Raw genomic sequence first — 94,822 nt, forward strand, 5'->3', positions numbered from 1 at the left:
GGGGGGGGGGGGGGGCGGGGGGGGGGCCCCCGGGGCGCGGGGGCGCGCGCCGGGGGGGGGGGTGGTCTTTGGCCCCCCCACCCCCACCCCCGCGGGGCGGGGGCCTCAGCCGGAGAGTACGTGCCGGCTGCTCCGCCCGATTCCGTTGAGCGCCCCGATTTCCTCGGCGATCCGGTCCCGTGACGTGGTGCCGAGCTTGCCGAGCAGCCGGGCGACGTGCGCCTGCACGGTGCGGCGCGGCAGGTCGAGATGCTCGGCGATGGCGGGGTTGGAGTGTCCGGCGGCGACGAGCCGCGCGATCTTGATTTCCACCGGGGAAAGGGATTCCCACCCGCTCCGTGTCCGGGGTCGCGGCACCGTGGCGTCCCGGCGGATGCCGAAGGCGGCCAACCGGGTGGTGGCGCGTTCGAGATCCCAGCTCGCGGAAAGGTCCGCGTAGCGCGTGGCGCTTTCCGTGAACGCCGTCCGCGCCGCTTCGGTTTCGCCTCGCCGGGCGAGCAGCACCGCGGCGTCCTCCAGCGCCGTGCCCAGTTCGACGACCCGGCCGACCCGGCGGTAGTGGTCGACGGCGGCCAGGATCGGTGCGGGGTCTTCGTCGACGAGTCCGCGGCACCACTGGGCCGCGGCGGCCGCTCGCGCGGCGGGCCGTTCCTTCGCCGCTTCCTCCGCGCAGATCCGCATGGCGCGGTGCGCCTGCTCGGTCGCGCCGACGCTCACCGCGAGCCGGACGATCATCGGCAGCCATTGGTGCCGGAGCATCATCGGCGAGAATTCCGGGGTGAGCAACGGTTCGAGGATCTCGAGCGCTTCCTCCGGCCTGCCGCGCTGTTCGAGCGTCAGCGACTGCGCGACGAGCAGGAAATCGATGCTCTCCCGTTCCGAACTGGTCGCCGGCGCGTATTCCTCGACGGCTTCGAGATGTGCCGACGCTTGGACCCGATCACCGCGTCGTGCCGCGATGTACGCCGCGACGCCGTGCAGCAGCAACGCGGCCGCCGGGGGTTCGCGCAGGCCGAGAAAGGTGATCGCGGGGCCGTCTTCGGTGACCGAGTCGAGTTCGACGAGGGCTTCGTTCCACTGCCCGGTCCAGTAGTTGTGCACCGCGGCGGGAACCTGCAGCTCGTTGCCGAAGGCGTGGCTGATCGCGATCCGCCGCGCGGTGCGCAGGGTTTCGTCGGCTTCGGCCAGCCGGTCCATGTTCTGCAGCGTGAACAGCCGGTTGTCCAGCAGATCGAGTTCGAGTTCGGCGAGGTCCCCGCCGCGCCCGGCGACTTCGAGCGCGCTGTCGATGTGGGCGAGTGCGGTGTCGTGGTGACGTCGCACCGAGGAGGTCAGCCACAGGGTCTGCAGCGCGTGCGCGGTGAGGTAGGCGTCGCCGTTCGCCGCGGCCAGTGCCTGACGCGCGGCGTCCTCGGCGGCGTCGAGATCGTCGAGGCCACCGCGCCGGAAGTTGGCGAGCAGATGACGGTGACGCTGACGCCAGATCTCGGGCACCTCGGGATCGTCGACGGCGTTCTCGACGGTGCGGACCGCGCCTTCGACGTCGCCACGCCGGTACCGCATCGCCGCGAGCAGCTGCCGCATTTCCGCGGCACGGTAGGGATCCGTGGCGATCGCGAGCGCGGCGCGCGCCTCGTCCTCCGGTTGCCGCTCCAGGCGGAACGACACCTTGACGAGAGCGGCGGCGAGTACCTCCCGCCGGGAATCGCGCAGCGGGCACGCTTCGAGCGCGCGGGCGAGGAGTTCCGCGGCGAGCAACGGCGCCCGGTTGGCCACCGTCTCGCCGTTGTCGACCAGCCACTGCAGGACCCACGGATCGGCGGCGGGCGTCGCGACGACCTGTTCGGCGATGCGGGTCACCGAGGACCCGACTCCGGCCAGTGCCTCCGCGGCCTGGCGGTGCAGCGCGGCGCGCGCACCGGCCGGGATCCCGTCGTAGAAAGCCTGACGCAGCAAGGGATGCCGGAACGCGAGGTGGGTGTCGATGTCGACGATCACGGTGGCGGCCACGGCTTCTTCGAACGCCGCGACCAGCTCCGACGGCCGTTTTCCCGCCACCGCGGCGATGTCCGTGACCGTGAACTCCGTGCCGAGCAGTGCGGCCCAGCGCAGGGTCTCGCGGGTTTCGGCGGAAAGCCCGTCCAGATTTCGCCGGATGGTGTCGATGAGACCGCGCGGTGCGGTGTAGGTGCTGCTGTCGGCGAGATCGGTGATACCGGACACCGTGCGCAGCGCCTGCTCGCGGATCAGGGTACCGGTGAGTTCGGTGATGTAGAGCGGATTCCCGGTGGTGCGCTCGACCAGATCCCGTAGCTCGGGCCCGGGTTCCGCGCCGAGCAGGCGTTTCTCGAGTTCGAGGGTCTGCTCGTCGGTGAGCGGGGTCAGATCGACGATTTCGCCGCCGCGGCTTTCGACCGCCTGGCGCAGCCGGACGAGCTGGGCCGTGCGTGGCACCGGGCGTGCGGCCGTGATGAGCAGCAACGGCAACTGGCGTGTCGCGGCGGTCAACCGGTGCCACAACAGGACGCTGGCCTCGTCGGCCCACTGCATGTCGTCGACCACCAGGACCAGCGGACCCCGCGCGCAGAGTTCGTCGATCAGCGCCAGCAAGCGACCCACGGTGGCGAGGGCCGGGTCGCGATCCTGCCCGGTGTCGCGCTGTTCGAAGAGATCGAACGTGAGCGCGGACCGGGTGGGATCGCCGGTCGCTTTGTCGATACCGAGACACGCCAGCATGACCTGCAGGGGGATTCGCCCGGAGAGTTCGTCGGCGATCGCCCAGCCGAGCTGACAGCCCTGATCCGGGGCGGTGGAAAGGGCGGTGGCGAGCAGTTCGGACTTGCCGATGCCGAACTCGCCCTCGACCCACGCCATCCCGCCGCGGCCGTCGCGGACGTCCTCGACGAGCCCGCGCAGCAGGGCGAGTTCGTTCTCCCGGCCGACGAACGTCGTGTTCTCGCCGGTTTGCCGCCGTCGCGCGATCTGGGCAGGCACGGTGAGCAAGGGCTCGTGTTTCGGGGCGCGGACGGGGGTCGCCGCGACGCGGTGTGGTTCGAGATCGGGATCCTGGGCCAGGATCCGGGCGTGCAGCCGTCGCAGCTCGGCACCGGGCTCGACGTCGAGGTCCTCACGCAGCCGTGCACGGGTTTCCCGGAACACCTCGAGGGCCTTGGCGTGTTGGCCGTCGCGGTAGAGCGCGAGCATCAGCAGTTCGCTGAGCCGTTCGCGCAGCGGGTTTTCGTGGACGAGGGCGAGCAGTCCGGCGGTGAGTTCGCCGTGCCCGCCGAGTTCCAGCAGCGCCTCGGCACGCAGCTCGTGCGCGGTGACGTGCAGTTCGACGAGCCGGGCGCGTTCCTGCTCGGCGAAGGGGCCCGGCAGTCCGGACAGCGGCTCGCCGCGCCACAGGGCCAGCGCTTCGTCGAGCAGTCCGGCCGTGGCCGCCGCGGTGGTTTCGCCGCGTGCCTGCCCGATCAGCCGCTCGAAGCGGATCGCGTCCACGTTCTCCGGGGCGATCCGCAGGGTGTACCCGGCCGAAGTACTGGTCAGCAGCTCGCCGGCGGCCCACCGGCCGCGCTGCGGTTCGAGGGCGCGCCGCAGACCGGAGACATAGGTGTGGATGTTCCCGTTCACGCTGGCGGGCGGCCGCTCGCCCCAGACCGAGGACACCAGGTCGGCGCGCGGCACCGCTTTGCCTGCCCGCTGGGCGAGCACGGCGAACACGGCGCGCTGGCGGGTCGGGCCGAGCGGGAGCTCGGTACCCGCCCGGTGGGCGGTCACCGGGCCGAGGAGGTCGACCCGGAGTTCGTCATCCTCGTCGGGCATCGCCGGTCCCCGGTGTCAGCGTTGGGCTCAAGGTGTCTCCGTTCTGCAGGCCGGCCGCCGGGACGCGGGCTGCGCGGTGTCTCCGGAGAGAGGTGCGACGCAGTCTATCTCGACAAGAAGCCACACAACCGGACAAGATCACACAGAGTGGTCGGGGCAAGGGTTGCCGCTCACCGAAACCGCTGGTCACGGGTCGAATCGCGGAAGGTTGCTGCCCGTTCGGCTCCGGATCGGGAATCGAAGGGGCAAGGAAGCGCGGCACGGACGCAGGTTAGCGAGGACGCCGTTGGCGGGACATGCGCGGGATTGCGGTCCGCCGGTCGGAAATTGCGGTAAGCGGAGGGCCGGACACCGACGTGGTTCGGAAACGCCGTCGGCAGTGCGCCCGGACTGCCGAAGCCGGTGCTGAGGTAGACCTCGCTGATGTCGGCGCGGTCCGGGCGCTGGCGGCCGAGGGAATGCGCACCGGGATGGTGGACAGGGCGGGCGTCGTCCGCCATAGCGTGTCCGCATGGTCGTGTCTCCGGCCATGTGGAGCACGAGGTGCGGATCGGCGACGCTGGGGGAGCGGAAAGTCTTCCCTCCCGCGTCGGCTCGCATTTCGTGGCGATGGGGAGCCGGTGTCGCAGACTGGCTCTTGCGACGGCCGCACCGCTGACGCAGACTAGCTCTTGCGACGGCAACAAGGCAGGAACGGAGAAACACTCCTGGTCTGCCCTTTCGGTGCCCGCGCGGAGTCGCTCGTGGATCGTGGTGACTCCTTTGTGGACTGTCGAAATCGCGTCGTCGTGCCGCGCCACGGAGGCGGTTACCCAGAATTGGCCCGCGAGGATTCCGTCCGGTTTTCGGACGGTGCTCAGCGCTACGGTAAAGGACAGCGGATGGGGACTGCGAGGAGGAATACCCGGCAGCTCCCGGCCAGTTCCGCCGACACCGGGATCGTAGCGGTCGCCGTATGCGCGCGGGATCCGGTGGCAGGGCTCGGCGCGGTGAGCATCCTGCGCGCCGATGGACGGCTCAAGGTACTCGACGAGTCCGAACTCGCGGCGGCAGACGTGCTCGTGGTGGTCGAGGATCTCCTCACTGAAGAAGTTTTCACATTTCTGCGTGCGGCTCGTGCCGCGTCGAGTCTCGATTCACCGCCGCCCTGTGTGATCGTCACCGATCATTTCCGGCGCGAGATAGTGACGACTGCGATCGAATGCGGCATGGCCGCGCTGGTGCGGCGGTATGCGCTCGGGGCCGAGGAGCTGGTGCGGACGATTCTTTCGGTCAGCCAGGGCCCGGCCGTCCCGGCATCGGACGTGCTGGGCGATCTGCGGGTCCGGCTCGGGCAGACGCGGCGGGCGGAACCTCACGGACTCGCCCTGTGCGGTCTGTCCACACGCGAACGCGAGGTTCTCCGGCTGCTGGCCGAGGGGCGCGACACGGAGGAAATCGCCGCCGTGCTCGCGTATTCGGAGAGTGCGGTGAAGTACGTCCTCTACGGCATATTGTCTCGCTACAACCTCAACAGCCGCGCGCACGCGGTCGCGTTCGCACTGCGAGCCGGACTGATTTAGGGCGCGCTCGCGTAGGGCACTCCTGTAACAGTGACCACGCCAGCCGCTCTCACCTCACAAGTCGCACGTCGCGAGGAATATCGAGGACTCCGAAGGGGACCTTCATAGCGTCCAGCGCGCTGAAGGGCACCTTCATGGCGCGTTCGTCCACAAAGGACATAACCATGCGAGTCATGATCCTTTCACGTAAGAGATCTTGCCGTGAACCGGCCGTGTACGCGAGTTGATGGTAAGAGCGAACGACGCGTTTGAGAACCTCGTTCTTCGGCTCATGTCGCGACGTGCCTCTTTGGGCAGGCATGGTTTCTGAAATCTCTAGACGCTCGCCGGGGCACTCCCGCCCGAGGTGTGTCGCGGGTCATACTCGCCGGGCCAAGACGAGGGCACAGCACGTCAATCGCCCGAGCGAAAAATGGAGACAAGCGCATGTCGGGTCTCTCACGCATCATCGGAGCATTCCTGATCGCCGTGGCGATGACCTGTGGCGGTGCCGCGACCGCGGACGCGAAGACTTCGCTCGTGCCGGTACATCTCGCGCCGCTGGATCCCCGTGACGTGGGTTTCCTGGTGGCGCTGGACCAAGCGGGACTGTGGGAAGGGCCGACGAGCGGGGCGATCGCGGAGCGGAGCAGGACGCCGGTGGTGCGTTCCGTTGCGGCGCAACTGATGCGGGAACACCACAAGCTCGCCGAGTACGCGGACGCGGCGGCCGCCCGCCTGCACGTCGCCCTGCCGGACGCGCCCTCACCGATGCAGCGTTCCTGGCAAGTCCGGATACTCGCGGCCAAGGACGCGGAACAGGACCGGCTGTACGTCAATCTGACCAGGGCGGCGCACGGAACCGTCCTCATGACCATCGCGTCAGTGCGGTCGACCACGGCGAACGACGTGATTCGTTCCCTCGCGCAGGTCGCGGAGGAATACGTCAAACGGCACATGACACTGCTGGAAAGCACCGGGCTGGTCGAATCGGACTCGCTCGCGGTGCGTACGGGAGCGGCCGCGCCGTATCAGCCTCTGCCGACGTTGCCGGAGGCGCTGTTCGGCGTCGCACTCGCGCTTCTCGCCGGTGCCACGACATTGGTGATCGTGCGCCGCGGCGCACGACCGGAGAGCGTGGCGGCGGAAGGGCTGGGTGTCGAATGAGCGGTGCCTTCCCGGCCGTATCGGCCATGGTGCTCGCCGCGGGATACACCTCGCACGACGAGGGCGTCCGCCAGGCGGCGGCGCTGTCCGGCCGGTTGGCGTACCTTTTCATGTGCCTGACGCTCTGCTGGGGTGTTCTCACCGCTACGGGCTGGATCCGGCGGGTGACCGGCCACCAGGCCCTTCGCGGCGGTCACATGCTTCTGGGCGCGTTCACGGTGGCGACAGCGGGAACGCACGCACTTTCCCTCCTGTTCCTCGACGAGCAGATCGTGGTCGGCACCCAGGTCCTCGTCCCGTTCCTCAACGGCACCGTGCGCCACGCCCTCGGCATCATCGCGTTCGATCTCATGGTCGCGATCGCCGTGACAGCGGGGATGCAACGATTCTTCCGGTACCGCAACTGGTTGCGCTTCCATCAGACCGCGTATGCCGCGATCGCGCTCGGCGTCGCGCATTCCTGGTGGGGAGCGTGGACCGCAGCCGACCTCGAACTGGTGTGGCTGGGTGGTATCACCGCCATCGCCCCGGCGATCACGCTGACCGTCGCGCGGTTCGCCCCCGCGTCGCTGCTCGTGAAGATCGGCCTTGTCGACGATGTTTCCGCGCCCCAGAAACGGATCGACAAAGCCAAGCCGCTACGCATCAGCGTCGACAACCAGCGCTGCCACCGCTACGGCTTCTGCCAGACGGAAGCTCCGAACGTCTTCCAGCTCCGCGAGGACGGCAGGCTCGCCTACCGGCAGAGCCCGGACGTCGCGGGAAACCTGGACGTCCTGTCGGCGGCCCGGTCCTGCCCGATGCGGGCGATACACCTGGAGGGAACGAATCATGAGTGAGTTACCGCGAATCGTGATCGTCGGCGCCGGTCCGGCCGGGATGTGCTCGGCGGAGCGGTTGCGCGAACTCGGCTTCGACGGCGAGCTCGTCATCGTCGGCGCGGAACCCACCATGCCCGTCTACCGCCCCGCGCTTTCGAAACAGTTCGTCACCGGTGCCCTCGGGTCGCACGATCTCGCCCTCCACCCCGCCGACGACCTCGACGCGACGTGGAGACTGAACACCCCGGTCTCGCAGCTGGATTCGCGCCGGCGCGTGGTGCACCTGCCGGGCGGCGAGGAACTCGGGTACGACGGGCTCGTCATCGCGACCGGTGCCGAGGCACGCCGGATGCCGGGGCGGATCAACGCGCACCGGCGGGTCACCGTCCTGCGCACGGTTGCCGACACCAAACGCCTTCACCGCACGATGTCCGGAACCCGGGCACCGGTCGTGGTGCTCGGCTGCGGCTTCCTCGGTTGTGAGGTGGCGGCGAGCCTGAGAGCGGTCGGCCGGGAGGTGACGATCGTCGGCCGGTCCTCGCTGTTGATGAGCAACCTGCTCGACGAGGACCTGGCAAGGCGGTTGACGGATCTGCACCGGCGCAACGAGGTGGGGCTCGAACTCGGGGTGAAGGTCGACGGATGGGACCCGGGGCCGGACGGTATCGGAGTGCTGCTGTCCACCGGAAAACGCCTCGAGGCCGCCGGAATAGTCGTGGCCGTCGGCTCGGTGCCCGCGGTTTCCTGGCTCCGTGACTCCGGGGCACAGGTGGAGGACGGCCTGCTCTGCGAGCCGACCTGTCACGTCGCCGGGCTCGACGACGTGGTGGCCGCGGGAGACGTCGCGAAATGGCCGAACCTGCGGTTCGGTACCGAGCCGCATCGCGTCGAGCACTGGGTGAACGCGATCGAAATGGGCAGGGCCGCCGCCGAGAACCTGTTGAGCGGGCGGGAGACGGCCACGCCGTTCATGCCGGTGCCCCGGTTCTGGTCCGAGCAACACGGCTTGCGCATCCAGGCGGCCGGGATGCCGGTGCTCGCGACGGAGCGCGTGCGGATGGACTCCGACTCGGCGCGGGGACGTTCGCTGACCGGGTTCGTGCGGGACGGCAAGCTTGTCGGGGTGATCGGGTTCGACCGGTCGGCCGCGGTGCTCGCCTACGCGAACCACCTTCCGGACGAGCACCCGATCCTCGCTCGCTCGAACAGCACCACGATGCCCGATCAGGCGCCCCGAAGACAGGCGCCTGCCACCGGGCATTCGAAACGCGTCTCGTTCGTCCGGGCACTGAGGGGGCGATAGCGAATGCGCAAGGAAGGGTTCATGAGAACGATCTTCTGGGGTATCGCGTTCGTCGCGGCCACGCTCTTCGCTGTCGAACAATCGCCGAATTTTTCCTCGTATTCGGCGGAGGTCCCCGTACTGACTACGGATTCGTACGGTTACCAGTACATCGACGTCGTCGTGCCGTACCAAGACGACACCCACGTTGTACGTCCGCCGCTGCGCGAAGACGAGATTCGCACGGCGTGGCCGGATTCCGTTGGTTCCTCAGCACACGAATGACAGACGGGAGCTGGCGTGACCTCTTCCATGAAGCAACCAGACGCGCCCCGGCGTTTCGGTGGCTGGTCCGACTACCGGGAATGGGCGGAGCACGACTTCCGGCAGCGGACCTCCGCCGAGGAGCCGATGGCAGGCGGCAGGCGGACCTTCGTAGTGGAGGCGTTGAGCGAGTTGCTTCCCATCACCTTGCCCGCGGAAGCAGAAGCGGACTCCGAACACCGGACGGCGTGCAGTGTCCGCGGCGGTCACGACGATCATTACGAGGCCGACGCCGTCCTGACACTTGACGAAGAATCGGCGCTGGTCCGACCCTACGTCCGTGCGGACGGCCGGTCCGAGGTGGTGTACGAACTGGGATTCGAAACAATGGTTTCCGCGGCACGCCCGTATGCGAGCCTGCCGCTGCGTGAACTGAGCGAAGACCAGCGGTGGATCTGCCGTCTCTGCGAGGTACCGCAGTCGGTCGCCGAAGTCGCCGTCGCGATCGCCGCGCCGATCGGTGTCACGCGCACACTCATCAGCCACAGCATCGATCAGGGGTACTTGCAGGTGCACGAAACGGTGTCGATGGTGAACGGCCTGCCCTCGATGGAACTGCTGAAACGTGTCCGTGAAGGGCTTCTGCAGCACGTGTAGCGAGCGGCGGAAAGGACGATATTCGCATGGCGAACACAGCGAAATCCCAGGATCCGGAAGAACGGGGTGGTGACACTCCGAGGCTTTCGCCGTGCCTTTTCGTCCTGATCGCGGCCCAGCTGGCCACGCTCGTCCTGGTGGCGGCAGTCGTGCTGTGGCCGAGCACCTGGCTGCGTGTTCTCACGGTCACCAGCGGGATCGGGGCCGTGGCCGCCGCCGCCGTGGTGTTCGCCTCGGCGTGGCGGCAACGGGTGTCGGCGGACGGGCTGCGCCAGGAGATCGTGGACCTGGCCTACCGCCGGCTGCCGGAAGCCCTGCGAGGGGTGCGTGACGGCCACGAGGCCGCCGCGCTGGCCCGGCAGCTGCGGGTGCCCTCGGACGAGCAGGTGAAGCCCCTCGCGGACGCCTTCGAGTCCATCAGCGGACAGGTCCTGCGGCTGGCGGCGGAGCAGGAACAGATCCGTTCGGGATACTCCGAGGTCTTCGTCAACATGTTCCGCAGGAGCCAGTCGCTGATGCAGCGCCAGTTGCAGATCATCGAACAGCTCGAGCAAGGTGACCGCTCGCCGGAAGACCTGAACCGGCTTTTCCAGCTCGACCACCTCGTGACGCGGATGCGGCGCAACAACGAGAACATCCTGGTGCTCTCGGGAACCGAGCTCATCCGCAAGTCCAGGAAGCCGGTGTCGATCTCCGACGTGATCCGGGCCGCGATCTCGGAAATCGACAGCTACCAGCGGGTCAAGGTGCTCGAGACGCCAGCGGTCAAGATCTCGAACTCCGCGGCGGGTGATCTCATCCGGATCGTCGCGGAACTGCTCGACAACGCGACCTCCTTTTCCGCCCCCGGCGAGCTGGTGACCGTACAGGCCGAACTCGGCAGGCACCGGGGGCTGAGCATCAGCGTCGTCGACAACGGCATCGGCATGTCCGACGACGACATCCGCAAGGTGAACGAGCAGCTGACCCGGCTGGGGTCGGCCGAAATCGCCAGGTCCCGGCGGGTGGGGTTGCTCGTCGCAGGCAGGCTCGCGGGCAGGCACGGGTTCAAGATCGAGCTGTTCGGCGGGGGCGCGGTGGACGGAGTGTCGGCGCTGATCTCCGTGCCGAGCGAGGCGCTCGTCGAGGAGCATCAGGTCCGCAGCGCGCTGCACCGGGATCCGACGCGGGGGGCCAGCGCCGGACCGGCGCAGCAGCTGGTCGCCGTCCCGGAACCGGCACCCGCCTCGTCGAGACCGCGTACCGACACCATGACCGTGCGACGGCCGGACTTCGCCGCCGAACTGCCCGATCTGCGGAAACCGCGGCAGATCTCCTCCTGGCACACCAGGCCGAAAACGAACAGGCCGGCTACGCGAAATCCGGCACGGAACCGTGCGGATCTGGTGAAACAGGCACATGCCGACGTCCCCGCGGAGTTGCCGATCCGCGTACCGAATCGGCCCGCCCGGACGCGGGATCCGGCGCAGCGGTCTTCCTCGCAGTGGTTCACGGCACGGCAGACGGCGAGTGAGCCACGGGAGGCTTCGCCACCCCCTGGTGCGAGCGGGGAACGACGGGAAACCCCGGCGGAGAACTGGCAGTCCACAGCGGATCCCGGGTGGCACATCGTGGCGACGGTGACCAGTTCGGACGGGTACACCTACACCGAGGACGGGCTGCCGTTGCGAAAGCAGGGCGCCCATCTCCTCCCCGGCAGTGCCGGAAGGCCCGCCGATCCGGCCTCGACGGACGTGGCGAACCCGAGCGAACGCGATCCGGTACGCACACGCAGCCGGCTTTCCAGCTACCAGCAGGGTGTGCAGAAGGCGAAGCAGCAGGAAGCGACCATGCGGGGTACCAAGCACTCGGGCGGCTGGACGGTACTGGAACGGCACGCCGAGTGAACAGCGAAACGAAACCGGTCCATTTCGGTGCTCAACAAGGAGGAACTGTGGATTCCCAAGACGACAGCCATGACGATTACGGTTGGCTCATCAACGATTTCGTCGAGCGGGTCCCCGGAGTCGCGCACGGGGTCGCGGTGTCCGCGGACGGGCTGCTGCTCGCCGCCTCGGACACGCTTCCGGACGACCGGGCCGACCAGCTGGCCGCGGTGTCGTGCGGTCTCGTGAGCCTGACCGACGGCGCCGCACGGTGCTTCGAGGCAGGCAATGTCAACGAGACCATCGTCGAAATGGACGCGGGCACGATGTTGCTGATGGCGATCAGCGATGGCTCTTGCCTGTGCGTCCTCGCCGATCCCCGGCACGACATCGGGCAGATCGCTTACGAGATGGCCCTCCTCGTCGACCGTGTCGGTCAGATGCTGACACCCGAAGCGCGGGCCGACGACGAGAACCCGGCGACCATGGCAGCCAGTGGCCAGGCGAACTGAGGATCGGCTCGGGAAGGGAGTTCGGATGAGCACGCCTCGCAGCGGTTCCTTCACCAAGGTGCCGAACAGGTCCGTCACGTCGGCGAAGATCGTCGTGGCCGGCGGGTTCGGGGTGGGGAAGACGACGTTCGTCGGAGCGGTTTCCGACATCCAGCCACTCACCACGGAAGCGGTGATGACCGTGATGAGCGACAAGTTCGACGACACCGGACGGATTCCGTACAAGGGATCGACAACGGTGGCCATGGATTTCGGCCGCGTCGCGCTGGGTGACGATCTGCTGCTCTACCTTTTCGGCACACCCGGCCAGGAGCGGTTCTGGTTCATGTGGGACAACCTGGTGCGCGGGACCATCGGTGCGGTGGTGCTCGCGGACACCAGGCGGCTCGCGGATTCGTTCACTTCGGTCGATTTCTTCGAGAACCGGAACATTCCGTACGTCATCGGGGTGAACACCTTCGACGGGATTCTCCACCATCCTCTCGAACACGTCCGCCGTGCTATGGCCATCGACCCGGCGATCCCGATCTTCCGTTGTGACGCCAGAACACGTGACGAAGTCAAGGACACGCTGCTCGGACTGATCGAATACGTGATGGCCAAGGTCGATCACGCCGCCGAACCGTCGATAGCGTGATGGCCGGCGGTGCTCGCGCCGGCGGAGAGGAGCAGGGCAGATGAAGGGCACTGATCGCGAGGTTTTCATTGTCGACCCGGAATCGTTCGACAAGCTGCTGGAGTCGAACGACACGGTGGTCCTCGACCTCCGGACAGGCTGGTGCGGGCCGTGTCGCAATTTCGACCCCATTTTCGCCGAGACGGCGGCGAAGAACGCGGACGCGGCGTTCGCCGCCGTGGACATCGACGTCCATCCGGAACTCGGCGCCGCCTTCGATGTGCAGTCGGTGCCGAAGATCGCCGTGCTGCGGGCGGGGGCGCTGGTGTTCGCCTACGAGGGAGCATTGAGCGCGGCGGCGCTCGATGACGTGATCCAGCAGGTGAGGGCGCTCGATGTCGAAGAGATCCGCAGGGTGATCGCCGCCGGGTCGGATCAGGAATGACCGTTCCGGCGACCGCTGGAAAATCGTGTTTGGACACCATCATGACTCAAGCAACACGGAACATTCCGGTCTTTCGATCAGGGGTCGCCGTCAAGAGCGCGTTGCTCACCTCGCCGACGAACTGCGCTCCGCCCGCACCTGATCCTCAGGCTCCGGTGCGCCGGTTCCCGCTCGCGATCGCCGGCGGGATCGGATTGGCGGGAACCGGTTTCGTCTGGCTGGAATACGGTACGAAGTTCGGCGTCTACCTCCTCATCGGGATACTCCTGGGGGTAGCTCTGTTCCACTCCCGATTCGGGTTCGCGGCGGGTTTTCAGCAACTGATGGCGGTGGGGAACGGCCAGGGCGTCCGCGCGCAAGCGCTCCTCTTGGGAACGGCGGCCTCGGCGGTCATGCTGATCGCCGCTTCGGGTGCCGGGCTGTTCGGGGCGAAACCCACGCCGGCCACCTACCCGCTCGGCGTTTCGCTGGTACTCGGCGCCATGCTGTTCGGGGTCGGCATGCAGCTCGCCGGCTCGTGTGCGTCAGGAACATTGTTCGCGGTGGGCTCCGGACAGGCGACGGTCGCGCTGACGCTCGCGGGATTCCTCACCGGCGCCACCGCGGGATCCTGGTTGGATCCGTTCGCGCGGCGGTTGCCGAGTTTTCCCGGAGTACTGCTGGCCGAACACACCGGGTGGCTCGGGGCCTGGCTGATCACGATGGCGATCCTGCTGGCCGGGGTGCTCGTCACCCGGATCGTGCAGCGACGTCGCAACCCGCCGCCGGTCCAACCGGTCGCCACCGCACACGGCCTCGCGCGGATCTACCGAGGGGCGTGGCCGATGCAGGCTGGCGCGATCGTCCTCGGCCTGCTCGCGGGCGCCGTCTTCCTGGTGTCGGGCGGAACCTGGGGGCTGACGGGCGCTTTTCCGTTGTGGGGAGCCAAAATACTGCAGACGTTCGGGAACCACCCCGAGCAGTGGGAGTACTGGTCACCGGCGAACAAAGGACGATCGCTGGCAGCGCCGTTGCTGACGGACAAGACCAGCCTGACGAACTTCGGCATCATGATCGGCGCCGCGCTCGCGTCGGCGATGGCAGGCGCCTGGAAGCTCTACACGGCAGTCCCGTGGCGGCTGGTGGCGGCCTCGTTGCTGGGCGGACTGTTGATGGGAGTGGGCGCGCAGCTCGCGGGCGGGTGCAACATCGGCGCCTACCTCGCCGGGATCTCCGTCGGCAGCCTGCACGGCTGGGTGTGGGCTGTCTGCGCTCTCGCCGGTACCTGGTTCGGCGTGCGGCTGCGCCCGCTGTTCGGGCTGCACACCCCCCGATCGAGCGACGGCATCTGCTGAAAGCAACGACCCACGCCCCGCCCTTCCGCGTAACTCGCGTGATCAGAGAGCGCACACACGTGATTGGAGAGCGCACTCGCGTGATTGGAGAGCGCACTCACGTGATTGGAGAGCGCACTCGTGAGTTGCGCCGCTGATCACGGGAGATCGGGGACGGGACGGCGGTCTGGGCTGGGTCAGGAGGCCACGCGGTAGCGGTGGTTGGCCCACTGGCCGACGGTCTTCGCGATGTCCGCGACGTCGGGCTCGGGCCAGGCGCGGGCGACGTAGCCGTCGGGCCGGATCAGTGCGGCGGCTACCCCGGGGCGGCGCTCGGCCCGCGCCACCGTGACTCGTGGCGACGCCAAGGCGGCGAGCTGGCCGTCCGGGGTGAAATCGGCGAGCAGGTACCGGCCGATCTCCAGGCGGTGCAGCAGGTTTTCCCCGTCCACCAGCAGAGCCGGCGCGGGCAGGCCGTCGAGGGGATGCGCGTCCCCGGCGACGGCGTACCGCACCTTGAGGCCGCTTACCCAGCCCGCCAGTTCGGCCGACAGGCCGGGTGCCTTCGCGATCAGTTCGGTGGTCATCGCCCGCAGCGCGGCCCCGGCGGGGGTGAACGTCGTCATGATCGCCGACTGCGCCAGCGTGTTCTCGCCCAGTTTCTCCGCGATGGGCAGGCGTTCGGCCGGATAGCTCGCCGGGCCGTCGACGATCAGCGACGGCGCCCAGCCGTCGATTTCGGCGGCGAGCTTCCAGCTCAGATTGGCCGCGTCCTGGAATCCCACGTTCAGGCCCTGCCCGCCCGCGGGCAGATGCACGTGTGCGGCGTCACCCACCAGGAACACCCGGCCGGCGCGGAAGCGGTCGGCGTACCGGGTCGAGTCCGTGCTCCGCGACAGCCAGGACGACGAGCGCAGCCCGAAATCGGTTCCGGCGATGCGGATGAGCGTCGCCCGGAGTTCTTCTGTCCCGAGTGGACGGTCTCGTCGTGCGCGCACCTCCTGCCCGGTGAGCCCGGCGTCGCCCGGTTCCATGCCGAAGAGGCGATGTCCGGACGGCGTGCGGATGATGCTGACCGAGCCGGTTTCGTGGCTCCACAGATGGAAATCGTGCTCCGGGGGTGCCGCCAGTTCGACGTCGCCGACGAATCCCGCCGACGTCGGCTCGGTGCCGGGAAAGCCGATGCCTGCCACTTTCCGGACGGTGCTGTGCGCCCCGTCCGCGCCGACGAGGTATCGCGTTTCGACGGTTTCCCCGCCGACGGTCACCAGCACGCGCTCGGCGTCCTGGGTGAACGAGGTGACCTCGCGGCCGTATTCCACCGGAACGCCTTGCGCGGCGAGGTGCCGGGCGAGCACGCGTTCGGTGTCGGCCTGGGGAATGAACAGCACGAAGGGGTAAGCGGTTTCGAAAGCCCCGAGTTCAAGGAGATTCGGCAGCGTGGCGAAATGCGTCCGCGGCACCTGCCTGCCCAGTGGCAGCACGAGATCCACGAGCCGTTTCCCGCCATCGGACCGCACCGAGGCGAACGTCTCCAGCGTGCGCGGCTGCATGGTGATGGCCTTCGAGTACTCGCTCGGCCCGGCGTCGCGCTCGAACACGCGCACCGGGATCCCGGCGGAGTGCAGGAGTGCCGCGGTGAGCAGGCCGACCGGCCCGCCGCCCACCACGACGACGTCGGCGTTCACGAGTTCTCCTTGCGCGGGCGGAGAAGCCACGTGCCGAGTGCGAGGCCGGTGGTGGAACCGACGTGGATGAGCAGTGCCTTGCGGTTCGGCGCCCAGACGCCGGTGACCGGGCCGCCGGACCACATCGCGGTGGTGAAGCCCGCGGTGGACAACGCCAGGCAGCGCCACAGCGCTCGCCCTCGCCGGGAACCTGCCGCCGTCGCGACGACGACGGTCCCGAGGGCTCCGGCGGTGATCAGCGCTTCGCGCGCCATGTGGTACTGGACGTGGCCTTCGCCGTGCCGTGCTTCGGGTGCCCGGTAGGTCTCGTCGGTGACGTGGGTGACGGTCTGCCAGACCGACGGAAGTGCGGCCGTCAGGCCGGCGAAGATCGCGGCCTTCCCCCAGCGCTCCCGGCGCGCCTTCGGCTGCGAGGATCCGGAATGCATGAACGTTAAGATAATGAACGTTCATGGGTCACGTCAAGACGGCGGGACGTGCCGTCAAGGCCACCTTATGGGCGTCTGACGCCCGCAAGGTGGCCTTGACGGCATCGCGGTCGCGGTCAGGGCTGGGGGCGCCGGGTGGTTTTACTGGTGCCGTCGGGGTCTTCGAGGGAGATGAGCAGGGTGCGCAGATCGTCGTTGAGCCTGCGCCGCCGGGCGGGGGAGAGCGCCGCGAGCAACGCGCCCTCGGCCTCGGTCTTGGTGCCGAACACGTGAGCCGCCCGTTTCGCGCCGTCGGCGGTCAGCGTCACGACCACCGAGCGGCGATCGCCGGGATCGGGCTCCCTGGTCACCCAGCCCTTGCGCTCCAGGCGGTTCACCCGGTTCGTCACCGCGCCCGACGTCAGCTGCAGCTGGGTCATCAGCTGCCCCGCGGACAGCCGCTGGGCTGGCCGCGCCCTGCTGAGGCAGGCGAGCAGCTCCAGCTCCCACAGCTCGATGTCGTGGGGTGACAGCTCGCGCTTGATCTCGATCTCCAGCCGGTGGGCCACCCGGCGCAGCCGGTAGGCCAGTGCCTTGGACTCCAGTGTGGACGGAGCGTGGAAACCGGTCAGCGCGGCGACCATCTCGTCGACGTAGTCGTGGCCGGGGGCGGGGGAAGTCACGTCCGGATGCTAGCAGCGCGGTGGTGCCGGGACCGGATTCCGAGGCTTTCGCCGGGCGAGGCGGAGGTGCGGGTGGCTACTGTCCTTTGTGGATCATCCGTCAGGACAGCAGGTGTGTCAGGAGCGCCCTGGCGGCCGGGTTGGTGAGTTCCGGCCCCCGGCCGGTCAGGTGGATGGCCCTGTCGAGAACCGGATCGAAGCGGGCGAACGGCAGGCCGGACCTTTCGGCGACCGGTTCGGGCACGATGGTGCTGCCGAGGCCCGCCGCCACGAGGTCGACCAGCAGCGGCATATGGGTGGCCTCGCAGACCCGGTTGTGCCGGACGCCCGCTTCGGTGAGCTTGCGGGCGATCATGGTCTGCAGCCCACTGCCGCTGAAATCGACGAACGGCTCGCCGTCCAGCTCGGTGAGCCGGACGCGGCGACGGCGCGCCAGCCGGTGTCCCGGGTGACACAGCAGGACCAGGTTCTGGTTCCACCGCGCGAATCCGTGCAGTCCGTCCGGCAGCGGTCCGTCACCGGCCACATAGGACAGATCGAGTTCGCCGCTGGCGACCGCGGTGGCCAGTTCGGGGACGAGGCTTTCCCGGACGTGGATGCGGACGCCGGGATAGCGCGACCGGAACTCGCCGAGTTTGGCGGGCAGGTCCACGACGGTCAGCGTCTGGATGGTGCCGATCGACACCCGGCCCTGGGACAGCCCGGTGACGGCAGCGACCTCGCCCCGCGCCGCGACGACGTCGGCGATGATCCGGTGCGCGACCGGCAGCAGTGCCCTGCCCGCTTCGGTCAGTGTCACCCGGCGCGTGGTGCGTTCGAACAGCGGTGTGCCCAGTTCCGCTTCGAGCTTGCGGATCGACGCGCTCAGTGCCGACTGGACGACGTGGACCTCCTGCGCGGCGGCGGTGAAGCTTCCGTTCCGCACGACGGCGAGGAAGTGCTCGACCTGCCTCAGCTCCATCGAGCGATGCTATCGCTCGATGGGCGCGTCCTGGCGAACCACACAGCTCGCCGAAGGCCCGCCAGGCGCGGCGATCATAGCGGTAAGTCGTTTGGGCATTACTCACCCTCCGAAAGTCCCCGATCCCGGTCAGCGAGCACTCCGGCCGTCGCCGGCACCGCATGATACGGGCGTGGACGCCGTACTCACCGCTCTCGCCGCGGGCCGGCCGTTCGTCCCGATCACGGGACCGACCGGCATCGGCCGGACGACGGTGCTGGGTGAGCTCGGCGAGGAGCTGTCCCGGCGAGGGACACGGGTGTCGGCGATCCGCTTCACCCGCGACGGCGACGCGGTGCCGGTACGCCTGCCCGGCTCCGACGCGGGCTTCATGCCGCTCGGGCCCGTCGCGGGCGCACACCGGTCCCCGGAGATCGCGCGCCGGGCCGCCGCCGCGGCCGCCACCGTGTTGCTGCGCGGTGGTGGCGAGGCCGCGTTGCTGATCGACGACGCGCAATGGATCGACCGGGATTCCCGCGCCGTCCTCGGCGCGCTGGTGCGCAGGCTGGCCGGGTCCGCCGTGACCTGCGTGGGCGCGATCCGCACGCCGATGCCCGCCGAGCATCGGGACTGGCTGCGGGAGCTGCGCGGCGACGCACTCGCGTGCCCGGTCCGTCTCCGGCCGATGACGCCGGAGGAGATCGCCAGGAAACTCGCGGTGGCCACGCGGGCGAAGCCGGACGACGAGCTGGTCGCGAGGATCGGTGAGCTTTCCCGGGGGATCCCGGCGGCGGTCCGCGACGCGATCGAGATGCTGCGGCGTAGCGGTGCCGTTCGCCTGATCGGCGACACGGCCTACCTCGCACCGGCTTCCCGGCCGGTGGAATGCCCGCCGGACAACGAATTCCTCCGGCTGCTGCGCGGTCTGCACCCGAAGGCCGTGGCCACCGCGACCGCGGTGTCCGTGCTCGCGCCGCTCGGCGAGGCCGTCCCGCGACTGGTCGCCGAGGTTCTCGAGACGGACGAGGCCGAGGTCGTGGCACTGCTGGACGACCTGCGGCGCGAGGGCGTCCTGCACCGAGGCCGGAACGGACGTTCGTGGCGGATTCCGGTGCCGGTCCTCGCCACCGCGCTCACCGCCGCCATGGGCCCTTTCGAACGCCGCCGCCTCTCGGCCAAGGCCGTCACCGCGGTGTGGACGGGGGCGGCGCGGTGCGATGATCCGGACTACCTCGCCGACCTGGTCGCGGACGCCGGACGGCTGATCGACCCCGGCCTCGCCTTCGACGCGCTGCTGGAGCGGTCGGCCGAGGTCGGCGACCGCCTGCCGTCGCGGGCGTCGCGCTGGCTCGGCGCGGCGATCGAACTCGCGGAGAACCCGGCGCAACGGGTGACGGCCCTGCTCGCGCACACCGAGATCTGCCATTCCCGCGGCCGGCACGAGCGCAGCCTCCGTGGCGCGCAGCTCCTGCTGACCAATTTCGCCGATCAGCTCGCGCCGGACGTGGCACAGGCGGTCCAGGTGATGGCGGTGCGCGCGCTGAAGAGCGTCGGGGACGACGAAACGCTGCGCAAGATCGCCGAATCCTGGCGCGGCTGGCAGGACGATCCCTCCCAGCGCCCGGTGACCAGGGCGCTGGCGCTGGGCATGCTGGACCGCTGGGGCGAAGTGCGCGACGTGCTCGCGGAAGCCGGGGAACGCTGGCGCGGCGGAAGCGCCACGACCGTTCTCCACGGGTCGCTGCTCGAGGCGTTCGCGGCGCTGTGGACCGGCCACAGTGACCTGTTCGAGAAACTGTCCGAACGCGACCTCCCCGCTCCCGAAGGCGTTGCGCCGCGCGCCGTGCGCCGCCACCGGGCCGAGCGGGTGACGGCACAGGCGTCGGCCCTGCTGGTCATCGGTGACTCCGCCGGCGCCGAGAAGCTGCTCGCCGGCGAGGATCTCGAAAACCTGCCGCTGGGCGATCGCGCCGCGCTCGCCGCGATGCGTGGCGAGGTCGAGCGGGCCGTCGACCTGGCCCGCCGGGATCGGACGCGCAGCGCCGGCCGCGGCTACCACATCGGGTACTCCGCGACGCAGCTGACGATCATCACCGTGCTGGTGGCACAGGGAAAGCTGACCGCGGCGCGGGAAACGCTGACGGCCGCGCGGGAGTCGGGTCCGCGGCTGGGACATCTGCTCGACATCGCCGAGGCGCGGATCCAGTGGGCGCTCGGCGAGAGCGAGGGCGCCATGGCCAAGCTCCACGAGTGCGAGCGGACCGCCGCCGGGCGGGGGCTTGCCGTCGGCCTCGATCTCTGCTGGTCCGAACTGGCCGACCTCGCGCTCCAGGCCGGCGACCCGGACGAGGCCAAGCGGTGCCTTGCCGCGATCGAAGAACTCGCCGGGACCATGCCGACGTCCCGCGTGCTGACGCACGCCGCGCTCATTCGCTCCCTTGTGGACGGTGACGGCGCGAACGCGGAGGAATGTCTCGCCATGGTGCGCCGTCGCGACCAGCCGTTCGAAACGGCCACGGTGTACGAAAAGCTGGTCCGGCACGGTGCCGGTGATCCGGCGCTGCTGAGCTCGGCCTACGAGATCTTCGGCGGGTTCGGCGCCCTGCTGCACCGGTCGTGGTCGCGCAACCTCATGCGGGAGCACGGGATCGTCGTGCCGGGGCGCACGCGCACGGCGGCCGAGAGCGAGCACCTGCTGGCCGTCCTCGTCGCCGACGGGCTGACCAACAGGCAACTTTCGATGGCGCTGCGCGTCAGTGAGAAGAGCGTGGAGAACCGGCTCAGCCGCTTGTTCGCGCGTACCGGGTACCGGTCCCGGATCGAGTTGTCGGCGGCGATGCGCGACGGCGGTTCCCCGCTGGTCGTGAGAGGTGGCGCCGGATAGAGACCGGATAGAGAAGTCGTGAAGTGAGCGTCGGGATGCTCGGTTCCCGGCACCGGCCGGTCCACGCCGGTGCGGAACCACTGGCCTTGGGGTACCGGGGAGGAACATCGGGATGGGACGGCAGCGCACGGGACTCGTGGGCAGGCGGGACGAGCTGGCCGCGCTCCGGTCGGCGGCAGACGGCCGGGCGCTGGCCGTGCTGCGCGGTGAGCCGGGCAGCGGGCGGAGTGCCGTGCTGGCGCAGGCGTCCATCGAGCTGATCCACCGCGGGATCTTCGTCCTCGAGATGTCCGGCGCGGCGCATCACCCGGCATGGGACCGCTACGGCGTCCGCGTCGTCCTCGACGCGATCCGCGAGCGCTTCGAGGACCTCGGTGGTCGTTCGCGGCTCGCCGACGCGATCGAGGCGCTGAGCCGCCTGTGCACCGAACAGGCCTACGAGTCCGCCTGGGAGAGGTCGCGGCTGGCCACCACGCTCGGCACGGTGTTCCGCAGGCTGGGCGCGGTCGCCGTGGTCGTCGACGACGCGGACCGCCTCGCCCAGCCCGCCATCGCCCTGGCCGCGGCCCGCCACGCGGGAAGCCTGGTGATCGCGGCGTGTGCCGACGACACCGAGCTCGGCGAGGCGGCCGACCTGGTGCTCGAACTGGGCGCACTGTCCGAAGAGGACTCCGACGCCGTGCTCCGGCAGGCGGCCGGACTGCCGGTCGACGACACCCTCCGCCAAGCCGTTCGCGACGGTCTCGGTGCGCTGTATGGCAATCCCGGCACCATCGTGTCCACAGTGGCCGATCTGCGGCTGCGCGATCGGCTGGCCACGGTGCACGGTCACGTGTGCCTGCGTGATCCGGAGGAGCCCGTCGCGTTGCCGCCGGGGCACCGGCTGCTCGTCGAGCTGGCGGACTGCGGCCCCCTCGGTCGCGAGCTGGTGCGCCTCGCCGGGGACACCGACTTCGGCGTCGACGAGATCCCGTTGCTGGCAGCTGCGACGGGACGTTCGACACTGGACTACGGGCGTGCGGCCGACCGGCTGGTCCGGGCCGGGGTGCTCGGCGCCGACGCCGAGGGGCGGCTGAGCGTCCGCTGCCCGGCGCTGCGCGCCGCCGTGCCGGGCCCGGCGAGCGAAACACTGCACCAGGCGATCGTCGGCCACCTGCTCGAATCCGACGGCGAGCGCCCGTTCGTCCTCGCCCGGCATCTCGCCGCGGCGGGCACGACGTTCCCGCGGCGGCCGGATCTGGCCGGGAACCTCCGCGACGGGACATCGGACACCGGACGGCGGTACGCGGCCTGGTGGCACGCCGAGGATGGTGAACACCGCTCCCGCGCGGCGGTCGAACTCATCCGCCACTTCGTCCGCACGGCGGACTACGCGGGGCTGGCGCGTTTCGTCGGCCAGGTGCCCGCGGGCGAACTGGACTCGGCGGACCTCGCGGCGGCGGCCGCGCTGGCGGCGCTCCATTCCGGACGCCCGATCCCCGCGTCCGTCCGGGCCGCGGTGACCGCCGACGGGGAGGTCCCCGCCGCGATCGGGTTCTGCGACCGGTGGTTCGCGGGCGCGCAGGCGGAGTTGACCATCGGCGACGTCGAGACCGCCTTCGCACCGTTGCGGCATTCGCCGGTCCTGCCGACGATCGAACGCCGGACCCGCGGTCTCGAACACGCCTTCGCCCTGCGCGATCTGGTCCCGGTGCTCGCTTCGGTGCTCGGCGCGGACTTCGGTACCCCGGCCGACGGCCCGCTCGCCGCGTACCACCGGGTGCTCACCGGGTACGCCGACGGCGACTGGACGGCGGCACTGAGCGCGGCGCGGGAACTCGAACTCGATCCGCATGCCGACGCGCTCGCCCGTCAGAGCGCCCGCCTGCACGCCGCGGAGATGTGCGCGTGGCGTGGCGAGGACCAGCGCGCGGCGGCCTGGCTGGAGTCCGTGCCCGCCGGAGAGTGTGCCTTCCCGGTGCTGCGTTCCTGGGTGGACGCGGGGGCCCGGCACAACGCGGGCGACAGCGCGGGGGCACTGCGGGCAGGCCTGCGCGCTCGCCGGGGCGGCCCCGGTACCGGACTGCTCCTGCGCAGGATGGCGACGATCGCGGTGGAGGCGGGCAAACCGTTGCAGGCCCGCCGGGTCCTCACCGAGGTCGAGCGGACGTACTCGCGCGATACCGGCCCCGAAGCGCTGGAAACCGTGTCCTACGTGCGAGGACTGGTCGACGGCGACGGCGCCAGGGCGCGGGCGGCCGAACGTTTCGCGCGCGGCGGCGGCAACCGGTTCGAGCTGGCGCTGGCCTGCCAGCTGGTCGGCAGCACGGCCGCCGAACCGGCGCCGTGGCTGACCGAGGCCTTCGAGATCGCGCAGTCGATCGGCGCGGCGAGGCTGACCGCGCGGGCCAAGCGATCGCTCCAGGGCAGCGGGGGCGTGGTGGCCGAACAGCGTGACCGCCGCGAGGACCTGTCGGAGACGGAACTGCGGATCATCGAGCTGATCCGCCTCGGCCGGACGAACCGCCAGATCGCGATCGCGGTGCGGATGAGTGAGAAAACCGTGGCGAAACACCTCACCAGGCTGTTCGCCAAGGCGGGTTGCCGGACGCGGCACGGGCTGGCCACGTCCGATCTCGGCGGGCGGCCGCAACCGCTCGGCGCGTGAAGCTCGGGACGATGGAGGAGTTGTGAGCAGTAACGTCATCGCGGTCACCCAGACGCCGGGGCAGGGGTACCGCACGATCGCCGAGGCGATCGACCACGCGCACGACGGCGCGGTGATCGTGGTGGGTCCCGGCCGCTACACCGAGAACCTCGTGCTGACCAAACCCGTCACCATCACCGCGGAGAACGGGCCGGGCACGGTCTGGATCGTCGCGGCCACCGGCGTCACCGTGTCGCTCCAGGCGGATTCGGCGGCGCTGTCCGGTGTCACCGTGGTCGCCGCCGACGCGGACAGCCCGGCGGTGCTCGTGATGAGCGGTCAGCTCAGCGTCACCGAGTGCACGGTCGAGGCGTCGAGCTGGGCGTCGATTTTCGTACGGGACCAGGGAACCCTGCTCATGCGGTCCAGCGAGGTACGCAACGCCGCCGGCGCCGGGGTCGTGGTCACCTCGCCCGAAGGCGGGGTCCTCGACGACTGCCGGCTGACCGATCTCGGCACCTCCGCGGTCGTGGTGGCCGAACAGGGCGGGCTGCACGTCCGGTCCTGCGTGGTGGGGCCGGCGGCGGCCAACGGGATCTGCCTCAACGGCCAGGGCAGGCTCACCGTGGAGGACACCACGGTGTCGGGGGCAGGCAAGCCCGCGATCGCGGTGGAGCAGCAGGCCGGGCTGACCGCGACCCGGCTGAACGTGCGCGACACCACCGCGATCGGCTTCTACCTCGCCACGTCGGAGCAGGTGGTGCTGGAGGACTGCGCGGTTGACGGCGCGGGTGCCGAAGGGATCTTCGTCGCCGAGGGCTGCGCCCCGGCACTGCGCGGCTGCCGGGTGCGCGGGACCCGGGGGCGCGGGCTGCACTTCATGGGCAGGGCGTCCGGCTCCGTCACCGGCTGCGAAGTGTCCGATGTGGACGGTATCGGGATCGGCGTGACGGAACGGAGCCTGCCCGAGTTCGCCCAGGTCTCCGTCGCCGGATGCACCGCGGCCGGGGTGCGGATCGACGACGGCTCCGATCCGTTCTTCCGCAGGCTGCACGTGCGGGGCTGCGACGGCGCGGCCATCGAGGTGGACGGCGGTGCGCGCGGCAGGCTGGAGAACATCGAGGTCGAAGGCGGCGGGGCGGGGCTGTCCGTGTCGGGCGCGGCGCGGCCCTCGGTCAGCGGGCTGAACACGCGCGACGTCGCCGACGCCGCTGTCCGGGTGGCGGACGCGGCGCTGTCGCTGTCCGACAGCCAGCTCTTCCGGTCGGGCAAGGAGGGGGTGCACGCGGGCTCGGGCGCGGACCTGTCGATGACGCGCTGCCGGGTCCAGGAAAGCAAAGGGGCGGGCTGCACGTTCGCCGAGGGCGCGTCCGGCAGCGTGCTCGATTCCGAGTTCTCCGGCGGCTCCGCCGACGGGATCCTGCTGGAGACCGGGGAAGCCGTCACGGTGAAGGGATGCACGGTCCGGGACAACCACGGCAGCGGTATCCGGCAGCTCCGGCCGAGCAAGGCGATCGAGGTGCTGGACCTGATCAGCGGCGGCAACCTCGCCAACGACGCGTACGGCACCGCGGCCTCCGCCGGTGCCACGCCGCGGGCCGCCCCCGCCGACGACACGCAAAAGCGGCCGGCACTCGGATCCGACCCGCTGGAAGAGCTTCAGGGGCTGGTCGGGCTGGCCGGGGTGAAGAGCGAAGTGACTTCGCTGGTCAACCTGAACAAGATGGCGAAGCGGCGGATGGACGCCGGGCTGTCCGCCCCGCCGATGGCGCGGCACCTCGTGTTCGCCGGGGCGCCCGGTACCGGCAAGACCACCATCGCCCGGCTCTACGGCCAGATCCTCGCGCAGCTCGGCGTGCTGCGCGTGGGGCATCTCGTGGAGGTGGCGCGGGCCGATCTGGTCGCCCAGATCATCGGCGGCACCGCGATCAAGACCACCGAGGCGTTCAACACCGCCCTCGGCGGGGTGTTCTTCATCGACGAGGCGTACGCGCTCAGCTCCGGTGGCGGCGGTACCGGCCCCGACTTCGGCCGCGAGGCGATCGACACGCTCGTGAAGCTGATGGAGGACCACCGCGACGACGTCGTCGTGATCGCTGCGGGCTACTCCAAGGAAATGACCGAGTTCCTCTCCGCCAACCCCGGGATGGAATCGCGCTTCAGCCGCACCATCGAGTTCGCCAACTACACCCCGGATGAGCTGGTGACGATCGTGCGCGCGCAGTGCGGCAAGCACGACTACCGGCTCACCGAGGGGGCGAGCGCGGCGCTGCTGAAGTACTTCGACGAGATCCCGAAGGACGGCACGTTCGGCAATGGGCGTACCGCGCGGCGGGTGTTCGAGCGGATGACCGACCGGCAGGCCTCCCGCCTGGCCGCCACGAACGCCGACGCCGCGGACCTCACCCTGCTGACCGAGGACGACCTGTTGTCGATGAGGTGAGCCGTGCCGACTGGAGAGACGATGCATCAGCAACACCCCGGCCTCTTGGTCGTCGAAGAGCACGAGGCGCACCAGCGCCACGTGCTCGTCCGGCGTCGTGACGAAGCGGGCCTGGATCGGCTGCGGATCGGCGCGGCACCGCTGTCCGAGGGTGAGTTGCTCGTACTGGCGACGCCCGGTGCGCTCCAGGTGCCGTCGCTGGCGTCCGCCCTGCCCGAGCTGTTGCGCGAGCACCTCGCCGGGATCGAGCTGCTCTGGCTCGGTGTCGGCGGTCTCGCGGCCGACACCGAGGCGGCCCAGCGCCTCGCCGAGGATCTCGGCGTCGAGATCGCCGCGCCCGACGGCGGGCTCGTGGCGATGCCGGGCGCGGCCCTGTACGCGGGACACGGTGCGGGCGGCACCGGCTGGCACCGGTTCAGTCCCGATCAGCTGGTGCGCTTCCACGGGGCCCGTTTTCCCTTGCCGGAGTGGGAATCCTGGCTGCCGGCCGGGCCGGTCCCGCTGGGCGCCGTCGTGGCCGCGCCGGTGCCGTGCGGCCTGCTGGTCCGCTCGGTGTCCGACGCCTCGACCGCCGTCGACACCGCCTTCGACGTCGCGGTGAACCAGCGGTTCCCCAAGATCGTCGTGATGACGCCGTCGGCGGCCGAGGTCGCCGAGCTGCTCGGCGGTTTTCCGCCGCAGCCGGTCATGGTCGTCCCCGCGACGCCGGAGGCCGCGGCGCACACCTGGCAGATCGAACTGGCCCTGCGCCTTTCCCGGGACGTCGTGTTCAGCGCCGGGCCGCAGCTCGACGGGACGACCGTCGTGCCGGGCGGCGCGTTCCGGCCCTTCCCGATCGTGCTGCGGCAGGCCGCCGACGGCGGGGACCAGGAGGTGCTCGCCGTCGCACCGCCCCCGCCCGGCTGGGAGCGGGAGGGGCAGCGGTCCTATCGGCTGGCCGGGAGCGACGGCGATCCGGTGCTCGCCGACGTCGTGCCGTCCGGGCTGGTGCTTCGCGCTGCGGACGGGGACGCCGATCCGGACGCTGCCGCCGCGCCGTTCGATCCCGCGCGCTGGACGCTGACGGTGGGGGCGGCAGGGCAGCCGGTCGGCCTGCCGGTGCTGGCCGCGGCGGAGCGTCTGCTCGAGGCCCTCCCGGACGGGGAACGCGCGGCGGTCCGGGTGCGGATCGCGGGTGCCCCCGATCGCGAGGCCGCGCACGCGCTCGACCATCGTGCGGCGAACCGGAAACCGACACCGCCGCCTGCGCCGTCGAGGCCAGGTCCTCCGTCGTCCCGTCCGCTCGTCCCGAGCCGTCCCGCGCCGCGACCGTCCACAGCGGACAGTGCGGTGCCGCGGCGTGCTTTCCGGTCCGAGCCCGCGGATTCCGTGCCCGCGCGGCCTGCCGGGAGTTGGGCGCCGAGTGGTGCTCAGCCGATGACGCCCGCGGTTCCGGCTGTTCCCGCCGGGCCGGTGCCTCCGCGTGTTCCGCCGGGGCCGGATGGCGCGGTGCCGCGGCGTGGTTCCGGGGCCGAACCGCCGGACTCCGGGTCCGGCCGCCCGGCCGGGGGGTGGGCACCGGCGGGTTCTCGGTCGGCGTTGCCCGCCGATCCGGCGGCCCCGGCCGCGCCGTCCGGACCGGGCGGCGTGGCGTCCCAGCGTGCTTTTGGCTCCGGACTGCCGGATTCCGTGCCTGCCCGGCCTGCCGAGGGGCGGGCGCCGGGAGGCGCTCGGCCGGTGCCGCCCACCGGGCCGGGCCCCGTTCCGCCGGTTGTTCCGTCCGAATTGGACGGTGTGGCGCCGCGGCGTGCTTCCCGGCCCGAGCCTGCGGATTCCGTGCCCGCGCGGCCTGTCGGGGGGTGGGCGCCGAGTGCTGCTCGGCCGATGACGCCCGCGGTTCCGGCCGTTCCCGCCGGACCGGGTCCCGGTCCCGTGCCGCCGGTCGCGCCGTCCGGACCGGGCAGCGTGAGCCCACCGCCCGCGGGGTCGCAGACGGCACCGCCTGTGGTGCCACCCGCCGCGGCCGCGCCACCCTCGATCATGACGACCTCGGGCGCGCCGGTGTCCACTGTGTCCAGTGGCATAACACCGTCCACTGTGTCCGGTCCGTCGAAAGGCTCGCCACCGCGCGAGGAACCGGCCGCCGAGACGGTCCGCATGGAAACGGTCGAGGTCGAGCCCGAGGCGGAAGTGGAGGCCGAGACGGCACCAGCTGCCGGGCCGTCACCACAGCCCGCCCCGCCCGCGGAGACGGAGCCACCCGCACCGTCGGCCGATGCCGAGCCCGCCCCACCGGCGTCTCCCGCGCTCCAGCCGGTCGCGGTGCCGGTGCGGGCCAGCACCACCGCCGAGCAGAACCGGTTCGTCACGGCGGCGGGGGAGGACTTCGGCATCGCGCTCGCGACGGTGAACGCGGCGCTGGCCACCTGGCCGTCGATGCGGGTGGACGAATCGCCCGCGGGCAAGGCGGACTACGTCGCGGTCTGTCTCTACCTCAGCCGGGGCGAGGGTGCCGCGAACCTGGTCAACGGCGCGCTGCGTACCGGCGAGGGCGCGGTGCTGGACGGTCAGATCCCGTGCCTGATGTCGGGCCTGCGGCGGCTCCCCACGCATCGGCGGGCGGTGTTGCGGCAGGGCAAGGTCGCCGAGTCGCTCGAACACCGCGGCACCCCCGGCACGGTGCTCACCGAACCGGGTTTTCTCGCCGCCAGCATGGATCTCGACGTGACCGTCCCCGGCGCCGACCTCGACGTGCTGATCTGGCCCGCGTCCGCGCGCCGGACGTCGGAGCTGATGCTGAGCCGCCCGGTCGGCGAGGCGGTGTTCACCGCGGGCGCCCGGTTCAAGACGCTGGCCGTCCGCTCCGTGTCGGATGAGGAGCGGGAGGAGCCCGAGGACGACCCGGACGCACTGAGCGCGCCGAAGATCGCGGTCCTGTTCCGCGAGCTGGCGCCGGGCGAGACGCTGGAGTCGACCGACCTCGACGACCGCGACCGCGCGGCGCTGGCGAAACTCGACAACGTGCTGGCTGGACGCCGCAGCGCCGCGCTCCGGCTCGTCGAGGATCCGGACACGATCGCCCGGCTCACCACGTCGATGGTGCTCTGGCGGGACGAGGCGGCGGGCGAAGGCAAACCTGTCGCGGTGGCCTCGTGAACAACACCGTGAAGTCCGCCGTGCTGCTCGCCGTCGGCGTGCTCGCCATGGGGGTTCCCGCGTACGCGGCACCGTCGCCGCCCCCGGCGCCGCCGTCCTCGTCGCTGCCGCCTGCTTCGTCTTCGGCGCCGCCCCCTTCGGGGAAGCAGGACAAGCAGGTGCAGTGCCTGCCGCCGCCGCGGACCGTCGATCCGTCCGTGCCATGGGCGCAAAAGCAGCTCGCGCCGGAACGGGTGTGGCCGTTGACCAACGGCGCGGGCGTCACGGTGGGTGTGGTCGACACCGGCGTCGACGGCGCGGTGCCGCAGTTGCGGGGCGGCACCGTGCTGAAGGGCGTCGACACGACCAAACCGGGAAGGGGGCCGGCCGACAGCGACTGCTACGGGCACGGCACCTTCGTGGCGGGCATCATCGCCGCGTCCCCGGCGAGCGGAACGGGGTACGCCGGGGTGGCGCCCGGGGTGCAGATCCTGCCGATCCGGTGTGCGAACACGGACGACCCGAAGAAGGACGGCGCGCTGACGCCGGAGGGGATGGCGCTCGGGATCAGGGCCGCGGTCGACGGCGGTGCGCGGGTGATCAACGTTTCGGCCAGTACGACCGAGCAGAACTCCCAGCTCGCCGACGCGGTCGAGTACGCCGCGAGCCATGACGTCGTGCTCGTCGCCTCCGCCGCCAACACCGCGAAACAGGGCGATCCGGTGACCTATCCGGCGTCCTACCCGTCGGTGATCGCGGTCGGCGCGGTGGACGAAGCGGGCCAGCACGCCGAGTTCTCCCAGACCGGGCCGTTCCTGTCGCTGGTGGCGCCCGGCGTGAACGTGCTCGGCCTCGGCCCCGGCGGGCCAGGACATTGGCAGGGGAACGGCACGAGCTATTCCGCCCCGTTCGTCGCCGGGACCGCCGCGCTCGTGCGCGCCTACCGCCCCACGCTGAGCGCCGCCCAGGTCAAGCACCGGCTGCTGGCCACCGCGACACATCCGGCCGCGAAGCTGCCGGATCCCGCGCTGGGCTGGGGAACGGTGAACCCGATGGCCGCGGTGACCGCCGTGCTCCCCGAGGAAGGCGCCGCCGGGATCGCCGCCGTCGTCCCGCCGGGCGCCCGGGGCGTCGGCGTCGTCCCGCACGACGAACTCGGCCCGGTCCTGGCCGTGGCGGGGGTGTTCGGCGCGCTGTGCCTCGTGCTGACGGTGCTGCTGCTGACCCGGGTGTACCGCTCCGGCCGCAAACGCCGCTGGCGCCCCGCCCGCGTCCTGGAAGTCTCCCCGCCGTCCCCGTCCCCGTCGCGCGGTCCGTGAATGCCACATTGAGGGACTCAGAGTCCCTCAATGTGGCATTCACGGACCTTGCGTCCTTGAGTTCCCGACCTCGGCGGCCGGAACCGAGGGACGCCCTTGTCGCAGCCAGCGCCGGACAATCCGCTATCCACAAAGGACTCAAGTGCCGTGGGGGCCTCCTTGAGGGACCCAGAGTCCCTCAAGGAGGCCCCCACGGACCGACCGGACAACGGAACCTCAGTCCGGCTGCTCCGGTTTGACGAAGCCCTCCACCAGCGGGGTCTGCACCAGCCGGACCGCGCGGCGGCGGTTGACGAACTGGGCGCGGCCCGGCGGCAGGGTGCGGGGTTTGAGGTTGCCGAGGAACGAACCCTCGGACCGGGGGCAGGACAACATCAGCGCGGGCGTGCCCAGTTCCCACATCCGCCGGATCGCCTGGCTCATCATCGACCGGCTCCCGCCCGAGGTGCTGCGGGCGACGATGATGTGCACGCCGATGTCCGCGGCCTGCGTCAGCAACGGCACCAGCGGGTCGAGCGGGCTGGCGCCCTCGGCCAGCTCGAAGTCGTCGATGATGATGTAGAGCCGCCCGCCGGTCCACCAGTCCCGCAGCGGCAGCCTGCTCGGCGGGATGTCCGGGCCCGGCAGCCGGTCCTTGATCACCGAGGCCGCGCCCGCGATGGACTTCGCCAGCGCGTCCGCGCCGACGGCGTATTCGAGCTGGTATTCGGCGGGGATCGAGTCGTGCAGTTCGCGGCGGAAGTCGCCGAACATGATCCTGGCCTCTTCGTTGCTGTGGTGCGCGACGACGGCGCGGGCGATGTGCCGCAACAGGTTCGTCTTCCCGCTCTCGGCGTCGCCGTAGATCAGCAGGTGCGGGCTGGTGTCGAAGTCGTGCCACAGCGGGGCCAGTTCGACGTCGTCGATCCCGAGCGGGACCCGCATCTCCGCCGCCGGGCCTGGCGACTTCGGGCCGGGCAGCTCCTGCACGGTGATCTGGTGCGGCAGCAGCCGGACCTGCGGTGCCACCGGCGCGCCGGGCAGGGCCAGCGCCTCGGCGAGTTCGACGGTCGCGTCGGCCAGGTCGTCGGTGGTCGGCGAACCGTCGATGCGCGGAAGCGCGGCCAGAAAGTGCAGCCGGTCCGGGGTGATGCCCCGGCCGGGGATCGACGGCACGGTCGCGGCGAACCGGCTGTTGATCTCCGAGTCGACCGGGTCGCCGAGCTTGAGCTCGAACCGGGAGCCGACCACGTCCCGCAGCCACGGCCGCATCTCCGACCACCGGTTGGTCGCGACCACCAGGTGGATGCCGAAACTCAGGCCCCTGGCGGCGATTTCGGTGAAGTTGTCCTCGATGTCGTCGAAGTCCTGGCGGATCGTGTACCAGCCGTCGACCACCAGGAACACGTCACCGTAGGGATCCAGGTCGGTGTACTTGCCGGCGCGCCGCGCCCGCCGGTAGGTGGCCATCGAGTCGATGTTGTGCTCGGCGAACAACGCCTCGCGACGCGCCATCAGGTTCGTCACCTCGAGCACCGTCCGCGTGACGCGGTCCCGGTCCAGCCGGTTGGCGACGCTGCCGACGTGCGGGAGCCTCGCCAGTGAGGTGAGCGTGCCGCCGAAGTCGAGGCAGTAGAACTGGACCTCGGCCGCGGTGTGGGTCAGCGCGAGGCCCGCGATCAGCGTGCGCAGCAGGGTGCTCTTCCCGCTCTGCGGACCACCGACGACCGCCACGTTTCCCTTGCTGCCGGACAGATCGGCGACCAGCAGCTCGCGTTTCTGCTGCGCGGGCAGGTCGATCAGGCCGACAGGGACGGTCAGCGCCGCGGTCTGCAGGTCGCCGACCGGGCGCGGGCCGAGCTCCGGGTGATCCACCAGCGGCGGTAGCAACTGGTCCAAAGTGGCCGATCGCTTGAGCGGTGGCAGCCACACCTGGTGGGCGCGCGGGCCGACGTCGCGCAGCCGGGTGAGGAGCACGTCGAGCACCGTCTCCGTGCCCTCCTGCTCGTCGGCGGGTTCCGGCTCGGGCTCCGGTTCCGGTGCCGTGGTCGGCTCGATGTAGCCCATCCCGAACGGGACGACGTGCTGTTCGACCGAATTGGTCGCGGTGGTCCGGCTCTTCGCCCGATACGGCGAGGACGAGTAGGCGCCCTTGAACCGGATGAGCGTCTGCGTGTCCGGGCGGAGATACCCGTTGCCAGGGCTGTTCGGCAGTTCGTAGGCGTCCGGGACGCCGATCACGCTGCGGCTTTCCATCGCGGAGAACGTGCGCAGGCCGATCCGGTACGACAGGTGCGTCTCGACCTTGTGGATGCGGCCCTCGTCGAGCCGCTGCGAGGCCAGCAGCAGGTGCACGCCGAGACTGCGGCCGAGGCGGCCGATCATGGCGAACGTGTCGATGAATTCCGGCTTGCTGGAAAGCATTTCGGAGAATTCGTCGACCACGATGAACAGCGCGGGCATCGGTTCCAGCGGGACGCCCTGGGCACGGGCCGCCTCGTAGTCCCGGCGGGACGCGTAGTTGCCCGCGGCGCGCAGGTACTCCTGGCGCCGGTTCAGTTCACCCTCCAGCGCGTCCTGCATGCGGTCGACCAGTTCGAGTTCCTCGGCGAGGTTGGTGATGACCGCCGAGGTGTGCGGCAGCTGGTCGAAACCGAGGAACGCCGCACCACCCTTGAAGTCGACGAGGACGAAGTTGAGATCTTCCGAGGAGTGGGTCGTGGCCAGTGCGAGGACCAGGGTGCGGAGCAGCTCGCTCTTCCCGGACCCGGTGGCGCCGATGCACAGCCCGTGCGGGCCCATCCCGTCCTCGGCGGCCTCCTTGATGTCCAGTTCCAGCGGCGTCCCGTTGGCGGCGATGCCGATCGGCACCCGCAGCCGCCGCTTGGCGGTCATCCGTTCCCTGCGATAGCGCGTCGGCTCGAAGTGCGCGACGTCGCCGACGCCGAGCAGTCCGGCGAGTTCGTAGTCGCCTGCCATCGGCTCCTCGTCCTCGGAAACCTCGCCGACGCGGTACTTCGCCATCGTGCGCGCCAATGCGGCGGCCCCCAGCTCGCTCAGCGAGTCCGGGGTGCAGAGCCGCTTGGTGTGCTGCCTGCCGAGCCGGTCGAAGGAAACCGTGCTCACCTGGTCGGGCTCGACGTCGAGGAACAGCACGCCCGGCCGCTGGTGCCACGGCAGGCAGCCGGAGACGTCGAGCACCACCGCGTTGCGGTAACCCTCTTCCGCGACACGGTGATCGGCGGGGACGGACACCCCGTCGAGGAGGAGCACGACGAACGGCTCCGACGCGGTGACCGGGGTGTCCGCCTCGAACCGGGGCCGCCCGGTGAAGGCCGGGCCGCCGAGCAGGAGTTCGGCTTCGGTGACGGTCTCGGCGACCAGCCGCCGCGCGCCCGCGGCGTCCCTGCTCTCCGGATCCTGGTTGTGGGGCAGCCATTTCAGCCAGTTCCAGCGCTCGACCCGGTCGGCGTCGGCGCACAGCGCGATGCGGACTTCGCCGGGGGCGTGCGCGGTGGCGAGCTGGCCGAGCATCGCGCGGACGAGACCCAGCACGGCGCTGTCGTCCCCGCTGAACTGGATCTGCCCGAACCCGCGCAGGTACACCGCGATCGGCGCGTTCGGCAGGCTGGAGTAGGCACGCAGGAAGCGGCGCAGCGCGTGCGCGGCCAGCGGTTCGAGGTCCTCGATCGGCTTGGTGTCCGGGGGGAGCAGCTTGAGCGCCGAACGCTGCGTGCCGACGCCGATCCGGATCTCGCCGAAGTCGTCCTGCGCGGCGCGGCGTTCCCACAGCCGGTAGCCCAGCGCCAGCGACCACAGCGCGCGCGGGTCGGGGTGGATCCAGCGCGCCGCGCGCTGCTGCGCGGTCAGCGCGTTGCGGACGCGCTCGCGCAGCTGGGTCAGGTAGCGGATGTAGTCGCGGCGGTGCCCGTGCAGCTTCTGCTTGTGCGTCACCGAGGAGCGGAGGAGCTGCACGATGAGCATCCCCACGACCGAGAGCAGCATCATGCCGCCGCCGATGTAGGACATCAGGCCCGAACCGGGCCGGACGAACATCATCACCATGGCCAGTGAACCCAGCCCCATCGGCGCGTACATCAGCACCGAGCTGATGCCGCCGCCGGTGTCCTCCGGTACCGCGGGTGGCGGCTGGATCTCGATCTCGTCGCTGGACACGGCCGGTTTCGGCCGCCGTGCCCGGCGTGCGAACAGCACCGTGCTCAAAGGACGCTCTCCCTCGTGAGTGGACTTCCCCTTTTCCGCGCCGACCGGGCTTCGAGCGCCGAGACGACGGCCGCGCGGCGGTAGGTTCCGGGCTGGTTCACGGTCTGAGATCCCTGGCAGGAAGGACCTGACACCAGATGGAAGAGCAGACACAGCATCGCACAACAACGTCGGCGAGGCTACGGTTCGTTCTCGGGAAGCAAGTCACCGAGGTGGCCCTGCCCACCGAGGCGACGCTGACCGATCTGCTGCCCGCGGTGCTGCCGCAGTTCGGCGGCGAATGGATCGAGCAGGGCGCCGACCACGAGGGCTGGGTGGTGCAGCGGGTCGGCGAGGAACCGCTGGACGAGGACCGCACGCTCGCCGAGCTCAACCTGCTCGACGGCGAAACGATCTACCTGCGGCCGCGTGCCGACCAGCTGGCGCCGATCGACTTCGACGACCTCGTCGCCGGTGTCGGCGAGCAGGTGCGGGACCACAGCGGCACGTGGGACCCGCGGCACACCCGCTGGATGTTCCGGATCGGCGCCGTGTGCGCGTTCCTGCTCGGGCTGGTGGTGCTGCCCGGTGTGGGCTCGCCGGGCGCACAGGCCGCGGTCGCGCTGACGCTCGCGGTGTTGCTGCTCCCCGCGAGCGCGCTGATCGCGCGCGGGGTCGCGGACACGTACGCGGCCACGATCGTCGCGGGCGCCGCGGCCTGCTACGGCGCGCTCGGCGGGGTGCTGCTCGTCCAGGTACTCGCCCCGCTTGCCCCGGTGTCGGTCGAGGCGACCGTCGCCCTTGCCGTGGCGTTGCTGTTGCTGAGCATCGGGGCGTTCCTCGTCGCCGACTCGGCGTTGTTGTTCGCCGGCGCCATCATGTTCGTCCTGGTGCTGGCGCTGACCGGGCTCATCGCCTCGCTGGCGGACGTGAGCCTCCCGCAGGTGGCGGGACTCGGTCTCACGGCGGGCCTGATCATCGGCGTGTTCCTGCCCGCCACGGCCTTCCGGCTGTCCGGGCTGACCCTGCCGATGCTGCCGTCGGACAAGGACGAGCTGAGCGAGGACATCGATCCGGTGCCCGCCAAGATGATCGTGGAGCGCGGCGCGGTGACCGTGGGCTATTCGACCGCCCTGCACGCCGGGCTCGGTGCCGCGTTCACCGTGCTGCTGCCCGTTCTCATCTGGGGTGCCAGCGGCTGGGAAATGGTGCTGTCACTGGTGATCGCGCTCCTGCTGTTCCTGCGGAGCCGGCATCCGGCCGGCGTGGTGCAGCGGTGGGCGATCATCGTGCCCGCCGCGGTCGCCGTGGTGGTGAACATCTGGCACTTCGCCGGTGAGCGGACCGACCTGGCGAGACTGCTCGCGGTCTGTGTGCCGGTGTTCGCGATCGGCGTGCTCATGCTGCTGGCCAGCAGGATGCTGCCGGGCAAGCGATTGCGGCCGTACTGGGGCCGCGCGGTGGAGATCTTCGAGTCGATCACCGCCGTCGCCGTCGTCCCGATTCTGTTGCAGGTACTGGGCGTCTACGCCTGGATGCGCGGATTGGCGGGCTGATGCAGTCCCGGCGAGATCAGGTACAGGCCTACTTCTACGTGGTGGGCAGGCTCGTGGCCGCCGTCGTGCACGGCAAGCCCGACGTGCTGCAGCCGCCGAACAAGCGGCTCAACACCGGTGTCTTCCTCGGGATCGTCGTCGGCGCGATCGTGATGGGGATTTTCGGCATTTACGGGGTTTTCGTGCCCGGCGGCAACACGTCGTGGCGCCAGCCGGGCGCGATCGTGATGAACGAGACGACCGGCGCGCGCTACATCTACCTCGAAGACCAGCTGCGTCCGGTGCTGAACTACTCCTCGGCACGGCTGGCGGCCGGGAAGTCCGGCAGCGGCCAGGTCGTCTCGGTTGCCCAGAAGTCCTTGTCCGGTACGCCGGTCGGGCAGCCGATCGGCATCGTCGGCGCGCCGGACGCGCTGCCCACGGCGCTCGATGACGGCCCGTGGACGGTGTGCGCGCAGCCGCCCGCCCCCGGTCCGCAGGGGCAGGGCCCCACGATCAGCCTCGTGCTCGGCCACCCGCTCCAACAGACGCTGAACGACAAGCAGGCGCTGCTGGCGCGTACCCCGGACGGCACGAACTTCCTGATCTGGCGCGGAAAACGGCATCGGATTCCGAGCCGGACCGAGGCCGAGGCGCTGGGGTACAACGAAATCGCGCCGGTGCAGGCCACCGCGGCGTGGGTGAACGCCGTGCCCGCGGGGCAGGACGTCTCGGCGGCCGTGCCCGCGGATGTCGGTTCGCCGGGCCCGTCGATCGACGGGCACGCCAGCGTGGTCGGGCAGATCTACCAGGTGCGGAACCCGGCGATCGGCACCACGCAGCTCTACCTCATCCGTTCGGACGGGGTAGCGGCGTTGAGCCGCACCAACGCGGCCCTGCTGATGGCCTCGCCGTCGATCAGGGCCGCGTACCAGGGCTCGGCCGTGGAACCGATTCCGGCCGGGCCGGGAGCGTTGTCCGGCGCGCCCGCTTCGACCAGCGGGCCCGACCTCGTCGGCGCCCTGCCGCCCGAACCCCCGCAGATCGTGTCCCCGCCACCGGATGCCATGGCCTGCGCGAACTTCTCGCCGCTCGGCACCGGCGAGCGGCAGGTCACCGCCGGCCTGCTGTCCACTTCGGTCAGTGCCACGAAGGGCATGCCGGTGGGTGCGCACGCGGCGGGGATGACGGCGGACCGCGTGGTGATTCCCGCGGGCAGTGGTGTGCTGGCCGCCGAGCAACCGGCGCCGGGAGCGCCGCCGGGCGCTGTCTATCTCATCACCGAAACGGGCACGAAGTATCCGCTGGCGAACGGTGACGTGGCGGGCGCGCTCGGCTACTCGGCGCAGTCCGCGGTGCGGATTCCCGCGGAGTTGTTGTCTCTGTTGCCGTCCGGACCGCTGCTCAGCATGGAGGGAGCGCTCCGTGTCCAGTCCTGACCGGCGGTTCATGGGGGGAGTTACGCCCCTTCGCCGCTCTCGGCCCATAAGCGCCTCGCTTCGCCCCGGCGAAATCTAACTTGAGACCTGTAGGCGTGTAGCCCGTACGGAACAGCAAGGAGACCTGATGTCGCACACGACAACAGTTGACAAGGGCAAGATCTTCGAGCAGGCAACCAAGCACGAGGAGTTCGCCCAGCAAATGGCGACGGAACTCGACAAGCTTCTGGCCCACATCCAGCAGACGACGTCGTCCAGCCCGAGCGAGGCGACGAAGGCCCTCCACTATACGGCCGAGAACTGGATCGGGAACGTCAAGAAGACCGTTCTCGAACACGTGAACACCATGGCGACGAACATCCGCAACGAGGCGAACAACCAGACCGGTACGGACGAGGCCCTGGTCAAGCAGATCAACAGCGTCCAGATCGAGACCAACACCTTCCTCGGCGGGAAGTAACCCGGTCCCTTCGGGATCACCTGATCTTTCAGTACAAGGAGATAGTTCATGATCAAGTACGACTACGCGGTGCTCGACGCCATGATCGACGCGATGAAGGCCCAGGCTCAGCGCATCATCGAAGAGACAGAGCAGCAGCGGAAACACGTCAACGAAATCATGGGGGATTGGCAGGGGAGCACCGCGGAGGCCTACAACAGCCTGTGCAACGACCTGGAGAGCGACCTCCGGGCGAACGCCGACATCCTGGAGCAGATGCGGGCCAAGATGCACAGCGGTGTGGACGAGATGCAGGTCGCGGACAAGAACGGCGCGAAGCACGTCTACCACTGACGCCGCCCTGCCGATGACGTTGTCCCGGAAGGGCACGGGCACCGGACGCTCTCCGTCCGGTGCCCTGTCCTCCTGTTCCGTCCCGCCAACCATTGTGGAGTGATGACATGAGCAGCACGAAACTCGAAACCGACACCGTCAAGGCGTCGGCCGCCGCCCTCGGGCGGATCATGGACGACATGTCCGCCTTCACCGCGTTGCGGGCGGACTGGCCCAAGCTGGGGAACTTCGACCTCGCCACGCAGCTCGAGACGATCGTCGACGACCGTCGACGCGGCGTTCTCGCGCACGCGGACCAGTTGAAGACCGCGCTCGACGACATGGACAAGGCGCTGACGAAGATCGCGACCGAGATCCAGTCCATCGACGACGGGGCCGCGGCGAAGATCAAGGCCGTCGTCGCCGACCTGCGCACCAGGGTGCACGACGACCTCGGCGCGCTGAAGCAGGTGTGAGGGGGTCATCGTGGCTCAGCAGACGAAGTTCGACAAAGACGCGCTGGACAAAATCGCCAACGAGATTCGGGACATCCTTACCGGCAATGGCTTGACCGTCTTCGAGGATCTCAAACCGCATTGGCCGAACGCGGGGAAGTTCGCCGTCGCGGTGTGGCTCGAGCAGATCATGGATGATCGGCGCAACGCCATCGTCGCGCACGCCAATCATATGAACAAGGCGTTCGAGCAAATGGCGAAGCATCTCCACACTGTCGCGAAGGATTTCGACAACGTGGATGGCGAGAACGCCAAGAAGATCAAGGCGATTCTCGACGAGGCCGAGAACTTCGCCAAGAAGGAGATGAAGGACTTCAACACCCAGGCCGAACGGGACCAGGGGAACCGTGTCGGCGACGGCGGCAAGGTCGGCGACGGCTACAGCGGCAACGTCAACAACCCGATCAAGGCAGGTGGTGACGGAAAAAAAGCGTGACGGATAACGGTGGAGACCACGGAAGCGGAGACCACAAGGACGACAAGCCGCCTGGTGACAAGCCTACTGGCGACAACAACGGCAACAGCGGAGACAAGAAGGGCAAGAACGGAGAGCCTGACTACAGCAAGGGAGGTGGGCACCAGAATCTGATCTAGGTGGTCGCCCGATCGACCACGCCGCTACCGACTCTTTCTGCTCAGTGTGTAATCCGTGAAGCTGCCGAAAACCGGTTTCGGGTCAAGTTATCGACAAGGATGGGGAAATGGCCGACAGCAACGGGCCGGATATCGGCCGGTACGCTCCGGATGCACCGGCGTTCAACGTGTCGCAGTACGACACGCTTCCGAAGCTCCTCAACTACACCGGCGGTCTGCTCGACCGGATCGACCACGACCGTGAGTGGTACATCATGGACGGTCTGGTCCAGGCGGCAACGAAGAAGCTGGGTGAGGTGAACGACGCGTTCGCGACGCAGCTCAACAAGGCGAACGAGATGCTCAAGGGGGAGGCGGGGGACGCCTTCTACAAATGGGGCCACGACCTGTGGACCAAGAGCGACGCACTCTACAACCAGCTGAACAACCAGCGGTACCACGATTCCATCGGGAACACCGGCCATGCCATCCGGGCGTTCTACGACAACTGGTGGCACGCGGTCGAAGCCCGGGACGACAAGATCAAGCAGGGTAGCCGGGATATTCGCAACGCCGCTTATGCGGCCGCTGAGCAGGCGGACACGGTAGACGATGTCGACGCGATCACCAAGACCGCGCAGAACGCGTTGGATCTTCTCAAGAAGAACAGCGACGACTCCCTCGTCAAGGAACTTCAAGGCTATCTCACGAGTCTGATCTCGCAGTATGTGAGCCGTGGCAAGGACATGGCGCCGCTGGACATCGCTGGAGGGTACGAGTTCGACGCGGCGGCCGCCCTCGCGAACAGGAAAGACAAGGACAACAGCGGGAACGACAAGGATAAGGATAAAGACAAGGATAAAGACAAGGATAAAGACAAGGATAAAGACAAGGATAAAGACAAAGATAAAGACAAGGACAAGGACGAAGACAAGGACAAAGACAAAGACACCGGCGGCTCGGGCGGCGGCTCAGGCGATGGCAAGGACAACAAGGACAAGAAGAATCTTTCTCCCGGGGAGACCTTCAAGGGCGCGAAGTCGGATATCCCCAACATCGGCGGGGAGACCTCTCCCGTCGGCGGAGGCGGCGGGGACACCGGCGGCTCGGGCAAGGACGGCGGCAAGGGCGGTGGTACTGCCCAGGGCATGCTGGACAAGGCGAAGGACGCCGCGGGCAAGGCGATCGACGGCGTGAAGAGCCCGAACGACAGCCCGGAGACGAAGGCCGCGCTGGACAAGGCGAAGAAGGCCGCGCAAGACGCGATCGGCGGTCTCGGCGGCGGCACCGGTGGGGACACCGGCGGCGGCTCTGGCAAGGGCGCTGGTGGCGGTGACGATCAGGCGCTGAAGGACAAGGCGAAGGACGCCGCGGGCAAGGCGATCGACGGCGTCAAGAACCCGAACGACAGCCAGGCCACCAAGGACGCGTTGGACAAGGCGAAGAAGGCCGCGCAGGACGCCATCGGCGGTATTGGCGGCGAAGGCGACAAGAGCGGCAAGGGCAACATCCCGACCTCGGGCGGTCCGGGCAGCAACACCGGCGGTCCGGGCGAGAACGGGAAGAACAAGGCGCTCGAAGACGCCAAGAAGGCCGCGAAGGACGCGATCGACGGGGTCAAGGACAAGTACAAGGACGACCCCAAGGCGCAGGAAGCCCTCGACAAGGCCGAGAAGGCCGTCGACAAGGCCATCGGCGACCTCGATCCCAAGAACGGCAAGGAACTCGGCGACGCCAAGGACAAGGCGCTCAAGTCGATCGACGACGTCAAGGATCACCAGAAGGATCCCGCCGTCAAGGACGCGCTGGACAAGGCCAAGAAGGCCGTCGGGGACGCCATCAACGACGTCAAGCCGGGCGAGGACGGCCTGAAGCACGCGCGCGAAGCGGCCGACAAGGCACTCGACGACGCGATGAAGGACGCCGACCCGAAGGCCAAGGCGGCGCTGGAAGACGCGAAGAAGGCTGTCGACAAGTCGTTCGACGACGCCCAGGCCAAACACGACGGACCGTTCGGCGATCTCAAGCACAAGTCGATGGACGCGATCGACAAGATCGAAGACCAGCACAAGGACAAGCCCGCGGTCCACGACGCGCTGGAGAAGGCGAAGGAGGCCGTCGGCAAGGCGGTCGACCCGGGGAACGTCAAGGGCTGGTCCACGAACGACGCGCAGCCGGCGGCGGACAAGGCCCTCGACGATCTGATCAAGAACACCACGGACCCGGATGCCAAGCGCGCGCTGGAAGACGCGAAGAAGGCGATCGACGACGTCCTGCCCGACCCGCTGAAGGCCGGCGAGCATGTCAACGACCTGAGGACGCCCGGCGATTCGCACGACAAGCAGCTGCTCGACGATTCGAAGAGCGCGGCGAACAAGGCGTTCGACGACGCGATGAAGGACGCGGACCCGGCGACCAGGAAGGCGCTGGAGGAAGCGAGGAACGCGGTCGGCAGGTCGATCGACGGCGTCCACACTTCCCCGCTCGACGGTGCCACTCACAACGTGCCGAAGCTCGACGCTCCGTCGAAGGATTTCCTGTCCGGCGGCGGCAGCGGCGGCACGGGCGGCGGTGGCGGTGGCAGCCACGGCCTCGGTGGTGGCGGCGGGAACTTCTCGACCAGTTCGGAAGGACCGGGCGGCGGCGGGCAGCGCGCCCAGTTCGACACCGATGTCGCCGGGCAGCGCGGCTACACCCAGCCGGGCAACACCGCGGCCAAGATGCCGAACACCATGAGCGCGGTCTCTGGCGGCTCGGGTGGTCAGGTCGTCAACCCGCAGCAACAGCAGGGGATGCCGATGGGCGGCATGCCCATGGGCGGCGGCATGGGCGGCATGGGCGGCGGTGGTCAGAACAACCAGCGCGAACCGCAGATCTGGCTGCAGGCCGACAAGAACGCCTGGACCGACGACCCGGAAGCCCAGGACGAGACCGTCCTGGGCAGGAAGAAGTAGGTCATGCCCGACGGCGCTCCCGGCAACCCGCCACCGAACCCGGACGACCCGGTACTGAAGCAGCTGAACTTCGACCAGATCGCGCAGCTGGTGAACGAGGTCAGTCCCGACGTCTTCTACCAGCGTGCCGAGGCCTTCGACCGGGCCGCGGCTCGGCTGCAGGACGCCGTCGAGCAGATCCGGCGTCAGCTGAACATCGTGCGGGAGGCGTGGACCGGTGGCGGCGCGGACGACTTCGACGCGCTCGCCAAGGAGGTGACCGGCCGGGTCAGCGGCGTCGTGCAGGTCATGCGCAGCCCCGGGTACGGCGTGGTGCTCCGCGCCGCGGGTGACACGCTCGCCGCCCACCAGCGGCGGATGCGGGACCTGCAGGGGCAGAAGACCGAGCAGGAGAGCAAGCCGCCTGCCCCTGGCGCTCCGCCGCCCGAGGAGACCGCGCGCGTGCACAACGACTCCGCCAGGCAGGTCCTGCTCGACCTGCGGACCGCCTACTGGGACGTCGGCAACCAGCTGCCCGTACTGTCCTATAAGGACACCCGGATCGGCACTGACGCGAACGGCAACGGGCGCGGCAACGGGAACGGGAATGGCAATGGGCAGGGAAACCACGACCGGCCGCTGGTCACCGACATCGGCCTGATCACGCCCGGCGGCGTCGGCGGCGGTCACCCCCACGACGGCCGCGGCAATCCGGTGCATGTGAAGTCGTCCCGGCCGGAGCGGCACGACAACGATTCCGTGGTGCGGCCCGACACGCCGTGGCGGACGGCGGGGCCGGAGCAGCAGCCGGTGGACACGAGGCCGTTGCGGGGGACGAATCCGGTCATCACCCAGCCCGTCCCGGGCCCGTGGCACACGTTCCCCGTCGGCGGCCCGGTAACAGGCAGGCCCGCCCCCCAAGGGCCGGACCGTGAGCGGGACGACGAGGGGCGCGAGTTCCTGCCCCCGGTACTGGGCAAACCGGAGCGGGGGCAGAAGCACTGCCCACCGGACAAGGAACACCGTCCGGACAAGAAGAAGCGCACGGACAGGTCCAAAGTGGAGACCACCGAGCACGTCACCCACCCGGTGGTCTCGAAGCCCGACTTCGTTTCGCCCGAGAGCGAGCCGGTCGGCACCGGCCCGGAGACCGACAAGCCGGGCAAGGTCGTGCCGACGTCGATCGATTCGCCGAAGGGCGCGCCGATCCCCGTCAAGACCGTGCCGGTCGAGGTGCCCAAGGTCGTCACCTCGACCGGGGATCCCGTGTCCGTCACCAATCCGCCCGCGCCGGTCGCCAGCCAGCCCGCGCCGGTCACCACTCAGCCCGCACCGGTCACCGCACAGCAGGCGCCGGTCGGCGTCCCGCTCGCGCCGGTCACCGGCCAGACGCCGCCGGTGCACACCAAGGCGGTCCAGGTGACCGGAATGGACGGTCAGGTCCCGCCGCCCACCACCCAGCACGCCTCCTTCGGGGTGGGCGGTGGTGGCGCCGCCGCCGGTTCCGCGTCCGGGACGTTCAAGCCGGAGGACCGCGGGATGTTCACCCCGGGCAGCGGGGAGACGGGTTCGTTCCAGGGGCTGGACCCGTCCGCCGTTCCGCCGCCGCACGCCCCGGCGCCGAAACCTGGCCATGGTCCTGCCGACCCGATGACGTCGCAGTCCGGCGGCATGCCGATGTCGCCGATGATGATGGGCGGTATGGCCGGGATGGGTGGCCAGGGTGGGCAGCAGAACAGCCGCATGGCGGCGATGCCCGCCGAACCGAGGCCCGACGCCTGGCCGTTGGGGGGCGGTTCGTCCGGCACGCTGGGCCGCCGCGAGCCGGAGCAGAACGAGCCGCGCGAGCTGGCCGACGGTGAGGCACAGGCCAAGCTCACTGAGAAGTTCGCCGAACTGGACCGGCTACTGGAACGAGGGAAATGAACATGATCGACTGGAACTCCACGGATCCCACCCAGGCCGTCGACGAAGCGTGGGCGAAGCTGGAAGAGGAGAAGCAGAAGCTCGCCGAACTCGGCAAGCATTGGGACGAGGAGACCACGACCGTACGCGCCAAGGACCAATCGCTCGAAATGAAGTTCGACGGGCGCGGTGAGCTGACCGACCTGACCTTCAACACCTCGAAGTACCGGTCGATGGCGCCTGCCGAACTGGCCAGTGTCATTGTCGAAACGCTGCGGAAGGGCCGTGCGGAGTCCCAGCAGAAGATTTCGGAGCTGATGGGGGGACCGGGCATTCCCGGGCTGGACCTGGACGGACTGGTCAGTGGGAAGGTCCGGCCGGACGAGATGATCAACTCGCTGATGGGCCCGATGCTCGAAACCCTGAACGGGTTCGGTATCGACATCGAACCGCCGAAGCCGGAGAACCAGCGGCGGGAGGCTCGCGAGAATGGCTGACGAGTTCTACCTCGACGAGGCGGCCTACGACGGGATCATGACCGACCTCCAGAACATCGGGCACAGAATCGGTACCAGCTACAAGGGCCTTGCCGATGTGCTCCTGGAATTCGACGGGGCGTGGGGCAGCGACGACATCGGGAAGGCGTTCGAGAAGAAGTATCTCGGGGAGGGGCCGAACGACGGCGCGCGTGCGGACGTCGTGGCGCTCGGAGGTGTCGAGGACAACCTGGACAAGTCTGGTGACGTCGGGAAGAAGAACGCGAGGAACTTCGCCTCGGTCGACCGGGATACCGCCAAGAAGATGGATCTTCAGTGATGTCCGAACAGTGATGTGATCAAGCCGATCCGGCCGCCTGGTGTCGGGCGGTCGGCAGTGTTCAGTTGAGTAGGCGCACCGGGAATCGCTGCGTAGCCATGGAAAGGAGGTAAAAGATAGTGGTTGTTTCCGGTGCTGGTGGGCGTTTGGGTGGCTATGGTAGTGGCCAGAACTCCGGTGGTGGTGGGTCCACCCAGTTGCCGCCGGAGTTGCAGAAGTTCTTCAAGGTCACCTGCGGCTTGACCTGGCCAGAGGGTAACGATCAGGGCTTGTGGGCGATGGCGGCCGCCTGGAAGAAGTTCGCCGACGACCTGGCGGAGCGAATCGCCGAGCTCAAAGGCCTGCTGTCCCGGATGCCTGATGCGATGCGCGGCAAGACAGCCGATTCGAACAGGGAGTGGCTCAAAGGCCAGATCCAATCTCTTGAGGAGACCGAGGAAAGGGCCCGCAAGTACTCGAGCGCCTGCCGGAACGCCGGTGCGGACATCGAGAAGGGCAAGGTGATGCTGATCATCATGGCCCTCATGTTCTTCGCCATGATCATGGCGCTTCTCTGGACCATTTTCACCGCCTTTCTCGCGCCCGCCGCCATCGCGGGAGCGAGGGCGACCCTGGGGCAAATCCTGCTGGCGATCCTGAAGAACGTCATAATTTCGGCAGCCAAGTACGCGGTGGGCAACGCCGCGTTCATGGAGTTTCTCGATGTCAGCATTCAGGGCATTCAGAAGCTGCAGGGTGAGCACAGTGATTTCGGTGGCCGCGACGATTGGGACACGGACTCGCTGAAGAACTCCGCTATCGCCGGTGCGATAGGTGGTGCCGGTTTCGGCGCCGTTCGTGGTGGGGCCAAGGGTCTCGCGAAGGGCCTTTTCGGGGGTGGTGGGAAGGGCGCAGCCGGGGGTGGGAAGGGCACGCTGGGCGAGAAGGGCGGTCCCGGCGGGAAGACGATCGAGGAGAAACCTCTGATCAGCGAGAAGGGTGGCTCCGGAGAGGGTGGTTCGGGCGGGAAGGGCTCGGCCAAGGAGGAGGGCGGGTCCGGCGGGAAGGGCTCGGCGAAAGAGGAGGGCGGGCCCGGTGGAAAGGGTTCGGCCAAGGAGGAGGGCGGTTCTGGCGGAAAGGGCTCGGCCAAGGAAGAGGGCGGGTCCGGCGAGAAGGGCTCGACCAACGAAAAGGGCGGGTCCGGCGAAAAGGGCGGGTCCAACGAGAAGGGGCCCGAGTCGTCACTTCTGTGGCAAGGCGGGTACGTCGGTGCTCAGCTCGGCATGGCCGTGGGGGTCAACTGGGTGATGAACCAGCTGAACGGCAGCCACGAGCCGCTCTGGGCCGGGATGCTCGGCGCCGCCGGGCCGTACCACACGACCAGGGGATGGTCGGCGAAGCTGGACGCCAGCGGCGAAAAGCTCCTCGACAAGCTCGGCACCGGGTTGGGCTCGCCGTTCAAGCGGCTCGGATTCGGTGATGCCGGTGATCGGCGTTCGGACGCAGGCGGATCGCTGGGCGACGTCGCCAAGGACAGCGGTTCGCCGGACAGCCACAACTCTTCCGGTAAGGGTTCTTCTGGCGAGGGTTCGTCGGGTGATCGCAATTCTTCCGGCAAGGGTATTTCCGAGAAGGATTCGCCGAGTGGCCGCAATTCTTCCGATGAGGGATCTTCGGTCAAGGACTCGTCGAACAACCGTAATTCTTCCGATGAGGGCTCTGCTGGCAAGGATTCCTCGGGTCGACGCGATTCCACCAGTGAGCATTCTTCCGACGGCGATTCGTCGCGTCGGTCCAGCATTTTCAGTGAGGACTCACCCAACAGTGAGTCGAGCCGCCGTACTTCCATCAGCGAGGGTTCGTCCGACAACGGCTCGGTGCACAAGCAGGACGTCAACACCGGGAAATCGCCGCTGGGTGCCATCTTCACCCAGGACAAGCAGCCGTCCGTCGTCACCAGTTCCGATGGGCACCGTGGCGGCTCCGAGGGGCAGCGCGGTAGTTCCGAGGGGCCCGCGGGCAGGTCGGCTGATCAGGTCAAGACGTCGGTCTCGCCGGAGTCGCCCGCGGCGTCCAAGGCGACCACCGACTTCATCAAGGGAACCTCGGACGGCAAGGTCGAGCACCCGGCGAACGTGCAGGTTTCGCCCCAGGGCGGCGAGCACCGGGTGGCGCCGCAGGGCGAGCCGAACACCCCGTCGCGCGATCCGCAGTCGAATCAGCGGTCGAACATCCAGGATCCGAATGGTCCGAACCCGGCTCAGCGGGAGCCGTCACAGGCGGGGCCGAACACCCAGTCCCGGTCCGGCGCGCCGCAGCCCGGCACGTCGAAGCTGAACACCAGCTCGGAGGGACCGCGCTCGGAGGCGCCGCCGCCCGCTGCCAAGCAGCCGGACACGGTCGGGCGTGGCCCGCAGACCAACACGCATTCCCAGCCCGAGACGCGGCAGACCGCTGCCGCCGGTGCCGGCCCCGGCGAGGCGCGGCCCAACTCCCCCACGCCGCCTGATCCTTCTCGGCAGCCGCGCGCGGATCGGCTGGACCCGCCCGCCGACGCGGATGTCCGGCGGCCGAAGGACGAGGTGGCCGGTCCGAAGCCGGTGGAGGAGTCGCGGCCGGAGGCTCGCAAACCGGTGAGTCCGGTGCGGGACGAATCCGGTCCGGCGCCGCGTACCGACAAGTCCGCGGCCGATGTTCGCCACGATGGCTCGGAGCCCGCTCGCGACGTCCGTACGCACGATCAGGGACCTCGGTCGGACAAGTCGCTGTCCGACAAGCCGTTGGCGGACAAGGCTCCGGCGGACAAGCCGTTGGCGGACAAGGCTCCGGCGGACAAGCCGTTGGCGGACAAGCCGGGCGACCTCGCCGCGTCGGACAAGCCGGGTGCCAAGGGAGAACCGCCGAGGACTCGGGACGGCGGTCCGGCTTCCGACGCGGGCAGCGCCAAGCACGATTCCGGCACCGCGCGTCCGTCCACGGAGAGCGGGGAAGCGGGCAAGAACGGGCAGCGGTCGCCTGGTGGGCCGGAGGCGCCCTCGCGGCCGGGGACGAGCAGCCCCGGCCCGCACACCCCGGGTTCACGCGCCGACGGTGCGGGGGAGGCGAAGCACCGCGGCCGGAACGAGGAGCACGGTCCGCACCACAAACAGGACCAGCCAGGCGGCCTGGTGCCGGTGATGGCCGATCCCGACCACGCACGGGTGCCGGACCGGCCGGGCTTCTCGAACGATCCGGGCGGCCTTGGCGGTGGCTCGCACTCGGGGACCATCGGCGGGGTGCCGTGGAAGCGCGAGGACAGCGGCTGGCACGTCACCGAGCGGGGCGGTTCGTTCAGTCACGGGACGGACGGCGCGGGCAAGCGGTTCACCGCCGACCTGCCCTCGGGCACGAAGATCAAGATCGATGGCAAGGGCGAGCCCAAGATCCTCGAGCTGCCCGACGGGAGGAGTTACGACCGCGGGCCGGACGGGAACTGGTCGCGCCTGCGTGAGCACCGGGACAACGAGCTGGTCGTCAGGAAGCTGTTCCTGCCCAAGCGGATCAAGCTTGCCGACGAGACACACGCCTGGCTGCTTCCGGGGACCGAGGAGGTCCGGGATGTGCAGGCCGAGCAAGGCGGAAAAGCGGTCCTGTACCGGAACTCGGATGGTTCCCGCATTTACACGCTCGACTCCGATGGGAAGTGGGTGCGTCCGGTGGACCCCGCTTCGCGGGTCTCCATCGACGCCTGGCTGGCGGCCGCGAACATGCGGCATGAAACGGCCGGGAAGATGCACGACCTCGCCGACCGGTACAACCATCCCGACCCACGTCAACGGCTGGACAACACGACCTGGAAGCAGGTGCGGGAAATGGTCCGGTCGGACAACCCGGACGAGGCCTTCGCGGGGACGTACGAGGCGATTCGCAAGAGCAGCAAAAAGTGGATGCGGTGGACCCAGGTGGAAGCGGCCAGGGTGCTCATCGAACACAACGTCAATATGCTGGCCGGTGAGGGTAAGACGTTGATGTTCGCGTTCGCCGCCATCAGGGAGGCGTTCAACCCGGACTGGGCCGGGGTCCATCTCGCCACCAGCAACAATTTTCTCGCGAAGCGGGAGCACAGAGGCCATCGGAAGCTCCTCGGCAATCTGGACATCAAGCAACACTGGATCAGTTCGGACAGGCTGCCGCCGGAGGCGAACAAGGGCGAGCCGACGATCTTCGTCGGTTCCCTGGACGAGGTCTCCCACCACCTCAACAAGACGGGCGGTCCCAGGGACGGCAGGCTGCCGGGGCAGGCGCACGATCAGTCGACGGTGCCCAGGCTGTTCATGGACGAGGGTGACAGCTTGTTCCTGTCGCCTCCCCAGTGGATCCTGAACATGCTGGGGGCCAAGGAAGCCACTCCTGAGGTCAAGGGGATGGTCGAGCAGGCCAAGAAGTTCCTCGACGACCACCTGTCCACCGCGGAACACTCCGATGACCGGCTCACCAAGCGGGACTTCGGCCACCGGGACGACAAGACTCCCGTGCGGTCCGCGCTCACGCCGGAAGGGCTGGCCAAGGCCAACAAGCTGGCCGGCAGGACACTGAGTGGCGAAGAGGTGCGCCGGATCAACCTGGCCGCGGCTGTGAAGCTGGGTGATATCAAGGAAAACGAACACTTCCTGGTCAGCTGGCGAAGGGGAAAGATCGTCATCATCAACCGGAGTTCCGGCGACATTTTGATCGATCCGAAAAAGGGTAACGAAAGTCGTTGGAACAACGGGCTCGCGCAGGCGGTCGAGGCGGAGTACGGCCTGCGGATCCGGGCCGACTCGACTAACGAGAACAGTAGGACGATCACACTCGAGCAGGTCCTCGCTCGCTATGGGAAGGTCACCCTCGCGTCCGGCACCATGCGGGGAATGGGGCCGCACCTCAAGGCCGTCGGCCTTTCCGATCATGTAGAGTTCATCCCGCCTTATTACGAGGACCGGCTGCGGGAGAACACGCACGTGTTCAGCAGTGCCGACCGGGAAAGTCAATTCAAGCTGATCAACGAGAGCATCCACAGAAATCTCGAAGACGGCCGAGACGTGCAGATCGTTGTGAACAACAACGCGCATGCCGCGAAGATCTCCGAGTTCATCATGAACAATCCCATCGGCGGTAAGACCGTCGAGCACCCGGTCGCCGACGCGCGTTGGCTGGACGATCAGAGAAAAAGGCGTTACGAGAATCTTGAGACAACCGGCGAGAAGCAGTTCGGGAAGAATTTCCGTGTTCTCGTCGGGAACGACATAACCGGGCGTGGCCTCAACCCTGGCGGGAAAGATCTGACCATGATCATGGTGGATCCGTCCGATGTGCACCCCAATGTCACCGAGCAAAGGGCTCGCCGGACGCTGCGCAACGGCGCGGAGCGCGGTCGCGTCGAGATCTACATGGTGCCGGAGAGCGAGGCGGTCAAGCACTCGGGCATTCCCGACGCGCAGGTCAGCATTATCAAGTACGCCGATTCGGGGAACGGACTGCGTGATCTGTTCGACAGGATCGAAAAGGCGACCGCCGCTCGCTTCGATCTGAGTAGGCTGGGTGACCCCTCACGCGTCCACGGCGACAACGAAGCCACCCCTGGCAACGACGACCACGACCGCAGCGGCGACACCCGCGGTCTGGACAACGACACCCTCGACCGGAAGGACGACGCTCCTCGGCGCGACCACGGTGATTCCGAGTCTGACCACGACACGCGAGGCCGCGATGAGCGGACCCCGTCGAACGACAACCAGCCCGGCGAGGACACCTCCCGTGACGAGCAGGCCCCCGGGCACCGGTCGGACGAGCCGCGGCGGCATGAGTCCGATGAGGACAGGACGAGCTGGCCGCGGGTGGCCGACCCGGAGCACCTGCGGCGGATCCAAAGCGGGATCGACGAGGTCCTGGAGTACGACGAACCCTGGAATTCGGCGTCGAGGCCGCCCGCCTCGATCGAGCAGGCCCGCGCGGCCTACGAGCACTGGCTGAACGCCGACGGGCACAAGGGCTACACCGGCGACCCCGCCTTCAACGCGGCCTATCACGCCGTGCGGAACGGCCTTCTGCCCCCGCACACCCCGGCACCGGCCGGCGAGGACGCGACCAAGTCGTCCCCGGCCCCCGCGCCACACGACAACACATCCGACAAAGCGAAGGCCGCCGACCCGGAGCACCTGGCGCGGATCCGCCGCGAGATCACCGAGATCATGGAGCTCGAACACCCCGGGCAGGTGGCGCCGAAGGGGGCCGCCCTGGACGAGCTGGCTCACGCGGCCCACGAGCACTGGCTGAACGCGGACGGGCCGAACCGCGTGAACACCGGCGACCCCGCCTTCGACGCGGCGTACCACGCCATGACGAACGGCCTGCTGACCCCGAACACCCCGGCACCGGCGTCCCACGAGACGGATTCGCGCGCCTGGGACGAGGACCGGAAGCGTGACTTCCTCGAGCACGGTGTCGAGTTCGCGCGCGCGGAAATGGAGAGGCTCAAGAAGACCCCTGTGCAACGCGCCGAAGTGCTGAAGGCGTTCGACGATTGGCAGGCGCTCGAACGTTCGTGGCCGCGCGACACGATGCATCTCGCCAACGAGGTCGCCCAGGTGGGCGTGCATCCCGAGGGCCGCATCGTAACGGCGCCCGGTGGCGCGATCGGGGTCGAGTCGGAGGTCGGCGAAGCTCAGGTGACCGGCCCCGTGCTCGTCAACGGCCGGCACGTGAAGCTCATCACCGACGAGCTCACGGGGGGCCAGCTGATTCCCGAGATGGTCAGCGAGCCGGTGGGCGTGCTGCGTGGGGAGCAGGGCCGGCCGGACGCTGCCAAGGTCTGGGGCGAGCTCGACCGCACCCTGCGTTCGCTGCGCGATGCCCGCCCCGACCAGACCATCGCGGGCCTGTTCGGGAACAAGGACGGGTTCACCGTCGGCAAGGGCGAACTCACCCGGGTGAAGCTGCAGGATCTGGGGCTGGAACAGCTCGCGACGCAGCTGACCGTCGGGGTGTCGCACTTCGGTCTGCGGAGCTTCCTGAAGGAAGTTGCCGCCGACGCGCGGGCGGAAGGGGTGCCGGCGGACGCGCTGGAGGCCCGATTCCTCAATCAGGCACTGTCGTTCGGTGAAAGGATCGCCGGCGAGTTCCGCGAGCATGTCGGCTCCGACGGTCCTGTCGGATCGCACGCCGTGTGGGACGAGGGGCTGGCGGCCGATACGACGGCGATGGCGGGGTACGCGGCACTGGTCTACACACAGGCCGCGGCCGCCGCACCGACCTGGGGAAAGTTCGACGGCGCCCTGAGGAAGAACTTCACGATGGCGCTGTCGCGCATGCCGATGTCCGTCGTGCGAGGCGGGTTGCCCCGACGCGTCCAGCACTACCTGAAGAACAACGCCGAGGAGCTCACCGCCGCCTTCGAACGCACGCTCCGGGACAGGAACCAGGACCTTGTCCGCGAAGACAAGCTCCCTGAGCACGCCCTCGACCAGAAGCTGCGCGGGGGGAGGAGCCCGTTCTCCACGCGTGACTACCTGCGTCAGGCCTGGCAGCCTCTGCGGCCGGGTGAGAGGCTCGTGCCGCAGTCGGACGCGGTCGGCACGATGAAGACCGAGCTCAAGGAGCTGGACGCGCACGGCGACCGGGCGCAGCTGCCCCTCGGCGCCTACGAACTGCGATACCCGCGCAACAAGCTCGGCGCCAAGGGATTCGCCTCGGCGTACAAGCACTTCCAGCAGTGGACGGAAAACAGCCGCCGGATCGACGACGAGGCGTGGAAGGCGGCGGCGGCGTCGCGGGCCAGCGAGAACGGTCCGGATCCGGTGCTGAGCGTGCCATCGGCGCTGCGGGACACAGATCCGGCCTGGCTCGCCGACGAGCCGCGGCCCGATCCCCTTTCCGTGACATTCAAGAACAACAAGAACAACAAGTTCGAAGTGGCCGATCCGGGCAAGCTCGCGAACTTCGCCGAGGAGGTCCTGGACCAGGCGGCGGCCGTCGTGAAGGCGGGTGGCGACGGCCTGGTCGTCCACGTCGAAGGCGGTGGCAATGGTGGCCTGCGCAGCAGGGGCGCGGAGGCGTCCGGGCGCGAGCGCGCCCAGGTTGTCGCGGACCTTCTCGATCGGCGGCTGGGGCGATCGGCGCCGGTGCGGGTGGTGCCGTCCTCGCGTGGTGAGGGACCGGGCCGTTCGCCGCGATGGGCGCCCACGAGCGCGGAGGACCGCCGCCAGGTGCGTGTCTGGGTCGAGCCGGTGGCTTTGGCTCGACCGGGCATAGCCGGGCGTGGCCACACGCTCAGCGACGAAGCGTTGGACGCGGCGGTACTGCGGCCGTATGTGTGGGCCGCCATGGAGCAACAGCCGGGCGTTGGCGGGCAGCTGCGCGAGGATCGGCTGCCGGACAATGGGCAGGTGCTGCGGGCGCTGCAGGATCTGGACCGTGCGGGCGGACGCCCTGGCGATCGGAAGGGGGTGGTGGACGCCCTCGCGCAGCGGTTCGCGCAGCAGACCAGGCAGGGGCCGCGCCGATACCGCGAGGCGCCGCCCGAGACCCTCAACGAGTTCGAGCGTGCGGAGATCGTCTCCGAACTGCGCAGGAATCATCAGCGGCCGTCCCGGGAACGGGCCGACGAGGTATACGCCGAATATCTGCGCTATCGGCCCGCGAATCGCCCGGTTCCCGCCCAGGCTCGTCCGTTCGCCGTCGACGTGGCCACGATCGGGCTGTCGAAGGGAAAGCGGCTACCGGAGCCGGTCGGACACGGACGGCCGACCGAATCTCCTGCCACGGAAGCGGAGTTCGCCGGGACGTCGCGTTCCGCCCCGGGTGACCGTCTCGATATCTCGCGGGCCGTGTCGACCCAGCGCGGCACGGATTCCCTGGCGACTTGGGCGGGGAAGCAGCGCGCACTCGGCAGCGCCGCGGATGGCGCGTTCGACGCGGTGCTGTCCGGTGGGCGGCATCCGCTGACCGACCAGCAGCGTGAGCAGCTGGTCGAAGCGGCGCGGCCCAGCCCGGTCCCGATGGTGTTCACCGCGGCGATCCGCGCTGGAGCGCTGGACCGGGCGACGGGCGTTGTCGGCGACGGTCTGCTCGTCACCCCCACCGGCCCGGGAGCGGCTCGCTCTTCCGGGGGCGCCGTGCGCGTGGTGGCCGAGGCGGGGACACCGCTGGTGGCGCGAGTCGGCGAGGGCGGTGTGCAGTACGTGTTGCCGCCGGGTACGAGGCTGACGCCGGGCGGTGACGGCTATCGGGTGGTGTCGGAGTCGACGCCCGATACCCACGGCGTGGGGAACCAGTCCGAACCGGTCTCGCGCGAGGCAGTGCCTGCTCCTCGGGACGAGGTGAACGGGGGTGAACGGCTTACCACCGCGCAACCCAACGCTCCGCCTGCCGGTGTCACCGAACCACGCGCGGACCTGCGAGCGTCCGGCGATGGTACGAACGAACATCCCCTGGCGGCCTTGGCGAACACTCCGCTCGGGCGTGGGGCGGCGATGTTCCGCCTGCTCGGCGATCGGCCATCGAAACGGCTGCGGCTGAGTGAGGACGACTCGCCGGTGACCACGCAGTGGCCCGAAGACGATGATATTCCCAACACCACGCAGTGGCCCGAGAGCGCTGACGAGGTTCCCGGCTCGCAGCGGCCGGAGGACGAGGACTGGGCAAGGTCGGAACAATACCGGCTGCTGGCGTCGCAAGGGGACCGGACAAACCTCCTCAGTGGGGTCGACCATCGTGGCAGGACCTACTTCTTCCAGCCCGACGACGTTGTCGTCCACGAACTCCACGACTCGAAAAGCAAGGTGATGGGGTTCGCCTTCATGGCGGACGCGGAAGACCTGAACGATGCCAAGGAATGGGCGAAGAGCACCGATAAGCACGACTACTACATTCAGGTGGCCAAGGAGCACAGCCACCCGGACCCCTATACCGGCTCTGTCGACCTGACCGACGTCCTTTTCAACCGGTTGTACAAGGCTTTCCGTCCATCTTGGAGTAAGAGTTACGAAAAGGGTGGCATAGGTACGCTTTTCTCCGTGACGCATGGCACGCCGACCGGGTACGAAACCGTGTTGCGGGGTGGCACCGAACTCAGTGTTGTTCCTGAGAGCTATATTCGGGTCCTCAGAGAGAACTCGAGGACGCGAAACATGATCGCTGCCTATCGCGACGGTGATGTGAGTCTGGTGTCCTGCCAAACCCCCGACTCCGGCGAACTCGACGGCGACGGACGAAACGCCGATGTGGCGACGCGGAGCATGCGGGCCGCCGCCGCGCTGATGGAGAGTCCGGAGTTCACCGGCCGAGTGCATGCCCCGACCCAGATGGTGGCGCTTCGTGCGATTCAGCACCCCCGTGAACCGGACACATTTTTGCCGGTGCACGCGGTGCTGGATGGTGGCAAGTATGTGACGTATACGAGGAAGAGTGCGGAAAGCGGGCTGCCGTCGAGCGCTCGTGGTCCCGATGAGCGCACCTCCGCGGGTGCTGAACTGTCGTCCGCGGGGCGCGACGGTCCCGTTCTTCTGCGACCGCTCCGTCAGCGGCCACGTCCGCCGGTCGTCGAGCGACGGAACGAAGACACGGACGCAACGGACGCGGGAGGTCTGCCGGAAGAAGCCGCGGGCCAGGGCGACCGCGGGACTTTTACGGAAGTTCGGGAAGACGACGCGATTCACGATGAAGTGGAATCGCCGCTACCCGGCGCTCAGTTGCCGGAGGACGAGTGGCTCGACGGTCCACAGTGGGGGAATCCGGAAGCCCGAACGGACCCGGACTTCATTGATGCCTTGACGACCGCGGGGGCACGCAGGTGGGTTTGGGGAGCGCTGGAGCGAAACGCCGACGTGGTGAACGGTCTGCGATGGATGGACCACCATGGCGGACTGAGCGGGCACTCCATTGTTCGAGACGCCCTGCGTGATTTCGACCGTGTCGGGCCCCGGGAGCAGGAACGCTCGAACAGCACGGTTACCGCGGAAGGCTTCCTGAGCGAGCTGCGTGACGATCCCGACTTCGTCAATGCCTTGAGGTGGCTGGATGGCAGGGGACTGCTGGGCGACCACCTGTCCATTCAGTACTTCCTGCTGGAACATCTCGACGATCTTCTGTCGGAGCAGGATCGCGCTCGTGCCTTGGATGACAATGTCTCGCCGGACTTCCTGCTGAACTCGCTGGATAGCCACAGCGATCTGCTGAACACCATGCGCCGGATCGACAGGAGCTGGGACGGCGCTGCATTTCGTAATAGCGTCATAGAAGCGATCGAGAATCCAAATGGTGGCCAACGCAATCCGTATGCCGATTTCGGTGGTATGCCTCGGCGGAGGACAGCCGAGCCTCGTGCCGAATCGGATGAGTCGCGCGAGCGGTTCGAGGCGGATCTGGCGAGGTGGGAACGGCAGGAGGAGGCGGAGTGGCAGGCGCGGAACCGGCAGGTCCAGCAGGATCGGGAGTCCGGGCGGCTGAACGACGCCGACTACCGGCAGAGGCTGGCTGAACTGGAGCGGTCCCGTGGCGAACTGCGCGACGCGCGGCGGGACGAGTGGACGAGGAACTGGTGGGTCCACGAGCAGGAGCGTGGCCTGGGACGGACCTGGCGTGCCTCGTCGCAGCAGGCCGCGTTGGAGAATCTGGGTGATCAGCCGGACGCGTCGCCGCCCCCGCCGGGCTATGACGCACCGGCGAGTGAGTGGAGGTCGCCCGATGCTCCGGCGCCGCGTTATCGGCCGTCGGCCACGCGCGCGCCGAGGTTGGTGCGGACCGAAGAGCACCTGAACCAGGATGCCGGGCCGAGTGCCGAAGTCCCGTCAGTTGATCCGGCTTGGTTCAAGGATTCGTACAAAAAGGGCGACCTCATCGATTTCGATGTCTTCGCCGACAAGGAAGCTCGGGAAGCATTTACCGAGAAATTCGTTCCGATACTGCCTGCCATCAACCGCGATGCTTACGAACGCGGCGATCCCGGGCATGACACGAACTGCGCGGATGCCACCTTCCAGCTCGCGCGTGCCTTGGACAACCCGGCGCTCGCGGCGAAGCATCCCGAACTGTTTCGGGCGCTGCCGAGTGATCCGGTGCACAAAAACGACCTCGCGAACTCGCTGGGTGGCGGGGAATGGCGTGACGTTCCTGGTGGGCGTGCCGAGTTCGCCGAGAAGGTCCGGGCTCTGGCGGCCGGCAAGTACGGCAAGGTGTTCGAGAAGTTCGATTCCGGGGCGGGGCATTTCCTCACTGGATGGCATGCGAAGCTGGGTGATGGCTGGGACGCTCCGGTGCTGCTGGACCCGGGGCGGGGAGACGTCGGGTCCCTTGCGCGGGCGCGTACCGCACTCGAGTTCTTGGACAAGGCCTTCCCGGATCTCACCGAACGGCCCGTGAACACCCTGGGGACCATCGACACCAGTCATGCTGAACTGCGTGAGTTCGGTGCCGCGGATGGGGTCGGTGAGAACCTTCCCGACAGCGACGCTGACATGGGATATGTGACCGCCAACGCGAAGAGGGTGATCGATGACTACCTGAAGCTGGTCGAGGATGTGACCGGCAAGAAGTCGGCGGTAGGCAATCTGTTGGCGAAATGGCTGAACAGGAAGCCTGCGGATATGGACGACCTCGAAAAGGGTGCGGCTCGGTTGCTCGTTCGCGCGCACGGTGGGGAGACCCATCCGGCGGACGCTGGGCAGGTGGCGCTGGCGAAGCACATTCTCAAGGGGATGGAGCAGGAGAAGGTCACTTGGAACGCGACTGGAAATTCCTCCGAAGACGCGTGGAAAACGCTCAAGAGCACGGTCTTGTTCGGTACGGAGTTCACTTTCAAGAACAAGAAGATCGAAGGCCTGAATGTCAGTCGTCAGGTAAAGAACAAGGAAGAGAACAAGGCTCAGCAAGGTATCGCGCAAGAGGCGGCGCGGTTGATCAACGGCTGGGCCGAGCGTGTGCAGCAAGATGCCCGCGAACTCCGGGATCAGGGCATCGAGCTCAAGGTGACGGATGTCGGTAGCCCCAATAGTTTTGTCACGAAGGAGTTCACGTACACGAAGGGCGGCGAGTCCTGGTGGTGGCGTCTGGGGGTTGACGACGGCTGCCTCGAGACGCAGACGAAGCCGTCCACCGCAGCCACTTTCGAGCATGGCTGGATCGCCGGCACGATTGTCGACAACCACATCTTCAAGTACGCCAATGAGGTGGGACTCAAGGTCGACAAGTCGATCTCCGGTGGTGACGGTCATATTTCCGTCGATTCGGAGACGGCGTTCGGTGGTAGTACGGAACTGTTCCTGGCTACGCTCAGGAGCCTCCAGGAAAATAACGACGAGTGGACGGGCAGGCTGAGGAGCCGGGAAGGTGAAAAAGACTCGACGAACTCCCCGTGGCTGAGCGACCTGGTCCTGCCGGACGATCAGGGCGGTGGCGGCGCGCTGAATCAGTTCACTGCGAGAATCGATGAATTGATCAAGGACGCACGCGACGGCAGCGTCGACACACCGGATGCGACCGGCAGGCTCAACGAGTTCAACGCGAAGTTGAAGAACCCCGCGATCGAGAACCTCGATGGCAAGGATCCCATCAGGGAGACCGTCAACAGCCGTCCCGCTCATTATCGGGCCGTGAATATCGAGCACATGATCGATCCTGACCCGAGCCTGCGCAGGCTGGAGTTGCGGGACATCGCAGCGCAGAGCAGTCGTGCGGAACTGCAGGATCACTTCCGGTACATCCTGAGCCGAATCCAGGAAGTCCGTGCCGAAGTTCGCGCCGAGCAGCAGCAGCGTATCCACGACGTCTTGGCGCGCAAGGGCGCACCGAGGGCGGCGAATGTCGCTCCTGTGGCCGGTGACCACCAAGTACGAGGCGAGCGTGCGGAGCAGGACGGTATGCCGTCGAACTCCGCGGCCATCGAGCCCTCGCGCTCGTCGGACGGTTCGGATGCGGTGCAGGCGGCGCGAGCGCATTTGGCGGCCCTGCATGGAGACCCTCGGAAGTGGCAGTTCGCCAGCGACATCGTGACGGATACCTTCACGGGGAAGCGCGGTGATGGTGGCCGGGTCACGGTGGGCCGGGAGCGTTTGGAGACCCTGGTTTCGGATGTCAAGAAGTTCTATGACATCACCACCGATTTGCGCGACCGTGAGCCCCCGCGTGGCGCGGTGAAGCTCTATCGGGCGGTGATGACGGGGCCGGAAACAGGGAACGGATCCGCGTTCGTCGAACGGCTTCCGTCGTCTGCTTCGCACTCCCTGGAATTCGTGCGTAGCTGGGCCGAGGGGCACAGCGGTGGCCTGCGGAACTACCGGATCATGGAGATCAGCGTTCCGCAGGGGCACCGGATGATGTCGTTGGCCTTCCCGCCAGGGCACGAGTTGCGGGCAGGTGATCCGCCGGAGGTCAATCGTGCTCAGCACGAGGTGGTGCTGGCGCCGACCGTATTGCACGAGACCGGCCGGCGAACCGAGGACGGCGCCGAGATCGTTTCGGTCGATGCGCGCGAGCTGTCGTTCGAGGACGCGGTCGAGCTGATCCGGGATCAGTCCTCGGAGATGAATCTTCGGGAGGCGTTCGAGCACTTCACGACGTTCTACGCGGATGGCCGGCTGCAGCGGGCGTATCCCGAGGATCTGCGTGACGCGGTGGTGACACCGTCCTGGTCGGAGGACGGGCGGGAGTACACGGCAACGGTCACGCGGCCGGGGTCGGCCGACACGCTCACCGTCACCGTCCGGCACCTCCAGCAGGCTGAAGACGGCCGGCCCGACGAACGAGTGCAGGTGCGGCTTCGTCCCAGCGACGACCCGGACTTCGAAACCATTCTCAACTATCGTGTCAACGACCTGAACGGAATCGGTCCGTACCTGCGTGGGCAGGAGCTGCAGCGGCACGATGCTTTCGTGCCGCCTCAGCCGACAGCGTGGTACGAGATGCCCGTACGCGACGAGCAGGCCGGTCACGATGCCGCGACTGCTGACCCGACCGACTTCGGCGGTGCGTATCGGCCCGAAAGCGAACAGGACGGTTCGGCACGGCAGGGGAATGACCGGCTGACGCATGATGACGGCGCTCCCCGGTCTGACCGGGTACATATCTCGCGGGGATCGAAAGCGCTGCGGAGCCTGAAGTCGTTCTTGCGTTCAGAGGACGAGTCGAACCCGGTGGTCGAAGGCCGTCGGCAGTCCGACGGCAAGCTGGTCAAGCTGGATCCACAGGAGATCCTCAGCTACCCGATCAGGAACAGGAGTGGCCAGGAAATCGGCGCCACCTACCTGACTTCGGAGCGGGATCGTGAGAAATCACAGCGTTTCTTCGCCAGCACGGATCGGCACGACAAGCTGCTCCGGACGCTGCCGGGAGAGCCCGCGGGGTGGGCGGCCAAGAACCAGCAGGTGGAACCGACCGGTGCGCTGGTCGATGCGCCGTGGCATGAGGACTACCGGGCGACCGTCGATTCCGCGGCGGTGAAGCCGGGTGAGGTGGCGACTGACGGTCCTGTTTTCGCCGAAGGCCACAGCGACGAGGGCGACTTGTTCCCGGTGGGGACGAAGTCCGACGGGATAGTCGACCTCGACGGCCCGAACTTCGGCAAAGCCGTGGGATTCGGCGAGATCTTCCAGCGGAACCTCCAGGCTCGGCCGGGTGCGTCGCTCGTGCTGGCCGTGTGCGACGTCGGCGAAAGTCCGGGCGGGCGCAAATTCGACCGGGTGTTGCGCGACCTGTTCGGTTTCCCGAACAAGATTCACATGCCGCGCGGATTGCTGGATTTCGATCTGCTGAAGAATCCCGAGGTCTACTTCGCATCGGTCCGCCGGAACAAAGGTATCGCGACGAGTGTGCCCGGCAGGTTCAGCCGGAGGCGGGTCAGCGGCCGGTACGGCGATGGAGAACTCGCGTCGGCGGCGTGGCGCTCGGCGGATGCCTACAACCGTCGGGTCGCGGCGGAGAAGAAGGCGGCCGGCGAGGGGCTGGCGCACGGCGATTCGGAGGGACCTGCTCGTTCTGCCGAGGAGTACCTGCGGCGGGTCCGGCCCCAGTCGAAGTTCTTCAAGGGCCTGAAATCGTTCTTGCGTCAAGACGGGAAGGGCTATCCCGATTCGGTTATCGTGGGTCAGTACGGCGATGGCGATACGGGTAAGCGAGCGGAACTCGGGGTAGGGGAGATCTGGTCCGCCCCGATCAAGAACAAGAGTGGCGAGATCATCGGCGTCACTTTCGATCTCCCGGGCCGGGAGAAGATCTTCGAGCATTACGCGAGTACTGATCGGCACGACAAGCTGATTCGCGTCCTGCCGGGTCAAGGGGCCTTCGATGCTATTGAACATTCAATTATCGAACCGGAGGATGCCGACAAGACCACCGCGATTTGGAGCAAGGACTACCGGACGAGTGAGGACTCGAACCCGACATCGCGAGAGTCCGCGGTTGGTGAGGATTCGACCGCGTCCGGCACCCCGGCCGTCGCAGCCGACGGGCCTATCTTCGCTGATGGGCACGCGCGTCTGCAGAGCCACGTGTACGACATGGACGGTCGCCTCGTTCTGCTGGATCGCCTGAACTTCGCGAAGGCCCTGTGGTTCGACAAGTACTACCAGCTCAACCGGCAAGCTCGGCCGGATGCTTCGACGGTGGCGTCGATGTGCTTCCTTGGCACCGAATTCTACGCACACGAGTTCGAAATAGTCCTCCAGGGGTATTTTGGTTTCCCGAACGAGGTTCATTCGCCTCGTGAGCAGCTGGGTTTGCGCCTTCCTAACACGGGTGGCACGTTCAAAGCTGTTGACAACAACGCGGGTATCGCGACCAGTGACCCCGGCGACCCGGGTCGCAACATCAAGGTCACTGGCCGGTACGAAAGCAGTGAGATCGAGCCCGCAAAAAAGCGTGCTAAACGACTCGGTCGCGTCCTCAAGGATAAGATCGACGAATATATGGCTGTCACCCACCCGCTCCGGGAAATAGTCTGGGAAGAACGCGATCTGCGAAGCGAGATCGTGAGGCTGCGGGCGAAGTCACCGGATGCCGGCTTGGCGCAGCGGCTGCAGAAGCTCGAGCAGCAGGTGGCTGAGCTGTCTGTCAGGAAGTGGAACGAACTCGCGCGTGTCCAGGCTGAGCTGAAACGCCGTGATCTGGAACATCTCAAGGCGCCCGAAAGGCAGCGGGCGGACATGGTCTCGCGGGGGCCGGGCGCTCGGTCCGAACCGTTCTCGGCGAAGCTGAAATCGTTCCTGCACTCACGTCCGCGGGCCACGGAGATCGTCGTCGACGACCACCGGCCTGGCGAAGTTGTCGAGCGTGGTGTGTCCGGCGGTGCTGGGACTGGGTTGGGTGTTGGTTTCGGCCGGGGCCCGGGTGGGCGTCCTATGGAGGTGGCGGAGTCGTGGCGGCTGCGGGCGGGTGAGGCGGGGCGCCGGTTTGCTGGGCGGGTGTCGGATAGCCGGTTTGTGTCGTGGTTGCGTGATGTTCGGGCGTCGCATGAGGTGGGCAAGCTCGACAAGCGGGTGGCGAAGCTGCGTGAGCAGGCCGAGGAGTTGCGGGAGGGCTTGACCGAGTCGGAGCGGGCCGAGCGGGACCGGCTTTATCGCGCGGCTGATGAGCAGGACAAGGTCGCCGGTGCGAAGCAGATTGAGGCTTCGAAGAAGCGGTTCGAACGTCGTGAGCTGGTGGACCGGTGGACAGAAGAGCTTTCGGAAGCCGACGGGGCTCATGGGGTTGAGCACCTGTCGGAACAGCAGCTGAACCAGCTGAAGAGCCTCGATGATCAGGTGCGGCAGCTGGACGAGGAGCAGCAGCGGCGGGCCGCCGAGGCGGCGGAGCTGCGTGCGGAGACGGACAGGCTGGAGAGCGCGGCTCAGGAGCGGGCTCTGGATCCGGAATCGTCGGCCACGGCTGACGAGCTGGAGCGGCAGGCCGATGAGCTTGAGCGGCAGGCGTGGGCGAAGCTGGACGAGATCGACGGCCGCCGTGCTTCCGCGCGGGCACCGCGGGAGGAGTTCTCCGACCAGGCTGCCCTGGACCACGGCGGTTCGGACGGTCCCGCGCAGGCATTGGCGTCCGCCGCCGGGCCGGCTGCCGACATGTCCCGGGAGCAGCGCTTCGCCGAGGCACTGGAGACGTACCGGGCTGCGCGGTCCGAGGTCGCCGATGGGATCAATCCCGTCGAGTACCACCCAGGTGGGGTTCCCGGCGGTGTGAGCCGCCAGGAGAACTTCAGGTTCGGCGTCGAGTTCGAGTTCACCGTTCCCGAGGAGCATTACGACGCCGCGGCCCAGGAAATCGGGGCGGGTCTTCGAGACGCGGAACTGGCCGACTGGCGCGATGGGCAAGGTGTGCGTTCCGGTCTTGCCAAGCTGTCGTCCGATCGCTGGCACGTGGTGGACGAAGACGCCCATCTGAACGGAATGGAGGTGCCGACGGAGAAGCTGAGCGGCCACCCGGATTCCTGGCAGCGGTTCGCGGCCGGCGCCGACATCATCGAGTCGGTCGTGCGGAAGTACGGCGGCTCGGTGGAAGAGTGCGGTGGACACGTCAACTTCAGCTTCGAAGGCCGGCCCTTCGACGCCGGGGCCAACGTGGCACTTGCCGAGCTTTTCAAGGCACGCGAGCAGTCCGTCTACCACATGGCGAATGCCGCCATGGATGGTGGGCAGCGCGCGCTCGGTAAAGTGGGCCCGCTACCGGTCCCGCCACGTGGCGCCGCGGTGCTGACTCCGGAAGACGTTCGTACCAAACTCAGCTCCAGCCGCAACGAGATGCTCAACTACGAGCACATCAAGGGCGGCCCGGACGACCGCTGGGAACTCCGGGTGCCCGCCGCCAGCTTGCACAAGGGCGTTGTCCAGGCCAATGTGGAGTTCGCCGGCCTGATGGGGGCCGCCGCGCACGATCCGGCGAAACGTGATCGGATCAGGGAACTCTTCGCCGATCCGCGGTTGCTCGGCGACGAGACCCGGCCCCGCACCGAAGAGGAGCGGCTGGGCGACCTGCTGGATCTGCTGGAAGTCCTGCCGTTGAGCAAGGCGGCGGAGAAACAGATCGTGCAGCTGTTCGCGGCCACCCGGCCATGGGTGCGCAGCGGCGTCACCGACGATTTCCAGACCTTGGCCGTGCCCACCCAGGCCGGACTGCACTATCCGCATCGGTCCGAAGATGTGCCCGCGCTGGTCCGGCAGGCGCGCGATGTCACGCGGAACCCCGATGAGCAGGTCATCCGGTTCACGCCCAGCGAGGACGGCGAGCAGATCGCCCTGTGGGACGGGAAGAACCACACCCCGCGTGCCTTCGTCAACTACGTGCGCCTGCACCCCCGTTTCGACCAGGACCGCAAGATCGTGCTGGAGACCGGGCAGCCGGAATCACGGGCTGCCCAGGACGTGTCCCGGTTGTTCGGCAACGCCGAGATCCACCAGGCGTCCGAGCCCGCTCACCCCGAGCCGGCAACGGAACCCGAGTCGCCGCTCCCGCATCCTGTGTCTTCGGAGAGCCCTGCTCGCCCTGCGGTTCCGGCGGACTCGTCGGAGTCCGGCGTTTCGCGTGGGCTTCGCCTGTTCCCGTCCGGCTACACGACGTGGCGGCGGCGGGCGGCAGAGGTACCGAAGTCGTGGCTGGCGCGGATGGAGCCCGACAAGTGGCAGGAGGCCCTGTCGCACGCCGAGACCGCGGTGCGGAATGCGGCGCGGGCGGAGGCAGCCAAGTGGCGCGAACGCTGGTCGAAGGCGGAGGCCGCGGCTCGGCCGGAGACGATCCGGTGGCAGGAGTACTTGTCGCACGTCGAGACCGCGGCGCGGGATGCGGCGCGGGTGGAGGCTGCCAAGTGGCGTGAGCGGTGGTCGAGGATCCAGGCCGCGGATCGACTGGAGTCGGCCAGGTGGCAGGAGTACATGTCACACGTCGAAACCGCGGTGCGGGCCGCAACGCGGGTGGAGGCCGCCAAGTGGCGTGAGCGCTGGGTGCACACCGAGACGACGGCGCGGCGCGAGGCCGGCAGGGTGCAATCGCGGGTGTCGAACTCGGATTTCGCTTCGATACTGCGGGAAAAGGCGGCGGCTTGGCAGGGAGCCAAGTACGGCAAGGAGGCGTACCGGCTCCGGGAGAAGGCCTGGGAGTTGCGGCAGCCCGAGGAACGGGCTCTGGAGTTCGAGGAAGAGGCTCAGGAACTGCGGCAGGAAGCCGCGGACTTGCGTGCCGAGGCCGCGGAGATGCGGGAGCAGCCGGAGGACACGGATGGCCGGGACAACGACTCCGTGCGCTCCGAGGACGAGGACGCCGAGTCGGTCTACAGCGAGCCGATGCGCGCGGAGGATCTGGAGGCGCGGGCCGGGGGACTCGAGGAGCAGGCACGGGAGCTCGACGAGGACGCTGCGCAGGCGCGGGCGGAGTCACCGTATGTCGGGCAGGGTGCGGATGCGCGTGCGCAGGTGCTGGACAGGAAGGCCGATCGGGCCGAGAAGCGCGCGGACCGGGCCGGGCAGCGGGTTCAGGATGAACTGACACACCGGAAACTCCGCCGCCAGCGTCAGGAACCGGAGGCCTGGCGGCAGCAGGCTGAGGAGCTGGAGGAGCAGGGCGGCGAGCTGTGGCGCGAAGCCGCGGCTCTGCGTGCTGAGGCCGAGGAGGCACGGGACCGGTCGGCGGCCACCGAGGGACGCGAGGCGCGCACCGAGGACGAGAACGCCGAGTCGGCGCGTGTGGAAGATCTGGAGGCGAGGGCTCGAGGCCTCGAGGAGCAGGCGCGCGAGTTGTGGGCGCGGGCGGCGGACGTGCGGACCCGGGCGTCCGGGCCGGTGGCCTCGCAGCGGTCCAGGGCGGGCCAGGTTCGTGCTCGGCAGCCGAAGTTGCGGGGCAAGCTGGACGGTTCGGCGATCCGGGCCGAGATCCTGGCCAAGCTCGGCGAGGATTCGCCGTATCGGCCCTTCGTCGAGGTGGCGGCTTCGGACGAGAACCTGACCAAGGCGTGGGGCAAGGTCAGTGGTGGGTGGTTCCGGATCAGCCTCGGCGATCGGGCGCACAGCGGTGGTCCGGAGATCGCGATCCGGCTGGAAGGGCTGGGTGAAGGGGAAAACTCACGGCCCGAGTCCTTGGACCGGGACAGTGCGACCACGGTGGCGCACGAACGCGGATCCTCGATCGAGAACCAGCCGGTCATCACCGAGGCGGCCACGGTCTTCATTCCGACGCCGAAGGTCACGGTCCGGGCGTGGCTCTTCGGTTTCTTCAATTCGCGTCGGTCCGATCTGAGCGCGACTCAGTCCCGGATCAGCGAGACGCGAGTGGTCCAGCGGGGCGTCGAGCACGACACGATGGATCATTCGGCCGTTTTCCGGCTCGAGTTCACCCAGCCTCGCCAGTGGCCGTGGCAGGCGACCGCGCCGCCGTCGGTCAGCCGGGTACCGGGCGAGGTCACCCTGGCCTGGCCGAAGGCCAAGCCGGCCGCCTCGGACGAGCGTCCGGTCAACCCGCGGGACGTCGAGCACGTCGTCTTCTCCGACCCTGGGTCGATCTATGACGAGGTGTCGAGGGAACTCGGTGGTTTCGCTCCGAACGACGTGCGGCCGCGGGCGGCGTTCGAGCACTGGCTGGAGAGCAAGGCGGTCACGAAGGACCTGCTGGCGGGCAAGGTGGTCAGCGAGACGTTCGCCTTCGCGGGGAAGGACAGGCAGCAGATCTACATCGCGCTCCGCGGGCGCCGGGATGGTGAACCGCTGACGTCGCGGCCGGTGCGGGACGGCGAGGGCACGCTGCAGCGAATGGAACTGACGGGCGGGCAGGTCACCACCACCAGGACCACGGGCAGGCGCCGTGGTGCGGGCTTGTCACTGGCCATCGGTGACTACAGCGGTAAGGACGAAGGGTTCGCCGTCGGCCCGCAGGCGCGCATCCACCGCGGCACCCAGCTGGAGGACGGGGTCACCGACGCGGTCAGCAAGCAGGTGGAAGAGCTCTATTCGGGTCCGTTGCAGGAACACGAATCCGACCTGACGCTGGTGATCCGGGTCGGCGACGCGGAACACGCGAGCGAGGGCGCGGCGGCGGCCGGTAACCCGATGGAGGGTATGGGCCGCGACGACGAGCAGCCTGCGGCTTCCCCGGTCCCGGCGACGCGGTCCCTGCCGGATCGGCTGATCCGCTTGCAGGGCAAGGCCACGCTGTTCATGCGCGGCCGGTCGGACGATCCGAGCCCGCGCGTGCTGGAGGACGAGCACGGGTTCACCGAGTCCGCGCAGCACGAACTGCAGAACCTGGTGGACCGGCACGGCCTCATCGTCGACATGCAGTCGCCGCACCCGGACGCGGTGCGCTGGATCGCCGGTGGGGAGACCATGCCTCGCCCGGCCGGACTTCCCAACAAGCTCATCAACGACGTCGACGTGCTGCTGGGCGCTCCGGCGGACAAGATCGGCCTGGTCGGCCACTTCGCGGCCCGGATGCCGGAGATCGACGATCCCCGGCTGGCCGTCCTGCCCGGTGGGTTCGATGTCCTGCGAAGCCGGTTCGAGGAGCGCTTCGAGGAGTTCTGGCGGGGGTTGCCCGAGGATGGCGACTACCGCGTGACCGAGGACGGTGTGGTCGAAGAGCGGGCGTCGGACGGCGAATACCGGCCGCTCACCGATCACCCTGCCTTCGCCATCCGTTCCGCCGCGGACGACCGCCCGCTGCCCCAAGCCGACCACGACCGGATGCTGGCCATCGTGGGCGAGAGCGAGCTGGGCAGCCGGCCCGGTGCGCTGCGTTCCTGGGAGCCCGAGGCGCAGCGACCCGGGGAGCCGTCGCAGGTCGTCCGGTTCGCCCCCCGGCAGCGGCCGGTCCTGGCGGCCCCCCGGCTGCTGCCCGAGATCGGTCGGCACGCGGCGGACTTCGGCCGGGAAATGCGGGACCTGTTCCCGGAACCGGCACCGGACGACATCGCGGATCCGTCCACTTCGGACGTCCATACCGGACACCGCGGCACTCCGGCAGCGGACTATCCGTCGGGGGTCAACCCGCACACGGCGTTCGACCAGCTTGGCGCGCAGAAGAAGCTGTCGGACGAGACCATAGAGCACGCCGTCGGCATGCTGCTGCACCGGCTCAACGCCGAGGGCGTGATCGGCAGGCCGACGTGGTGGCGACGGCTGCTGCGCCGCCCGGACGCCGCACTCCTGCGCACACTCAAGCAGGAGATCACCGATTTCCTCAAGGACAACGACAACGCGGCGGCGGTGTTCAACGGCGGTGACGGCATCCGGATACCGCTCAGTTCCTGGCACTGGGGCCTGCCGGATCAGTTCCTGCGCGGCACGGAGGACCGGCAGCACGCGGACTACCTCGGCAGCACCAAGGCCGAGCGGATCAGTGGCCGGATCGTCCCCACCCGGACCACGACCTCGGGCGTCGACGACTCCCGGTTCCTCAACGCCGGTCTGGCGGGCGGCGGTTACGGCGACAAGGCGTCCGTGTGGCCGGGTGGGCAGATCGTCGGGAAATGGCGGTCCGGCGACGGTGACGTGATCAGCCACGAGGTCGGCTACGAGCTGCCGTTCGACAGCGAGCAGGACGTCCACCACCTCCGCTATCCGATCCGGCTGGAGTTCAGCGGCGACGGCCGGTGGGCGGACCAGAAGCCGCCGCACCAGTGGCGGGATTCCTCCGGTGCGATGGACAGCGGAATCCCCGGTGCGATCGAGGTCGCCGTGGCGGCGCTGCCCGGCCAGTCCTCGTCGACGACCGATCACACGTCCGTGGCCGGGAACGCGGCCGCTCGCGCCGCTGCCGAGGAGCCCGCTGCGGGCTGGCAGCCGAACGGTGCGCCCAAGCCCGGGATGCGGCCGACCGGGCCGCCGCCGCTGGATGCCGAGCTGGTGGCGTTCACCCCGACGCCGAAGGGGTTGAGCACCGCGGCGAAGATGATCGATGTCCCGCGCTCGGCGTGGTGGAAGGAATGGTTGAAGTTCCCGTTCGTCGGGAGCGCGGCCAAACCGGTCGACCAGCACGACCCCAGCCTTTTCGCGGGCACCCAGGAATTCGGCCTGAGCACTCCTGGCGCGCACGACGGTGCCCTGGACAGGATGGAGTTCTTCTTCGGCAGGGACCGCCAGATAGCGGGTCTCCGGACCGCGCTGGCCGAGGATTCCGTCGAGTTGAAACCGGCGGGGGACATCGACGAATCGAGGACGCGCAACGTCGGTGGTATCGCCGGGAACCGCGAGCTGATCACGCGGGTGGCCCGGTCCGCGCAGCTGGGCAACCCCCGCATCGTCGGAAAGGTCGAGAACCACAAGTTCGTCGAAGCACCGCATGGCACCGATGCCTTGACCAGCGGACCCACCAAGGGGTGGGGCCTGAGCGTGAAGCTCAACGCGCTGAACTTCCGCAGGTTCAATGGGGCCGACCTGGGCGGTCCCATGGGTTCGCTCGTCGGCAAGTTCATGCGGACGCACGAAAGCAAGAACACCGTCGCCGGCCGCGGCACCGACGTGAACGTCGATATCGAGGACGGTTACCTGGTCTCCTACAGCCGGACCGAGGATCTGACGACGGCAGCGTTCCGCAGCTGGACCGACCCGTTCGGGAACGCGCACGACGGCACGGTGCGCGAAGGAAAGCAGTGGATCCACCTCCCGGATTCCGCGGTGTTCCTGGTGAAGGCCAGCACCATCCACCAGGTGGAAGGGCTGCGGCCGGAGGACTTGACGGTGCTGGACCCGGCCGATGCCGCCCGGTATCGCCAGGAGCATCCGCCCGCACGCGACGGTGACCAGGACGCCGATGCCCCGGTCGAGGACCGGCCGGAGCCGGTGGCGACGGATCCTCCGGCGCTGCCCGATGGCGTGCGGGTGCGTCCTCCGGACAACGTCGGCCGGGGCGAGGGCTCGGTGGCGTTCGCCGACGCGGCGGTCTCGCGCGAAATGGGCAAGGAGGTCTTCCGCAGGCTTATCGAGTGGTCCAGGCGGGAAGGCGCGCGCGTTCAGGCGGAGAACGAGGGAAACCGGGTCACCCGGGTGGCCGACCGCGTCAACCAGGTGCTCTACGTCCCGTCCGAGGACAGCCACGAACCCTTGTCGCTCAAGTGGTTCGACCAGATCAACGACCGGATCTTCCTGGACGTGCTGGATCCGGATCTGGCCACGCCCGCGGCCGACATGTTGCTGCGCAAGGCATTGAACGGTGGCGTGCCCGTCCTGCGCGTCGCCCGCACACCGTTCGGCGAGACGGCGCAGCTGGTGGTGCTGCGTGCCGGCCTTGGCGAGGGCCAGTACCACGACACCATCCAGAACCACAGTTCCACCCGGAGCCTGCAGGCGACGGCGGGGGAGTCCGAGACGAAAACCAGCACCTGGACGCTGGAGGCGGGTGTCGGCTTCGCCAACTACGCCCTGCACGGTGCGGCCGACCTGACCCAGGCGCTGCTGAACAGCGAGTTCCACGCGTCGTACGAACGGGGCAAGGCACGCGAGATCACCGACACGACCACCGCGGGTACCGGCGTGCGGGAGAACATGCGTTTCCTGCACGACCTCGACGTGACCATGGAGGTGTACCCGTGGTCGACCGCAGGCCGGTACACCAAGGTGCTGGGGAAGGCATGGTCCTCGGTCGAACCGCACCAGTTCGACACGGCTTGGGAGGATCATTTCTCCCTTCCGCTGGGCGTCAAGTCCAGTGTGGACAAAGAGCTGGTCATCCGGGAAGGCGCCGAGCCGAAGCAGCCGATCGAGCGGATCTCCGGCCTGTGGCAGCACGGGAAGGACGGTGAACGCACCGGGTACGGTTTCCAGCGCGACGACAACGGCCGCACCATCGCCGACGTCCACATCCGGCCGTTCAACGCGCCCCAACGCGACGAGGCGCTGCGAAACCTGGTCAAGGGCCGGGCACCGGACGCGAACGGCACGGTGCCGGAAATCCCCAACCGGCCACTGCTGCCCGCGCGGACCGCGGCCAAGATCTTCACCACGACCGGGCTCAACCTGCGTCAGGTTCATCTGCACCGGGCGCTGTCCCAGCAGGGTGACGTGACCACCTTCCACGAAGGTCCCCTGAAGCAGCTGAAGATCGAGGGCAAGTTCACCAACGCCGAGCTGGTCGACAGGCTCGACGGCTCGTTGACCCGGACCGGTGTGGAGAAGGAGACGGTGGCGTCCGGGGTGGCGCGCCGGGCCGTGCTGGAGGCTGTGGAGGCCAGCGACATCCGGGGCGAGCCGATCAACGGGGCGGCCAGCCGCCCCGGCGCCTCGCTCATCGAGTACGTGCGGCCGATGCTGGACTACAGCGGCCAGCACCAGAACGTCGTGTCGACCGAACGCGAGCTGGGCAGGCCCGGCGGCAGTTCGTCCGAGGACCGTTACCTGGTCAGGGTCACCCCGCGGTGGTCGATCACCCCGACCTACCGGGCCAAGAAAGCCCAGTGGCTCGGCTGGAACAGGACGTTCCGCATCGGCAGGGACGAACCGATCATGCTCGAGGTGGATCGTCAGGGCCTGACGGAACTCGGCCTGCGCGAGCCGGAGCACGGGGGCGCGGACGAGACCTCCCGGGATCGGGCACCGGAGAACGATGACCCCGCCGCGGTGCGGGAAGGGGAGTCGTCGCCGAATTCGACGCCGGAGTCGAGTCCGGAGATCGAGCGAGGCGCGGTACCGTCGATCAAGCTGCCCACGACGCTGGAGATCCAGAAACCGCCGCTGTCCTCGGGGCCCAAGCCTGCCCCGTCGCCGAAGTCGTCGATGAATCTCAGCGACTTCAAGGGAAAGCCCGCAGAGCACTCTCCGGCACCCTCGGTGGGCCGGTCGGCCGCGTCCGACTCGGCGTCCCACAGCTCGCACAGTGACAAGGGCACCGACAGCCCGTCGCGGAGCGAGGCCGCCGAGGAGCTGTTCCGGCCGCAGGATCGGGCTTGGGAAGAGCAATGGGAGCAGCAGGTCGCCGCCGCCCGGGATTGGATCGACACCAGCAAGGCGAGTGACCGGCACAGGAAGTTCGCGGGCGCGATCGTCAGTGAGGAAATCCAGCTACCGCTGGAGCTGCGGCGACCGGCCCCGGGGCAGCAAGTGGAGCTGGACAGGCGGCTCGCCGGGATTCACGACGTGGTGTTGCAGCGCTTTGTCGCCGAGAACGAATCCGCGGCTCGCGAGCTGGCCCGTGAACTGGCGGAGCGATACCGCATCGGCCGCGAGTTGTTCGCGCGTCAGGACCAGGCGTGGGAGGAGCACTGGGCGCAGCAGGTCGACGCCGCGCGGAAGTGGATCGAGCGCGGTAAGGCGACCTTCTCGCACAAGCAGACCGCGGGCACGATCGTCAGTGTCGCGATCCAGCTTCCGCAGAGGCTCCAGCGGCCGACTTCGGGTCCGGAAGCTCGGTTGGACGAGCTGCTTGCCGGGATTCACGACGTGGTGTTGCACCGTCTGGTTGTCGAGAACGAAGCCGCGGCTCGTGAGCTGGCTCAAGAACTGGCCGAGCGGTACGGCATTCGCCGGACCCGGGGCGGACCTGCCGGCGGTCCGCTGGGCAAGACGGTGAAGCGCATCAGCGAACGTGTCGGTGAGAGCAGCCGGAGCCGGATAGAGCGCGTCCAGCAGAGGTTGGGTGGCACGCCTCGGCTGCCGGGTTACACCTCGACCTACACCAAGGCCGAGGTCGTCAAGCACGCTGCCGAGCTGGGCGTGAGCGAGCGGGAGTTCGAACGGTTCACCGAACTCGGTCTGGACACCAGCCCGAAGGAAATCCTCGCGCTGGCCGGGACCGCGGGTGTGCCCGCCGGTGTCCTCGTCCGGCTGTCCACCTTGCTCGATGGGTTGCCCACCGGCATTCTCGATCAGGCCAGGAATTCTGCCGAGATCATGGGCTTGCCCAACGAGAAACCGGTGATCCGGCTCGCCGATCGGGTGGCGGAAAGCCCGGAACGACTCGAAGTACTGGGCGGGTACCTTCGTGAACTGGTTCCGGACGTGGCGGCCGCGGATCGGCTGACCGGCGCGGAGCTGGAGCAGGGCCTGCGCGATCGGCTGCGCGAGCTGGGGCTGTACGGCGAGAACGACCTCAATCACCTGATCGCGCTGTCCGAGGTACTGGGCTGGGGCAGTGAGGGGCTCCAGTGGCTCGGCTCGTACCTCGGCAACCGCAACGTTCCGTTGGAGCTGCTGCACGATCTGCCCAGCGGGTTCGTGAAGGAGGGCCTTACCCGGCTGCGCGATGCCGAGCGTCTCGGTGTCAAGCTCGAACAGCAGCAGTCTGACGTCGGTAAGGCGGCGGTTCGGGACGAATTGGCTCGCTTGGCGGGCCTGCCCGATGGTGAGGTGCTCCAAGCCGTCGCGGACAAGCTGAACGTCACGAAGCTGCCTGATCTGGTCGCTCTGCACGACGACTTCGCCGCCATCCACGAGCAGCACGCGGCTGCGCGTCCTGATGAGCGGGCGCGGCGGATTGTCGACGAGCTGAAGGCTCGGCTGGACGGCCGGGACATCGACAGCGATGCTTTGGTGCGGCTGAGTACTCGGCTCGGTTTGCGGTTCGAGGACCTTGCCGCGCTGCACTCTTCGCGGCATTCCGCCCGGCTGGTCGGCCAGTTCACCCAGAACCTGACCGGGGAGCGGCTCGCCGAATCCGAGACCGGCGACTACGCTCGAATGTTCCGTGACTACCTCACGTCGCGCGATGAAAGCGAACAGCGCCGCGTGCTGGACAGCTTCGCGCAGTCCGTTCGGGAACTGCCGGACGATGGGCTCTTCGGCCGTCACGTCGAGCACAAGTTTTCTGCCGCGCTTCAGACGCTGCCGACGTATGGCGAGGCGGTCCCGCAGCCCCGTCCGCGTCCCGGCGCGAAGATGCTGGCTGAGCTTCCGCGTAATGACTATGCCGGGCATGAGGCCGATAAGCTGGCCGGTCGGCTGGGTATTTCCCGGTCGGATTTCGACGAGTACAACCGGCGGTCGTGGTTTGATCCGGATGCGCTGATCCGGCTGTCCGACAAGACCGGCACTCCCGTGCGCCAGCTGGTCGAGCTGAGCGCGAAGATCGGCCGGGTGCCCGCCGACCTGCCGCAGATAGCGCATCGGATCGGGCGCCATCCGCGCGAAGTCGCCGAGGTGGCCCGCAGGATCGGCTATTACGGCGTCGATCCGCGGGATCTGGTGGTCCTGCGCTCCGTGTTCGATCGGCTGGGCCTGCGGCCGGACAATGACTCGCTGGGCACCGCAGACCTGGCAGGCGCGGTCGACAAGCGCGCGACCGCGGTCACCAACGCACTCATGGAGCGGCTGCGCGCTCGGCTGGATCCTGGTCGGCGAGCGCTCGAGGTGCTCAGCGAGCGGTTGGGCGAGACCCAGCTGAGTGCGGAGCGGCTGTTGTGGACGCTCAGCCGTGTCGAGAAGGGACGATCGCCCAGCACCCCGCGGGAGGGCGACTTGTGGCTCGCCGACTGGTGGGCAGACGAGCTCGAAATGAACGAGCGGCGGACCTCCGGGTTCAAGCAGGACCTGATCGAGGTCCCGCAGGTCGACCCGGGTGCGATCGCCAAGCTGGTCCACGACCACTACGGCATCGGCCTGTACGCCAAGCGCTTCGAAGAGATCTACTCGGCGAGCAAGGTGGCCGGCCGGACGATCGACGGCGTCGAGGAGGTGGCGAAGCAGCTCGGCTTCGAGGGTAAGCCGACTGTTCTGCTGGAACTGGCCGAGAAGCTACCGGCTCATCCGTGGGTGCTGCCTTCGTTCCGTCCCTTGGTGAGCACGGTCAAGTTCGGCTTTCACGTCGACAACGCTCGCCGGACCATCGACGACCTCGTGGAGGGTTACCGGCAGAAACTGAACTGGGTGCCGGAGAACGTCGGAAAACAGGACGTCTACGACTTCCTTGCCGACCGCCGGCCCGCACCAGGAGAACTGCATGACAGCGAATGGCTGACCAGGGAGGCTCACCGCTGGGAAGAGGAGAAGTTCGGCCCCGAACGAGCCGAGGCCCGGCGACTGTTCGCTCGGTACAGGAATGAGGAGTGGTTCAACCGGCACGATTACCAAACCATTCGGGAGCGCCTCGGCCAGGATCACGATGCGTTGATCCTGCGGCTGAGTGAGCAACAACGCCGGGTGCCGAAACTCCACGAGGTGTACCAGCCCCGATTGCTGTCCACGGCCGACCTTCTGCGCCTGGCCTTCGAGACGAACAGCGATCCGCGCGAGGCCCGCGTATACGTCGAGGACTATGCGTTGGCGCACCGAGAGCCCTGGGGCCTGGTGGATCAGAAGCGCTCGGCGTATGAGGCGGTGCGCGAGAGGCTGCCGCAGTGGCTGGCGTACCAGAAAGAACGGCTGCAGCTCGACGGGCTGCCGCTATGGGAAGTGCGCGACAGCCTTCAGGAAGCGGGCCGCCGTTTCCCCGATCTGGACAAACTGTCCGATCAGGATGCGATCGGTGCTGCTCGGGGTCTCGGATTCCCGGAGCCGGTCCGCGCCGAGGCCGCGCTCGATGGGTTCCGGCCTGGGTACGAGCCGGGCCCGGGACAGCCGGTGGTGTCCGGGAGTTTCGTGACTCCGGAGGATCGGGCGCGGTTCTACGACGTGCACTTCGGTGACTTGGCGCGGGTGAACGAGCCGGTTCCGGGTGAGCGGGGTGGCTCTGATGGGCGGTTGGAGAACTGCATCGATGTGACTGTCCAGGCGGCGAATATCCGCTTGTCGGGCAATCCGCATCGGGCGGAACCGGGTGGTCCGGTGAGTGGTGCGCGGGTTGTGCAGACCATGGGGGCAGATCACCTGCGTCGGCGTTTCCCGAATTTCGATGAGTTCAACGCGGCTGTTGAGCGGGGGCTGGGCTCTCGGGGGATGGCTCTGGTGTCGGGCCGGGTGGCGGACGGGCGGCGGCACGGCTACCTCGCCGTCAAGTCGGGCGGTGACGCGGTGATCTACGCGGATGTGGCGGGCAAGACCATCGCCGACTTTTCCGGGGTCGAGGATCTGCGGTTCGCGCCGTTTGATTCCCGAGCGACGTATGTGCCACCGCGGGCGGGCGACGAGGCGGCCGTTGGGGCGGGTCGAAACGACCAGTTCGCCGCGGATGACCCGTTCCTGGAGGAAATGCACGCCGGTCAGCTGAAGGACAAGGTCAAGTCCGTCCGCCAGCGGATGCGTGATCGTGGGCTGTTCGGTGGCCAGCGGTTGCCGGGGTACACCATGGACTATTCCAAGGACGCAGTCGCCAAGCACGCTGCTGAATTGGGTGTGCGTGAGTGGGAGTTCGGGAGGTTCATCAAGCTCGGCCTGGACACCAGCCTGAGCGAGCTCGTCATGCTGGCCAAGTCCGCGGGTGAGCCCGATCCCGGCGCTTTCGTCCGGTTGTCCACTTTGCTTGACCGGTTGCCCGGCGCCATCCTCGAGCAGGCCAGGAACTCCGCCGAGATCATGGGGTTGCCCAGCGAGAAGCCGTTGGTCCGGCTCGCTGACCGGGTGGCGGAAAGTCCGGAGCGGCTGGAATCCCTGGCTGAGTATCTTCGTGAACTGGTCCCGGATGCGGCGGCCGCGGATCGGTTGACGGGTGCGGAGCTGGAGCAGGGCCTGCGTGATCGTTTGCGTGATCTGGGGCTGCACGGCGAGAACGATCTCAACCACGTGATCGCACTGTCCGACGTACTGGGCTGGGGCAGCGACGGGATCCAGTGGCTTGGCTCGTATCTCAGCGAGCGCAGTGTTCCGTTGGATCTGCTGCGTGACCTGCCTGAGGGGTTCGTTCAGGAGGGCCTCACCCGGCTGCGCGATGCCGAGCGTCTCGGTGCCGAGATCGAGGGACAGCGATCCGACGCCGAGAAGGCGGCAGTCCGCGACGAACTGGCGCGCCTAGCCGGTCTGCCCGATGGTGAGGTACTCGAGGCTGTCGCGGCGAAGCTGAGGGTCAGCAAGCTGCCTGAGCTGGTCGCACTGCACGATGACTTCGCCGCCATCGAAGAGGACTTCGCGGCTGATCACGAGCAGCACGCGGCGGGGGGCGCCGATGATCGGTCGCAGCGGATCGTCGACGAGCTGAGGGCCCGGCTGAGCAACCGTGACATCGACCCCGGTGCCGCGGTGCGGCTGAGTACCCGGCTCGGCTTGCGGTTCGAGGACCTTGCCGTATTGCACTCTTCGCGGTACTTCTCACGGTTGGTCGGTCAGTTCACGCAAGGGTTGACCGGGGATCGGCTCGCCGAGTCCGGCACCGGCGATTACGCCCGGATGTTCCGCGACCATCTCGCGTCGCGTGATGAAGGCGAACGACGCCGCGTGCTGGACAGCTTCGCGCAGTCCGCCCATGAACTGCCGGACGACGGTCTCTTCGGAGACCACGTTGAGCGCACCTCTTCTTCCGCGTTGCAGAAGCCGCCGACGTATGCAGGGGAAGCCTCGCGGCCCCGCCCGCGTCCCGGCGTGAAGATGCTGGCCGGGCTTCCGCGTAATGACCACGCTCCGGGTGAGGTCGATGAGCTGACCGCCCGGCTGGGTATTTCCCGGTCGGAGTTCGACGAGTACACCCGGCAGTCGTGGTTCGATCCGGACGCGCTGATCCGGTTGTCGGAGAAGGACGGTGTTCCCCGGCGCCGGCTGATCGAGCTGAGCGCGAAGATCGGGCGGGTGCCCGTCGACCTGCCGCAGGTGGCGCATCGGATCGGACGCCATCCGCGCGAAGTCGCCGAGGTGGCCCGTCGGATCGGTCGCGACGGTGTCGACCCGCGGGATCTGGTGGTCCTGCGCCCCGTGTTCGATCGGCTGGGCCTGCGGCCGAACGATGACTCGCTGGACACGGCAAAGCTGGCCGAGGCGGTCAATCTGCGCGTAGCGGCGGTCACCACTCCACTCATCGAGCGGCTGAGCGCTCGACTGCATCCTGATGATCTGCAAGCGCTCGACGTGCTCGCCGACCAGATGCGCGAGACCCAGCTGAACGCGGAGCGGCTGTTGTGGACGCTCAGTCGCGTCGACAAGGGACGATCGCACCGGACCCCGCGAGAGGGCGATCTGTGGCTCGCCGACTGGTGGACCAAAGAACTCGAAATGGACAGGCGGTGGGCCGCCACGTTCAAGAAGGGCCTGGTCGCGGTCCCGCACATCGACCCGGGTGCGATCGCCAAGCTGGTCCACGACCACTACGACGAGGCCAAGTACCTCACCCGGTTCCAGGACATCTGGTCGGCGAGCATGGTGGCCGACCGGACGATCGACGGCGTCGAGGAGGTGGCGAAGCAGCTCGGCATGGAGGACAAGCAGACCGTTCTGCTGGAACTGGCCGAAAACCTCCCGGCTCATCCGCAGGTACTGCCTTCGTTCCGCCATCTGGTGAGCAAGCTGAAGTTCAACTGGGACCCCTTCGATGTTCTTCAGGACATCGACAGCCGCATGGAGGATTACCGGCGGAAGCTCAACTGGGTCCCGGCGACCGCCGGTAAGAAGGATGTCTACGACTTCATCGCCGACCGCCGGCCCACGCCCGAACAGCTTGCCGACGACAACTGGCTGACCAGGGAGGCCAGCCGCTGGGAAGAGGAGAAGTTCGGCCCCGAACGAACCGAGGCCCGGCGCCGGTACGCCCGGATCGGGAACGAGGGGTGGTTCGACAAGAACGACTACCAAACCATTACGGAGCGCCTCGGCCCGGAGCATGATGCGTTGATCCTGCGGGTGAGCGAGCAGCAACGCCGGGTGCCGAAACTCCACGAGGTGTACCAGCCCCGGCTGCTGTCCACAGTAGAACTCCTGCGCGTGGCGGCCGAAACGAACAGTGATCCGCGCGAGGCCCGCGTATACGTCGAGGATTACGCGGTGGCGCACCGAGAGCCCTGGGGCCTGGTGGACCAGAAGCGCTCGGCGTACGAGGCGGTGCGGGAGAGGTTGCCACAGTGGCTGGCGTACCAGAAGGAACGGCTGGAGCTCGACGGGCTCCCGCTGTGGGAAGTGCACGACAGCTTGCGGGAAGCGGGCCGCCGGTTCCCCGATCTGGATCAGCTGTCCGATCAGGATGCGATCTCCGCCGCGCGGACCGGCGAATTCCCGCAACCGGTCCGCGCGGTCTCCGAGTCCACGGGGTTCCGGCCTGGGCACGAGCCGGGTCCGGGGCGGCCGGTGGTGTCCGGGAGTTTCGTGACTCCGGAGGATCGGGCGCGGTTCTACGACGAGCAGTTCGGTGACTTGGCGCGGGTGAACGAGCCGGTGCTGGGTGAGCGGGGTGGCTCTGGTGGGCGGTTGGAGAACTGTGTCGATGTGACTGTTCAGGCGGCGAATACCCGTTTGTCGGGTGTGCTGCATCGGGCGGAGCCGGGTGGTCCGGTGAGTGGTGCCCGGGTCGTGCAGACGATGGGAGCGGATCACCTCGGGCAGCGTTTCCCTGGCTTCGGCGAGTTCAACGAGGCTGTCGAGCGGGAGTTGGGCTCTCGGGGGATGGCTCTGGTGTCGGGTCGATTGGCGAATGGGCGGCGGCACGCCTACCTCGCCGTCAAGTCGGACGGTGGCGCGGCGGTCTACGCGGACGTGCATGGCAAGGACATCGCCGACTTTTCCGGGGTTCGGGATCTGCGGTTCGCACCGTTCGATTCCCGATCGACGTATGTGCCGCCGCGGGCGGGCGACGATGCGGCCGTCGGGGCGGGTCGAGACGATCAGTTCGCCGCGGATGACCCGTTCCCGCGGGAGATGCACGCCGGAACCGGGCCGAGTTCGGAGGAGTTGTTCGTGCCGCAGGACCGGGCTTGGGAGCGGCACTGGGCGCAGCTGGTCGAAGCCGCGACGAGGTGGGCCGACCGCGGTAAGGCGACCGACGAGCAAATGCGGTCCGCGCGTGCGATCCTCAGTGCCGAAATCCGGCCGCCGCTGAACCCGCGGCACTCGGCCTCGGGGCCGGGGGCCAGGTTGAACACGCTGCTGCGCGAGATTCACGACGTCGTACTGCACCGCCTGGCTGTCGGGGGCGAACCCGCGGCCGGCAAGCTGGCGCGTGAACTGGCCGAGATATACGGTGTTCGCCGCACCCGAGGCGGCCCTGACAGCGACAGCGGTCGCGACCAGGTGGAGCGTGTCCAGCAGGACATGAGTGGCGATCGCTCGCAGTCGGGTTCCACCAAGACCTACTCCAAGGAGGAGATCGCCCGGCACGCCGCCGAACTGGGCGTGCGTGAGGAGGAGTTCAAGAGGTTCACCGACCTCGGCTTGGGCACCAGTCCGAAGGAAGTCTTCGCGCTTGCCGGGGCGGTGGGGGTTCCTGCCGGTCTTTTCGTCCGGCTGTCCACTTTGCTCGAGCGGCCGCCCGGCGCCATCTTCGAACAGGCCAGGGAATCCGCCGAGGCCATGGGGTTGCCCAGCGAAGTGCCGGTGCTCCGGCTTGCCGATCGGATCGCGGAAAGTCCGGAGCGGCTGGAATTCCTGGCGGACCACCTTCGTGAACTGGTCCCGGACGCGGCGGCCGCGGATCGGGTGACCGGTGCGGAGCTGGAGCAGGGCCTGCGTGATCGCCTGCGTGACCTGGGCTTGCACGGTGAAAACGAGCTGAACCAGCTGATCGCGCTGTCCGACGTGCTGGGCTGGGGCAGTGAAGGGATTCCCTGGATCGGCTCGTACCTCACCAGACGCGATGTTCCGCTGGACCTGCTGCACGACCTGCCTACCGAATTCGTGAAGAACGGCCTTACCCGGCTGCGTGACGCCGAGCGTCTCGCTGCCGAGTTCGAAGAGCGGCGGTCCGATGCCGGCAAGGCGGCGGTTCGCGACGAACTGGCGCGCCTGGCGGGTCTGCCCGACGGCAAGGTGCTCGAGGCTGTCGCGGCGAAGCTGAACGTCAGGAACGTGCCTGATCTGGTCGCTCTGCACGATGACTTCGCCGCCATCCACGATGACTTCGCGGCTGGTCACGAGCAGGACGTGGCCGCGCGTCCCGAGGAGCGGGCGGCGCGGATCGTCGACGAGCTGAGGGCCCGGCTGGCCGATCGGGACATCGACAGCGATGCCTTGGTGCGGCTGAGTACCCGGCTCGGCCTGCGGTTCGAGGACCTTGCCGCACTGCAATCGCGGCACTTCGGCCGGCTGATCGGTCAGTTCACGAAGAGGTTGACCGGGGACGGGCTCGCCAATTCCACGAGCGGCGCCCATGCCCGGATGTTCCGCGACTACCTCACGTCGCGCAGTGCGCAAGAACGGCGCAGCGCGCTGGACAACTTCCCGCGGACCGGGCCGTATCTGCTGGACAACGATTTCTTCGGTGACACCGTTGAGGACGTCTTTTCCGCCGAGCTGCCGAAGCTGCCGTCGTACGGTGAGGAGCTCAAGCTGTTTGCTCCGCGTCCCGGCCGGGGAATCCTGGCCGAGCTTCCGCGCAATGACTACGCTCCGCGCGAGGCTGACAAGCCGGCCGCCCGGCTGGGTATCTCCCGATCGGAATTCGTCAAGTACAACCAGCAGTCGTGGTTCGACCCGGATGCGTTGGTCCGGCTGTCCGGGAAGACCGGTGTTCCCGTGCCCGAGCTGATCGGGCTGAGCGCGGCGATCGGCCGGATTCCCGTTGACCTGCCGCAGATCGCGCACCGGCTCGGTGTCCCCGCGCGCGAGCTCGTCGAGGTGGCTCTCGGGACCGGTCGTTCCGGTGTCGACCCGCGGGATCTGGTGATTCTGCGCCCCGTGTTCGACCGGCTGGGCCTGCGGCCGGTCGATGACGCCCTGGGCACGGCGGAGCTGGCCACCGCGGTCCACAACCGCGCGGCCGCGGCCACCCGTGTACTGGTCAACCGTCTGAATGGCCAAGTTCATTCGCGTCGTCTCGACGAGCTCGAAGAGCACCTGACCACGGAGCGGCTGTTGTGGACGCTCAGCCGCGTCGATCAGGGACGATCGCCAGGGCACCCGCGGGAAGGCGATCTGTGGCTTGCCCACTGGTGGGCCGACGAACTCGGCATGAGCGACCGGGTGGGCCTCGGGTTCTCGATGGGCATGGCCGGGTTCCCGCACGTCGACCCCGAGGCGATCGCCAAGCTGGTTCGCGACCACTACGACGCGGACGAGTACCGCACCCGGTTCCAGGAGATCTACCGGGCGAGCCTGGAGGCCGGCGTGGCGATCGACGGCGTCGAGCAGGTGGCGAAGCAGCTCGGCATGGAGGATGAATCGAGGGTTCTGCTGGAACTGGCCGAGAGCCTGCCGGCGCATCCGCTCGTGCTGCCTTCGTTCCGCCCCTTGGTGAACACGCTCGGGTTCGGGCAGGACGTCGACAATGTCCGCCGGAACATCGACGACCGCGTGGAGGAGATTCGGCAGGAACTGAACTGGGTGCCGGAGAGCACCGGCAAACGGGATGTCTACAACTTCCTGGCCGTGCGCCAGCCCAAACCCGAAGAACTGAACGACAGCGAATGGCTGACCAGGGAGGCCCGCCGCTGGGAAGAGGAGAACGTCGGCCCCGCGCAAGCCGAGGCTCTGCGCCTGCTCGCTCAGGTGTGGAACGAGGGATGGTTCAACGAGCGCGATTACCACACCCTTCGGGACCACCTCGGCTCGGAGCACGCCGGGCTGATCCTGCGGGTGAGCGAGCAACAACAACGGGTGCCCAAGCTTCGGCAGCTGCACGATTCCCGGTTGTCGCGGCTGCTTCCCACAGCCGAACTCCTGCGCCTGGCCCTCGAGACGAACAGCGATCCGCGCGAGGTCCGCGTCTTTGTCGAGAACTACGCGCGGACGCACCGAGGGCCCTGGGGGCTGGCGGACCGGAAGGCCGAGCTGTACGACGTGGCGCGGGACCTGCTGCCCCAGTGGAAGGCGTTCCAGCAGAAGCGGCTGAAGCCGAGGGCGCGTTTCCGGCTGTGGACCGCGGAGGAAGGCCTCCAGCTGTGGACCGTGGACAGGAACCTGCGGAAAGCGGGCCGGAGTTTCCCCGATCTGGACCAGCTGCCCGATCAGGACGTGCTGTCCGCCGCGCGAGGTGAGGCCTGGCCGGAGCCGTCCGGCACCCCGCGCCCGGCCGGACACGGCGCCGCATCCGCGTTCGATGGGTTCCGGTCCGGGTACGAGCCGGGTCCGGACCGGCCGGTGGGACAGGGGAGTTTCCGTACTCCGCAGGACGAGCAGCGGTTCGTCGGCCGGTTCCTCGGTGATCTCCAGGGGGTGAACAGGCCGATACCGGGTGAATGGGCCGGCGCCGGGCGCTCGGAGGACTGTGTCGCGGTGACTGTCCAGATGGCGAACACCCGTCTGTCGGGCAGGTTGCATCGGGCGGAGCCGGTTGGCCCGGTGAGCGGTGCCCGGGTCGTGGAGATCATGGGAGGGGAGCACCTCCACCGGCGTTTCCGGGGCTTCGACGAGTTCAACGCGGCCGTCGAGCGGGAGTTGCCCGCCGAGGGGGTGGCTCTGGTGTCGGGCCGGGTGCGGCCTGGGTGGCGGCACACCTACACCGCTGTCAAGCTGGCCGGCGGGGCGATGGTCTATGTGGACGCGGATGAGACCGGTCGCATCCATATCCGGGACCTGTCCGGGGTCGAGGATCTTCGGTTCGCGCCGTTCGATCGCCGATCGACGTACGAGCCACCGTGGGCGGGCGAAGCCGAGGCCGCTGGGGCGCGGCGAACCGATCAGTTCGCTGCGGATGATGACCCGTTCCTGCGGGAAATGCACGCCGGGACCGGACCGAGTGATTCGGCCCGTGTCTTCGACGGGTTCAAGGACGGGTATGTGCCGCGCCGGGGCTCTCCGGTGACGGCGCGTGCGTTCCGCGCTCCGGAGGAATCGAAGGAGGCATCGAAGCGGTATTACCAGGAGAATTTCGGGGACCGCGAGCGGGCGATCGAGCCGATGGACGCGGAGGCCAGGGCCCAGGTGGCGGGGCAGGTGGCCCGCAGCGCGAGGATGCGACTCGGGGCGTCTCACCTCAACGAAAACCTCGAGGCAAGCTTCCGCGAGTCGGAAGAGGTGCTGGTGCTCGGTCGTTCCGATGACGGGTGGCGGGTTTTCCTCGCCGACCGGCGTGCCCGTGGTGAGCGGCCTTCCGGCGATGTGGTTCGTTACGCGGATTTGTCCGGCCGGGACATGGTCGACCTGTCGAACTTCTCCGATCTGCGATTCCTCCCGATCGAACCGCATAATGAGCGCTCGCTGTCGTCGTTCATGAAGCACCACCAGCCGTCGGACTTCCGTGGCCTTTTGCCCGGCTCGGACACGACGTCCGGCCCGGCCGCCAGCAGGAGGACAGGCACCGAAAGCACGCCGACGCCGGAACGCGCGGAGGCCCCGGAACGCGATCAGGCTGCCCGCAGGGCGCCCGAAACTCCGCGGGCTCAGCACTTCCCCGAGTTGGCCGGTTTCGCCGAGGTGGACCCGCGCATTACGGCTCGGGATTTCACTCCTGTGGTGAGCGACTCGGGCCGCGCCGGGCATGCGCAAGAGGCTCTGGCGCCGATTCTCGCCGCGATCGAGAAGGTGAACGAGCCGGTTCCGGGTGAGCGGGGTGCCCCGGACGGTCGGTTGACGAACTGCGTCGCGGTGAACATCCAGGCGGCGAACACGCTCCGGACGGGCCGTTTGCATCGGGCGGAGCCGGGTGGTCCGGTAACGGGTGCCGATGTCGTGCGGGCGATGCAACGACGTCTCCGGGGCCCGTACCCGAGCTTCTTCGGTGATTTCACCGAGCACCTTGAGCGGGCGTTGTCCAGGGAAGCGGCCAAGCAGGGCGCTGCCGACGTAACGCCGATGGCGTTCGTGTCGGCGCGGTTCCCCGGTAACGGGTATCGGCACCCGCTTCTCGCCGTGCGGCTCCCCGACAGCGGGGTTCGTTACATCGATGCCTCGGCCAGGAGCGAGGGGAATGCCTCCACCAAGCCCGTCGTCGTCGACATGTCGAACGCCCAGGCCGCGGACCTGTGGTTCGCGCCGTTCGAGTCCGGCAAGACCTATTCGCCGCCGGGCAGTCGCAGCAAGTTCGGTGGGCTGAAGGACAAGTTCGCGGCGTGGAATCGGGGTGAGGATTCCTACCACGAAGCCAAGTTCGCGAAGGAACCGCACGCTGGATCCGGGTCGGACGGACGGCACGGATCGAGCAGCAAGTCGTCGCGACCGAGCCGGTTGCCGATCCGCTCCGGTGCGCAGGCGCCGCGTTACGAAGCCGCGTACTCCAAGGAGGAGGTGAAGCGACACTCGCGCACTCTCGGCATCAGCGAGCACGAGTTCCGCCAGCTGGAGAAGGCCGGGCTGGCGGCCGCACCAGGGAAGCTGGACGAGCTGGCCAAGCAGTTCGGCGACCCCAAAGCGAAATCGCTGGTCCGCCTGGTGCTGGCCGCGGACGACCCGCGCCAGGCACTGGACGGGCTGCGCGCACTGCCGAAACTCGCCGAGAAGGTCGGCCTGCCCAACGCCAAACCGCTGTACCGCCTGGTGCGAACGCTGGGCGTCGACGCGAGCCACCTTCCGGTACTGCGTGAGCACCTGGCCACGCTGGCTCGCGACCCGGAGGCCGGATCGCTGAGCGGTGCCGCGCTGGTCGAGAAGCTGCGGCCCGAGCTGCGTCCGTACGGTGTGCGCACCAACGACGACATCGGCTACCTTCTCGGCCTGACCCACCGGCTGAAGTGGGGACCGGCCGACCTGAAGCACCTGACGTCGAGGGCCGACGGGATGGTACCTCTCGAGCTGCTGCACGAGCTGCCTGCGGACTACCTCGCTTCCAGGCTGAACCGGCTACGGGTTGCCGTAAATGCCGAGAAGAACCGTGACGCCCGCGCTCTTGCCGACCTCGTCGGGCTGCCGCCGCAGCCTGCCGTGATGCGGGCGGTGGCCGAAGGCCTCGGGCTGGGGTCGCTGGCGGACCTGGCGATCTTCAAGGAAGACCTGTGGGAGATCAGCCGCGGTGGCCTCGACGCCGACACCATCGTGCGGGAGTTCAACCGGCGGTTGGACGGTGCCGATATCTCACCGCCGCGTTACACCGCGTTGAGCAGCAGGCTGGGCTTCCCGGCGTTGGACCTCTTCGCGCTGCTCCCTGCCGATTCCCGGTGGTATTCCAAGCACACCACCCGGTTGGTCGCGGAGTTCCTCGAACAGCGACCCGAGTCGCCGGTGGACGAGCGGGTGACCGCTCACCTCCGTGACCACGTGTCGATCGAGGATTTGGCCGAGGGGCTGCCCACCGATGACGCCGAGCGCGCCATGCTCGAGTTCGGTGCCATGGGCGACGTCGGCTTCGAGCAGATCCACGCCATCGAACGCCAGTTGGCGGACGAGGTCGGAGGCCGGGGCGCCGAGGATCTCGATGGACTCGCGCAGAACGTCGAAATCGCCGCGGAGATCGCTTCCTTCGATCGGATCCGTCGCCTTGCCGCGGCGCAGCGGCTGGCCACGGCCTATGACCAGATTGTGCCGCTGGCCAGTGCTGTCCGCGTCGGGGATGGCCGGGCACTGGTGCGGGAGGCCCTGCAGTGGACGTCATCGGACCAGCCGCCCACGTACGCTGAGGGGGACCCCAACGCGGGACAGAGTGAGCATTCGGACCAGCCGACGTTCGTGGCACGGCCCGGCGACGAGATCCGCGCACTGATGCCGCGCAGGGACTACGACGGCAAGGAATCCGCCAAACTGGCCAGGAAGTTCGACGTCAGGCCGGACTACTTCACCACCGTGCTGCTCAGGACCCCGTGGTTCGACGTGGACGCGGTCACCAAGCTGGCTGATCGGCTGGACGTGACGCCTGCGGAGCTGGTGGAGTTCAGCGAGAAGATCGACCGGCTGCCGACCGATCTCCTGCAGCGCGCGCACCAACTGGGAATCGCCGACCTGTACACACCGCGCCAGTTGTTCGAGATGTTCCGCGACTTCAACGTGGATCCGCGCCGCACGACCTGGTTGTCCGATGCGTTCGCTCTGCTGGCCTCGTCGCAGAGGGAGGGCGAAGAGAGGCCGACGCCTTCCGAACTCATCGGGCACTTGCCTGATTACATCGAGCGCTACAGCGGTGATCACGCGTGGATGCGTGACTGGCTGTTCTGGGCGCACAGCCGATCGATCGTTTCGGCCGAACAACGCGCGCGCGAAGCGAACCTGTGGCTGAACGATTGGTGGGCCGGCCAGACGGGCGTGAGCCCGGACGACGTCCATGCCGACCTGCGGGACCGGCCCGGCCTCCTGGCCCAGACAGTGCTGGTGTCGAACAAGGTCGGCCTCGACCCCAAGACCGAGTACCCGAAGCTGCGTGATTACCGTCAGCCGATCGACCAGCTGGCGGAGGCGCCGGAGTTCGCGCGGAAGTTCGGGGTACGTGACGCGCGGAAGCTGTACGGTTTGGCGGTCGACCGGCACGCCACCCTCGAGCAGCTTCGCGGATTCCGGCCACTGCTCCACGAACTCGATGATCCGGACAGAGGTGTCGAGCGGGTGGCCTACCGAATCTCGCGCACGGTCAGGGAACTGTCCGACATGATGCACGCCCCGGACGATGATGCGGTATACCGGTTCTTGGGCGAATTCGGACCGTCGCGCGAACAGCTGACCGAGCGCGGCCTGCGCACAGTGACCGAGGAGGCGCGTCGCTGGGCCTGGGAGCGGGAATTGGCGAAGGAGGACTGGTTCGACCAGGCGAAGTACAATCGCCAGCGGGACGAGCTGGGCCGCGAACACGCCGAGAATCTTCTGGGGCTGAGTGAAAGCCTGGAGACGGTCCCCGACGTTATCGGCGCGGCGAAGCGACTGCGCCCGCGTACCCTGACCCCGCAGGGGTTGTTGCAGGCATCGCGTGACCTGGGGCTGCAGCCGGCGGAGCTTGTGGACCTCGCCAACCGGGAGCGGATCTCCGACCCCGATGAACTGGTCGACGCCTACTACCGGGATCCGGAATCACGGCCGGTCGACTTCGACGGCGGAACCGATGCGTGGAGCCCGGTCTCGGTCGGTGCCGGGGAGTCGCGGTTCGCGGACGACTATCAGCACGGTCGCATGATCACAGGCAACAGCTTTGCCGCCCCAGCGGACAACAAGCGATTCTTCGCCGAAAACTATGGCGACTTGAAGTTTGTGAACCAGCCGGAAGCCGGCGTGCATGAGTCGGCACTGCAAATCCTGGGTCGAGGCTATAACTGTAGTCCCGTCACAATTCAGTCGGCCAATATGCGTAATAATCCGGGAACCTTGTTCCGTGCCGAGCCCAGCGGTGGGACCAACATGGCGGAATTTGTCCATGCCGTAGCGGAACCGGTAGTAGGGCCATTCCGGGAACTTGTGCAGGTTGAAGAAGCTCTCAGGTCCTTGGCGAGCAATGGTGACCATGTGGCCGTTCTGATTGAACGAGTCGATCAGTCGCATACGGTTATGGGGCATCTGGACGGTGGCGGAACACCGCGGCTTGCAGACGTTCATGCCCGCGAAATGTACAACGCGTCCAATAAGGACAAGGCTTACTATGTTGTGGCGTTGCGGCGCGGCAAGGTCTATTCGGCGCCGTATCGGCGAGTTGAAGACGGCCTTGGGCTGACTGACGATGACATTGCCGACGACAGTCATAACATGCAGTGGTTCGGTTACGGCGATGCGTTCAGGTGGTTGTACCAATTAGGTCTGAGTCCAAAGGCGTATTTCAAGGATCTGCGTGCGTTGAGCAAGCAGCTCAACCGCTTCCCGGAAGAGTTGCCGAGTGTGGCGCGTGAGAACGGACTGCACCCGAAGGTTCTGGTCCGGGCGGGCGCGGAGACGGGATTCGCCCCAGGGAAGCTGGCTCCGTTCCGTCGTCTGCTGGCCCCCTTCAACGGAGAGCCGGGACATTCACCCCAGATCGCTCACCGTGCGAAATGGATTCGAGACCATGTGCTGCCCGAATTGATCCAGGGCCTTCGCTGGAATCGGGACACCTTCGACCGGTTCCTGGAGAGCGGGTACGCCGTACACCCGGGACTGGACGCGGCCTTCGATCGGCTGTTACGGCGGGATCCCTCCTGGACCAGCGGTTTGCGCGAGTGGGCAGGCAATGCCCAGCTCTGGCGGATGCGGAACATGGCGCCTGGCTTGGCGGGGCAGACCTTCCACGGCGGGCCCGGCGCCGGTCTCGTCCAGGGACAGACTCTTGGCGCGGGCAGGGGCAACGTCGGCACCGGTGATCTGATCTTCTTCGGCAGCTTCGCCACCCCGGCGGAGTCCAAGCGGCACTTCATCGAAAACCACGGCGACTTGGCGCAGGTGAACAAGCCGGAGCCCGGCGTGACCGAATCGGCGATGGAGACCTTCGGCCGAGAACTGAACTGCATTCAGACCGCGGTGATGGCGCGGAACACTCACCACCATCCGGGAACGGTGTTCCGGGCCAAGCCGAGTGGCGGGAACACGGCGGAAGAGCTTGTCGCGGCGACGGGCGGGCGTGTGGAAGGGCCCTACCGCACCCCCTCGGAGGTGAACGATGCCGCTGTCCGGCTCGTGCCCGAGGGTGGCGCCGAGATTTTGCTGATCGCGGGAGACGGCTCGTCTCCGTGGCACGCGGGACTGATCACGAGGGACAGCGCAGGAAGGGCGGCGGTTCCGGACGGTCCCGCCAATGACATGGCCCGTTTCGGGCCGGATACCCAGCAGTTCCATGTCCTTGTGCTGCCCTCGAACGAGGTTTACCTGCCGCCGGTCCCCCGGCCGGTCGAGCGTGCTCTGGGGCTGGACGACGGTGACATCGCCGCCGATGCCCGTGACGTGCCGTGGTTCAGCGAGGACCGTTATGAGCGTCCTCTCCGGCTGTTGAACGACGCCGGCCTTGATCCCCGGCATCATTTCGGGTCGTTGCGTGAGTGGAGCCGGAAGCTCGACCGGTTGCCGGACGAACTGCGGGAGATCGCGGACGAAACCGGGGTCGAGGCGGGAGTCCTGCTGCGGTTGGGCGCGGAGACCGGGCTCACGCCGCGGGCGCTGGCGCCGCTGAAGCGCCTGATGGTGGAGTTGAACGGCGACCGGGTGGATTCGCCCCGGTTCGAGGAGGCGGCGAACCGGTTCACCCATGAAGTAGCGCCAACTCTCGTCAAGGGACTCGGCTGGGACCGGAGCACCCTCGATCGGTTCCTGGCGAACGGCACATCCGCGCATGCGGACCTGGAGCGGGCATTCGAGCGGCTGCTGAAGCAGGATGCTTCGTGGTCACGCGATCTCGTCCAGGGTGAATGGGCGCACAACGCCCAGGCGTGGCTGATGCGGGACCTCGGCGTGCCGACGCGGGACGTCGATCGGATCCTCGGGGAGACGCGGGATCTTCGCGCCGAGGACTGGTTCGATGCTCGTGACTTCACCGGCCTGGTCGAAAAGATGGGTGGCGAGCACGCGGCGACGATCCTCGACGTGAGCCGGGCACCCCACCGCGTCCCTGCCGACTTGCCGAAACTTGCCAACACGCTGGGGATGCGCCCGGAGGACCTGCTCGATGCGGCGCACGGGGTGCAGCGCGATCCGCGGGACGTCGTCAGCTTCATCGCGTCCACCCGCCGGCCCGACCTGACGCCCACACCGCGGGGACGAGCCAAGTGGCTGAAATCGCTGCGGAGCGAGTACTCGCGGTGGGAGACCGGACAGCGGGAGCGCCTCCTGCTGTCGCAGGACCAGCCGATGTCCCAGGTGTGGGAAAAGCTGCGCGACCACGGCCTCGGGTTCGCCGCGCCGGAAGTGCTGGATCGGCCCGCGTTCCGGGACGGTTGGCGGCACGGTGACGCGATCTCCGAGGACGCGTTCGTCAACCCGGTGGACGCCCGGCGTTACGCCGTCGTGCACTACGACTCGGCGCTGGAGGTGAACAGGCCGCAGCCGGATGAGACCCACCAGGACCTCCGGGGCCGTGAGACGAACTGTCCGGCGGTGGCCGTCCAGACGGCGAATGCGATCGAGTTCGGGCGCGAGTTCGAGGCAGAGCCGAGCGCCCCGCTGACGGGCGCGCAGATCGAACACCAGAGCCGCGTGGAGTTCGACGAACCGTTCAAGGATTTCAAGGCGGCCGACGAGTACGTTCGGGGCGCGTTCAAGCCGGGCGACCAGGGACTGCTTTCCTTCCGGGGAGCCGACGGGATGCGGCATCTCTACAACGTCCACAAGCGCACTGAAGACCATGTCGACTACCTGGACATGACGCGAGTACCGGAAGAACTCGGCGACGAGACGGGCATGGCTCGTCTGCGTGCGGCTCACGAGGACGTGCGGATCGCGAAACTGAAGAGGGGCAAGGAATACCGGCCGCCGTATGCGGAGCCGACACCGCGGCGGCCCGTTCCGGGGCCGGCCTACCTGCGCGAATTGCATGCCGGCGGCCCGGCGGAGGTGACCGGGAAGGATCGCAGGGGTGCGGTGAGGATGTTCGATCCCCGCCGGGTTCGGGTGGAGAAGACCGCTGTCTTCGCCGAGCGGAGCCGTGGCACCGCGGGGCTGGACGTGGGGGCAAAGGGCAGGGGCGGCGATCTGGAGAAGATCGTCGCCAGGCTGCAGGAGTCAGGGGGTGTTGTCCGGACCGCGCCCGGTGAGTCGGTCGGCGAGGCGGCCAGGCTGGAGGATCGGCTCAGGCTGGTGTCGCTGCCGTCTCGTGAGGTGATCGTGCTGCGGCTGCACCCGAAGGAGGGCCAGGCCGCGAACAAGGTCCGGGTGCGGGTGGAGCGGGACGGGCACCACGCCAAGACGAGGTTTGTCCACGCCAAGTCCGCCGCGCAGATCGTGCACGCCTCGAAAGCTTTCGCGTCCGCTTACCGGAGGCTTTACGTTTCGGCGGACAATCCGCCGGGCGTGGTGTTGATGGTGCGTGACGGCCGGTCGCTGGCACCGTCGTTCGTCGAGGAGTTCGCGCGGCAGTTGACCAAGTTGATGATCGCGAAGCCGGTCACCCACAAGAAGGTCAACCGTGCCGCGGTGTACACGGATCGGCGTGCGATGGTCCGGGCCAGCACGGATCACTATCTCGGTGTTCCGGACAATCGTGGCTGGGTGACCTACGCGCGGGTCGCCGAAGATCGCTCAGGCCTGAAAAAGGTCGCGGACGGCGCTCGAAAACTGTTCAATCCGAACAGTGACTCGGGTCATCCGTTTATCGTGAACGTCCGGCGGGAGACCAGGTTCGACGACGACGAGCTCGAGTACCTCGAACAGCAGCCGCTCGGCGGGGCCAGGGAATCGGGTGACGAAGATCAGGCCGGTAGTGCTGAGCGTGATTCTGATTCCGCGGCTGAATCCGATCGCTCGGGCACGGATTCGGATCATTCGGATTCCGATGCGGAGTCAGTGGCGGGAGCTGGTGATCGGTCGAGGCGGTCCTCGACGTCGTCTGCGGGCAAGGGGCTGGACCGGGAGGATCTGCGGGACCTGGATCCGGATGCCAGGCCGGTGAACCCCGGCGTCGCGCCGGAGGTGAGGGACGACCCACTGGATGTCGCCGCCTTCGTCCGGTCCACCCAGCGGCGTCCGTTGATGCCCGGCGAGCCGTGGGATTCGCGGCGCACCGAATACTCGCGGTGGGAGACCGCCCAGCGGGATCGCCTCCTGCTGGCGCAGGACCAGTGGATTTACCAGGCGTGGGAAAAGCTGCGCGACCACGGCCTCGAGTTCGCCGCATCGGAAGACCTGGATCGTCCGGTGTTCCGGGACGGTTGGCGGCAGGGTGACGCGATCTCCAAGGACGCGTTCGTCGATCCGATGGACGCCCGGCGTTACGCCGTGGTGCACTACGACTCGGCGCTGGAGGTGAACAAGCCGCTCCCGGTCGATTCCCGCCAGGAGCTCGCGGGCCGGATGACGAACTGTCCGGCGGTGGCTGTCCAGACGGCGAACGCGATCGAGTTCGGGCACGTGTTCTGGGCAATGCCGGGCGCACCGCTGACGGGGGCGCAGGTCGAGCACCTGATCGACAGCGAATTCACCCAATCGTTCAAGGACTTCACCGCGGTCGCCCAGCACATCAGGGGCGAGTTCAAGCCTGGTGACCAGGCCCTGGTTTCCTTCCGGGGAGCCGACGGGAAACGGCACATCTACAACGTCCACAAGCGCACGGAAGACGCTATCGATTTCCTGGACATGCAGCCGGTGCCGGAGGAACTCGGCGACGAGTCGGGGATGGCGGATCTGAGCGTTCGTCACCAGGACGTGCGGATCGCGAAACTGGAACGAGGTAAGCGATACGACCCGCGATACAACTCGCGATTCCCGGCGTTGCGTCAGTGGCGGGAGGACGGTCCGGAATATCGCCGGGAACTGCATGGCGGCTCGGATTCTGTTGTCGGCGTGGACCGCAAGGGGCGCAAGGTAAAGCTCGACCCGAGCACCTTGTCCGGGCGGTTCTTCGTGTACTCGGACGACGACCGCGGCACTGCCGGTGTCGAAGTGCGGTCGAAGGAAGAGCCGAACCAGCAGCTGAGGAGCATTGCGGAGGAATTGCAGCGGGAGGGGCGAGTCGTCCGTACCGCACCTGGGGAGTCGGTCAGTGCGGCGTCGGCCAAATCGGCTACCCGTTTGGGAATGGTACCTATTCCGTCCGACGATGTGATCGTGACCTTTCTGCATCTTGACTCGGACGGAAAAAAGTTCAAGGTGTGGGATTCCTATGAGCAAAGGACGGGTTACTTCGACGCGGAGTCGGCCGCGCGGATCACGTACGGCTTCGAAGCTTTCAGGAAGGCGTATGGGAGGCTGTCCGACCGGGTGGGATCCCCCGACTATCCGCCCGCGGTGCTCCTCGTCGTCTCCGGTGCCGATTCGGGGTCGAAGTCACTTGTCAAGGACTATGCCAGTCATCTGACCAAGTTGATGATCACGAAGCCGCCTGGTGGTCTGAAGGCGAATCGCGCCGTGGTGCACACCGGCTGGAACGGCGTCCGGGTGAGCAGGGACGACCGCCTCGGTGTCCCGGACAACCAGGGCTGGGTGACGTACCAGCGGGTCGCGCAATCGCGCAGGGCTCCGGACGGAGTACTCGGTTACCTTTTTTCCATCGACAAGAAAGTGTGGAGCTATCCGCTTACCACGCTCGACAACAGGTACACCAGGTTCAACGATGTCGAGTTGAGCCGGATCGCGCGAGCTGAGCGGTTGCAGTATGAACCGGAGCCGCCGCAGCCGCAGGATCGGCCGGAGTCGCCAGAGCCGCAGGTGCGGCCGGAACGGCCGGAGTCGCCGGTGCGACCGGAAACACCAGAGCCGCCGGTGCGGCCGGTGCGACCGGAGCCGCAGGAACAGCCGGAGCCGCTGTCGTCGGAGTCGCCGGTGGTGGGTGATCGGCCGCGGGCGCCGTATGCGGGGTCGGGTGCTGGTGCGAAGGAGCAGCCGCGGCCTGTGGAGCAGCCGCAGTCCGAGGTGAAGCCGCGGCCTGAGGCGAAACCGCAGTCCGCGCCGGCGCCGCGGCCTGAGGCGAGGCCGCAGTCGGAGCCGGAACAGTCGAAGCCTGAGGCGGGGTCGTCGAAGCCCGAGCGATCGGAGAAGGGCAAGAAGCCCGTTCGTCCTGGGCCGCGGCGCGTTGAGGTTGCCGATGTCGAGGAGCAGCATTCGTCCGGGTCCGGCGATTTGCCGGGGTCTCCGCCACCATCGGGTTCGACGTCCGGGCCGGGCGCTGGGGCGAAGGAGCGACCACGACCTGAGGCGAAGCCGCGGCCTGAGCCAAGGCCTGCGCCGCAGCCGCAGTCGCAGCCCGAGGTCAAGCCGCGGCCTGAGGAGAAACCGCAGCCCTCGCCGACGCCGCGGCCTGAGGCGAGGCCGCAGTCGGAGCCGGAGCAGTCGAAGCCCGAGGCGGGGTCGTCGAAGCCCGGGCGATCGGAGAAGGGTAAGGAGCCTGTTCGTCCGGCGGCGTCGGAGTCGCCGGTGGTGGGTGATCGGCCGCGGGCGCCGTATTCGGGGTTGGGTGCTGGTTCGA

32 protein-coding genes and 1 pseudogene are annotated in these 94,822 nt (G+C 68.3%); 27 read left to right on the forward strand and 6 right to left on the reverse strand.

What is annotated here, in order from left to right; genetic code table 11:
* Positions 1–105: 105 nt before the first annotated feature.
* On the reverse strand, positions 106–3,822 hold the full coding sequence (locus tag ACFWY9_RS01940) for a BTAD domain-containing putative transcriptional regulator (protein WP_378328427.1): 3,717 nt from the start codon (positions 3,820–3,822) through the stop codon (positions 106–108).
* Between the two features lie 881 nt (positions 3,823–4,703).
* Here ACFWY9_RS01940 and ACFWY9_RS01945 point away from each other — a divergent pair.
* The 11 genes from ACFWY9_RS01945 (at position 4,704) to ACFWY9_RS01995 (ending at position 14,326) form a co-directional block, all read left to right on the forward strand.
* A complete protein-coding gene (locus tag ACFWY9_RS01945) occupies positions 4,704–5,384 on the forward strand; it encodes a response regulator transcription factor (protein WP_378328426.1) in 681 nt (226 codons plus the stop codon).
* A 426-nt stretch (positions 5,385–5,810) separates the two neighbouring features.
* Complete coding sequence (locus tag ACFWY9_RS01950; RefSeq protein WP_378328425.1) at positions 5,811–6,530, forward strand: DUF4142 domain-containing protein; 720 nt, start codon at positions 5,811–5,813, stop codon at positions 6,528–6,530.
* Positions 6,527–7,369, forward strand: coding sequence for a ferric reductase-like transmembrane domain-containing protein (locus ACFWY9_RS01955; RefSeq protein WP_378328424.1), 843 nt, complete (start codon positions 6,527–6,529; stop codon positions 7,367–7,369). The genes ACFWY9_RS01950 and ACFWY9_RS01955 overlap by 4 nt, the downstream gene beginning before the upstream one ends.
* On the forward strand, positions 7,362–8,654 hold the full coding sequence (locus ACFWY9_RS01960) for an NAD(P)/FAD-dependent oxidoreductase (protein ID WP_378328423.1): 1,293 nt from the start codon (positions 7,362–7,364) through the stop codon (positions 8,652–8,654). Before ACFWY9_RS01955 ends, ACFWY9_RS01960 begins: the two co-directional genes overlap by 8 nt.
* A gap of 21 nt (positions 8,655–8,675) precedes the next feature.
* Positions 8,676–8,918: a hypothetical protein gene (locus ACFWY9_RS01965; RefSeq protein ID WP_378328422.1), complete on the forward strand. Its 243-nt coding sequence runs from the start codon at positions 8,676–8,678 to the stop codon at positions 8,916–8,918.
* 15 nt (positions 8,919–8,933) lie between these two features.
* Positions 8,934–9,554 carry a DUF742 domain-containing protein gene (locus ACFWY9_RS01970; protein ID WP_378337931.1) on the forward strand — a complete coding sequence of 207 codons (621 nt, stop codon included), beginning with the start codon at positions 8,934–8,936 and terminating at the stop codon, positions 9,552–9,554.
* A gap of 26 nt (positions 9,555–9,580) precedes the next feature.
* Complete coding sequence (locus ACFWY9_RS01975) at positions 9,581–11,440, forward strand: ATP-binding protein (RefSeq protein ID WP_378337932.1); 1,860 nt, start codon at positions 9,581–9,583, stop codon at positions 11,438–11,440.
* Between the two features lie 47 nt (positions 11,441–11,487).
* The gene (locus ACFWY9_RS01980) at positions 11,488–11,931 is read left to right on the forward strand and encodes a roadblock/LC7 domain-containing protein (RefSeq protein ID WP_378337933.1); all 444 of its coding nucleotides are present in this window, start codon (positions 11,488–11,490) and stop codon (positions 11,929–11,931) included.
* Positions 11,932–11,956: 25 nt separating this feature from the next.
* Complete coding sequence (locus tag ACFWY9_RS01985) at positions 11,957–12,568, forward strand: ATP/GTP-binding protein (RefSeq protein WP_378328418.1); 612 nt, start codon at positions 11,957–11,959, stop codon at positions 12,566–12,568.
* A gap of 40 nt (positions 12,569–12,608) precedes the next feature.
* The gene (locus ACFWY9_RS01990) at positions 12,609–12,992 is read left to right on the forward strand and encodes a thioredoxin family protein (RefSeq protein WP_378328417.1); all 384 of its coding nucleotides are present in this window, start codon (positions 12,609–12,611) and stop codon (positions 12,990–12,992) included.
* A 41-nt stretch (positions 12,993–13,033) separates the two neighbouring features.
* On the forward strand, positions 13,034–14,326 hold the full coding sequence (locus ACFWY9_RS01995; RefSeq protein ID WP_378328416.1) for a YeeE/YedE family protein: 1,293 nt from the start codon (positions 13,034–13,036) through the stop codon (positions 14,324–14,326).
* A 176-nt stretch (positions 14,327–14,502) separates the two neighbouring features.
* Here the strand turns inward: ACFWY9_RS01995 and ACFWY9_RS02000 are convergent, their stop codons facing one another.
* The 4 genes from ACFWY9_RS02000 to ACFWY9_RS02015 all read right to left on the reverse strand — a co-directional run bounded on the left by ACFWY9_RS02000 (position 14,503) and on the right by ACFWY9_RS02015 (position 18,044).
* Positions 14,503–15,993 carry an FAD-dependent monooxygenase gene (locus ACFWY9_RS02000; RefSeq protein ID WP_378337934.1) on the reverse strand — a complete coding sequence of 497 codons (1,491 nt, stop codon included), beginning with the start codon at positions 15,991–15,993 and terminating at the stop codon, positions 14,503–14,505.
* Complete coding sequence (locus tag ACFWY9_RS02005; RefSeq protein ID WP_378337935.1) at positions 15,990–16,421, reverse strand: hypothetical protein; 432 nt, start codon at positions 16,419–16,421, stop codon at positions 15,990–15,992. Before ACFWY9_RS02005 ends, ACFWY9_RS02000 begins: the two co-directional genes overlap by 4 nt.
* Positions 16,422–16,537: 116 nt before the next feature.
* On the reverse strand, positions 16,538–17,083 hold the full coding sequence (locus tag ACFWY9_RS02010; RefSeq protein ID WP_378328413.1) for a MarR family winged helix-turn-helix transcriptional regulator: 546 nt from the start codon (positions 17,081–17,083) through the stop codon (positions 16,538–16,540).
* Between the two features lie 100 nt (positions 17,084–17,183).
* On the reverse strand, positions 17,184–18,044 hold the full coding sequence (locus tag ACFWY9_RS02015) for a LysR family transcriptional regulator (protein WP_378328412.1): 861 nt from the start codon (positions 18,042–18,044) through the stop codon (positions 17,184–17,186).
* Between the two features lie 172 nt (positions 18,045–18,216).
* Between ACFWY9_RS02015 and ACFWY9_RS02020 the strand changes: the two genes are divergently transcribed.
* The 5 genes from ACFWY9_RS02020 to mycP all read left to right on the forward strand — a co-directional run bounded on the left by ACFWY9_RS02020 (position 18,217) and on the right by mycP (position 30,409).
* Positions 18,217–20,907 (forward strand): AAA family ATPase, encoded by a 2,691-nt coding sequence (locus ACFWY9_RS02020; protein WP_378328411.1) that lies wholly within the window; start codon positions 18,217–18,219, stop codon positions 20,905–20,907.
* A 112-nt stretch (positions 20,908–21,019) separates the two neighbouring features.
* On the forward strand, positions 21,020–23,554 hold the full coding sequence (locus ACFWY9_RS02025) for an AAA family ATPase (RefSeq protein ID WP_378337936.1): 2,535 nt from the start codon (positions 21,020–21,022) through the stop codon (positions 23,552–23,554).
* A gap of 22 nt (positions 23,555–23,576) precedes the next feature.
* Complete coding sequence (locus tag ACFWY9_RS02030; RefSeq protein WP_378328409.1) at positions 23,577–25,976, forward strand: right-handed parallel beta-helix repeat-containing protein; 2,400 nt, start codon at positions 23,577–23,579, stop codon at positions 25,974–25,976.
* Positions 25,977–25,997: 21 nt separating this feature from the next.
* On the forward strand, positions 25,998–29,111 hold the full coding sequence (locus ACFWY9_RS02035; RefSeq protein WP_378328408.1) for a hypothetical protein: 3,114 nt from the start codon (positions 25,998–26,000) through the stop codon (positions 29,109–29,111).
* Entirely contained in the window at positions 29,108–30,409 is a 1,302-nt protein-coding gene (mycP, locus tag ACFWY9_RS02040) for a type VII secretion-associated serine protease mycosin (RefSeq protein ID WP_378328407.1), read from the forward strand. The genes ACFWY9_RS02035 and mycP overlap by 4 nt, the downstream gene beginning before the upstream one ends.
* 216 nt (positions 30,410–30,625) lie before the next feature.
* Here mycP and eccCa read toward each other — a convergent pair whose 3' ends face one another.
* Positions 30,626–34,603 carry a type VII secretion protein EccCa gene (gene eccCa, locus ACFWY9_RS02045; RefSeq protein WP_378325728.1) on the reverse strand — a complete coding sequence of 1,326 codons (3,978 nt, stop codon included), beginning with the start codon at positions 34,601–34,603 and terminating at the stop codon, positions 30,626–30,628.
* Positions 34,604–34,749: 146 nt separating this feature from the next.
* Here eccCa and eccD point away from each other — a divergent pair, with 146 nt between their 5' ends.
* From eccD to ACFWY9_RS02100, 11 genes and pseudogenes are all read left to right on the forward strand, one after another.
* Positions 34,750–36,147 (forward strand): type VII secretion integral membrane protein EccD, encoded by a 1,398-nt coding sequence (eccD, locus tag ACFWY9_RS02050; RefSeq protein WP_378325586.1) that lies wholly within the window; start codon positions 34,750–34,752, stop codon positions 36,145–36,147.
* Positions 36,147–37,565, forward strand: coding sequence for a type VII secretion protein EccB (gene eccB / locus ACFWY9_RS02055; protein WP_378325587.1), 1,419 nt, complete (start codon positions 36,147–36,149; stop codon positions 37,563–37,565). The genes eccD and eccB overlap by 1 nt, the downstream gene beginning before the upstream one ends.
* Before the next feature lie 127 nt (positions 37,566–37,692).
* Entirely contained in the window at positions 37,693–38,025 is a 333-nt protein-coding gene (locus ACFWY9_RS02060; protein ID WP_378325588.1) for a hypothetical protein, read from the forward strand.
* A gap of 48 nt (positions 38,026–38,073) precedes the next feature.
* Positions 38,074–38,358, forward strand: coding sequence for a WXG100 family type VII secretion target (locus ACFWY9_RS02065; RefSeq protein WP_378325589.1), 285 nt, complete (start codon positions 38,074–38,076; stop codon positions 38,356–38,358).
* Positions 38,359–38,465: 107 nt separating this feature from the next.
* Positions 38,466–38,813 carry a hypothetical protein gene (locus ACFWY9_RS02070; protein ID WP_378325590.1) on the forward strand — a complete coding sequence of 116 codons (348 nt, stop codon included), beginning with the start codon at positions 38,466–38,468 and terminating at the stop codon, positions 38,811–38,813.
* Between the two features lie 10 nt (positions 38,814–38,823).
* The gene (locus tag ACFWY9_RS02075) at positions 38,824–39,288 is read left to right on the forward strand and encodes a hypothetical protein (RefSeq protein WP_378325591.1); all 465 of its coding nucleotides are present in this window, start codon (positions 38,824–38,826) and stop codon (positions 39,286–39,288) included.
* A gap of 265 nt (positions 39,289–39,553) precedes the next feature.
* Entirely contained in the window at positions 39,554–42,379 is a 2,826-nt protein-coding gene (locus tag ACFWY9_RS02080) for a hypothetical protein (RefSeq protein ID WP_378325593.1), read from the forward strand.
* 3 nt (positions 42,380–42,382) lie between these two features.
* Positions 42,383–44,284 carry a hypothetical protein gene (locus ACFWY9_RS02085; RefSeq protein ID WP_378325594.1) on the forward strand — a complete coding sequence of 634 codons (1,902 nt, stop codon included), beginning with the start codon at positions 42,383–42,385 and terminating at the stop codon, positions 44,282–44,284.
* A gap of 2 nt (positions 44,285–44,286) precedes the next feature.
* On the forward strand, positions 44,287–44,760 hold the full coding sequence (locus ACFWY9_RS02090; RefSeq protein ID WP_378325595.1) for a YbaB/EbfC family nucleoid-associated protein: 474 nt from the start codon (positions 44,287–44,289) through the stop codon (positions 44,758–44,760).
* A complete protein-coding gene (locus tag ACFWY9_RS02095; protein ID WP_378325596.1) occupies positions 44,753–45,079 on the forward strand; it encodes a hypothetical protein in 327 nt (108 codons plus the stop codon). Before ACFWY9_RS02090 ends, ACFWY9_RS02095 begins: the two co-directional genes overlap by 8 nt.
* A 119-nt stretch (positions 45,080–45,198) precedes the next feature.
* Positions 45,199–94,822: pseudogene (locus ACFWY9_RS02100) on the forward strand (hypothetical protein); the annotation flags it as partial.

The organism is Amycolatopsis sp. NPDC059027, assembly GCF_042739735.1.
Lineage (GTDB): Bacteria > Actinomycetota > Actinomycetes > Mycobacteriales > Pseudonocardiaceae > Amycolatopsis.

Coding starts and splice junctions, on each gene's coding strand:
- ACFWY9_RS01940 (WP_378328427.1), bottom strand. CDS start 3,822: ATGCCCGACGAGGATGACGAACTCCGGGTCGACCTCCTCGGCCCGGTG.
- ACFWY9_RS01945 (WP_378328426.1), top strand. CDS start 4,704: ATGGGGACTGCGAGGAGGAATACCCGGCAGCTCCCGGCCAGTTCCGCC.
- ACFWY9_RS01950 (WP_378328425.1), top strand. CDS start 5,811: ATGTCGGGTCTCTCACGCATCATCGGAGCATTCCTGATCGCCGTGGCG.
- ACFWY9_RS01955 (WP_378328424.1), top strand. CDS start 6,527: ATGAGCGGTGCCTTCCCGGCCGTATCGGCCATGGTGCTCGCCGCGGGA.
- ACFWY9_RS01960 (WP_378328423.1), top strand. CDS start 7,362: ATGAGTGAGTTACCGCGAATCGTGATCGTCGGCGCCGGTCCGGCCGGG.
- ACFWY9_RS01965 (WP_378328422.1), top strand. CDS start 8,676: ATGAGAACGATCTTCTGGGGTATCGCGTTCGTCGCGGCCACGCTCTTC.
- ACFWY9_RS01975 (WP_378337932.1), top strand. CDS start 9,581: ATGGCGAACACAGCGAAATCCCAGGATCCGGAAGAACGGGGTGGTGAC.
- ACFWY9_RS01985 (WP_378328418.1), top strand. CDS start 11,957: ATGAGCACGCCTCGCAGCGGTTCCTTCACCAAGGTGCCGAACAGGTCC.
- ACFWY9_RS01990 (WP_378328417.1), top strand. CDS start 12,609: ATGAAGGGCACTGATCGCGAGGTTTTCATTGTCGACCCGGAATCGTTC.
- ACFWY9_RS01995 (WP_378328416.1), top strand. CDS start 13,034: ATGACTCAAGCAACACGGAACATTCCGGTCTTTCGATCAGGGGTCGCC.
- ACFWY9_RS02005 (WP_378337935.1), bottom strand. CDS start 16,421: ATGCATTCCGGATCCTCGCAGCCGAAGGCGCGCCGGGAGCGCTGGGGG.
- ACFWY9_RS02015 (WP_378328412.1), bottom strand. CDS start 18,044: ATGGAGCTGAGGCAGGTCGAGCACTTCCTCGCCGTCGTGCGGAACGGA.
- ACFWY9_RS02025 (WP_378337936.1), top strand. CDS start 21,020: ATGGGACGGCAGCGCACGGGACTCGTGGGCAGGCGGGACGAGCTGGCC.
- ACFWY9_RS02035 (WP_378328408.1), top strand. CDS start 25,998: ATGCATCAGCAACACCCCGGCCTCTTGGTCGTCGAAGAGCACGAGGCG.
- eccD (WP_378325586.1), top strand. CDS start 34,750: ATGGAAGAGCAGACACAGCATCGCACAACAACGTCGGCGAGGCTACGG.
- eccB (WP_378325587.1), top strand. CDS start 36,147: ATGCAGTCCCGGCGAGATCAGGTACAGGCCTACTTCTACGTGGTGGGC.
- ACFWY9_RS02060 (WP_378325588.1), top strand. CDS start 37,693: ATGTCGCACACGACAACAGTTGACAAGGGCAAGATCTTCGAGCAGGCA.
- ACFWY9_RS02065 (WP_378325589.1), top strand. CDS start 38,074: ATGATCAAGTACGACTACGCGGTGCTCGACGCCATGATCGACGCGATG.
- ACFWY9_RS02070 (WP_378325590.1), top strand. CDS start 38,466: ATGAGCAGCACGAAACTCGAAACCGACACCGTCAAGGCGTCGGCCGCC.
- ACFWY9_RS02080 (WP_378325593.1), top strand. CDS start 39,554: ATGGCCGACAGCAACGGGCCGGATATCGGCCGGTACGCTCCGGATGCA.
- ACFWY9_RS02085 (WP_378325594.1), top strand. CDS start 42,383: ATGCCCGACGGCGCTCCCGGCAACCCGCCACCGAACCCGGACGACCCG.
- ACFWY9_RS02090 (WP_378325595.1), top strand. CDS start 44,287: ATGATCGACTGGAACTCCACGGATCCCACCCAGGCCGTCGACGAAGCG.
- ACFWY9_RS02095 (WP_378325596.1), top strand. CDS start 44,753: ATGGCTGACGAGTTCTACCTCGACGAGGCGGCCTACGACGGGATCATG.